The organism is Agrobacterium sp. 20P9.1.2, assembly GCF_057799395.1.
Genome location: NZ_JBYOKI010000011.1, coordinates 1 through 104,809 on the forward strand (window position 1 = coordinate 1; position 104,809 = coordinate 104,809).

The following is a 104,809-nucleotide window of genomic DNA, read 5'->3' on the forward strand; positions in this document are numbered from 1 at the left end:
GCCGCAACGTCACCAAGTAGCATACGCACCGTCGATCACCGCCGTTTCTACTATAAATCCTGACATCTCAGCGGCGGCAACAATGAATGATCTTTACGGATGACGCGCTATCGTCCGTGTCGTCGAGGACGGACTATTTAGCGAACACAGTCGACGGCGCTACCGCCGCTGAAAGGGGACTGCCATGAATTTTTTGGGTGTGCCTACCGATGATGGTGTGCGCCCTTATTTAAGAGCGCTTATCTTAGCTCACCCACTATTTAAGCCAAAAGCTGATTGCTTAAATAAGGCCGCGTTCGCATAATGTGGCATGCCCGAATCAACATCCAACCTCCGGCTAGGCCGCTTTGTAGAGACCCCTGTTGCGGGGGAAATCCCGGCGAGTTTCGCCGGTCTCAGAACTGGATCGGTGGTTCACGTCCAGCCAACGCACTGTTCGTGCCGCCACCGCCGACCGAGATGGATGCTTGTCTCGATGCCCTTGAGCGCTTCATGCACGAGGACGGCTCGCGTCTGCCTGCCCTGATCAAGGCCGGGCTGCTGCACGTGCAATTCGAGACCATCCACCCGTTCCTTGATGGCAATGGCAGGATCGGTCGCTTGTTGGTGACGCTGTACCTCTGCGTCAACGGTGTGCTGCGCAAGCCGCTGCTCTATCTGAGCCTCTACCTTAAAACGCATCGCGCCGACTATTACCGCCTGCTTCAGGAGGTGCGCGAGCACGGGGCATGGGAAGCCTGGCTCGATTTCTTTCTTGCCGGTGTTGCAGATACGGCCAATCAGGCATTCGAGGCCGCCACCCGAATTGTCGATCTGTTCAAGGAAGACCGCGAGCGGATCACGACAGAGAGCGACCGGGCCGGCTCCGCGCTGCGTATCCACGATCTGTTTCAGCAAAACCCGTTCCTGACGGCCAACCAACTCGTTCAGCAAACAGGTCTCTCAGCCCCCACGGTCAATGCCGCGCTCGCCGATCTTGAACGGTTCGGCATCGTCGAAGAAATCACCGGCCGTAAACGGGGGCGCGTGTTCAGTTACCGGCGATATCTCGCCATCTTGAGCGAGGGAACCGACCCGCTCCCCACGACGGCTTAAAAGGGGGGAGTCCGTGCCGATAAAAACTATATCCGCCGCACAATTCGCGACCGCCTTCGATCTCAGGCCAAACCTCGTGGCATGGTTTCTCGGTGCTGGTGCATCGGCCGCCTCCGGCATTCCGACTGGCTATGCCATGATCCGCGATTTCAAGGCGCAAATCTTTTGCCGCGAAACAAACCTGTCAAAGCGCGAGATCGATACCGCTGACCCGATCTGGATCGACAGGATCGATGCCTTTTTCCGCCAAAACTCGCTGTTGCCACCTGACGGTGATCCTACAGAATATGCCAAGGCCTTCGAAGCGGTCTATCCAGAGGCTCGGCATCGCCGACAGTATATAGACGATGCGATCTCCAAGGGTACTCCCTGTTTTGGACATAAGGTGCTTGGCAGTCTTATGGCTGCTGGCAAGGTCGATAGCGTTTTCACCACGAACTTCGATCCGCTTATCGAGGAGTCGGCGCATTCTGCAAATGCGATCCTTCCGATAGACGGCCAGAACCGACCAACTGTGGCGGCGATCGATTCCGCCGACCGTGCCATGCGGTGCCTCAATGAATCGGACTGGCCGTTGGTCGCTAAGCTCCACGGTGATATCAGTCGATCGCGATTAAGAACACGGGATCGGAACTAGAGGAACAGGACGCCCGGATACGGCATGTGCTGGTGGAATCCGGCAAGCGCTTCGGAATGATCTTCGTCGGCTACAGCGGACGCGACGCTTCGATCATGGAGGCGCTGAACACGGTTCTCGATGCGCCTTCGCCATTTCCGAACGGACTGTACTGGCTCACGTCGTCAGCTTCGCGTTTACTGCCCGCAGTGATCGAATTCCTAGAGCGCGCCGGAGCGGCTGGCGTGGATGTGGCCGTCGTTGAGTGCGCGACCTTCGACGAACTGGCTGCCGATATCATCAAGGTAACCGATTTACCCAAGCCGCTTCTTGATCGGGTGATGGAAGGGCGACCTACGCCGCGTCTCGTCCCCGTTCAGATTCCAAATGCCAAAGCCCGCGCATTCCCGGTGCTGCGCTATTCGGCGATTCTGCTCCAATCGATGCCGACCGCGGCCAGGCGCATCAGGTTGAGCCAACCGACAACATCGGCAGAGGTGCGCGAGATCTTCAAGGCGAAGGGATGTCGGGCGACGGCGGCCGCTTTGGGGCGTGAGCTAGCGGTGTTCGGGCGTGACCAGGAAATCCTGGATGGCTTGGCTCCGCTTGGCCCATCGCTCGCTGGAACGATTGACCTAGATCCGGTTGCTGATAGCTGGGCGACGGGCTTGCTCTACGACACGCTCGTGCGATCTCTCGCCCGACAGCGCCCGCTCATCCCACGCTACAGGCGTTCGGGCCATTCGCTCGTCGTTGCAACACCGCACGACGGCGATGATCCTGATCGAACGCGGCGTCAGCAACAAACCCTATCCCGGCTGCGCGATGCCTACGGCACCAGTCTGTTTGGCACAGTGCCCAAGCTCGGCTTCCCGTTTCAGGAGGGTGTCCAGCTCAAGCTGGAACAGGTCGATGGAAAGTGGTGGTGCGGCTTCGAGCCTTATCCTCCGAATATCGGCCTCCCTTCCTCCGCAAGCTTCTTCGGATCCGATGGAGGGATTGTGGCTTCGGTCTTTATACGCACACCGCTGGAGGGCGGCGCGGAATAGGTTGTGCGTTTTGCCTCAGAAGCGACATTCAGGTTCACGCTCGAGGTAGATCTAGCGGACATAACGACCGCTTCGGTATAGGCGTTTGGGTCGAGGGAGCCGCGTGGCGAGCTAACTTCACGCGTCGTCTCTTCCTGCGCACGAGAAAGACTGCCATCCCAGCCACGCCCAACATCGTAACGACCGCCGTGCCGTTGCTAGACGATGCGGGAGGCTGGCTTTCAACGGTCTGGGTCGATGCTTCCGACAGCGGTTGAGGCGTTGCGGTCTGAGCGGATGCGACAGCGGCGGGTCCTGAACTGGGTACATCGACCTCAATCGCTTTTGGCTGCTCGACATTTCGCGCGGTCTTAGGTACCTCGACCTCAACCGTGTCCGACGAAAACACACCGTACGATCTCGTAGTCGATGATGATGGCCTCATCAGAATGAACGCGATGGATATCCTGGAAGACGCTGGCTTCAGGGTGCTGGGAGCGGCGAACGCCGAGGAGGCATTGTTGGTCCTCCAGAAACACGGCGAAGACATTCAGCTTCTGTTTACGGATGTGCAGATGCCGCCGGGCGAGCTGAACGGTTTCCACCTCGCTCGGCGAAGGTTACCTGCAAAGGCGGTCAACAAGGTCATCGACGTCGTTTCGATGACTTGGTTGTGGACCTTGCTCACGTCTGATAAGCGACGAGGCCCCAGGTGGTCCTGCGCTCAAGGCATGGTCCAGCAAGGCGATATCAAGCCCGAAACCGGTCGAATGCTGATAGGTGTCTGGTTGGTGGATCTACGTCCGGATGGCGGTAAATTTCATCTCTGAGGTAACGCAGTTCAGCGTCGATCGATTCTTCTCCAACTTCGATCCACCAGGACTTGGGTCGCCCATCGCTTCCGTCGGACCAGCGATAGCCTCGCGCCTTAAGGTGGTCTTTCATGTCGTAGGGACTGTTCTCCGCAAAAACGCGAACACACGCCCTCTGGCTTGCTTCATAGAGTTCAGCGAAAGCTGTGAAAGCGGACCCTTCTACCTTACGAGACAAGACCTCCAAAAGCGCAAAACAATCATCGACAGCGCGATGACCATCGTGGAAGTAGCCCGCGTGCGCGATCAGATATCCGAGCTTGGTGCCTTCATATCCCCGCGACGACCAGTCGATCTCCGAGTTGGAGCAAGCCCAGGCCTTGCCAGAAAACAGGTGAGAAAATGCCTCGCAGAATGGCCGGTCGAAACCGGCATTGTGAGCGATCAACAGATCGGCCGGTTCAATCAGGCCCTTCAACGCAGCGATATCGATTGACTGCGCGGCTACCATATCATCTGTGATCCCGGTAAGCTTGGTGATCTCAGGCGGGATGGAAATGCTCGGCTGTTGAAGCCCACCGTAGATGCCTGTCACATCACCGATGTTTCCAGTCGCATCAAACGTGAAAGCGATCACGCCAATCTCTATTATTTCATCTTTTTGGGCATTGAGGCCCGTGGTCTCGGTATCGAGAATGATGCCCTTGAGGGGGTACTCCGGACGTGCAAATCGTGAAACCGCGCGTGGGGTCAGTTTCTGCAGTATCCGATAGCGGCCGGTGTCCGACAGATGACGGACCATCTCCTCTTCACTCATCGGGATGGCATGCTTTTCGACCTTGGCGGATTTGGAGGCATCTCGCGTGACCACTTGATCCCGCGGAGCCTGCTCCGAAAACATATCGAATTGTTCTGCCATTCGCGCTGTCGTAGCCCCCTCGCCAATTTTCTCCCTTCAAACACGGTACCACCAGCAGATCAACCTTGTTTGTTGAGGATGCGATCCAGCCACGCTAGCGAATAGCGTTAAATTCGAGCCTAGGCCGCGAAAGCTCTTTGATATTTGGACTGACCCGTTCACCATTAAAAGGTACGTCAACTGTAGTAGGAGTTGCCAATTCGGTTCGCATTACCCGCGATCAATTTGAAACTTAAAACGCCTTGGCGGAAAAACCGTAAACTGGGATCAGCAGCTTTTAGTGCGGGAGACCACTTGAAACATCACGTGCCATCTGATCCTGGCTTGATCAGCTGCGGTCGCTTCCACTGTGCGAAGTGGAACCTAGCGCCCACCCTGCCGTTTGTTGTGCTACCCCAATTAAAACTTCGAGGGCACGCTTATGGACGAGAACAAATCCGCTCCCCGCACAACAACCGATGCAGGCATACCTGTACAAAGCGATGAGCATTCACTGACAATAGGACCAAATGGCCCCATCGTCCTGAACGATCACTATCTCATTGAGCAGATGGCGAATTTCAACCGTGAGCGAATTCCCGAAAGGCAACCCCATGCCAAAGGTAGCGGCGCTTTCGGCCATTTCGAAGTGACGAACGACGTCAGAAAATTCACCAAAGCAAAATTTCTTCAACCCGGAGCAAAGGTGGAGACAGCAGTTCGCTTCTCTACCGTAGCGGGTGAGCGTGGAAGTCCCGACACCTGGAGAGACCCGCGTGGTTTTTCGGTGAAGTTCTACACAGAGGACGGTAACTTCGACATGGTCGGCAACAACACGCCGATTTTCTTCATTCGCGACCCCATGAAGTTCCAGCATTTCATCCGAAGCCAAAAGCGCCGGGCCGACAACGGACTGCGCGACCATGACATGCAGTGGGACTTTTGGACGCTGAGCCCAGAAAGTGCGCATCAGGTCACATATCTTATGGGTGATCGTGGCGTACCAAGAAACTGGCGCGAGATGAACGGCTATGGAAGCCACACATATATGCTCATAAACGATGGGGGCGACAAGTATTGGGTCAAGTGGCACTTCCACACCGATCTGGGCGACGGCAACGCGCATCTAACGCAAGACGCGGCTGACACGATGGCCGGGCAGGACGGAGATTACCACCGCCGCGACCTGTTCGATCACATTGCCAAAGGCGAATTCCCAAGTTGGACCCTAAAGTTTCAGGTGATGCCGTTTGACGATGCAAAAACATACCGGATCAATCCGTTCGATCTCACCAAGACATGGCCGCACGAAGATTACCCGCTGATGGAGGTAGGCAAGCTTACTCTCGACACGAATCCGGTGGATTGGGACACCCAGATCGAGCAGCTGGCATTCGAACCAAACAACATGGTTCCTGGCATCGGGCTCAGCCCAGACAAGATGCTTCTAGCACGCGGTTTTTCTTACGCTGACGCACACCGTGCTCGCCTTGGAGTGAATTATAAGCAAATTCCCGTCAATCAGGCGAAGGCGGCGGAAGTGCATTCTTATTCCCGCGCAGGACGCGGCAGGACGGTGAATGCCCTTGATCCGGTCTATGCTCCTAATTCCTATGGTGGCCCTGGGGCACAGCCGGAAACGGGAGGAGAGGCGACTTGGTTCGCAGATGGCGAAATGGTGCGGGCAGCTTATACATTGCGAGAAGATGATGACGACTGGAGCCAGCCGGGCGCGCTCGTGCGCGAGGTAATGGACGATGCGCAACGGGAACGTTTCGTCAAAAATGTCTCGGGCCATCTCGCGGACGGGGTGAGCGAGCCAATCTTGGAACGCTCGTTCAATTACTGGCGCAATGTCGACAAAGATGTTGGTGATCGGATTGAGAAAGCAACTCGCGATTTGCTCGGAGGCACTTCGGGCGCTCCAGGGATGGCAAGCGCTGAATCAATATCAGGATATCAAGGTATTCCCCCGACATCGTCGGTTGCCAAGGGTGACATAAAAAAAGCCTGATTGGAAAAGCGAGGTGATGCCCGCAAAACTGATTCCAACTTGATGGTCGTCAGTACCGCTTCCCACAGCATTTCCAGAGAAGCGGTACTGAAAAGTAAGCATAGCGGCGATCCGTTATTCGAAAACTACCTCTTTTTCACTTGAAAATTTGCGCTGACAACAGACGTCATGATTGGCGTTCGGCGTGATGATGTTGATGTGATGGCATCTCGTGATCTGCGCACTTGTGACTATGAGCTTGGACAATATTTAAACAGTCGTGCCAATCTTGAAAGAGGCCTCGTCGTCCAATTGGATCGCCATATGAGGACAGATTTTTAACGCGGGCTATTTGCGATGTGGAACCAAAATTTTAAGCCCGCATTATTGTATGCCGCAAAATCAGGACCCCTCATGACAGATGACACCAATACCCGGCAGGACGCCAGAGACGCCGGAAATCGCCTGGTTGATGGGCACGCTGCTGAAGATCCATTCGCGGCGGCATTCAAAGCCACCCGTATGCCCATGATCATTACTGATCCGCGTCAGGCAGACAATCCTATCATCTTCTGTAACACGGCATTCTGCAGACTAACCGGCTACTCCGACGAGGAGTTGATCGGCAAGAACTGCCGCATCCTTCAGGGGCAAGATACCGATCCGGAGGCGGTGCAGGAGCTCCGCGACGCTATTGCGGCGGAGAAGGATCTTTCGATTGACATTCTCAATTACAAAAAGGACGGATCAGAGTTCTGGAATGCTCTTTTTGTCAGTCCAGTTCGCGATGTTTCGGGAACCGTGATCTATTTCTTTGCATCGCAACTCGACTTTACGAATATCAAAAGCAAGGAAGCGGAGCTCGCACGGGCACGTCATATCGCCGAGGAAGCAGTGGCGATGAGCACAGTGGATTTAACAGACGCCCTTCGCGCCAAGACGACCTTGATGCACGAGGTCGACCATAGGGTGAAAAACAATCTCCTGACTATAGCATCGATCGTGAAACTTCAGGCGCGAATGACGGAAAATGAGGTCGTGGAGCGGACACTGATGTCAGTGCTCAATCGAGTCGAAGCGCTCAGTACCGTCCAGCGTAAGCTATCGAACGACGAAGAAGTCGGCTATTTCGACGTCGCCGATTTCGCAAATACATTAATTCTAGACAAGATAAGTGCGCTCAAGCGCTCCGACATACGGCTGACGACGGATCTGCATGAGGTGGTCGTCCCGGCGACCAAGGCATCTCCGTTGGCTCTCATCATCAATGAGCTCGTCGGCGACGCCATCCGCAGAGGGCTGGGTGATGGTGGCGGCGAGATTCACCTGGAGATCAGGCGGCTTAACGGGCACTTTTTGATCCGCTTGGTTGATATCATTTTCCCAGTGGATGTTGACAAAGAAGAGGCCGAGTTCGGCCAGAAGATGCTTGAGGCGTGTCTCCTGCAACTTCGTGCAAAGATCGACCGTGAGGTTAGCGGTCGCCGCACTGACGTCAGCGTCACGCTTTCCGTGAAAGAATAAGAGGATTATCCTTGAATATCTTAATTGTCGAGGACGAAGTCCTGCTAGCTATGGAACTGGAAAGCGAAGTGGAGGACGCCGGCCATCTTGTTGTCGGGACAGCTGCTGATAGCCGGGAAGCAATCGATCTCATTGGCAGCACTTCACCTCATTTTGCGTTTGTTGATATCCAATTGCTTGATGGTCCAACGGGTATCGATGTGGGTCGTTACCTTACCGCTAGGACAATACCCTTCGTTTTCGTGTCTGGTAACATCAAACGCATTCCCGAAGACTTCGCCGGAGCAATTGGCGCAATCGAGAAGCCTTACACGATGAACGGGTTGCAAAACGCCATGCAATTTCTCCAAAGCATCGTCGAGGGAACCCCGATGTCGCCCGTTCCGCCGCCAAGCCTTGTTCTTTCACCCGCTGTCCTCGCCTCTCTTGCCGCGTGATCAACTCCGCGTCCGCGCGGTTAAGGAAACCAAGTGAGTTCAACATCGGAGCGCATCGGCGCTGTTCAAAATTCAGGTCTACTAGATGCTCCTATCCAGTCTGAATTTCAGGACATCATCGAGGTCGTGAAGGCAGGGCTAAACTGTCCCGTGGCGCTGGTTTCTATTCTTGATAAAGATCGCCAGGTTTTCATAGCACATCTGGGATTGCCGGAAAAATGGGCCGAGGCGGCCGAAACCCCTCTGACGCATTCTTTCTGTCAACACGTCGTCCGCGACGAGCAGCCTCTGATCATTGGTGACGCGACGATCCATGATCTTGTAAGAGACAATTTGGCTATCACTGATCTCGGAGTGATCTCCTACATGGGAGTACCAGTTACAATGCCGGGCGGTCTAGTGATTGGGGCACTGGCTGCGATCGATGGCAAACCGAGGACCTGGACTAACGACGAACTTGAGCTGCTCGGACGGATCGGCAAGGTGGTCTCGAACCAGATTGCCACCTTTTTGTCCGAGCGCCGGTGGAGTTCCCTTTTTGAGCAGCTGGAAGAAGGCATCGTCATAGGCTCGGTGGTTCGGGATGCAGACGGCAAGATCATCGATTGGCGATATGAAACAGTTAACCCTGCCTGGAGCGAACTGGTATGCTACCCTGATCAAAACGTATCGGGCAGGACGATGCGTGAGATTTTTCCAAGTTTTGAGAACGAGTGGATATCCGACGTTTCTGACGTGGTAGAAAGCGGCCAGAATAAGCGGTTCACGCGAAAAGTCGGCTCGCTTGGTCGCTGGTTCGATGGATATGTGCAAGCGACCGGCAATGACAGATTTGTTATCATCTTCGTGGAGGTAACTGACCGCATGCATGCGGTCGAGGCACTTCAGGATAGCGAGACTAAGCTACGGCTCATTGTTGAAGGCGCGAAAGACTATATAATCCTGACATTAGATGATGAACAACGGATCAGCAGTTGGTTCGGTGGTGCGCAGGAAACCTTCGGTTGGTCGGAAGCCGAGATGCTCGGGCGGCCTTTCGCAGAGATCTTCACTACCGAAGATCGCGCAGCAAACATCCCTGCAGCAGAACTGCGTAAGGCCGCAGTTGAAGGCGTGGCAGTCGATCGGCGATGGCACCAAGGCGCTGACGGATCGATGGTTTTCCTTGATGGAACAGTCCGACCGTTTTCAAACCGTGGTGCTTCACCGATGTCGGGGTTCATCAAAGTGGCACGGAATGCAACCTCGCAAAAACTCGCCGAAGACCGGCAAATGGCATTTCTCGAGCTCGGAGATAAAATACGCGAACTCGACGACGTTGCCCATGTTGCATTTGTGGCGGCCGAACTTATGGCGCGCAACCTGACGGGCGCTACGAGAGCAGGCTACGGCGTCGTAGACCCAATTGCCGAAACCGTGGAGATGCTGCCAGATTGGTGTGCGCATGGTGTATCTACCGTTACAGGTCTGCACCAATTCCGGGACTATGGGTCGTACATCGAGAACCTCAAGCGCGGCGAAATGGTCATTATTCCGGACGTTGCAAAAGACCCTCGGACATCGGCGTCAGCGGAGCTGTTTCATTTGATCGGGATCTCAGTACTCGTAAATGTCCCAATTATCGAGCGCGGCGCGTTTGTTGGAGTTATGTTCGTTCATTATGATAAGCCCCATGATTTCACAATGGACGAGCGCGATTTTGTGCGCACCATTGCTGATCGGACGCGAGAGGCGATTTCTCGAATCCGCGCAGAGCAAGAACAACAAGTTCTAAACCACGAAATCAGTCATCGCTTGAAGAACACGATGGCGATGGTTCAGGCAATTGCGACCCAAACTCTGCGGCCCGTTACTGATCGAGGACCGGTCGATGCTTTTACCAACCGTCTCCATGCTCTGTCCAAGGCACACGAGGTGTTACTAGGCCAAGACTGGTCGTCGGCGCGTATGGTGGCAGTTATTGATTCCGTTCTCAGTCAGCTGTCTTTGCCCGAACGGTATTCCATATCAGGTCCAGACTTGGAGCTTGGACCGCGCTCTGCGCTATCCTTGGCCCTTCTGATGCACGAACTTGGCACCAACGCTTTGAAGTATGGAGCTTGGTCTAACGAGTCTGGCGCTGTCACCGTCAGTTGGAAAACTGAAGAAGCAAATGGAGAGTCTGCGCTACTTCTTCGTTGGAACGAGAGTAAAGGGCCCCCTGTGGCTGCACCGTCCGGAAAAGGGTTTGGATCGAAACTGATACGTCTCGGCTTGATGGGAACAGGTGGGGTCGAGGTGGATTACAGTCCGGATGGATTGCGCGTGACGATGCAGGCACTGGTTTCGCAGTTGAGGCAATCTTGAAAATGGCTAACGTTCAAAGAAACGTCGGGATTATTCTGGTGGTGGAAGACGAGCCGCTGTTGCGTTTGGCTGCTGTCGATCTGGTAGAAGCAGCAGGATATGAAGCGGTTGCTGCGGCAGATGCGACAGAGGCTGTGGCCATTTTGGAGGTACGGACTGACATCCGTGTCGTGTTCACCGATGTGGATATGCCGCGCGGCGTCGATGGTATGCGCCTTGCGGCTATTATTCGTGACAGATGGCCGCCGATCAAGGTGATCGTGGTTTCAGGACACATCGTGGATCCTGCAGATCAAATCCCAGCCGAAACTGTATTTTTTGCGAAGCCTTACCGGGAAGAGGCAATTGTCGAGACGATACGGCAGATGCTTGGATAGGTCCAGTGCACCTGCGTTGGGGATGCGGACGAATACCTGGAAACCATCAAAAGCTCGCTGGCAAACATTCCCTATGCTCATAGTCATAGAAAAACGCGCATCATGCCGAGCGCGGTGCGGTGTTGTCGACGATTAAAGATCCCCGATTTGCCCAATACGACGATCGCCAAGGCGGTCGAACGCTACGCGGCCCAACCGATTTTATCGGCTGGCAATCGTGTCCGGATAAAAATGACTGATAGTGTACCGTCAAGGGCAGCATCGCTGATCGAATTGTTGTGTCCGACAGGGCACAAACCTCCTCAGCCGCCCGCCTTTCGCAGACCTTAGAGTGAAGAGGCGCGGCTGACGGCGGTAAGCAAATCCGGCCTAGTTGGCACAGAACCGGAACTCGCTTTTGATCGTCTGGTTCGCTTGGCTGACCACGCAACCAGTGCTCCGAGTTGCTAGCTTTTTCTTCTATAAACAAACTATATTGGCGTAAAACCACGTGCCGTTAAAAGTGTGATAGCAATGCACTCGCCTTGAATTGACTCGAACCATAGACACCTTCCGGAGAACCGGAAACGTGCAACATATCGGCAGAATTCAGAGACCCGCGTGCCTGCCTCGTGTTCCCTCATTATGCCGTTAATCTGTTGGACCGTGAAACGGTTGCGCTTAGTTATCTGATGCTCCCAATGCGCACGAACTTATTTCGAAATGAATTAGTCCTGCGGGGCAAGGTCAAAAGGCGCGGCTCTGCCTTGAAGTGCGACGTCTGCCCGCGTCACCCTTGTTCGCGAATGTGAACTCAGACTGCTGTCCTTCTCTCAATTGTCGTTATGTCCGCTGACCTATTCGAGCCGCTGGCCGCTGGCCGCATTGAACAGATGGATGGCCGCAGCGTCTGGCATCACGGTGATGACGGAACCCGGAGACAGCGCGACACGCTCGCGAAACACGCCGATGACCTGAGTGTTGCCAAGCGTCATCGTGACCTGCGTCTCGGCGCCCATGGGCTCGACAAGCAATACCTCGGCCGGGACTCCCGCCGGATCCAGCTGGAGATGTTCGGGCCGGATGCCGAAGATTACCGGGCGGCCGACGTGGCTTTGGGCCGAATCCGGCAATGGCAGGGTAGCACCGGCCGTGGCGAAGCCATGCGAGGTTATCGTTCCTTCGAGGAAATTCATTGAAGGCGAGCCGATGAAGCCGGCAACGAAACGGTTGGCGGGGCGATCGTAGAGATCGAGCGGTGCGCCGATCTGCTCCACCCTTCCGCCGTTCAGAACGACGATCCGGTCGGCCATGGTCATCGCCTCGACCTGGTCGTGGGTCACGTAGACGGTCGTGGTCTTCAGCTTCTGGTGTAGCGACTTGATCTCGCCGCGCATGACCACGCGCAGTTTGGCGTCGAGATTCGACAGCGGCTCATCGAAGAGAAAGACCTGCGGATTGCGAACGATCGCCCTCCCCATCGCCACACGCTGGCGCTGTCCGCCGGACAGTTGGCGCGGGTAGCGGTCTAGCAGGGCTTCGAGGCCGAGAATTCCTGCCGCCCAGTTCACCCGCTCCGTGATCTCGGCCTTGCTCCCGCCGCGATGCTCCAGCGAAAAGCCCATATTGGTGGCCACCGTCATGTGCGGATAGAGCGCGTAGCTCTGGAACACCATCGCTATATCTCGATCCTTCGGATCGAGATCGTTGACGATGCGACCGCCGATATCGAGCGTGCCGCCGGTGATGGTTTCGAGCCCAGCGATCATCCGCAGCAGGGTGGACTTGCCGCAGCCGGACGGACCGACCAGCACAACGAACTCTCCGTCGTTGATGCCGAGATCGACACCATGGATGACGTTGACGGAGCCATAGCTCTTGCGGATATCGGAAAGAGTGACCTGAGCCATAATGGGATCCCGTTGTTTAGCCCTTCAGGCCGGTGTGCGCCAGTCCTTCGACGAACTGCTTCTGAGCGATAATGAAGACGATGAGGACGGGCAGCGCTGTCAGCGTGGCAGCGGCGAGTTGGATGTTCCACATCGGCCCCCCATATGCATCGGTGTATTGCGTCAGTGCCTGCGGCAGCGTGAACTTGTCGGCACTAGACAGGAACACAATCGGTTCCAGAAACAGGTTCCACGAGTGCAGGAAGGTGAAAATCGCGACCGAGGCGAGCGCCGGCTTTGCCAGCGGCAGCGCGATCTTGCGGAAGATCTTGAAACGGCCGAGACCATCGACGCGGGCTGCCTCCTCCAGTTCGGTCGGCAGCGTCACGAAGAACTGCCGCATCACGAAGGTGGCGAACACGCTCGGTGCGCCGAAGATCGGCACCAGGATCAGCGGCCAATGGGTGTTGACCATGCCGGCCTTCAGGAACATTTGGAAGAGTGGCACGATTGTCACCTCCGAAGGGATCAGGAGGCCGAGCAGGACGATCATGAAGATCGTATCTGCGTAGGGAAATCTGATCCGCGCGAAGGCGTAGCCGGCCATCGACGACACAACCATCGTACCGATGGTGACGACAGCGGCGATATAGGCCGAATTCCAGTACTGCTGGACGAAAGGCTGCAGTTCAAAGACTTTCGAGTATGTCGTCCAGTCGTAGTTCTGCGGGATCAACTGCGGCGGAAAGGCAAAAATGTCGCTGATCGGCTTGATCGACGAGGTGACCATCCACCAGGTCGGAAAGACGAACGGAATAAGCAGAACGCACATCAGGCCGTATAGCGCCACCCGCATGCGCGCCGAAAGGTCAGTTTTCATAGAACACGATCCTCTTGCGCATCTGCCACTGGGCGAAGGTCAGGACGGCGACGATGACGAAAAGCAGGATGGAGAGCGTCGCGCCGTAGCCGAAATAGTGGAACTGGAAGGCCTGCTGGTAGAGGTAATAGACCAGCACAGTGGTCGAGAGGCCGGGGCCGCCCTGGGTCAGGACCGCGATCTGCGCGAACACCTGCAGCGAACCGACGATGGTGATGATCGAGGTCAGGAGGATGGTCGGGCTGATCAGCGGCAGGGTGATCCGCCGGAACTGCTTGAACGCAGGCGCACCATCGATGCGGGCCGCTTCGTACAGCTCCTTCGGCACGCCCTGCAGGGCTGCGAGAAACAGGATCATGTTGAGCCCGACATTCTTGAACACCTGCACGACGATGACCGAGATCATCGCGGTCACCTCCTCGCGCAGCCAGTTCGGGCCCTCGATGCCGACCATTAGCAGCATGCCGTTGATGCCGCCGTTCTTTTGCAGGAGGAAACTCCAGACGATCGTCCAGGCGACCAGCGAGACCACGACCGGCGAGAAGAACAGCGTGCGGAAGACGGCGATGCCGGCGAGCTTCTGGTTGAGCAGGACGGCGAGCAGCAGCGCCAGCGACATGTTGAGCACGACGAGACCGACCGAGAAAATGGCCGTGGCACCAAGCACCTCGAGCAGGTTGGTATCTTCAAGCACCATCCGGTAGTTCTGGCTGCCGGTGAAGGTGAACGTGTTGGCGAGCACGTTCCACTCATGCAGCGAATACCAGAACACCAGGCCGAGTGGCACCAGCACGAAGGTGATGATGCCGATCAGTTGCGGCGCGATGAACAGGAAGCCGGCGAGGCTGTCGCGCCGCGCGATCGTCCAGAACGGCGGCGGTGCGCCGGTCTTGGACGTTTTGTGATGATGCTGCGCGACAGCCATGGCGATCTCCTCAGCGCTTCAAGAGCGGGCCGATCTGGCCGCAGATTTTCTGCAGCGTGCCGGGAACGTCCGCTTCCGGGCGCCAGACGGCATCGAGGTTTGAGCGCACCATCTGCTGGATCTGGGCAAAGCCGCTATGACCGGGCATGACCTTGCCGGTGGCGATGCCGTTGATCACGACCTTTTCGATCTGCTCTTGGCTGAGCAGCGGATTTGTCTTCTTCAGCACCTCGGCATTCAGCAGCGACTTGCGCGCCGACGGAAAGAACTGGCTGAGTTTCGCCGAGTTTTCCGCGTTGGTCATGTAGGCAACGAACTCCGCCGCCGTCTTGGCGTTCTTGCCTGACTGCATGACGCCGATGCCGGCCTGGCCGATCAGCGCATACTCCCCGGCCGGGCCCTTCGGCAGCGGCACGAGATCCCAGGAGAACGGCTTGTCCTTGGGCAGCAAAGAAGCGCGGCTGATCTGCGTGATAGTCATCGCCGCATTGCCGGCGAAGAAGTCGACGGTCTCTCCGGGGCCGGGCATCGCCTTCTTCGTGAAGATGGCGTCGTGAATGACGGACAGGGCGTCCGCCATCGGCTTGTTGGCCATGCTGCAGGTCTTGCCGTCCTCGCTCCAGGGCGACGCGCCCCAGCCATTCCAGACCGACGTCAGGTACTGCCAGTTCTGGTAGTTGAAATCGCGCACGACCAGGCCGCCCTTGCCGGATTTGCCGACGGTCGAGGCCGTGGCGATGGCGTTATCCCAGGTCCATTCGCCGCTTGCGATCATCTCGGCCGGGGTCTTGGCACCGGCGGCCTTAATGACGTCGTTGTTGACGAACATCGCAAATGGCGAAGTGGAGAAGGGATAGGCATAGAGCGCGCCATCCTGCGTCCAGCGTTCGGTCGCACCGGCGCTGACTTCCTCGAGATTATAGCCTTTGGCCGCCTTCAGCGTGTCGGTCAGCGGATAGAGCGCTCCGGACTTGACGAAGTCGTAAGCCGAAGTCTCAAAGATCCAGGCCATGTCGGGGGCGTTGCCACCGGCAATCTGGGTAGTCAGAGCCGTCGTGTAGGTATCGAACGGCAGCGACTCGTAGGCCACCGTGACGTTCGGGTGCTCTTTCTTGAAGCCGCCGGCGATCTCGTTGAACAGCTTCAGATGTGCTTCGTTGGCACTCCAGATGGTCATCCGCAGGTTCACGGCGTCCTGAGCCTGGGAAATGCCGCCCAGTCCCAGAAGGCCGAGCGCGAAGGCAGTCGATTTCAACGTCAGGTGATAGGGCATTCCCAGTCCTCCTCCAAAGATTGGTTCGAGCTACAGATGGTAGTGTGGCTTAATAGGCCGCGACCTCGGGCCAGCGGATCTCGATCCCCTCGCGGGTCAGTGCTGCCTGGAAATCGTGAAGGTGCTTGTCGTCGGCCTGCACCTGATGAGGCGTCAGGCCCTTTTCGAGACTGAAGGCGGCGAGCATTCCTGCAACCTCGCCGATATTCCATTCGACCGGATGAAGGCGGTAGCAACCGTTAGTGATATGGGTCGTGCCGATGTTTTTGCCGGCCGGGATTAGGTTTTTCATCCGTTGCGGCAGAAGTGCGCCGAGCGGGATTTCGAACGGGCAGGACGGCACGTCGACATAGTTGTCGCCACCAGTCGAGGGGTGCAGGTCGATCCGGTACATGCCTATGCCGATGCTGTCGCGGTAACGCACCGCACCCTTTTCGCCGCGCACCGTGAAGGACAGATCCTGCTCGACGATGCGGGTGACCGGCTTGATGCGCCGGCTCTCACGCACATACGGCGCCATGGCAAGGCCGTGCTCGGTGCCGGTGATGTCGCCACGCAGCCGCAGGCCACGATAACCCTGTCCGCCATCGAGGCGCGGCGCTTCCGTCTGCAGCCAGTAGAAGACCGAATAGGACAGGTCGGCGGCCGACTTCAGGTGTCGTGCCTTTTCCGCTTTGGAAACGTCGATGATGGTGCCGTCCATGTAGTCGATCATCGGCCAGTTCACGAGGCAGATGTCGGACTTGTAGAATCCGGGTGCAAAATTCTTGCGGGCAGCGATGCGCCGGAAGATCCAGAGATTCTCGTCACCGCCACCCTTGCGCTGGTCGGCATCGACGAGAAGCGGATCATCATCGGGGTTGGGCGTGAAGGAGCGGGTCGTGTGCTCCAGCGTGCGCGGATGTGGGGCGGTTAGACCCAGCATCGGGCCACCCCAGAAATGCGGCTGATACTGTTTCCAGTAGTCGTAGTTCTCCGGCTTGTCGATCGTCCGGTCGCCGTCGACATGGTCGATGGCAAAGCAGATCGACACGGCTTGGACATTGTCCGGCTGCGCCTGCGCCCCCGCGCTCGGCTCGCCGGTATCCGATTGTGCCTCGAACCCCTTGGCATATTCGGCACCGGTCATCGGCAAGAGATCGCCAAGCTCGGTGGCATCGAGGATGTAGTCGGCGGAAATCACGATCTCGGCGCCGCTGTCGCGGTGACGGACGGTAATCGAACGGACGGTATCGCCGTCAACGTCGGCTGCCACAGGCCGATAGGGTTGCAGCACCTTCAGGCGGTCAGCGCCGCGATAAGATGCGAGCATGCTTTCCATGACAGCAAGGCTGACGCGCGGCTCGGCACAGATGCGGCTGACCCAGCCGGCACCGGGATTGAGGTCGCCCCAGGCGCGGGCACCTTCGGTGAGCGGATAGTGATCGCGGTAATACTGACGTACGCCCTGACGCAGCTTGCGATAAGAGCGGGTGATGCCGAATTGCTCGACCCATGTATGCTCGTCGGACGGCACGGCCTGACTGGTGAGCTGACCGCCGATCCAGTCATATTCCTCCGTCATGATGACGCGTTTGCCGGCGCGCGCAGCACCGAGTGCTGCCGCAACCCCACCAAGACCGCCACCCACGACAAGAATATCTGCTCGCATCTCTTTCACGTTATACCATCCGTTTTTTGTGCTGGATCTGAAGGACAGGGTCCCAGTGTCTCTCCCTCGACGGGCTCGCAGGGAAGAAGGATCTGAGTGCCGATGCCGCCTGTCTCGATGCGGGTCACCAGCATAGCGGTCGCCTGTCGGCCCATCTCCTCACGGGGAATCTCGTAGGAGGTGAAGCGCACCGCGCTGCGTCCAGCGCGGATGTGACTGCCGAGCACGATCATCGACAGTTCGCGAGGCACCGAAATCCCACGCTCGCGCGCCAAAATCTCGACCCGTACAGCGTCCGCCAGTTCTATGAAGAAGGCAGCCGTTGCGCCCGAGGAGAGGATCGCATCGAGGATCTCGTCGGCGGGACGATTGACGCTGGCGACATGCAACGCCTGTTGCGCACCGGTGGCCGACAGCGCCACCTGGTATCCGAGCCAGCGGTCGGCAACGGATTCCGCCGGGCCCTGCGGCCCGACATAGGCCAGTTTCGAATGGCCGAGCGAGCAGGCCTTCTCGACCAGCGCGCGGGTGCCGGACGCATAGTCGCCGCCGACGTAAGGAACGGGTCCGCCAGCGTCCTCACGTCGGCCAATCGCCACGAACGGGTAATCCTCGGCCACCAGTCGGGCAAGTTCTGCGCGATCGAATTCGCGCCCGAGCACAAGGCAACCGTCCGCAATGCGCAGCCGGTTGCCTTCGGAAAAGATCTTGCGGTTATTGCCGACGCCGGCGCTGGTCAAAAGCAGCAGGTCGTAGTTCTGCTGCTGCGCCTCTTCCTCGATGCCGAGCAGGAAGGGCGTGAAGAAGTCGGCCTGGGCGCTCGGAAAAGCCGGTTCGTAAGTGAAAACGCCGAGGATCCGGTTGAGACCCTTGGCCATGCGACGGGCGATCGGATCTGCGACATAGCCGGTCGTGCGGATGACCTTCTGCACACGCTCCCGGGTTTCCGCCGGAATGCGGGCGATCGCCGTCGGCGCACCATTCAACACGAGCGAAACGGTGGCCTGGCTGACGCCGGCGAGCTTCGCGATATCGTTCTGGGTCAGACGCTTGGTTGCTGCCACGGTGCCGTTTCCAAAAGGCAATAGTTTGCTAATGCGTATTAGCTGATAATGCGCATTAGCAGTTCACAGGCCCTTCCTGTCAAGCGAAAAATCAATGACGCAACCAAGCACAGCACCGAGCAACCGCAACTTGGGGTGAAAGGATGGCTTGAAATTCGATAGAGATGCGCTGAAAAGACGCCGGCTTTGCATTGTGGCGGTTCTCGCCCCCCTATCACGCTAGCCGATCAAGCGCAGATGCGCATTTTCGAAAGCGTAGCCGTCATCTCGTGAGGACGGCGTGAGAGCTCCTGAAATCCGAGCTCATGGTAGCAAGCTATTACCTGTTGATCGTCGGTGAAAACCTCCAACTCGCGCTCTTGAGCGGGATCGAACCTTCAACCCAATACTAATTTGGCCCCTCATCGGAAATACAGTTACTGCTACGAAAACCGAATTTCTGATTATCGGATCAAGCGTGGATATTTTAGCCAAGTCTGGTGATTTCAAACTATTCGTTTTCTTTCGAGATTGCCGCCATCCCCTTGAAATTGCCTCAGCGCATTCTCCACGGAGTGAGCTCTACCCAGAGAGGCCAAGGCAGTATACAAACCGTCGTCAGCCCTCCCCGCCCAGTTTAAGCAATCAATAAATTTCGACTTCCGCTCCGTCTCTGCAATAGGGTCTGCTAATGAACCTCTGGCATGGAGACGCTCTCTCCACAGCGCTCGACCATCCACCAATGTGACGGTCACCTGATGAGCGATTCGGTCAACACCCCGCTCCTTTTCAGCGCTGTAGGCGCTCATAGTTACCTTCGACATATGACGCCGGATATCCGGTCTGAAAATTGCCTCGCGCGTGAAGTTCGCAAGAGAAAGCCTGCCCTGATTCAGTGCGGCTGCGAGACAATACGGCATTGAGAACCGCGCCTGCATCTCATCGGCTGGCTCTGGATAGGCCAGATTGTCAACGGCAGACCGCCCCACTTTCGTTTCTATGCGTTGCACGCCATCAAGCGAGAATCCGTGCTCCATCTGCAAATCAAGCGCAGCATCAATGACCCGATGTGTGGAAGCACAACACGGGTGAAGTTTCGTTACCAACCCACGGGTTTCGATGATGTGGGATTCGTCCAGGCAAAGCGCATCCCATCCGGTTGCCTCAGCACCTCCAAACAAATCCAGAAAGCCTTGGACTCGCTCTAGAATATCCAGTCGTCCAGTCATTCCCGACTGTGCAAGACATGCTGCCTCAACCGCGTTACGCGCGGCAATACCCGCGTGAAGCGGTTTTACGGATGTTCCGAACTGACCTTTAGGACCTGAAGCAAGGCTGACCGCGATACTCATCGCCTGTGCGACATGCGCGTCGTCAAGACCAAGAAGCACGGCGACACCTGCTGCTGCACCAATGCAGCCAACGGTAGATGTGCCGTGCCAGCCCCTGTTGTAATGGGACGGGTTAACGCCGAACCCAACCGCGGCCTGCGCTTCGAGACCAGCGAGATAGGCACGGATGAGCTGATTACCAGAGATAGCGCTGTTCGCAGAAGCGATGGCCAGCAAGGCAGGCACGAGAACGGCGGACGCATGGGCGCGTGCCGGGTGGAAATTGTCGTCGAAATCCAGACAATGGGCAGCGGTCCCATTGATCAAGGCTGCGATAGAAGGTGATGCCCTTCCACCGGTGAATAAAGCTGAAGCACCGTTTGAACCAATGTCTTTGGAAAATGCTGCCACGACAGAGCGAGGTGCCGGATCGGTTACTCCGGCGATCATGCAGCCGATCGTATCCACGATAGCTTGTTGTGCAAGCGTGCAGGCATGTTCAGAGAAGCGCTTTCTTGAAACCACATGCGTTGCGATTTTTTCCAACACTGTTGCCATTGCCTAGTGTCCCTGCCAAGTCTCTACTCTTGGCAGTACTATTGGAAGGCTTCGTTCGATCCTGCAATCTTATGCAGTTTCAGGGTCATCCTATTCGTTTTTTGGGAGAGAGATTGATGGGAGACAACGAGATAGCCATCAGCAACAAGCATATTCATGCCTATGACGCGATTGCCGCTACCGGTTCCACGATAGCCGCCGCTGCCGATCTAGGTATATCCCAGTCGAACGCCAGCCGACTTCTCCACCAGCTTGAGCTCTATCTCGGCGTGCGGTTGTTTGAGCGGGATAAGAACCGGCTCTCCATGACACGTGAAGGCTTGGCGTTGGGGCCGGAAATCAGATCGATTTCGGATCGGCTGACGGCGTTGAAGGTGACAGCGCAAGAGCTGGAAAATGGTCGCTCAATCGAAATTCCGTTACGGCTGGCGTTTCCCACAAGCCTTTCGGTGACACTGCTCCCGCGTTTGATCAAACGTTTCAGGGTGGAAAACGGACCGGTCAGGATCGAGGTCGCATCTGGGAGTTACGTCGCAATCGAGCGGATGGTTACTGACGGCCAGGCAGACATTGGTTTCACCCGCCTGCCCTCGCCGACACCGGGATTGCGCAACGACTATGTGCTGCCCTCACGCAATATTTGCGTCATGCACACCGATCACACGCTTGCCGCGCACAAGACGTTGACGGTAAGTGATCTCAAGTCGCACGACCTGATCCTGTTGAACCGCGAGCGGCCGATACGCCATGAGCTAGAGGCGCAATTCTACAAACAAGGCCTTCGGCAGCGCCCGGCGAGGGAGGCGCATTCCGTCGGTTGTGCCTGCGCGCTTGCGGCGGAAGGGCTGGGTATCGCCATTGTCAGCGAGTTGCTCGCGCTTGAATATGGGGCCATGCCCCTTGTTTTCGTCCCGCTTGAACCAGCACTCATCGTTGACTACGCAATCGTCAGTTCAGATCGAACCACTTTACCCAAATCAGCTGTGCCATTTCTGCGGTATCTAAAGGAATGGTTCGAGACGCAGGATACTGCGCGGCAAAATGGACAACGGGGGCAGGACGAATGATCAGTTTCAGACAGTTGGAAGTGCTGAAGACCCTTCTTGCGACGGGATCGACGATTGCGACAGCGAAGAGCATGGGCCTCAGCCAGTCCGGGGTCAGTCGTCTCTTGCAACAGCTCGAATCCGATCTCTCCCTGCGGCTGTTTGATCGCGACAAGGGCCGGCTCGTTCCGACACCAGAGGCCAGCATTCTGGCGCGTGATGCGGAAACGGTCCTCCTCGGTTTAAACCGCTTTTCGAGCCTAGCGGAGGATTTGCGCAGTGGTGCCACCGGGCCGGAACTGGTGCGTATCGGTCTGCCAAGCAGCATGTGGGAAAACTTTGCCCCGGCGATGCTGCTTGATTATATCAGTGAATATCCCACAGTACGGATCGAAACCTTCTTCGAAACCACCTCCAGCATCGCAAGGCTGGTCGAGCAGAAGGTCATCGATTTCGGCTTCCTTCGTTACGAGGATCAGGTAGGTCCGGGAATTGATATGGAAAAGGTGGCGACTGGATCGAGTGTGTGCGTCATCCCGAAAGATCATCCGCTGGCAACGGCGACCGAAATCACGCCCAAGGACCTGCGCGGCGAGCCGCTGATACTCATTGGTCGCCAGAGACCGAACCGCATGTTGCTCGACCAGGCCTTTAAACGCGCCGGTGTGAAACAGAACGTCAAGATCGAGACACATACCAACAGTTCGGCGTGCTCTTACGCCGCCCACGGCTTGGGCATCGCTATCCTGAGTAGTTTTTTTGCCAACCTCTATCGGCACCTGCCAGTCGTGCAGCGGCCGTTTATTCCTGCGTCGAATCAGGAGTTCGGACTGGCCACTCCTTCCGGCACCTCTTCCTCTCTTGCTGCAAAAGCGCTCATGGACGCGCTGAAGCGACAAATCGTCATTTCCCAAAAAGATAAAACCTAACAAGTCGTTAAAGATCTTTTGGATTAGCCCCATCATCCAAACGGAACGCATTATCTGCATAAAGCTATGATGAAAATGCATAATATTGCGCAAAATTCGCTCATCGCTCATAGTCTGCACATAAACAGCCGGTGACTTTGCAGATCCGGCCCCGCCAATCGTGTTCAGGGGAACCGATGATTAGATTTATATTCAACCGCCTGCTCATGGCGTTGCCAACCATGGTCATCGTTGCCATTACGGTCTTCGCGTTGATCCGTTTCATTCCGGGTGATCCCGCCGCTCTCATGCTGGGCGACATGGCTACGCCGGATCAGATTGCCGCCATGCGCACCGAGCTTGGCCTGGACCTATCGATGCCGCAACAGTTTCTGGTCTGGAGCGGCAATGTGCTGACCGGCGACTTTGGGCGCTCGATCGTCAATAACGAAGCGGTTTTACCACTCGTCGTGTCGCGCTTCATGGTGTCTGCTGAAATCGTTATCATCGCCGTCATTCTGGCGAGCCTGATTGCCGTTCCCGCCGGCGTGATTGCCGCATGGCGTCAGAACAGCGTCACTGATTTGGCGCTGGTCGGAACCGCCACGGTTCTGCTGTCGATCCCGACATTCTGGCTCGGACTGTTGCTGCTTCTGTTCTTCGGCCTCAAGCTCGGCTGGCTGCCGGTTCTCGGATATGTGTCGATCAGCGACAATCTAGTCGGGGGCCTGCTCTATCTTGTCCTGCCGATCATGACTCTGGTGATCCACGAGGCGGGTGTCCTGATCCGCATGGCGCGTGCTTCGACGCTCGAGGTGCTGCGGCTGGATTACATCACTCACGCTCGTGCCAAGGGCCTCTCAGAAAGCGCCGTTCTCTGGAAGCACGCGTTCAAAAATGCCTTCGGCCCGACATGGACGATGATCGGACTTATTCTCGGCAATCTTCTCGGGGGCATCGCCGTCATTGAAACGGTGTTCACCATTCCAGGCCTTGGGCGCCTGATGGTGGATAGCATCTTCCAGCGCGACTACCCGGTCATTCAAGGCTGCCTTCTGTTCGTTGCCTTCTCCTACGTCGTGATCAATCTGATCGTTGATCTCCTCTACCCTCTGTTTGATCCGCGTGTGGTGGCAGAATGAAACATTTTACTCTCAATGGCCTGATCGGCGGCCTGCTCATAGCAGTCCTTCTGGTCGTCGCAGCCATCAGCCTGTTCTGGACACCATTCGAACCGATGAAGCTCAGCTTCACGGCCCGTCTCGCCGCACCGGGCGCACAACATTTGCTTGGCACCGACGAATTCGGCCGCGATGTTCTCAGTCGCCTGATGATCGGCGCGCGCGCCAGTGTCTGGATCGGATGTTTGACCGTAGGTTTCGCCACCCTAGCTGGGACACTGATCGGGTTGATCAGTGGTTATGCCCGCGGCTGGATCGATGGCGTCATCATGGCCGTCAACAATGCGCTTCTTGCTTTCCCGGGCATCCTGCTGGCACTCGGTCTGCTCGCCGTATTCGGGGCCAATCAATACGGCATCATCTTCGCGCTCGGCATCGCCTATACGCCGTCCATGGCACGTGTGGTTCGCGGTGCTGTTCTATCGCTGCGTGAACGGGAATTCATCGAAGCCTCGAAGATCATGGGCAACAGCGAGATTTTCACCATGGTGCGGCACATTCTGCCCAATTGCGTGGCGCCGATCACCGTTCTTGCCACGTCCATGTTCGGCTGGGCCATTCTGTCTGAAAGCGCCCTGAGTTTCCTTGGCCTCGGCGTTCCTCCACCTGCGCCCACCTGGGGCAATATGCTGGCGGCTGGCCGTCCCTTTATTGAACAGGCCGTCTGGCTCGGACTTTTCCCCGGCCTCTGCATCGCACTGACGCTGCTCGGCATCAATCTGCTTGGAGATGCGCTTCGCGACAAACTCGATCCCCGCATGAGAGGTTTGAAATGACACAGGAAAAACTTCTCAGTGTGCGTAATCTCTCCCTGGAGATTACCCATCGCGGCGTCGAAGTCGTGAAGAATGTCAGCTTCGATCTGGAACCGGGAGAAATCTTTGGGATCGTCGGGGAAAGCGGCTCCGGTAAATCGCTTGCGACCCGCGCGCTGATGTCGCTGCTACCGCCCGCCATCCGCAAAACCGGCGGCGATGTGACCTACAAGGGTCGTGACGTCACATCGATGAGCGAAGCAGACTTGCGCCGCCTGCGCGGTGCCGAAATCGGGCTGGTGTTTCAGGAGCCGATGACGTCGCTCAACCCGTCCATGACCATTGGACGGCAGTTGCAAGAAGGTCTTACCCTTCATACCAAATATACACCGGCAGAACGGCGCACCAAAATCCTTGCCATGCTTCAGCGTGTAGGAATTCGTGATCCGGAAGGGGCGCTCACATCCTATCCGCATGAATTTTCCGGCGGCATGCGCCAGCGGATCATGCTGGCCTCGGTGATGCTTCTGAAGCCCGCATTGCTGATTGCGGACGAGCCGACGACGGCGCTCGATGCCGTCATCCAGCGCGATGTCATGGAACTGATGGTCGAGCTGACCAAGGCCGAAGGCACGGCTGTTCTGCTGATCAGTCACGATCTGCCGATGGTGGCGCGTTATACCAGTCGCATCGTGGTGATGGAAAAAGGATCAATCGTCGAGGCTGGAACCACAGAACAGATCCTTGAGACGCCAAAGCATCCCTATACCCGCAAGCTTCTGTCATCCCTGCCGATCCGTGGCGAGGTGAGAGCTATCAATACGGCAGCGGCACCGATGGTGTCGGCCAAAAACATCGTGGTCGATTATCCGGGCCGCAGATCCCTGTTGAAGAAGGGAACCGCCAAACGCGCTTTGCACGGCGTGTCCATCGATATCCACGAGGGCGAAGTTGTCGCACTGGTGGGCGGTTCTGGGTCCGGCAAGACGACACTTGGCCGCACCATTGCCGGTCTGGTCAGCGAGACCGACGGTGAAATCCTATTTCAGGGTCGCAAGCGTGATGCCGACTGGGAGGATTATCGACTGAACTGCCAGATGGTGTTTCAGGACCCTTATTCCTCGCTCGATCCGCGCATGACCATTCTGGCTCTGGTGGAAGAGGCGCTGCGACTGGTTCCCGATATTGACCGCGCCGCCAAGAAAAAGCGCGCTTATGAAACGCTGGAGGAAGTCGGCCTTGGTGCCGAATATGCCCTGCGTTATCCGCATGAGCTTTCGGGTGGGCAGCGGCAGCGTGTGGCGATTGCCCGCGCAATCGCGCGGCGTCCCCGCTTCCTGATTGCGGACGAACCTGTGTCGGCGCTCGACGTAACCGTTCGTGCACAGGTGCTATCGCTCTTTTCCGATCTACAGAAGCGCTACGGTTTTTCCTGCCTGTTCATCAGCCATGATCTTGGCGTCGTGGAACAGGTGGCCGACCGCGTGGTCGTCATGCAGGACGGGCGCATCATCGAACAGGGTGATCGCAACACAATCTTCGACACGCCGAAAGAGGCCTACACGCGACGCCTGCTTTCGGCCATTCCCGCACTCGACCTCAACGAGACCGGCGGCGTCAAACTGAAATGGCGTCTGGAGAACTAAAAAATGACAAACAGCACGACAATTCAAAAGATTTCCGGCAGCGTGGCCGAGCGCCTCAACGCCGTCTGTGACGAGCAGGATTTCATTACCCGTTTCAGCATTCGCAACCTGCTGACCGGCGAAACCTTCGACCGCGACGCGGATGAGGAAACGCCCTCCGCCAGCACCCGCAAGACATCGATCATGATGGCAGCGTTGAAAGCCGTCCATGAGGGCAGGCTCGATCTCGAAGAGCGGATCACTTACGAGGCACGTTTCGCCGAGGAGGTTGCAAGTGGCATGCTTCGCTACATGACGCCCGGCCTGGTCATCTCTCTTCGAGACGCCATCACTGGCATGATGGTGCTAAGCGACAATGTCTGTACCAAAATGGTGTTCGAGCGGCTGACGCTGGAGGAGGTTGATAGCTACTGCAAGTCGATCGGTATGAGCGGCACCCATCACCGCTTCCTCATTCCGCCGCTGGCCTTGTCGCCCGACCACACGTTGAAGTCGGTTACGACGACAACGGCGAGCGATCAGCTATTTCTGCTCCAGACCATCCTCGATGCGCAGACATCGCCGGAAGCCGCCGCCAAGCTTGGCGCTTCGCAGGCGCTATGTGCCTATGCGCTCCAGACATTGAAGAACCAGATCCTGCGTTATGCGATCCCGTCCCGGCTGCCATTCGGCACCGTGGTCGCACACAAAGGCGGCACGGGCAAACGCGGCCGTATGAATGCCGGCATCGTCTATCGCGATGGCGCGCCGCTCTACATCATCACAGCCTTTACCGATCAGGTGCCGCAGGAAATGCCTGATGGCACGCCGGGCTACACCCTGTCGCTTGAAACCATCGGCAGACTATCCCGCGTCTGCTGGGACGCATTTTAAGCCTTGAGAACAACCATAATCACCAACAAAAGAGGGTAACATGAAAAGCATTCTTCTCGCCGGAACGATCCTGATGTCACTGACCGGCATTTCCGCCGCGCGCGATATCGTAATTGCCCAAAGCTCCGATCTGCGCAGCAGCAATCCTGGCGTCAACCGCGACGGCAACACGGACGGCGTCATTCTCCACATCGTTGAAGGCCTTGTCGGTTATGCCAACAACGGCGAGGTCAAGCCTTTGCTCGCGCAGTCCTTCGAGATGTCCGTTGATGGCCTGACCTATACGTTCAAGCTCCGCCCGGACGTGAAATTTCATAACGGCAAGAGGCTGACGGCAGAAGATGTGGTGTGGAACTGGAACCGCTACATGGACCCGGCGACGAAATGGACCTGTATCAAGGACTTTGATGGCAGCGGTACCGTGAAGGTCACGGGCATCAAGGCGGTCGATACACAGACCGTGACCATGACGCTTGAAAAGCCGTCTGCCGTTTTTCTCGGCCTGATGTCGCGCCCCGAATGCGGTTACACCGGCATGATTTCACCGGACTCGGTTGCTGCGGATGGCACATTCGACAAGCCAATCGGCACCGGCCCGTTCAAATGGGACCAGTGGAAAAAGGGCGAATATATTCATCTGACCAAATTCGATGACTACGCCTCGCCCGCCAACAATGGCGAGCCGGATGGCATGGTCGGCTCCAAGCGTCCGCTGGTCGACGGCATAAAGTTCATGGTCATCCCTGATGCCTCGACTGTGAAGGCTGGTTTGCAATCAGGCGTGCTGGATACGGCGGAAATTTCTCCCGACTTGATCCCTGAATTCGAAAAGAGTGAAAAGGCCAAGGTCATCGTTTCGCAGAACAACGGCAAGAATCTGTTCTATATCCAGACGCGCGATCCGATCCTGGGCAAGCCCGGCGTGCGCCGCGCCATAGCCATGGCGCTTGAGCTGGACGAACTGGTTGCCGCCGCATCCAACGGCACCGGCAAGGCAAATGGCTCCATGGTCGCTTCGGACTCCGTCTACTTCAGCGAAACCCAGAAGACGCGCCTTCCCTACGATCTCGAAGCGGCCAAGAAAGAACTCGCGGCTTCCGGTTACAAGGGCGAGCCGATCAGCATCATCGCCAACAAGCGCGGCAACGTGCCGAGCTTCCCGGCAGCAGTCATTGCCCAAGCGATGCTTCAGCAAATCGGTCTCAACGTACAGATCGAAGTGCTCGACTACGCCACACAGGTGGATCGCCGCCGTTCCGGCAACTACCAAATCATCTCGCAATCCGTCGCACCGCGTCTCGATCCGGCACTGATGTACAGCTTCTATGTGGGCGACAAGGACAAGAACGCATCGCTGATGTGGGATAACCCCAAGGCAATCGCATTGATGAAATCCGCCTATGCCGAAATCGACACGGCGAAACGCCAGGCCATCTTTGACGAATTCCACAAGCTGATGCTTGAGGAAATGCCGGGGATTTTCCTCTATGACATGATCGACGTCTGGGGTGCGACGAAAGCCCTGAAGGGCCAGCCTGTCTGGCAGTCCAACGCCCGCCTTTGGGAAGTGTCCCTCGATAAATGACACATGACGACAGCCCGGTGCCGCGACGATGCGCGGCGCCGGAGTGACCTGCAGATTGGCTGGTTCATTTGCAAACCTGCTCCAAGACCATCCAGACTTCCGTGAGGATACAACATGCCAGAGACTGCCGCCTTGCAATCGCTCATCCAGACCCTTGATGCGCTGGCACCCGATTTTACCAGTATTAGCGACAGGATATGGGAGTTTTCGGAACTGAAATTTCACGAAGTTCGATCATCCGAGCTACTGGTTGAAACGCTGAAACAAAATGGATTTTCCGTTCAGCAAGACATCGCTGGCATGAAGACGGCCTTCATAGGCGAGTATGGGCGCGGCAAGCCTGTCATCGCATTTCTCGGCGAATACGATGCCCTGGCGGGCATGAGCCAGCACCCGGGCGTGGACCGGCAAATGGCAATCGAAGAGGATGCAAGCGGCCATGGTTGCGGCCACAATCTTCTGGGAAGCGGCTCGATGCTGGCTGCGATTTCGCTGGCAAAACATCTGGAAGCCAACGGCCTTCCCGGCACCGTGCGCTATTACGGCTGCCCTGGCGAGGAAGGCGGTTCCGGCAAGACATTCATGGTGCGCGCCGGTGCCTTTGCCGATGTCGATGCGGCCTTGACCTGGCATCCTGCGCCGTTTAACGGTGTGCGCTCGACTAACAATCTCGCCGTACTCGAATATTATTACCGCTTCAAGGGCATTGCAGCTCATGCGGCAAACGCCGCGCATCTCGGCCGCTCGGCGCTTGATGCCGTCGAGTTGATGAATGTCGGCGTCAATTTTCTACGTGAGCACATGCCGCAGGACTGCCGTGTCCATTATGCCATTACCGACGCTGGCGGTCGTGCAGCCAATGTCGTTCAGGCAAAGGCCGAAGTTCTCTACCTCGTACGGGCACCCGAAATGTCCCAGGCGCTCGCGCTGGCGGAGCGCGTCGATGAGGTTGCGCGAGGTGCTGCCATGATGACCGGGACGGAGGTCGAGATCATCTTCGATACGGCTGCCACCAATCTGCTGCCCAATCTGACGCTTGAAAATGCAATCCACAATAATCTGGTCTCAATTGGCCCGGTACCCTTTGACGAAGCCGATATAGACTTCGCCCACAAGATACAGGCGACCTTTACTGACGAGGCGATCAAAAGCAGCATCCGTCTTTATCAGATCAAAAAGGACATCTTTTCGAACCAGAAGATCGACGGCTCGACACCACTGCATCTCGGTCTGCGTGACTTCGAAGGCCAGTCCCATTTCCGCGCAGGATCGACCGATGTTGGCGATGTCAGCCGGGTAACGCCAACGGCACAATGCTGGGCACCGGCTTGGGCAATCGGCACCAATCCACATACATGGCAGGTCGTGGCTCAGGGAAGAAGCGCTGGCGCCCACAAGGCGATGATCCATGCAGCCAAGGCCATGGCCGCAACCGGACTTGACCTTTTCACCTCGCCAAAACTGCTACTAAACGCCAGAGCAGAATGGCAGGAAAAGATAAAAGAAGAGCCGTATGTCTGCCCCATACCGGATCACGTATCACCCGCTACCCCATAAAGTTATTCTGCGTTCAAGCGAGGCGAAGCTACTGACCAACTGATCGCAGGAGAACGAGCGATGTGGCTAGTGCTTAGATCATCCGTTCTCAAACCAGCGTACGAGTTTTGACAATCGGCCACGAGTGCTAATCGACGGTAACGCTCGTGAAAGGAAACTATCGACGATGACCGAAAAGGATGTTGTTTGGTTGCTTGCCTTCCGAAGACCGACAACGCTTCTGCAGGACGTGCGTGATGTCGCAACTGAGCGAGGCGCAACCACTCTTGCTGTGACAGATGTTGGAGGAACGCGCATCGATCCACCACCCGAACATCATATCCTTGTATCCAGGGGAAATCCCGGTAAATCGCAGTCGCTTGTTGTTCCGATGACCATCGCAAACGCGGTAATTCTGGACCTGGCATCCATTGATAGCGGACGGTCGATCAGATCACTCAGTGAGTTCAAGTCTTTCAGGGCGTCAACTCGTTTCATCGGGAGTTGGAGGCCAGTAGTACTAAGAATTTATCGTCACGCCCTTTACGCCCAAGCGGATAAGCCAGCCCGCGCAGCGCCAGCCAGACCGTTGATACGTCTTTGGATCACCTTGTTTAAAATACACCCCTTCGAGGCATTGCGGGTATGGCCACCGGGCTCCGGCATGTCTTATAGAGCATCAGCCAGAACCAGGTCCGGCCATAGGGACTTCGTCGGTCGTCAGGCGGTATTCCGACATGTCTGCGGGCGTGAGATAGTAGAGCCGGTCGGGCGGTGTCTCCAGTGCATGGATCCACAAACCGGCGCCGATACCCATTTCGTCGAGATGTCGCGCGACGCGCGCGGTGGTTTCCTGAGCGCTGGACATCGCCTCTTCCGCTGAAGGCCGCTCGATGCTGCCATTGAATACCTGATGTACGCCCACCACGGCATCTTTTTCGGCCGATCGTGTCACACCACCGGCAAAGACGATTGGGCAGGAGGAGGCACAAAGCGCCTTTTCCGCAACCTTCGTGGCTATATTCTTCTCCCGGATCAGCTTTGACATCGCAATAGCATCATCGACCGAACCACCCGGTGAGTTCAAAGAAACCAATTTGATATACTCGCCACGGGCCTCGACTTCGCGGGCAAAACGGCTTGCTGCGCCTGGGTCGATAGTCCCTTCGGCAACGAGTATCCCGCCCGAGACAAGATTGAATGTCATCGGCTTGCGCAAGACTTCCTGCGGGCTCGAGGGTTGGACCGGCGGCGCGCCCGGCGCGGTCGTCGGCGGGAGAAAGATCGGCACGTCCGGCAATGTTTCAAGACCCGGTCGCGCCGCTTCGGCCGTGCTGATCTCCCGGACGTCGATTACCAGAAAGGCGGCGGCTGCCGCAAGCAGCACGTAGAAGGCGCCGCGCATCAGCACCCCGTCGTCCATGCTGATCACGGCCTTGAGCGCGGATGCCGGTTTCATGTCGCCGGACCCTTGCGCGGCGTTTTGTTGAGACCGAGACTGGTGATGTTGTTGGCCTCCGTCTCGTCATTTGCGTCTTCAGCTTCGACAATGACATTTTCCGTGGCCTGAACTTCTGTAGCTGACATCGCTTCAGCGGCAATGGCCTTCTGCATCGCCAGCGTCTGCATCAGTTCTGCCACGGTGATCCGTTCGGCGAACGGCAGGGTCTCTTCCTGCCGGCGGATTGCACCATTCACCACGGCCAGAATGAACACCATGACACCTGGCAGCAGGTCGATGGAAATAGCCCCGGCCCATGCGGGAATGAAGTCGGAAGCATAACGCAGCACGGCTTCCGCCGACGAGAGCGGCACAAAGCGCCGCTCGGCCACGGGAGCACGCGAGAGAATTTCGTCAGCGGCGTCAGACAACACCTTGGATTGCGCCGCGACCGATGTGCGGATCGTTTCCATCACGCGGTCCTGACGACTGATCAGATCCTGTTCGCCGCCGTCGGGGATTGGAGCGATGAAGCCAAGAGAAAGATCGTCGGCCGCACGGCGGATGGAAGGAGCGATCGAGGTTTGCCCGAGCGAGGCAATGACTCCGGTAAGTGCTACGACCTCCGACGAGAACTTGTCTGCGCGCGGTTCTACGACGCCGGGTGCCGAGACGAGACCACGCATGGTTTCGAGGCGTTTCTGGCCTTCGTTGAACAGGCTGGTAACCTGCTCACGCGAGGCATTGATGCCGTTTTCCAGTTCGTTCAGTTGCGACGACATCTGTGATAGCAGCGAGACGACACTGCCCGAACCGGTGGTGCCGGTCAGCGCACCCGACTGTCGTTCGGATGCCGCAAGCTGGGTGAAACGCTCCTTGGCGCGTTGAATGTCCGGCAACAGGCTCTGTGCTGCCAGAGCATTCTGGTGCGCCTGATCCAGATCTTCTGTGTAATCCTCGACCGTTTCCGCAAGATGCTGTTCAAGTGCCGCCGATCCTGCGAGAGCGGCTGCATTCAACCAGCTCGACATGGCCAGGATCATCACGCAACCGACGGCCATCACCGCCAGCATCGCAGTGCGACTGGAACGGCTGGTGACGTGCGGATAAAACCGCGCCATGTAGGACCAGAAGGCATAGATGCCGACGGATACCGAGGCCGAGTAGATGATGGCAGCAAAAAAGACCGCCGTTGGCGAGCCGTCCAGAATGCTGCGCACACCCAGATAGGTGTAAACGCCGGACGCGAGTGCGAGAACGGCAAGGGCGAAACGTGTCATCGTTTCGACCGCCACCAGGCTTTCCTGCAAGCGATGCGATGCGCCAAGCGCCATGGGCGATCTCCGAAAAAGGAATGTATTCCTTAACACTGATGTAAAATTCGGCGAATTCAAGGCTGCTAAAATGCGAGGCGTCCGCAGTCTACTGTAGCCGGTCAACTTTCAGTTATTATGGCGTGAAACACGCGCGGCGTGGGTCTTCTGGTTCGAAACGACATGCGGACGCACCACAACTCAGCCGCACGGCTCCAGTTGATGTAGAGGCGCTGACGACGAAAAGGCGCGAGCTGATTTTACGTAAAGCCCGTGCACAGGATCAGCTGCTGGCCATCTAGCGGAGCGGCAGACAACACGTCATTCTCGATGTCATCTACAAGACAAAAGGGTGCGCATCACCCACTGATATCAGGAAATACCCTGCCCTGCATCGCAAGTTGAAGACAGACACAAATTACTTCCGCTTCACCATTCGTCGAAGCACAGATCTAGCTCTCGATTTACGCGGAATAAGCTCGATATCACTAACCAATTTTGCGCCACCCTCGCGTCGCTCCAGCGTAATCTTGCGGCTGTGAAATGCTTCCAGCTCGGCGCGATGCGCGACGCTAATAATCGTGGCGTCAGGTAGCTCATCGATAACTGTCTGCATCATCTTGTCCTGACTTTTCTCATCGAGCGCGGCGGTCGCCTCGTCCATCACAATGATATCGGGGGCATTGAGCAGCAGCCGTGCAAAGGTAAGCCGTTGTTTTTCGCCGCCTGACAATGTCTGGTCCCAAGGCGCCTCGTCTTCGATCTTGTCCTTGAGTTGGCCAAGCCCGACCTTTTCGAGAGCGGCGCCAATCTCTTCGCCCGTCCAGCTTTCTGCCGGCTGCGGATAAGAGACGGCACGGCGCAGCGTACCGGCTGGTATGTATGGTCGTTGTGGCAGCATGAACAACTGGCTCCCGGCGCGGAAATTGACGCTGCCCCCACCCCAAGGCCAGAGGCCTGAGATGGCACGAACCAGCGTGCTTTTGCCAGAGCCGGATTCTCCTGAAACGAGCACTCTCTCGCCTGCTCCGATTTCAACATCGGTCTCTTTCACCACCGCGGTTCCATCACCGAGTGATACGGATACGTCCTTGAGGCTCAGCATGGTCTCGCCTTCGGTCTCGCCGCGAATGATGCGTCCGAAAGTCTCACTTCTTTCGGCGCGCTCAAGGCCATCAAGCGACATCATCAGGGAGGCTACACGTCGGGCGCAGGCGTTCCAATCGGCCAAGCGCGGATAGTTATCAACGAGCCAGCCAAAGGCCGACTGCACAATGGTGAAAGCGGACGCTGCCTGCATGACCTCGCCGAGCGACATGCTGCCATCGAGAAACTTCGGCGCACAGAGCAGAAGTGGCACGACTGGAGCAATCAGTACCGAGCCGTTGGAGACGACGGTGGTCCGCATGTATTGTTGCGCCATTAACCGCCATTGTCGCCGGACGTTACCGAATCTTTTGTCGAGATCGCTACGCTCCTCCTCCTCCCCGCCAAGCAAGGCAATACTCTCACCATTTTCCCTGACGCGTGTCAGCGTATAGCGATATTCCGCTTCAACCTGGTTTTTAACTTCGGAGACCTTTACGAAGTTTCGGGCAATGAACGCGATGGAAGTGGAGGTGACTGCCGCGTAAATGATAGCCGCTATCACGAGAAAGCCGGGGATGGTGACCCAAACGCCGCCGATTGACAGTGTGAGCGCTCCACCAATTGTCCATAGAACAACAATGAAGGTGGAAGCGGATACGAAGGCGGAGATGACGCCGGAGACGAAATCGACCGGCGCTTCAGTGGAAATACGCATATCCTCCGAGAGCCTTGCTTCCGGGTTCTTATGGTCACCGTCGATTAGGTTGAGCTGGTAGTAGCGGCCGTTTGCAATCCATCTCCCCACCGTTAACTTGGTCAACCAAGAGCGCCAGCGCCGCTGGATGCGCATTCTGACATAGACCTGCGAGGTGACGATGAATACACTTCCCAGAACTAGAAACGGAAATATGGACGCGAGGGAATAGACAGTCGACGCATCTCGTTTTTCGATCGCATCAAAAATTCCGCGATTCCAGACGTTGACCCCGTACTGGATGGCGACATTTATGCCGATCATCGCCAGCAGGCCAAGCGTGAATAGCCATGCCAACTTATCGCCCCGGCGGCTCCAGAAGCCGCGCGCGCTGATCCAGAACCGTTTCAGCAAGTATTTCCGGCGCGCTTCCTCAGCCTCTTCCGGCGTCAAATCCGCATTAGGCTCTACTTCCTCTGGGGGAAGCTCTTCAGCATTGTCATCAACATCTTGGGAGAATGCGGCTTCGGTCCCAGTTGCGTTGGCACCGGCGACCGGCTTTGGTTCTATTTCATTGTTTTTCATGGGCGCTGAACGACCGACAATCGGAAAGGTTTCACGACTTTGTGAAGGTAAGTGAAATTTATCTGAGACTATAGCTTGGAACCGACGACAAGGAAGCAGCGACAGTTAGCGCGTGCATTTAAACGACTAAAAGAATTGGATCAGAAGCAAGCGTGCGCTGCAATCGTCTCTGCCGCCTCCTCATAGGGGCTGACATACTCCACTGCAGCAAAGCCATCGGCAGCAGAGGGGGCAAACCGTTCCATGAACGGATGTTCGGTGTAAAGCATGGACGGGTTGACGGCGCGGCGATAGGTCCGGCTTCGACTGATCGAACGTTGGGTTTTGACACGTGAAAGCCAACGTGGTTGCGAATGGCCGCTGCCATAACTACCTACAGAGCAATGACCGACAGCCCGCAATGAGCGGCATCAAGTCATGTCGGCCACTCAAGGAGAAAAGCTATGGCACAACCTCAAGGCGCTTCTGCGCCCGAACAGGCTTATGACGCCAAGACATTGGCCAAGAAGCATCGCATATCCATGGAAGAGGCAGAGAATATTATCTCGGAATATGGAGCAGACCGTAAAGCTTGCGACAAGGCGGCACGACGTATCGCCGCCTAATTTTCCTCGTTACGCCCTATGAAACGCAAGGCGGCTCGCCGAACCACTTAAGGGAGCGGGCTGCACGATTACCATGCAAGCGGAGGAAAACTTGCATGGGATCGAAAACCTAGGCCGCGTTGTGCTTTGCTTATTAGTGCTTACTCGTCCACGGCCTGTCATGCTGATCCGTTGGGACCCCGGCTAGAAGTACGTGGGTACCCTTTAGTGTTCATCGTCCTTTGGATGCTTCATCTTTCTTTGCCTGATCGTGATGCCACTTAATGGCATAAAACATGCCGATACTCAGCACGATGATCTTAAAAGGAAAAAAGATGTATGGAAACCAATTTACCCAAGAGCCGTCCGACATATCGAGTGCTTTCAATCTGTTGATTAGAATTGTCTATCCTTAAGAATAGCACTCTATCGAAATGCTCCTTCGACACCCTAATTGCAAGTTTGAGTGCATGGCCTTATTGACGCAGGTTGCCTGCTTATAAGTTGCGGACGCGGAGTTGAACCGTAAGCGGCAAGCTGAGGCCGTTCAGGCCCTGTAGCTCCACGGCATAAGGGTATGGATTTCGCTGCTAGGCCAGCCATTTGCAAGGCGCTCGAGCGTCTGCGTCAGCCAGGCGTGGGGATCGACAGAATTCATCTTTGCAGTCTGCAGCAGCGTCGCGATTGTCGCCCATGTCCTGCCGCCACCATCACTGCCAGCGAAGAGGCTATTTTTGCGATTATGCAAAGATTTGCATAATCGCAATTATGCGAAGCTCGGGATTATGCGTAGGCTTCCTGGATCCTCAGTAAATAACCATTGTTTTACAGCGATTGCGAAAGCAGCGTGACGATTCCAACTGCGCATAATTTCATTCTCCCTGCTCCAATCACTGGAAGGGGAGATTTCCATGAAGCCCATCATTTTGCAGCCTGGACCTCAAGCATGGCTATCGTCCAGCACTCTGTCATCCTATCAGGACCGCTATGTCGCTCGTCTTCGGGAAGACCGGTACGCGCACAATGTGATCCGCGTCTATCTTGCGAGCGTCGCCCATTTCGCACGCTGGCTCGGCGAGCAGGGCATTGGTCTTTCATCGCTGAGCGCGGCGGTGCTGGATCGCTTTCTTAACGATCACCTACCGATCTGCAGTTGTCCTCAGCCAGTTCGCCGGACGCGGTATGAACTGCGAACCGCCATTCGCCACCTGCTGAGACTGCTTGAGGCCGAGGGGCCCATTCGGCCGGATGACGAGCAGGATGGGCTAAGCAAGGAACTGGCCACGTTCGATGCCTATATGCGTGACGTCGCAGGCTTAGCGGAGACCACACGGCGGCAACGTGGTTTAATTGTCGGCAGATTCCTCGCTCAAACTTTCGGCGCGGACTCTGTCGACGTCACGAAGATCGATACCGTAGCGATGAGGCGGTTCGTCCTGGGTGAAGGTCGCGATTGGGGCGCCGGGGCAGTGCGCGTCGCGGGTAGTTCGATAGGCGGCTATCTGAAGTACCGACAGATGTGCGGCGACAAGGTCAGCAAACTTCTGCAGGCCATCCCGCGCGCGGCGCACTGGCGTCTGGCGTCACTACCCGAGACATTGTCACCAGCCCAGATTGACGCGCTTTTGGCATCGTTCGATGCGAATCTACCATCTGGTCGACGGGCCTATGCCATGGTCAGATGCGTCACCGATCTTGGCCTTCGCTGTGCGGAAGTGGTCAAGCTGCGCATCGAGGACATTGATTGGCGGAACGGAACAGTCAGGATCGCTCGCTCCAAGACGCATTTCATGGACTGCCTGCCGTTGCCCAGGGCAACCGGTGAGGCAATCGCCGAATACCTCAGGCACGAGCGGCCCGAGACGGTAAGCCGGGCGATCTTCGTTCGCCATGTCGCGCCCTATGATCGTCCGGTCCAGACAGGAGTAGCCAAGCGTGCAGTCATCGCCGCGTTTCGCCGGTGCGGTTGGGATCGGTGCGACCCGCATGTTCTGCGCCACAGCGTGGCAAGCCGACTGCTACGCGAGGGCACACCGATGAAGCACATTGCCGATATCCTACGCCATCGCAGCCTCGACACATCAAAGATCTACACCAAGATCGATTTCGACCGGCTGTCGGCTGTCGCTCTTCCCTGGCCAGGGAGGGCGTGATGGCGATGAAGACAACAATGACGGAGCATGTCGCAGCCTACCTGGCGGAACGCTCTATGCTCGGCTTCAGCGTCAGCGGCCCCGACGCTCGGCTGCTGAGGTCCTTTGCCGGTTTCGCCGACGAGCAGAACTGCGGAACACTGACCAACGACCTTGTCATCCGCTGGGCAAAGGACCGGTCGCGGATCAGTCACCCCTTCACCTGGGCTGGACGGCTGGCAGTTGTGAAGCCGTTTGCGGCCTACATGACGCGCCTGGATCCGGCGACAGAGTTTCCGACAACGCCGATATTCGGCAAGTCGCGGCGGAGGTTGACGCCCCATATCTATACCGATGACGAGATCCTCGGCTTAATGGCCGCGGCACGCGCGCTCCAACCGCAGGGTGGGCTGCCATCGGTCGTGTTCGAGGCGTTGATCGGATTGATCGCCGCGACCGGGCTGCGCATTTCGGAGGCGATCAACCTGCGCTGCCGCGATGTCGATATCGAAGCCTGCTGTGCAACGGTGCGTATGACCAAGTTCCGAAAGTCTCGGCATGTGCCGTTTCATCAGTCGGTCGCTAACGCGCTTGATTCATATCTGCTGGTCCGAGAGCGTTTCGCCAGGAAGGAAGAGGAGCAAGCCTTCTTCACCATCGCAGGCGGGCAACGCCTCAACAAGCGAACCGTCCACGGCGTCTTTCAACGGCTGCGCCTCGCAGCCGGAATCATGCCGCGCGGTTCCTATCCCCACGTTCGCATTCATGATTTGAGGCACACCTTCATTTGTCGACGGCTGGAGCGCTGGCAAGCAGACGGATGCGACATCGACAACGCCATCGCGGCGCTCTCAACCTATGTCGGCCACGCCAAGGTATCGGACACCTATTGGTACATGACCGGCATCCCCGATCTGATGGCCACCGCCGGATCACGCTTCGAAGGCTTCGCACTCGGGGAGAACGACTATGTCTGATCGCAACGCGCCGTCCCTCTCTAACCTTGTTCAGCGCTTCTTTCTCGAGCATCTTGGCCAACACCGCGCCGTCAGTCGTCAGACGATTGCCGCCTATCGCGACACGCTGAGGCTGCTCCTGGGATTTGCCGCACAGCGGCTGCACCGAACACCAAGCGCGATTGCACTGTTGGACCTCGACGCGCCGTTGCTCCTGGCGTTTCTCGATTATCTCGAGAAGGAACGTGGCAACAGCGTGCGAAGTCGCAATGCGCGCCTCGCGGCAATACGGACTTTCCTAAAATACGCTGGACATCACGACATCGACGCACTGGCCACCATCGAACGAGCGCTCGCAATCCCGCAGAAGCGATTTGACCGGCCCATGGTCGGCTTTCTGTCGAGAGACGAGATCCGCACCATCATCGAGGCCCCAGACCCTAGCACTTGGGCTGGCCAAAGAGACCGCGCCATGTTCAGCACCCTGTACAATACCGGCGCGCGCGTTTCCGAGATGATCGGCGTGCGCTGGGGCGATGTCGTACTCGAAGGACAACCGGCTGCCCATTTGCATGGCAAAGGCCGCAAGGATCGATCAGTGCCTTTGTGGCGACCAACGGCGTCGCTGCTTCGTAGCTGGCGCCGGCGGCTCGGTGAGCCGCCTGCCGATGCGATGCTCTTTCCGAACCGCAGCGGTGGCCACATGACCCGTTCTAACGTGACCCAAAGGCTGCAGCTTGCTGTTGAAATGGCCACGCGCGAGCATCCGGCACTCGAAGGTCGAGCAGTAACCCCGCATGTTATTCGCCACACGACAGCGATGCATATGCTTCAATCTGGCGTGGATATCACCGTCATCGCTCTTTGGCTCGGCCACGAAGACACTGCAACAACGCACATGTATGTCGAGGCAGACCTGACCATGAAGGAGCAGGCGCTGATGAAGCTGCAGCCCGCAGGGGCAGCACCCGGGCGCTTCCGGGCATCTGACGACTTGATGAGGTTCCTTAAAGCACTCTGATTATGTCAAGTTCATCGTGGCGAAGACAGTCTTCAACCTGCCCCGCCGCGGTGATCTACGCATAATCCCGAGCTTCGCATAATTTCTTGTAATCGCCTGCGGTCTGATCGCTCGCTCGACTATGTTGGAGTCGATCTCGACACGGCCGTCGGTCAGGAAGCGTTCGAAGACGTCACGACGCTTGATCGAGTACCGTAGAGCTTCAGCGAGTTTCGATTTAGCCGACACGCGCGGCAGGGTCGTCTGCCAGAGAGCGAACAGATCACGGACGATCTCTGCCGCGCGTTCTTGTCGGGCTGCGACACGCGCCTCAGGGCTTTGACCACGGACTGTATCCTCTATTTCCCAGAGCTCTGCCATGCGCTCGACCGTCTCTGTGGCGACCCTGGAGCTCTTGGCGACATGCAATTCATAGAACTTGCGGCGGCTATGTGCCCAGCAGCCAGCCAGAGTAACGCCGTCGTTGCCGCCGTCTTTGCGGACAAGCTTGCTGTAGGCCCCGTACCCGTCAACCTGCAGAATCCCGCTATAGCCGCTGAGGTGCCGTGCCACGCAATCGGTCGCCCGACTGTCTTCGAAGCGATAGGCCACCATCGGCGGACCGCTGCCTCCGAACGGCCGGTCATCCCTGGCATAGGCCCATAGCCATGCGGTTTTCGCCGACCCGGACCCTGGTGCAAGCGTCGGCAGGGTCGTCTCGTCGGCAAATATTCGTTCCGCCTTCTTGATTTCGTTGAGGATATAATCGGCGAGGATGTCGAGCTCGAACCCCAGCTTTCCCATCCATTGAGCCATGAGCCTGCGGTCAAGTTCGACCTTGTCGCGGGCGTAAATCGCTTCCTGCCGATAGAGTGGTAGCCCGTCGGCATATTTGGACACGGCGATCTGAGCCAGAAGCGCTTCTGTTGGAATGCCCGCATCAATGATATGTGCCGGGGCCGCAGCCTGGATCACGCCGTCTTCGTTCTTAAAAGCGTATTTGGGACGGCGCGTGACGATGACACGGAACTTCGCTGCAACGACATCCAATCGTTCGGATATGTCTTCTCCGATCAGAATCTTTGTCTTGCCCACATGCTCCGGCAAGTCTTCCGGCTCGATCACCACCTCGATACGCTCCAGATGCGGCGCAAAGCCCTTGCGTGGCCTCGGTGGACGTTTGCCATCTTTGTTGATGCCACTCGTAACCTTGGCCCTGATCGCCGCAATGCCGGTCTCGATCTCCTCAAAGACAAAAGCATGCTGCTCGTCATCAACACTGGCCGCTGCAAGTTTCTCTGAACGCCGCCCGAAGCGCGCGCGGTCAAAAGCTTTCAGGATCTGTGTCAGCCGTTCGATGCGCTCATCGGCATCAGCATTTCGGGCCTCCAGATCGTCGACCTGCTTTTCCAAAGCCTCGACGCGAGCGGCCTTTTCGGCCATGGCAAGAACCATGGCCTTGAGGGCATCAATATCATCCGGGAGCTCTATCTCTGGTCGCGTCATTGGTATGATCAGAGCATATTTCGCCGTGATCCGCCCGCAATTTCAGGTGCATGATTCAATTCGTCGCAGGGGTTTTACCCAACAATCTCGGGTGGCTTGATCGGTGTTGATCGAACGCGTTTCCAGTCCATTCCATCCACCAAAGCCAGAAGCTGGGCATTGTTGAGCTGGACCCGGTTGTGACCAATGCGCGGCCAGCAAAATTGCGCCTTTTCCAACCGCTTTGCATAAAGGCAAACGCCTGAGCCATCCCACCAGACAATCTTGATCCGGTCTGCTCGTTTCGCCCGGAAGACATAGAGCGCTCCGTTGAACGGATCGCTGCCAGCATCGCGCACTAGCGACAGCAAGCTATCAGGCCCCTTACGAAAGTCGATTGGATGGCTCGCGAGGAAGACTTTGACGCCTGACGGGATCATGCTGAAAGTACCGCCCGGATCACCCGTTGCAGGTGCGCTGCGTCAACATCGGGTCCGGCCCGGATAACAACATCGCCGATGACAACATCAATCACCGAATTTGAGCCGCCGCCAGAACCGGCTTGCGTGCAAACAGCGGCTCCGGACGACGCGGATCGCTCTCGCTCCCGAGCATCGCGACGCCAGCCAAATAGCTGCGATGGATGAATTCCAATGCGATGTGCGATCGCTGAAACACTGGCACCCGGTTCCATCGCCTCTGCAACAGCATGCTCCTTGAATTCATCCGACCAGCGTCGGCGGAACTGCCTTAGAGCGCCTTCCAAGCGCTCAGGGACAGCCTCGATCATATGAAAGTTTCTGGTTCCAGAGCTAGGCGCAGACATAGAAGCTCACCGTTTGTGAATCGTCTATCTGCAATACAGCCGCGCCCTCTAACTACGCCAGATGGGGTCAGCTTCCCGCTTACGTTGAACCGCGTAGTTCCGCTTATACGGCCGTGGAGCGCACCAGCCCTCTTATGCGCTACAGTTTCGCGGGGCGTGCTAATGCATCTCCTTGGAACAGTTTGCAAATAGAAGTGCAAATTCCATCGACCTTCCAGCACTCATGAGCGACGGCGGTTGAAATCGTCGACGCTTTCACCCGAGAAAACTCAAAATTCGGCAGCGACACAGAGAGATGGTGCAGATTCTTCTCACTCATGGGATCTGTCCAAGCATTGTACGAGTGGAAGCGATTGATGCCAATCACGACCACTTCAGCTACAGAACTTAGGGAAGAATTGTCTGTGCTCTCGAGTGATCTCAACGTCACATACATTTTTAGGTCGTATGCCAGCTTTGCCGACAAATGCCGGGATATAAGGACGGTAAAACACTAGATTCTCCTAGAATTAATGCCAAGGATAAGTGCTGTTAAAAATGACTTCCTATTCCACCCGTATGTCAAAGGTAGCCAAAGTCGATTACGCTGACGCGGAAAAACGCTTTACTGGCTCGCTCAATCAGGCAGTTCTGGTGCCCGTGGATTCGGGCAAGGATTTGCAAAAAGCTCATCAGAACTTCTTTGGTGACACCCGAATTTTTCTCTCGTCACTAGAGGTATTCCCGAGTGAAAAAAGAAAACAACAAATAAACTCTTCCCCATTCTAATTTAAATTCATAACCTTAGCATCCTTAGAAATTTACATTTGTATTTTCCAACAAAAAAGCCGGGGCGAAACCGCACCGACCTTTCTGTCGCTTGTCATCTTCTGCCAGTTTATCCGTGAACAGTGCGCAAGCTACTTGCTGTAGGAATGCGCGGAGGCAGCATTGTTTCCGCTTAATCCAGCAGTTCTGGCGGAACCTTGCCGCCGTTCTCAGACAGCTTCTTGAGGAGCGCCTTGTGCAGCCAAGTGTTCATTGCGGCAGAACCGTCTGCCTCACCAGTATAGCCAAGTTCGTGCGCCAGTTCCTTACGTTCTGCAAGGCTGGCATCCATGCCAAGTGCTTTCATCAGGTCGACGATTGAATGCTTCCAGTCAAGCTTCTGGCCACTTCTCTTCACCGCGGCGTCAAGCTGTGAGGCGACGTCAACGGTCTGGTTGGCGCCAGCTGTTGTTGGCGTAGATGGCGCTGGTGCAGACGCGCCAGATGTGGTTGGGACGGCTTGGCCGCTACCGCCTACGGGTGGCGCGGTCGTTGCAGCTGGATCAGGTATCGAGGATGGCGCTGGTGTGGGCTCAGCACCTGATGGCGATGCGTGCTCAGCGTGGGCTGCTCCGCCGAAAATGGCGTCTCTGATTTTACCGAATATGCTCATTGTGTTTCTCCCTTTGTCTAATGATCACAAGAGACAAACGGATTGGATTCGCTTGCGTTCCTAAGCAAATTCTAAAAAGCCGCCAGCTATTAAAAGCTGACGGGGAAAATCAAGCAGCCCTATCAAACACCGCCACCTCCCGCCTCTCCGGATCGCGCTCCTCCTTCTCGACCATCGCGCCTTCCCCATGAGCGCCACAAAAATGCTGCCCGCACGCTTCCTTTGACCAGAATCATCCAACTCAAGCCATGCATCGTACTTTACAGGGTTTCCGACCACGACTCTGATTCTATGAAACGCACGTTTTCCAACGGCATCGGCACATGATTCAAGCGACCGGAAGTCGTCGGAAAGCACATTTGCGCCATTCATTGGAACGATGTTTACCATGGGGTAATCGCAGCTGAACAGGTTCAGAGACCGCGGAGAATAATGAGGGAATTACGACTGGCCTTGTCGATCACGCGGATCGCGAATTCGTCTATCAGACCATTCGACGGGAAGCGCTCCTTTGCACAGGGCGACCGCATCCTTCTGCTCGAGAACAAGCACGGTGCCGGCATCAAGAATGGCATGCTGGGAACGTGCAAGCCGTCGAGACAGCGCAATACATCCGCGGCTCGACAGATCTTCAGGTGGACAAAACGATGCCCGCCGCCCGTCCAGCGGAGCTACCACTTGGGTTTCAGCAGATCAAATGGACTAAGATTGATGCCGACGTACTTCTCGGATTTCATTGTTCCATCCATAATTCATCAAAATATCGCATTGTGAAAACTTAGATGCTCTCTGACGCTGAAAGTCACTACAGACCCTGAAGAAGCGATTGAAGCGGCCGCAATACCAGCTGCCTGACCGGTGACAAAGGCCGTACCCATTACTCTCAGAGAGCCATAAGCAGCGGCATCTGCACCAGCAACCCTGCCCGCCAGAAGCAGGTTGTCCGCACCGGCAGCCTGTATGGCTCCTATTGGTATATCAGCAAAGCCGTCGCCGCCAAGATCGACGAAATGTGCCCGACCGGGTGCTTCGTGAACCTCCATGGGCCATGCAGCGCGCCCGATGCCATCTTCGCGACGGTCACCTCTGCGTAAAGCAGTACCGGTCAAATCGTTACGCGAATGTGGACGGCGTGTCTCGCGAATACCGATCTGTGGCCCCGTGGCCGAGATGAATGCGTTTTCGAAGCCAGGCATCTGCCGGAGCAATTGCAAATTCCGCCAGGCTTGCCGCCGTGCCTCGCGTTCCGCAGTGCCAAGACTGGCACCGCTCAAACCATCGGTCTCAAGATCGATCGTCATCCACCAATAATCGTTCGACGTCGGCAGCCGCAACATGACGCCGCCGTCGGTTCGATGGATTGGAACATCTGAGCAGGCGTTGTGCTCGGCGATCAGTTGCGTCATCTGCTCGCGGTCGAATGTCACACCCGCTGAAACGCCGCCGATACGAACCGGCATTGACGCGGGTTGGACGTGATCACCAGCGCGGCTGTCGGTCGTCATCTCAAGTCCCGCATGCGACGCCACAGCAGCTTCACCGCTGGCATCTACAAATGCATCAGCGGTGATCTCGTAGCTACCGGCATGGTCAGTCACCGTAATGGCGGCAATTCCACTCGGCTTCGTGGACACCGCAGTGACACGACTGTGCAACAGGATTTCGAGGCCAGTCATATCGGTCATTTGGTCGAACGCAAACTTGACCGCCTCAGGGTCCAGCATGACAATCCAGTTGCCGCTGCTAGATCGTATCGGAGCGATATCCTGGCCAATCTTCGCAAGCATGGCCAGCAGTTCGACACCGATCCCGCCAACTGCAAAAACAGGCTCAGGACCTTTCAGGAAGAAGCCGCAATAGGCTAAAACCAACGAATTGGCAGCCGCTCCGCCCAAGAAACCGTATCGCTCGATGAGTGCGACTTTCGCACCCATGCGGGTAGCAGCTACAGCCGCGCTCATTCCGGCTGCGCCGCCTCCAACGACCACGACGTCGTATCGTCCACCTCGGGCTTTAGACATCAGCTGGCACTCCAGCGAATATGCCCATCACTTTTCCAAGCGCAAAAAGTTGTGATTTGGCCATTTCCTCACCCGTCTGAATTTTAAGGCCACGAGCTTTCGCAAGTGTGAGCAACGGCGTCATTTTCGGGCTTGTCACGACATCAGCCACCAGGCCTTCTGGTGGCATCAATGCCAGCGTTGATTGAGGTACCGGCAGCGGACCGTCATGCTGCATACCCGACGAAGACGCGTTGACGACAAGATCGAAGGCACGCTGGGGTACTGCTTCTGCCGAGATAGCAACGGCTGGGAAAGCGCTGGACAGGCGAGCACAGAGCTTGGCGGCACGATCCTTGTTGCGATCGGAAATAACCAGATGCGAAACGCCCGCGCCTGCAAGCGTGTAACCAATTGCACTGCCAGCAGCTCCTGCTCCGACCAGCAGCACGACTTTGCCATTGGGAACAAAACCGTGCGCCCTTGAGGCTGTGAGGAAACCCTCGCCGTCCGTCATGTCGCCAGAAAGCTGTCCATTCGGGTGACGCCTCACCACATTCGCAACACCGAGAAACTGCGCTGTTGCACTGAGCTCATCGACCAGCGCCGCGACTGCGGCCTTGTGCGGAATGGTGACGACGAAGCCATCCATATTCTGCCAGCCGCGCACCGTTGTAACGAAATCGGGAACGCGCTCCGGGAAACTCTGCGCAACGACCTTTTCAAGATGTTAGTCAGCTATCGCGGCCACGAGTTTCCAACAGATCGATCGCAAATCGCTACAACCGGATATTCGAGACGCCAGTCGAATTTTACTGACACGTGACAAAAATCGGATAACGGAGGGGTGATCCCTTGCGTTATGAGTCAAAACTCGAGGTCGCCACATGCACTATCTCTTTCCTAGGCGGCAGAAGGTCGGATTTTTTAGCACATTTAGCGAAACAATATTATTATATTTCAATTTCTTACGATGGTTACTAAAAGTCAAAAATAAAGGTTGCCTGTGGCAAATAACGAGGAGGCCTTGCAGGGCTAGGCGATCTTAACTCGTTTGTCTTAAAACAGTGAAGCTAGCAGAGATCGCTTTAGGTCCACGTCACGTCTTGCGCCTGCGATCGGCGCAGCGGTAAAACCGTAGTATCCACAAAAGCTCTCAATCATCAGGACGCTCGATTGAAGATAAACCACCCGCTTATTCTGACAGCCCGGATCGAAGATCAGGATCTCGCGCCCTTTAATCGTCTTCGGCAAGCACACTTTCCACCAGGGCGAAATTTTCTTCGCGCTCATCTGACCATGTTTCACCGGTTGCCGGGCGCGTGTGAAACACAGATCGTAGATGCACCGCTCAGCATTGCGCATAAGACGGATGCTATAATTGCCGGGGTCAACGGTGTTAGGCATCTTGGCGCAGGCGTTGCCAATTTGATCGACAGCTTAAGGCTGCAAGACGTTCGGGCAACTTTGAAAAGAGAGTTTGCAGCGTGGCTTGGCCCTCAGGACAATCAGAAATGGCAACCGCACATAACGGTGCAGAACAAATCCACTAAAACCGAGGCCGACAATCTCTACCGAAACCTGAGCCGAGAGTTTAAGCCGCACCCAATTTGGGTCACCGGGCTCGATTTGTGGGAATATAGGGGCGGGCCGTGGGGGCAGAAAACATATGTGCCTTTTAACGCTCCAACTGACATTGTCTGAGCGCATCCTTGCCCTTCGGTCGACGTGTTTCAGTCACGCAACCTGTCAAATGCCCTTAGATTCCCTTCCAACAAACAGGCCCGAAAATTTAGATCGTGAACAAGCCATTCTAATACCATGGTAGAAGCTACCTCGGGACATACCGTGTCCAAGGATGCTCTTCTTTGAAGCCAAGCACCTCGCGTGCCTTGCGATTGGAAATTGGTGCTTCGTCCCTGCCCATTTCCCTAATTATCGGCGTATTAGGGCAGTATTTGGCTAGAAATTCGGCGGTCGGGATATCTGCGGTGATCTTGTCATTGACCGCGTTGAAAACTTGAAATCCCAATCCGTCTTTTTCGATGCAGAGATGAACGAGATTGCCGAGATCACGTGCGTCTATGTAGCTCCAGGCATTGCGTTTTCTGGACATAGGATCATCAAGAAAGGCTGGAAATTTCGAGTATTCTTGCGGTTCGATTACGTTGGCAATGCGCAATGCGTAAATGTCTGCATTGTAGCGCATAGCAAACGCGCGCGCAGTCTTTTCATTTACGAGCTTCGATAGTCCGTAACTGTCCATCGGATCGGAATCGTAATTCTCATCCAAAGGAAATGCGTGGAAATCCTTATCCCCTTCTGCAAAACAAACACCATAAGTGGTTTCGCTCGAGGCGATTACGACCTTACGGACGCCCAGCTTCATAGCTGCTTCTATGACGTTGTATGTGCCGACCACATTCGCTTTGAACGTGTTGTTGTCGGGCTCAATCAAAACGCGTGGAATGGCTGCAAAATGTACGACGACATCAGGCCCAGTCGGCGGCGCGCCTTCTTCAAAACCGTCAAAGCCAAAATGCGTGGTTAGTGCGTTGAAAACCTGACCGCTATCGGTAATATCTGCAATCAGTGTGCTGACACCTTGCAAATCCAGGGGCTTCAGGTCAACATTTAGAACGGAATAACCCTGCTCAAGTAGCTTTGTAACAGCGTGCCGCCCAGCCTTGCCAGTGCCACCTGTGAAAACGATACGTTTCGTCATGTTTGCCACCTTTTTTGAAGCTCGGTCACATCATAAAATCGATCAGCATACGGCCTAGGTCTGCGAATGTAGACTAATCTATCAGATGAAATGAAACGCTAGTTTTTCTCAAATCTATAGCCGGAAATGGGTGTCGCGTCGAATTGCGACACCCAAATGATTTCAAGCCAGAAACTCGATCAAATCCTGATTCAGGCGCTTGGGCACCGTTGCGAACAGGCCGTGCGGTTCGCCATCGTATTCGATGAATTTCGCACCCGCGATTGCCTTTGCTGCTGCACGGCCCGTTGGATCGATTGGGACTGTTTTGTCGCCGGTGCCGTGAATGACCAGCGTTGGGATGGTGAAGGCGGCGAAATCGGGTCTGAAGTCTGTTTTGCCGAATGCATCGACGCAATCGATTGTTGCTTTGGGGCTTGCCATAACGCCCAGCACGAAGGACCAGTCAAGCACGCCCTGGCTGACGGGGCTGGTGACAAAGCCGACGCCATAGAATGTTTTCGCGAAGCTCTGAAGGAAGGCGAAGCGGTCTTCGCGGATATCGTTTTTCATGCCTTCGAATACGCTAGCATCGACACCATCGGGATTGGTCTCGTCTTTCAGCAGATAACCGGCGACGGATGCGACGAGAACGGCTTTCGAGACCTTCGACGCGCCGTGGCGTGAGAGATAGCGAGCGATTTCACCGCCACCCATGGAAAAGCCGACGAGTGAAACCTGCTGAAGCTCAAGGCCATCAATGATGGCGGCGAGGTCATCGGCAAAGGTATCGTAATTGTAACCGCTGGCGGGGTGTCCGGACTGGCCAAAGCCTCGGCGGTCATAGGTGATGACCCGAAAACCTGCTTCGAGCAGAGCGACGGTTTGGTATTCAAACATGTCGCCCGTGAGCGGCCAGCCGTGGATGAGGATGACGGGGCGGCCTTCGCCCACGTCCTTGACATGCAGTTTCGTACCATCTTTTGCGTCGATGAATGCCATCTGGAGACTCCCTTGGTGATGTCACCGGGTAAAGCGCAATGGGGCGCATCGCGTTCCATCTCAAACCGACAATCTCAAGACGGCATCGCAGCCTGACTACCAAGTCCTGAGGCTGACTTATTACACGCTTACGTCGGAGTGTGATCCACGTTCGAAAAAACGGACAGCAAAAAGAATACGGGGTCGATCCCGGCGGCTGCCTATTCACTGCATTTCAGAAGGAACGAATGCACGCAGATAAAGTTAGAGAGTCTCTACAAGCAAAAATTCATAAGGAGACTTTCCAATGGGCCGTGGCATATTACTCTGGATGCTGGGTATTCCCCTTCCGATCATCATCCTTCTCGCCATTTTTCTGCGATAGGAATGACGATGCCCCTATCTAGCACTTCGGGTGCAATGCCCGTCGAATCGTCCCAGACAGCGATGTCGTGGGGCCCTATCATTGGTGGCGCTTTCGCAGCGACAGGCGTTACCTTGATCATGTTGCTTCTTGGCTCCGGCTTTGGCCTCACCATGGTTTCACCCTGGTCGGGCGAAAGCAGCTCTGCCGCAACCCTCGGCGTGACGGCAGCCATCTGGCTGATTGCGGTTCAGTGGCTGTCTTCTGCTCTCGGCGGATATTTGACCGGGCGACTGCGCACCAAGTGGGCAGCCGTCCATACTGACGAGGTGTTCTTTCGGGATACGGCGCATGGTTTCTTGAGCTGGGCGCTGGCAACCGTGATTGTCATGGGCTTCCTCGCGTCGTCGCTGACCTCTCTCGCAGGTGCCGGTGCATCTGCCGTTGGCTCTGCCGCATCGACTGCCGCCATGGCTGGGGCTGCGTCGTCTAACGGTTCGACCAGTGGTGCAGATCTTTCGACGTCGTATTTCACCGACGCACTTTTGCGGCCTGAACGCGTAACGGCAGAAGCGAGAACGGATAACGCCGCGGCAGCTGCGGAGGTGTCTCGTATTCTTCTGCAAGGCGCCGCAAATGGTGAAGTCGCTGAGCCGGACCGTGCCTATGTTGCCAGCATTGTATCGGCCCGGACGGGTTTGAACGAAGCGGATGCTCGCACCCGCGTCGACACCGTGCTTGGACAGATCGAAGCTGCCAAGGTCAAGGCACAGGAAGCAGCCGATACCGCTCGCAAAGCAGCGGCAACCACTGCTCTGGTTGGTGCGATCTCCTTGCTGGTTGGAGCGTTTATCGCTTCGGCAGCGGCCGCACTGGGTGGCAAGCAACGCGACGACGAGGAAGACCTTCTGGTATCGCGCGGCTAATCACTGCTCGCTCACTTTTGGGGTGCCACTGGCACCCCATTTCTTTGCGAAGCACTCAGAACGTTTACGATCGATGACAAAAAACGCTTATTGGCGCTCTTACGCTGTAAGGTCATGAAGATCGGTGGTGATGGCGTCACCGACTGAAAACTCCGAGAACCGAACATTCAGTCCGCCTCGCTCCGGCGTACATGCGGTCAGCCCGACAAGATAATGAGGGGCCTCCGGAAACGGGGCAAGGCGCAGCAGTGGCCATATCCTGCCATCGGATGATGCCTGAATGCGCATCGCGCCATTCTTCAACGTAATCCGGATGTAGAAATCCTCAAGTTCCTTGAACGGCTGGGACACTGACCAGTCGGATTTTCCATCTGTGACAACGGTGCTGAGGAAGCGCTCTCCGTCGGTAAATTCCACCCCGGTCTTTACCCATCGATTTTCATCGATGCGCACCATGAGGCCGGCTTGATCATAGAGAGACCGAAATTCCCCCTGTACGCGGACACGAGCTTTGAAGCCATCGTCAGCGGTGATGCCGAGGAAGTGCCCGCTGTCACGCGTGAAACCGTAATGGGTCTTACGCCAGAAATCGGTGTTCGCATCCGTCGTCAAGGTGAGGCCGGTTTCTGTGGCTTCCCAAACCGCAGGCTCATTGAGCCATTTGGCTTTTTTAAGATTGATCAGCATGAGGCTTCCTTGGAACTGCTGTTTGCGTGACGGTAGGAGCGTCAAGCGATACCTGTCATCGGTGTCTGCGTAAAGAAAGCGTCTCCGTTTTAGGAGACGCCTGACCGACATACCGCTCTCAGGCTGGCAGTTTCATCTGCTTGCGCAGGCTTTTGTCAAACGCATTCGCGGGTACAAAACGGCGCAGGAAATGCAGCTGACGAGCGGCTTTTGTGGCGGGATAGCGCAGCTTTGGCGACTTGGCCGTCGCCGCTTTCACCACCGCTTCTGCGACAAGTTCAGGGGCGTCGCCCGCCTTGATCGCGCTGTTCCAGACGGCCTCAATCGTTTTCCGGCCCTGATCGTACACGCTCGTCATACGGTCGGGCTGGATTGCGTTATGGTCCAGCGCTGTGTTCGTGAACGCTGGCTCCACCAGTAGTACCCGCACACCAAGCGACCTGACTTCGTGGTCGAGGGACTCCGAATACCCCTCAACGGCATGTTTCGTAGCCGCGTAAAGCGCGCTGAACGGACTGGGGATGAAGCCAACCACAGAGCTGATGTTGATGATGCGCCCGTTACGCTGCCTGCGCATGATGGGCAGCACCTCATTCGTGACGCGGACGATCCCGAACACGTTGAGATCGAAAAGCGCCTGCGCCTGCTCGACCGACGATTCTTCGGCACCGCCGATCAATGCACCTCCCGCATTGTTGACAAACACGTCGATGCGGCCCGCCTGATCAACGACCTCAGCAACCATTTTGGCGACCGAAGCGCTGTCCGTCACGTCGCATTCAAGCATGGTGATACCCGCTGTGGATGCTGGCCTGGCTTTCCTGCTGGTGCCGAAGACCTGATACCCTGCCAACTGAAGCGCCTTCGCCGTAGCAAGGCCGATGCCTGATCCCGCGCCTGTGACGACTGCGACGCTGCGATTGCTTGTGTTCATTTCGGTGACTTTCATTTGCCTGACGAGGCGGTTGAGCGAATATGTGCGGCGGGAAGGACCACATGTGTCGAAGACTTCATTGATGGAAGCGATATCGAGCGGCGGGTTCGGAATTGCTGAAACCTGTGGCCAAAACACCCCGGGCTTGCTCGAACGCGTCCCATGCGGCGACATCCGGGACAGGCGGGATCGTGACGAGTTCCTTGCGGTCGAAACCGATCAGAGCAGCGTCAACGAGGTCGTCCACCTCCATGACGTTCGCAATGCGGTTGATGTCTCCGCCTGCCCGATCGAAGATTTCCGTGCGGGTTGCGGCAGGCAGAACTGCCTGCACGTGAATGCCCTTCCCGTTGAGTTCGGCGGCAAGGCTTTGCGACATTGTCAAAATGTAAGACTTCGTTGCCGCATAGATGCCATGAGAGTGTTCCGGAAGCAGTGCCAGCACAGAAGCGATGTTCACGATGGACCCACTGCCCCTTTCCACCATTCCGGCAACAGCAGCGGAAGCAAGCAAGGTCGGAGCCGTCACGTTCAGCCGCAGGAGCTTGCCCATTGCAGTGGGATCGGCTGAGAGGAAGCCGCCGAGAAGCCCTGCTCCGGCATTGTTGATAAGGATGTCGATATAGGGTGCCGCCTTGAGGCGCTCTGCGACATGGCCGAGCTGGTTTTCGTCTGTGAGGTCTGCCGTGATGATTTCGACAGCGACACCGTGCGTGTGCTCAAGCTCAACGGCGAGCGCCTTCAGCCGATCAGTGGCGCGGGCCACGAGAACGAGATCGTGGCCGCGTGCTGCAAGGCGGCGTGCGTAAACTGAACCGATACCGCTGGAAGCGCCGGTGATGAGTGCGATGCTCATGAGGGGTTCCTTCCGGCGGCCTCTTTGACTGCCAGTTGCTTGAGGTTTCGAGATAAACTGAGGGAATTTGCAGCCTTAGCCGCGGAACTTCAGGTGGAGCATCGGATGGTTTTCGTAGTGGCCCACGCCGTTTTGCACGATCGGGTCTCGTGATGTCAGCGTTTCGATATCTTCATCATCGGCGACTTGATAGAGCGAAACGCCGTAGCCGCCGGTGGAATCCATCACTGGCCCGTGTGCCACGATCTTTCCTTCACTCAGGAGCAAGTCGAGAAAGGCGCCGTGCTGACCCATCCAGTTTTTCTCGTCCGCCGTCATCGTGGCGAGGAAGTCGGGGCGCGGCGGGATGTATTTGCAGAGGTAGTATTTCATGATCACATCCTGACTGACTGGCTGTCTGCCGTTTTCGACATCCCCCTTGAATTAAGGCTGGAATGTCGACGACCAATGAGATACTATCATTTCGATACTATGTCACTACTAATTTGAGATCGACATGAAAAATCTTTTGGACCAACCCTGCCTGATTGCGCGAAGCCTCTCCTTGATCGGTGACGCGTGGAGCATGCTGATCCTCCGCGATGCCCATGCAGGTTCGACACGCTTCGAGGAATTTCGCAAAAACCTGGGCATCGCACCAACAATGCTGACCACAAGGCTCACCGCCCTGGCGGAAGAAGGAATTCTGGAAAAGCGCCGATATTCCGAGCGTCCGCCAAGGGACGAATATCAGCTGACGGCTGCGGGCCGGGACTTTTTACCCGTTCTCTTTGCTCTTGGAGCATGGGGAGGAAAACATCGTGGTGGGGGTGAGTTCACGAGGTTCTACGATGAGGCAACGGGAGAGGAGATTGAACCCGTTACCATAGACAAAAAAACAGGTGCGCCCATTGGCACGCGGCCTATCAAGATCGTCATACCGACCTGACAAAAGGAAAATCCGTCTGAAACGCTCCGAATCCTCGCTCAGCTCATAAATCGAGCTGCAAATCCCCATCCACGTGTGCAGGAACCGAACAGCAGATCAATGCCTCGCCATCTGCGACTGGATAGTTGGGCTCGGAAAGGTAACTAACGTCACCCTTGACGATCTTCGTTCGGCAGTCCCCGCAATTGCCCGCTCGGCAACCATAGGGCGGGTTGAGGCCACTTTGCTCTGCGAGTTCCAACAGGGACCCACCGCCCGGCTTCCAGCGGGCTTCTTTTCCCGATTGTGTGAAAACAACTCGTGTTGGAACCGCAGCTGCGGGCTTGGGCTGCTGCGCGGACGAATAAGTAGTGTGGTCTCGCTTCAGGCCGGAGGGGCCGAACGCCTCCGCATGGATTCGATTGTCTGCGATATTCAGCCCGCGTAGCCCATCATACATTGACTGCATGAAGGACGACGGTCCGCAGATGTAGAAGTCATAGTCGCCGAATGGTAGATGCGCCTTCAGCAGCGCCATGTCGATGCGACCGGCTGCATCAAAAAAGCCGTCATCATCTTCATTGGGCGCGCCAAGCACTCGGACATCCCGAACGGTCCCTTCGCTGCGCGCAACCAGTTCGCCGATTTCGCGGTCGAACGCTCTTTCAGAAAAGCTGCGCGACGACCGGAACAGCCATACTGGTCGGCGATAGCGCGTCTGGTCCCCCGCCTGGACGACATGGCGCAGCATTGACAGCAAGGGCGTGATGCCGATGCCAGCTGCGAGGAGAACTGCCGGACGGCTGCGTTCCATCGCGTCAACGGTGAACGCTCCAACCGGTGCCAGTGCCTCGATCTCGTCGCCTTCCTGCATTGCATGCAGGAGCGTGGATGCCCGCCCCTCACGCTTCACACTCAGCCTGTAGAAGCCGTCCGATGGGGCACTGGATATGGTATAGCTGCGGCGGATCTCGTCCTTGCCGCCGCTAATTCTGATAGGCAGATGCTGGCCTGCGAGATGCGGGATGAGAGCCTCATCATCGACCGGCGCGAGGTGAAGCGAACGGATCGTCGTGCTTTCCTCGACAGTTCGCTCCACGCGAAAGCGCCTCCACGTCTTTGACTGGGCCGCGACCTTTAAGCGGCTCGCTGCCTCCTGCCAGTCTCCTGTCATCAGGCTGCTCGGTGACATGCCGTTTTCGAGAAAGCTCCATCTGAGCGGCAGTGCATCCCTGCGCAGCACCACCTTTTCTGGTATGACGCGCCAGAGACGCTCGGCGCCCTCGAAAGCCGCAATCTCGGGTGAATCCAGGATCACCTCGACGCTGCCAGCGATTTGCAGCATATCGCCCGTCTCATAATCAACGAACAGAAGTCCGGCGCGCGGATTGACGACAAAATTGCCAAGCGTGTTGAAGAACAGGTTTCCATTAAAATCCGGCACAGTCAGGCCGCCATCGGCATCGACGCGAACAAAACCGGGCCGACCGCCACGGTGGGAGACATCCACCTGCCGTCCTTCACCGTCGCGGTCCACATAAGACGCAACAAAGAAACTATCGGCAGATTCGATGATGCTCCGCTCATGTGCGTCGAGCCGATCTGAAACAATCACCTCGGAAGACTGCGGCGTTGCCGGATCGCGCACGAAGCTGAACTGCCGGTTTTGGATGTAACGCGGACAGTTGCCGAAGCTCTGTTCGACGGCGACGGAAAAGCGGTCGTTGCTATCCCGGATGACAGTGCCGTTCAACCGATTGCGCCTTCGCGTGATGAGATCAACACCGAGCAGACCAATAGGGTCGCCGTCGTTCATACCGACCTCAGCAGGATCGTTGGGATCGCTGACGGCCTCGACACCGAGTGTCAGAGGATCAGGCGAATGCAGAAAGCCGGCCTGTCCGCTGCGGATCGTCGCCCATGGCGTGCCATCGCCATCGACAGAGCCGATGACGATGAACGGCAGCAGCGGGTAGAACTCCCGATGCTGATCAAGCAGAAAGGTGCGCAAAACCTTGCGTCCCACTGGGTCCATCTGCTCCATTACACCGGCGTGGCGCTGTAGTTGCAGTTCGCCCGCATGCCAGGGGGACGATGATGAGAGTGTTTCAGCAGGCATTGGAACCTCCTATAGGGAACGGCGACCGGAACAACGTCCCGGCCCCAAGACCGTGTCAGGCTGCGAGGCCGACTGCCGTTTTCGGAAGAGCGACAAAACCAGGCAAAGCTTCGATCCGTGCCAGCCAATGACGGACCTCCGGATGCAGCGTCAGATCGACATTGCCCTCTGGTGCGCCAGCGATGTAGCTGTAGAGCGCGACATCTGCGATGGTCGGCTTATTGCCGATGATGAAGGGGTGATTTTCGAGTTCGGCATTGATGAGGCCGAGAATTCGGTGGGCGCGGGCAATCACCTCATCGGCCCGGAAATCTGCTCCGAAAACCGTAATCAGTCGGGCCGCAGCCGGGCCATAGGCAATTTCTCCGGCGGCGACGGAAAGCCACTTCTGTATCTTAGCGACAGAGGCGAGGTCGTCGGGTAGCCAGTCCTTGCGGCCAAGTTTCGTGGCGACATAAACGAGGATAGCGTTGGAATCGTTGACGACGACAGCGCCATCTTCCAGCACCGGCACCTGACCGAACGGGTTGAGCTTTAGGAATTCTGGCCTTTTGTGCTCGCCGTTCGCCAGATCGAGGTCGATGATCTCGGCTTTCACGTTGAGGAGGGACAAAAAGAGGTGAGCGCGATGCGCATGGCCCGAAAGTGGAAAATGGTAGAGTTTCATGACTGGCTCCCTTGAGGGCCGGACACAGTCATCCGGCAACGAGAGAAACCTAGCAGTATCCATATTTTTGTATTAGAGCGTTAATTCTGTAATCATCCTCTCATTTTGTGGAAGGCAAGTATGGATCGTCTTGATGCTATGGCAGTTCTCTTGTCCGTGGTGGAACATGGTAGCCTTTCCGCAGCGTCGCGCGCGCTGCACTTGCCACTGCCAACGGTCAGCCGCAAGGTGGCCGAGCTGGAGGCTCATCTCGGCGTTCCCCTGCTGACCCGCACCAGCCGCAAGATTCTGCTCACCGAGGCCGGGGAGAATTATGTCGCTGCGGCGCGCGAAATTCTTGAGCGAGTGGAAGAAGCCGAACGCCGTGCCACCGGAGAATACGCCGCGCCAAAGGGAGACCTCACAATGACGGCGCCGATTGTCTTCGGCCGCCTGCATGTGCTTCCAGTCATCACGGACTTCCTGAAAGCCTTTCCGGACATCAACATTCACCTGACGATGAGCGACCGGACAATCAGTCTTGCCGACGAACACATCGATGTCGCCCTGCGCATCAGCCAGCTTTCCGACAGCAACCTGATCGCAATCCGCCTCGGCTCCATCCGCACAACGATCTACGCCAATCCCGACTATCTGAAGCGGCACTCCCGTCCGTCACATCCTGACGAACTCAAGCACCACGATTGCATCGCGTTCGAAGGCGTGCTTTCGACACGGTTCTGGACGTTTCATGACGGCGCAAAAGATATCGCGGTGCCGATCCGCACACGCCTTTCCGTCAACACCGCTGAAGCAGCGGTTGACGCAGCCGCCGCCGGTCTCGGGATAACGCGCGTCATGGCCTACCAAGCGAAGCACGCAGTCGATGCTGGCTTGCTGGTGCCGTTGCTCGAGGATTTTGAACGAGAGGCCTCTCCGGTTCACCTCGTCCATCTATCGGAGGGCCTGATGCCGCTGAAACTCAGGACCTTTCTGGACTTTGCAACGCCGCGACTGAGGGCTTTGTTGAAGTAGATCGTAGGCAGATGACCTTTGAATACAGATACAACACTACCGCGAAACCACGATCCGAAATCCATTGCCGCGCCAGAAGCCATCCGGCTCGAGGCTTCCACGATATGTGCAGCAGGCTTTCAGTTTGCCGCTTGAAAAACAGCCGCCGCGCAGCACGCGCCGGATGGACGGTGCAGCATCGCGTTCTTCGCGTCCATCTTCCGAGTAGGGATATTTGAAGTCGGGCGTCGCCATGTCGTCGCCCCACAGCGTGGTGCACCACTCCCAGACCTGACCGACCATATCGTAGCAGCCGTAGAGAGAGCGCCCCTTCTGAAACAGACCAACCGTGCAGGTGGTGTTGAACCCGGCCTCTTCCGAATTTGCCGCGTCGCCCATCCACGCATGTCCCCAGGGATAGCTGAGAACATCCGCCCCCATATCCGGCTGGTCGCCACGCGAGGCGCGCTCCCATTCCGGTTCCGTGGGCAGTCGCACGAATTCGTCTTCGGAAATACGCCCCTGCGCACGCCAGCGATGCGTCAACCAGTCACAATAGGCCCGTGCATCGTGCCATGTGAGGTCGGTCGCGGGAGCATTGCGTCGGTCATCCGAGAACCCGTCTGGGCTGCGCCAAAGCCGGTTCGTGTCAAGGACGAACGCGCCATAGGCCCCGTTTGTCACCGGATAAAGGCCGATACGAAAGGCATCGACGGTGACTGAATGAGGCGGTGCAGAATTGGGATGGCTGCTAGAGCCAAAGGTGAAGTGTCCACCGGCAACATCTGCCAGTGCATCGAGGTCACGCGGATCACCCCAAAGCGAAAGCCTGCGGCCCGCCATCTCGCGTTCCGGTGCAGACAGCGCTCCGTCGCTGACGATTGCCAGCAAATGCGCGGCAATGCGGTCACGCAGCGGTCCTGCATCCGTCACCATATCCGCCGCCAGCAACGCGCCCCGCAGAACCGCATCACCCTCGCCCTCGATCAGCGCTTTGACCAAGGCGCTGGCCGCATCCGTGCCGGAAAGGCGCGCAGCAAGGCTTGTCATCACAGGTGCCCAAAGGCCTGGTTTTTTGCGAAAATGTTCAATGGCCAGATCAGCGGGCTTGGATGCCAGATGCACCGCTGCCAGCAATTGCCGCACGCGGGTTATGGGCATGATGGTGGGGTCATCCACCTCGGCTGTCAGCGCATCGAAGGCCAGGCCGCAAAAGAGTTCGCTCGTCTGGGCATCACCGGAAATCTTTGCAAGCCAGCTGTCGGTAATGGCCTCGGCGCTATCACCTGCATCGCTGCCATGCATGGCCATGGCGAACTGCGCGGGATTGGCCGCGGCATTGCCAAGAGCAATCCGTGTCGCGTCGAGATCGAGGCCAGCCAGTCGCGCAGCCGTTTCCCGACGTTGGCTTTTCAGAAACGGTAGCAGATCGTATCGCACATAGCCCGCGGGAAGCGCCCAGCTCTTGACGACAGAGACCTCCCCGAGTGCAAGCAGCTTCACAGCCGGACGGCGGCTCTGGAACGCCAGCGCATCGGCAAGCAGTTGTCGCCCTGCATCACCCGCTGTCTCAATGCCATCCAGTATCAGTAACATCCCACTGTCTGCATGGAGCGAAACATCCGTGGAAGATGCGAGCAGTTCCTCGAAAGTTTTTGACGGGTCTACAGTGAGATAGAGAGGCACAACGCCCTCCAGCGTCCATTGCTCATCATGCACTGCACCGAGATCGTTGCGCGGAACGGCGCGTGGCGCAAAGTCACCTCGCGCCAGTGAGAACGCCAGATGCTTCGCACACGTGGTCTTGCCGCTTCCGGTCTCTCCGGTCAGTACGACGGCTGGATGATCGCGCACCATTTCGAGCGCCGAGAAATAGACGGCGGGTTCCGGCTCTGCCTGATCGGTCAGCTTGCGCAGTCCCTTGGCCGCCTTGTCCTCGAATGTGAAGTTGACGAGCAGCGGAATATAGCCGGTCGCAAGATCAACGATGGAGGCATCCGGCAGAGCAAAAAGCTGCGCGGCACCGAACTCGCGTGCCTGCGAAATCATGCCGTCTATATCGTCGTTGATCATTGAAAGAGCTTTGCCACATCTGGGTTATGAAATCTCTGGATCTCGATGGCATAACCGGCGGGATCTTCAAAGAAGAAATGCTCGCAGAACGTTCCGCGCAGCATCTCTGACTGACCGGTAACGCCTGCATCCTTCAACCGCTTGTGCCAGCCTTCCACATCCTGAGACACGATGGTCAGCAGCACGGCGCTCTTTTCCTGATGTTTCAGATGACCGCGATTGCCATCAACAATACCGAAATAGCAGTTTTCAGCAATGCGATAGATACGGGCCATTTTCTGATCGAGCACCAGTTCGAAGCCCAAAACTTCTTCGTAAAACGGCACGACCGCATGGATATCGTCGTAATAGAAGAAGGTGATTGAATAGCCTTTTTTCATTCTGTGTATCCTCGTGTTCAGGCGATCGTCAGCGTGCCTTTGTGGTCTATCGAAAGCCCGGCGATTTCCTTGCGCGCCGCGAAAACATCCACCGGATGCACCAGATAAAGCCAGGGCGGGTTGGCGTTGAGATATGTCAGGCAGGCGGCATAAGCACTCTCGCGCGCATCCGGCTCGACTGCCGCATTGGCCGCCGCGATCAGCCGTTCGGCTTCAGGTTCGTCGTAACCCTGCCACCAGACCGCTTTCGTAACGCTCGATATCTTGTCGTTGAGAACGCGATAGGTGCTGTGCGGCGAGGAATCGAAGATCGCCAGATCGCCCATTTTCTTAGCGCCGATCTGGCGGGCATATTCCGGCCGGTCGGTTTCGATCTCGATCTCCACCTCGAAGCCAACAGCCTCAAGTGCCTCGGCCACGAAACGGCTGATCTCCGGCGCACGCTCCGGCATGAAGGTGGGCGTGCGCAACTTGATCCTGCGGTCGCCATCTACCTCGGCCAGCAAGGCACGTGCGCGGTCGGGGTCATAGGCGATTGGTGAGAGCCCGGCGGTCTTCATGCCGAGATGAAAGGGACTGACGATGCTGGAAGATGGCACGGCAAGATCGCCGAATATCTCGTGGCATATAGCCGCCGTATCCACTGCGTGATTGGCAGCAAGCCGCGCCTGCGGTGAGCGGAAAATGCCCTCGCTGCAATTGAGGTAATACATGACCGACAGCGTGTTGACGGCTCTGCCCCATTGAAAAGCGTCATCGAACTCAAGCTTGCCCTCGACCCGCTCGAGATTGAGCGCGGCATCGACATCTCCTGATTTCAGCAGAGCGTAACGTTCGTCAGCGGAAGGCTCGCAAAGCGCGATGATGCGCTTCGGCTCCGTTCTACCGGAGACCCGCTCCAGCTCGGCATCGACCTTGGGCTCGAAAGTCAGAACGCGGAACGGCCCTGTTCCCAAAACGGGAGTACCATCAGGCGCGAAGCGGCAGATGTAAAACTCCGAAAAGATATCGAGAATATCGGCAATGGGGTGCGGGTTGCGCACCACGATTGCTCCGTCACCCTCCGCCATGATCTCGGCATCGGCAAGATAACGGGCATAGGACCATTTCATGCCAAACGTATCCACGGCCTCCAGAATGCCGTCGATGAAATCGGTGATATCGGAAGCGACACAGGGCTTGCCGTCATGGAAAACAGCGCCTTGTCGGATGACGAAGCGCCATTCCCGTCCATCCGCGCTGTGCGTCCAATGGGAAAACAACGCAGGCAAAACCTGACCGTCATTCCATTTCAGCAGAGGTTCGAACACCAGATTTTTCAGCGTCAGAACACTGGTGTCATCCGTCACCCGCGTCGGCGGCAGGAAATCGACTTTTTCGAGGGCTATGGTCAAAGTGGACATGGCTGGCCTCAGTCGAGCTCGTTGCGGCGGCGCGGATTAAACCAGTCGGCAAGGGAATCGCCGATCAGGTTGAAGGAGAGCACCGCAAGCAGGATCGCCATGCCGGGTGCAAGCGCCACCCAGGCGGCACTGCGCACGAATTGCAGGTTGGCAGACACATCGGCACCCCACTCCGCCATGGGCGGCTGCGCCCCAAGGCCTAGAAAGCCGAGGCTTGCGGTTTGCAGAATGGCACTGCCAAGCGCCAGCGTGGATTGCACCAGCAGCGGCCCAAGCCCGTTGACGAAAACATAGCGGAAGAGAATGCGCGGTGTCGGTAGCCCAAGTGAAATTGCAGCCTCGACATAGGGCTTGACGGAAATGCTGAGCGCCTGGCTGCGAGCAACGCGGGCAAATTGCGGGGCAAGCGTGATGGCAACGGCCAGCATCGCATTTTCAAGGCTTGGGCCGAACGCGGCCGCAAGCGCGATGGCCAGCACAAGCGCCGGAAACGCCAAAATGGCATCCACGATGCGCATGACGATACTATCGAACCAGCCACCGAGAAAACCCGCTAGCATGCCGATGGTAACGCCAACGGCGAAGGCGATGGCCACGACACCCACGCCAATCGCCAGCGTTGCGCGACCGCCATACATGATGCGGGTGAAGATATCGCGCCCGAAGGCATCCGTGCCCAGCCAATGCTCAAAACTCGGTGCGGCCAGCTTGTGCAGCACATCCAGCTTGGTTGGCGAATAGGGCGAAATCATCGGGCCGAACACGATGACGCAGACCAGCAACAGCAGGATGATACTGCCCGCCAGAGCCAGCGTGTTTTTGCGCAGGAAGTTGAAAAACTCTGACATCCGGCTCACTTCATCTTCTTGCGGACACGCGGGTCTAGAACGCCGTAGAGAACATCGACCACGATGGAGGTGAAGACGAACAGCAGCGCAAACACCAGCGTCGTGCCTTGAATGACCGGATAATCGCGGTTCTTGATCGCCTCGAACATGTAACGTCCGATACCGGGCCATGCGAAAATCGTTTCGGTCAGGATCGCGCCGCCCAGCATTTCCGCAAACTTCAGACCGACGACAGTGATGGCCGGCAGCAGGGAATTGCGCAATCCGTGACCCAGAATGACATCGGCCCGGCGCAAGCCCTTGGCCTTGGCTGTGCGAATGAAATCCTCGCCCATCACCTCCAGCATGGTGTTGCGCACGAAGCGCCCAAGGGTCGCTCCGAGAAAGGCAGCCAGCACGGCGGTGGGCAGGATCAGATGTTGCATGGCGCTCCATGCCGCGGCCCAATTGCCGGTAATGATGCCATCCAGAATGGCAAACCCCGTCACCGGTTCAGCAATGATGAAGGAGCTCATGCGGCCCGAGACCGGCAACCAGCCGAGATAGGTGGCGAACACCAGTTGCAGGATCAGCGCCAGAAGAAAGGCAGGCATCGAAACGCCCACCAGTGAAACGACGCGGGTGAGGTGGTCGAATGTAGAATTCGGGCGCGTGGCGGATAAAACGCCGATGGGAATGCCGATGATGATGGCAACGATGACGGCCAGAACCGAAAGCTCTATCGTGGCAGGCAGGCGTGTGAGAATTTCATGTGCTACCGGCTGGCCGGTTTTCAAGGATACGCCGAAATCGCCCTGCAACAAGCCCGTGACGTAGTTGAAAAACTGGACGGGAAACGCCTGATCCAGATCCAGCTGCGCTCGCAGAGCATCGATTTGCTCCTGCGTCGCACCGGGGCCGAGCAAGGTCACTGCTGGATCACCGGGAATGAACCGCACCAGCGAAAACACGATGATCAGCACGATACACATGACGGGTATCAAGGCGATCAACCGGCGTAGAATAAAACTGGCCATTCCCTGCTTACTCACATCATTGAAGACTGATCTGCACCGGTTTCCCGCTGCAGATCGGATCGGCGGGCGCGCTAGATGCGCGCCCGGAAATGCTTACTTCTTGGAAACGCCCCAGTACTCATTGAGCGGCGGCGCGCTGTTGACGACGAGGCCTTCCACATTGGCGCGCTGGAAGACGATCAGCTTGGGGCTGAAGAGATAAACGCCGGGAACGCGCTTGACGATTTCTTCCTGCACCTGATGATACAGCGCCGTACGGGCCGGTACATCCACAGTCTGCTGTGCCTTGAGGATCAGATCGTCCAGCGCCTTGTCTTCCGGCATACGGAACGTCATGGCCGAGTTGGCAAGCGACGACAGGTACCCGATGGTAATATGCGCATCCGGATCGTTGTACCACGGCTGGCGACCGTCAAGTGCTGCATCGAACTGACCCGCAGTCTGAAGCGCACGGTAGGCCGGGAACTCGGTCTGTTCGATGGTGGCATTGATACCGATATCGGCCAGATTGGCCTGCACATAGGTGGCAACGGCTGCCCAGAGCGGACCTTGGAAGCTGTAGAGCTTCAGCTGGATCGTGGAGGGATCGACTTTGGCTTCCGCAAGCAGCTTCTTCGATGCGTCAGGATCGTAGTTCGGGGCCAAATCCTTAATCTTTGGATCGAACGCCCAGCTGTTGGTGGTCAGTGGACCATAGACGCGCTCAGCAGTTCCGCCGAAAACACCTTCCAGCAAGCCATCATAATCAATGGCATGGGCCACGGCCTGACGCACACGGATATCCGCAAAAGGACCGTCTTTCTTGCTGTTGTTGAATTCGAGCTGACGAATGATCTGGCTGGGCGCCTCAAGGATCTTTACATCGTCATTGGACTTGAGTGCCGCGATGTCTTCAGCCGCAATCGCAGAAAGCTGGCCCTGCTGCTGCACGACATCCACGCCACCGCTTTCAAGCTCGAGACGACGGGTCGAGGCTTCCGGTATGACGCGGTAGATGATGCGCGAAAGCTTCGGCGCGCCACGGAAGTAATCCGGGTTTGCTTCCAGAACCACATTGGTATCAGCCTGCGCGCTCTTGAAAGCGAAGGGGCCGGTGCCGACCGGGTTGGCAGCAAATTTGTCACCGAACTTCTCGACGGCAGCGGGGCTGACGATGGCCGACTGTGGCTGCGCCAGAATGGAAAGGAAGGCCGGATAAGGCTCTGTGAGGCTGATCTTGACTTCCGTGGGCGAGACGACCGCGATGTCCTTGATCAGACCGAAGGTTGCTTTGACATAGGAGTTGGTAGCCTTGGTGCGCTCCAGCGAGAACTTCACCGCAGCAGCATCGAAGGGCGTACCGTCCTGAAACTTGACGCCTTCGCGGATCTTGAAGCCGAACTCCTTGCCGTCGGCAGAGACAGTCCAGCTGGATGCCAACCGGCCTTCCAGTTCCTTGAAGTCCGGCGCGGTCCAGGCAACCAGCGTATCGAAGACATTGAGAATGATCTCGCTGCCAATAGGCTCGGCCTTGTTGGTACCGGGCTCCAGACTGACTGGATCGGATGGAACGGCAATGACGAGCGTCTTCAACTGGTCATCACTCTGCGCGTTGGCCGCGCCTGCAAACAGCGGAACAGCCACAAAGGCTGCTGCGGCTAGTCCTTCAAAGAGTTTCATGGGCACGACCCTTTCGCGGTCTGATCGAGGCATTGGGCAGCCTCAACTCGGCTTCATGCTGTCAGTGTAATCGCGGCTCGCGCCTGTGATATTCCACGAAATATATCATCGCTTTTTAGACTGTAAAGGTGATCTGCAAGCAATTTGAACAAATAGCTAATATTGCTTATTCATTGTGCAAAAGAGGAAATATTATATTGTCTTCAGAGGGATTTGAGCAAAATCTGAGCGTCAAATCTGCTCAGACCGGATCGGCACCGGTGACGACAGGACGCGTTGGATCACTGGCCCAGGCAGACCAAGACCCGGGATACATGGCCGCATCGATGCCGATGGAGGCAAGTGCCAGAACCGTATGCGCAGCCGACATTCCCGCCCCGCAATAGACCCCGACAGGCTTTCTGCCATCCGCACCCAGCACCCGATACATTTCGCGCAGGGTATCGCTATCGGTGAAATTTCCGTAGTCCGTTACATTGTCCGGCGCTGGCGCGCTCAAAGCATGGGGAATATGTCCGCGTGGTGGCTGGCCGGGCGCGATTTTCCCGCCGATATAGTTGGGCCGGATGCGCGCATCGAGAAGAACGCCACCAGTCGCCAGCTTCAGCGCATCGTCAGCCCCAAGCTCAGCCATATGTCCCGGCGACAGAACGATGTCGCTCGGCACCGGGGTCGTAGTTTCATCCGTTACCGGCATTTCCGCCGCGATCCACGCTGGAAAACCGCCATCCAGCACCCGGACATCCGGCAGGCCTGCCCAGCGCATGACCCACCACGCACGCGCCGCCGTCATGCTGCGGTCAGCATCGTAAATGACGACTGTCGTGTCAGGCCGCAGACCCCATGCGCGCGCCTTGGATTGCAGCTCTGAAATGTCTGGCAAAGGTCTCTGCCCGCCTTCGATACTCGCAGGGGACTGAAAATCGGTATAGGCTTGCGTGTCTATCGCGCCTTTGATCCGCCGCCCGTGGAACGAGTTCTGGCCCGTATAAGGATTAATGGAATGCACAGCGATGACCGTGACATCCGCTCCAGAGGACAACATGTCTTGCAACTGTGCTGGCGTCAAAAGAACCGAGATGCGCGTCGTGTCAGTCATGGTGATCTCCGGATATACGGGCTGGAAGAGATGTTCTTCTCTTATCATGGTAAAATCATCCATCTCGGAAATGATGACAAGCAATAAATATCTCACGTAATATTCTACGAGATATTTTTATTGACATTCACCTGTCCGCAGGCTGCAATGCGGTTCTCACGATCCGGAGTATCGAAATTTGACAGTTCTTTCGGTCGAAAATCTGACAACCGCATTTCGCCGCAACGGCATCTGGAACTCCGTGGTCAACGATGTGAGTTTCAGCATCGATGCTGGCGAAACGGTGGCGATTGTCGGCGAATCTGGTTCCGGCAAAAGCGTCACGGCCATGTCGATCATGCGGTTGTTGCCGGAGCGAACATCTCGCGTAACCGGCACCGTCAGGCTTGGCGACACCGACCTGCTGTCGCTGCCCGAGCGACAGATGCAGGACATTCGCGGCAATGACATCGCCATGATTTTCCAGGAGCCGATGACGTCGCTCAATCCGGTTCTGTCGGTAGGCCGCCAGATTGCCGAATCGATCATCCGGCATCGCGGTGTCTCCAAAGCAGAGGCGCGGGCGGAGACGGTGAGGCTTCTCGAGCGGGTGCGCATACCTGCGGCATCCAGCCGTTTCGACGAATATCCGCACCAGCTGTCCGGCGGCATGCTTCAGCGCATCATGATTGCCATGGCGCTCGCCTGTCGTCCAAAACTGCTAATCGCCGATGAGCCTACAACGGCTCTCGACGTCACGGTTCAGGCGGAAATCCTGCAACTGATCAAATCCTTGCAGGACGAGGAGAATATGGCCGTTCTCTTCATCACCCATGACATGGGTGTTGTGGCCGAGATTGCCGACCGGACCGTGGTCATGCTCCGCTCTCGCGCACTCGAAACCGGCAGGACCGAACAGATTTTTGCCCAACCCGCCAATGTCTATACCAAGGCGCTGCTCTCTGCCGTGCCAAGGCTGGGTTCGATGGAGGGCCACGACTATCCGGCAACATTTCCGTTGACCGATACGGATACCGGCGTTTCGTCCGCCGAGCGTGAGATCGCGGGAACGATACCGGCAAACAAGCCACCGATCCTGGAAGTGCGCAATCTGATCACCCGGTTCGATATCAAATCCGGCATTCTCGGGCGTGTCAGCGGGCGGGTACACGCGGTCGAGAATATCTCGTTTGATCTGCATGAGGGTGAAACGCTGGCGCTCGTCGGCGAATCCGGCTGCGGCAAGTCTACGACCGGTCGGTCGGTGCTGCGTCTGATCGAGCCGGTTAGCGGCTCCATCCGCATCAATGGACAGGATGTCCGGTCCCTCACGCCAGCGGCGCTTTCGAAGCAACGCCAGCATATGCAGATGATCTTTCAGGACCCCTTCTCCAGCCTCAATCCGCGCATGCGCGTGGGCGAGGCCATCATGGAGCCGCTGGTGTCGCATGGTTTGGCTTCGACCAAAGAAGCGCAAGATCGAGCCACGGACCTGCTGGTCCGCGTGGGATTGCAGGCGGATATGGCAAAGCGCTTTCCACATGAATTTTCGGGTGGCCAGCGCCAGCGCATCAGCATCGCGCGCGCACTGACGCTCAATCCCGGCCTCATCGTGGCCGATGAAGCCGTCTCCGCGCTCGATGTTTCGATCAAGGCACAGGTCGTGAATTTGATGATGGAGCTGCAGGAGCAGTTGAAAATCGCCCACCTCTTCATCAGCCACGATATGGCGGTGGTTGAGCGCGTCAGCCATCGGGTCGCAGTCATGTATCTGGGTGAGATCGTCGAGATCGGCACCCGTGCGCAGATATTCGGCAATCCGCAGCATGCCTATACAAAGAAGCTACTCAGCGCCGTTCCGATTGCCGATCCCGCAAGGCGCCATTTGCGGAAAGTGGCAGAAGGCGGGGAGATCGGCAGCGCTGTGCGTCCGGTGGATTACGTGCCGGTAGCGGCACGCTATGCAGAGCCGGCGCCCGGCCATCTGGTCAAGGTTGCCTGAGAGGTCAGCGCATGCGCCGAGATTTGCGTGAGAGCGAAGACTTAGAGCGTCAATCCGCCCTGCCCGGTCGCGATCAATGCGCCGAGAATGCCGCTACGGGTATTCTCGTTGTGCTCCACGATAACCTGCCGCGCCAGATCGGAATCCCGTTTGCGCAGAGCCGCCACGATCCGGTGATGGTCGACATTGGTCTCCGGATTGATGTCGCGAACGCGCGCGCCCATGTAGAAAAGTCGCGCACACTCCTCAAGATGGCTCATCACCAGCGAATAGAGGCGAGGATTGCGGGAGCCACGGGCAATGGCGGAGTGGAATTCCTGATTGGAATCCACGAAGGTTTTCGTGCTGATCTCCTCGCCGATCACGTAGCTGACATCCGCCAGCTGATCGAGCGCATCGAGGTCTTCATTGGTAAGGTTTTTGGCCGCAAGCGCCGCTGCCGTCCCTTCCAGCATGCCACGAATGGCGAAAAGGTCGTTCATGTCTTTCACGGTGACAGGGGTGACGCGATAACCCCGGCGCGGATAGGCTTCCATGAAACCCTCGACGCAAAGCCGCGCCAGCGCTTCGCGCACCGGCGTTTTGCTGACGGAAAGCTGCTCGGCAAGCTCCGGCTCGGATACATCCATGCCCGGCGCCAGTTCTCCGGTGATGATGCGCTCCCGCAAAATGGCGTAAGCCTTTTCGGTCAGAGACTTGCTGCGCTTCTCCCCCGACACATCCGCTTTGTTCAAAGCCACTCTCCAGTTTTGCGTCTACGCCATGCGTTCATGTCCGCAGCGCCAACATAGGTCAGTCATCGGGGCATTGCTATGCACCGATTGCACCACGGCCTCATCACCAACAGAACTTTGACAACCGACGACGCACTGATATACTACGTAATATATTTAACAGATACAATCCTCGCATCCGTCCACGCCGCAGGTATCGTCTTGTCAGAAATTCTGGTCATAAATCCCAACAGTTCCGTCTCTGTCACGCGCTCCATGGAGGCCTGCCTCGGTCTCGTCCGCGATGCCACCCGCCACAGTATACTGTGTACGGAACTCGCCAAATCCCCGCCCGGTATTGAGACGGACGCGCATGTCGGTGAAGTCATCCCCAATATCGTCGAAGCCGTGAACGATGCCTCTGCTAGTGCCTTCGTGCTCGCCTGCTTCTCGGACCCGGGCATTGCAACCGTCAGAAAAACGACGATGAAACCCGTGGTCGGCATTGCCGAGGCGGCCTATCTGGCGGCCCTTGGCCTTGGAGAGCGCTTTGGCATCATCTCCCTTGGCCAATCCTCTATCGACCGGCACCTGCGCTATCTGAAACATCTCGGCTTCGACGGTCGCCTTGCTGGAGACCGCTCTATCGACAAGACGGTGGTGGAGTTGATGGCAGGAGACGTCGTGGAAATCGTCTCACGCACGGCGAAGGTGCTGCGGGATGAGGATGGTGCCGATGTAATCATCCTCGGCTGTGCGGGCCTTGGCGGATACCGCCGTGCGCTTGAAGAAACCCTCGGGCTTCCCGTCATCGATCCGGTTCAAGCCGGCGTGGCGCTGGCATGTACAACACTGGACCTGCAATATGGAAGGCATGCATCATGAGCTATGATATCGTGATAACCGGCACCGTGGTTCTGCCGGAAGGGCCACTAGAGAATGGCTGGATTGCCATCAAAGGGGGAAAGATCGCCGCCATCGGCAGCGGTGATCTTCCAGACGCAGTCGAGCGGTTCGATGCAGGCGAAGATTTGATTATTCCAGGCGTCATAGATGGCCAGACCCATGCTTGCAGCTATGGCGGCCTGCCCGGCATAGCATCGACCACCCGTTCGGCGGTGGCTGGTGGCATCACCACCATCGTGGATATGCCATATGACAATCCCGATCCGCTGAATTCGGTCGCAAGACTGAATGCCAAGATCAACGCAATTAATACGCATGCCCATTCCAACGTCGCACTTTACGCTACCGTGACGCCCGACCAGTCCACCGAAGAAATCGACGGCCTGATTGCCGGTGGCGTGGTGGCCTTCAAGATTTCAACCTTTGAAAGCAGCCCCACGCGCTTTCCCCGCATCTCCTCCAACCAGACGCTGGAAATCTTCTCAGCCCTTGCCGATACCGATATTCCGCTTGGCGTGCACAATGAAGATCAGGAAATCGTGCGCGCTCACATCGCCGCCGCCAAGGCCGCCGGTCGCGATGGCATCGAGGCACATTCCGAAAGCAGGCCACCAGCGGCGGAAATGGCCGCAACAGCACAGTTTCTGGAGCTGGGCGCCGCCGCAGGCGCCCATGCGCACATCGTCCACCTGACGACGACACGCGGCTTCGACATCGTGGAAAACTACCTGCTGGACGGCTTCCGCGCCACGGGCGAACTCTGCGTGCACTATCTATGGCTGGACCCTGAAATCGACGGGCCAAAGCTCGGCGCAAAGATGAAGGTCAACCCACCCATCCGCCCCGGCCAGATCGAGGCACTTTGGGAAGACGTGGCGGATGGCCGCGTCGCCTTCGTAAGCTCGGACCATTCCAGCTGGCCGGTCGATAATAAATTCACGCCGTCCATTTTCGAGGCGGGTGCTGGTGTGCCGGGTCTCGAAACTCTACTGCCCGCTTTCTACACCGGCGCAGAAATGCGCGGCTACGATGCCGCGATGATGACGGTCGAGCAACTCTGCGAACGGCCCGCCAAGTTCTTCGGTCTCTGGCCCGAAAAGGGTGCGTTACGCGTCGGAGCCGATGCCGACATCGCCATCCTGAAAGCCGAACCGCAGATCTGGGACTCGTCAAAGGCCCATGATGAACTCTGCTGGAGCCCCTTCGACGGACGCGAATTTGCGGTTCGCGTGGTGCGCACCTATGTCGGCGGCAAGCTGGCTTGGGATGGCGCCGACATCGTCAACGCAGCCGGTGATGGACAATATGTCTCTCGCGGCACATCCAGCTGGTTTGAAGCTTAAGGAGAACGAGATGCCATTGATCAACAACCAGACGTCGGGCGTTTTCGTCATTGCCTGCACACCCTTTACCGATGACGGCGCAATCGATGTGGCCAGCGTCGATAGCATGGTGGATTTCTATTACGACAAGGGCGCAGACGGTCTGACGATCCTTGGCATGATGGGCGAAGCGCCGAAACTGACACAGGCTGAGTCAATCGCCATCACCCGCCAGACGCTGGCGCGTTCGGGTGATAAGCCCGTGGTCGTTGGCGTCTCGGCGCCGGGTCTGGCCGCCATTGGTGAGTTGACGAAAGCGGTTATGGACTTAGGTGCCGCCGGTGTCATGGTCGCACCGCCATCCAGCCTGCGCACCGATGAGCAGATCATCGGCTATTACCGCAACGTTGTTGAGACAGTAGGTACCGATGTCCCGGTCGTGTTGCAGGACTTCCCGCTGGTCACCGGCGTGCAGATTTCGTCGAAAACGCTCGGCACCATCTTCGAAGCGCATCCCAGCATCGTCATGCTCAAGCACGAGGATTGGCCCGGCTTGCAAAAGATCACCGATCTGCGCAATGCCGAAGCCAAGGGTCGCCGCCGGACCTCGATCCTCTGCGGAAATGCCGGTGTGTTCCTGCCGGAAGAAATGCAGCGCGGTGCCGATGGCACAATGACCGGCTTTGCCTATCCCGAAATGATGGTGGAGGTCTGCCGCCTGAGCAATGAGGGCCGCTACGACGCTGCACAGGACCTGTTCGACGCCTATCTGCCGCTGATGCGCTATGAGCAGCAGCCGGGCCTTGGCCTCGCCATTCGCAAATACGTCCTGGCCAAGCGTGGCGCAATTGCCAGCGCTGCCCAGCGCCGTCCGGGCGCATCGCTCAACGCACAGGCCATCACTGAGGTCGAACGACTGATCGAGCGCCAGACCCGCAAACTCGAGGCTTTGAAATAATGGATTTTCTGATTTCCGGCAAAACCGCCCTCGTTCTTGGCGCAAGCCGTGGCTTGGGTGCAGCCATCGCCAAGGGGCTTGCCGCTGAGGGCGTCAAGGTCTTCGCCGCCGCCCGCAATGTGGCTACCATGGAAAAGACCGACAACATCACGCCACTGACAGTTGATCTCTCGGACGCGACCTCCGTCGCTGCGATGATCGCAACTGTTACGGCAGCGGGTGGCGTCGATATTCTCGTCAACAATTCCGGTGGTCCCAAAGCCGGTCCAGCCGCTGGCCAATCCAAAGAAAGCTGGGCCAGCGCCTTCGACAGCATGGCAACCTCCATCTTCATCGTGACCGACGCCATGCTGGAGGGAATGATCGCGCGCAAATGGGGCCGCATCATCACCATCGGCTCGTCCGGCGTCGTGCAGCCCATTCCCAATCTGGCCCTTTCCAACGGCATTCGAGCGGCGGTATCCGGCTGGTCGAAAACATTGGCTGGCGAGGTTGCCCGTCACGGCATTACCGTCAACATGATCCTGCCCGGCCGGATCGATACCGACCGCGTGCGTGAACTCGACGCGGGCAAGGCAGAGAAGACAGCCAAGACGGTTGAAGCCGTGCAGGAAGCCTCTCGTGCCGAAATCCCGGCGGGACGTTACGGCAAGCCGGAAGAGTTTGCTGCAGTTGCGGTCTTCCTTGCAAGCGCGCAGGCAAGCTATGTAACGGGTTCGGCCATCCGGGTGGACGGCGGCATGATCAAGGGGTTCTGATCAGAATGGTTGATTTCGACAAGGTTGTTGAGCGTCGCGGCACCGGAAGCTCCAAATGGAGCAAATACGGACCGGATATCCTGCCCATGTGGGTGGCTGACATGGATTTTCCATCTGCCCCTGAAATTGTCGATGCCATTAAATCCCGTCTGGAACATCCGTGTCTCGGTTACGGTGTTGCGCGTGACGAGTTGCGCGCCTGCATCGTAGCCGATCTGCAAACCAAATATGACTGGACGATCACGCCTGAAGACATCGTCTTCCTGCCGGGCGTCGAGCCCGGCTTCAACATGGCGCTGAAGGCCATGCTTTCGCCGGGCGATCGTGTGCTGGTGCAAACACCGGTGTATCGCCCGATCCTCAATGCCCCCGGCCATTGGGACATGAAGCGCATTGACGCGCCGTTGGTCGCCACCGATGGTGGCTACAAGATCGATCTGGACGATTTTTCCGCCAAGCTTAAGCAGTCTAAAGCCTTCTTGTTTTGCAATCCGCAGAACCCCACTGGCAAAGCCTTCACGGGTGATGAAGTCGAAGAAATTGCCGGGCTTTGCAAAAGCAATGGCACGCTGATCATTTCCGACGAAATTCATTGCGATCTGCTGTTGGACGGGAGGAAACATGTTCCCATCGCCTCTCTTTCCTCTGATGCCGCAAGCCGGACGATCACGCTGATGTCAGCAGCAAAGACCTATAATATAGCTGGCTTGAAGACTGCCTTTGCCATTGTCCAAAACAGAGAGATGCGCGAAAAATACGTGCAGTATCGCTTGGGCATGGTCGACAGCGTCAACATACTCGGCCTAGAGGCCACCTTGGCAGCCTACAGCCATGCGGATGTCTGGAAAACGGACATGTTGGCCTATATCCAGTCCAACCGCGATTTCCTCTCGCAAGAGATCGCCACACGCTTTCCACAGATACGGATGATAGAAGCGGAAGCGACTTTTTTGGCTTGGCTAGACTGCTCGGCGCTCAACCTCCCGACCGAACCACAAAGCTTTTACCTGAAACACGGCAAAGTCGGCTTCAGTGCTGGCTCCGAATTCGGCACAGAGTTTTCCGACTACCTGCGAGTCAATTTCGGCTGCCCCCGCGCGCTACTTGAAGAGGCTATCAACAGGATGGCGCGGGCATCAAGTTCTTGCAGGATCGATGCCGACTTGTGACGGCCGAACAGCGGATATGGTCGATCATGCTTGATTTGCCGCCATGCCCAGAGGCATTTCGCCCGTCATTAAAGGCGTGAAACATCGCTGTTTCCAAGTTCGCGATATAGCGAGACGGTGTCATCGGGAGGGTCTTGACCGTCCCGATGACAAAAAGTCATTCAATTTTTTTTCGCTGATGTGGCCTTGGCGGCCTGATCAATGGTATCGGCGATAACCGCTGGCTGCGTCATGAACAAAGCGTGGCTTGCCGACACCTTGGTGATTTTGGCGCCGATGCGTTCGGCCATGTGGATCAACATGGCCTGATCGAAGGCCTTGTCTTCGGTGGCAATAACGGCCCAACTGGGCTTGGCGCGCCATGCGGCATTTTCGAGCTTGGTGCCAAACGCCGACATATTGATCGGAACTTGCGCGTCCCTCATGAACGCAACATCGGCGTCGCTGACGTCATGAGCGAAACCAGCCTTGAACTTTTCCGGGCTGACATAGCCGAAACCATCCTTCGTGGTATCTATAACGAACTCGGACGCGGGCGCGAATCCCACATATTGCTGTGCCGTGGTCTCGCCAGCATCAGGAGAGAGAGCGGAGACATAGACGAGGCCTGCAACCTTCGGATCGACGCCAGCTTCCGTGATGACGGTTCCGCCCCAGGAATGGCCGACGAGAATGACCGGACCATCCTGCCGCTCAAGTGCGCGTTTGGTAGCCGCGACATCGTCTGCAAGCGACGTCAACGGGTTCTGCACGATGGTGACGCGATAGCCGCGTTTCGTCAGATTGTCGTAAACACCTTTCCAGCCGGAACCGTCTGCAAAGGCGCCGTGAACCAGAACGACGTTTCTGACAGATTGATTGTCAGGAACTGCGTGGGCGGCGTTCGCCGCTGGAAGTGCAACCGACAATGACGCTGCAGCTGCGATTGCGGACATGGTGGTGATTGGCTTGCGTGTCATAACTTTCTCCTTTTTTTTTCGATAATTATTATCGCGATATCATTAAATTCACACAGTTTAAGAGGCGCGTCAACATAATTCTTATCGCGATATTGGTTTTCGTGATAAGTCCGATTATATGAATGGCTACAGGAGTTCAAAATGACCCAACGCAATAACGATCCCCCACCCCTGCGCGACCAGCTGTGCTATGCGATTTACACTGCCGGTATTGCAGTTCAGCGCGCTTACAAGCCCCTTCTCGACGAGCTGGGACTGACGTATCCGCAATATCTCGTTCTGAACGTCCTTTGGGCTCAGGACGAGCAAAGTGTGGTGTCCATCGCCGATCAACTTGCCTTGGAATCCAGCACGCTCACCCCGCTCTTGAAGCGTCTTGAAACCGCCGGACATTTACGTCGGACGCGCAACCAAAACAACGAACGACAGGTACTGGTGGCGCTGACAGACCAGGGTCGTGCATTGCAACACCGAGCAGGTTGCCTCAGTGACGCCTTGCTTGCAGCCTCCACCCAAACACCAGCGGAGCTCGCCGCCTTGAACAAAGACGTGCGGCGTCTTCGTGATGCGATCTACTCCCAAATTGGCGGGTGGGACGCACCCGCCTGACCTCGATGCAGGTCGATGGCCGCAACGCTTAGGCGGTCGGAATAGTCCCGCCGTCGATCACATGTTCTGTGCCCGTAATCGACGTTGCTCGATCCGATGCAAGGAACGCGATCAGATCGGCAACCTCTTCCGGCGCGGCCGGTCGTCCTAGCGGTATGCCGCCAAGCGAGTTCATGATGACCTGCACCGCTTCATCATAGCTAATACCGGCTTGCTCAGCGATGCGCAGAGCCAGACCATTGGAACCGGAGCTTGCAATCCAGCCGGGAGAAACCCGCACCACCCTTACGCCCTTCGGAGAAACCTCTTTGGAGAGGCTTTTGCTGTAAGTGTTCAGCGCAGCCTTGGCTGAAGCGTAACCGGTTGTGGCCTCCGGTAACGGAAGATTTCTCTGGATCGAGGTGACGTGGATGACCACGCCACTTCCCTGGGAGACCAGGCCAGGGATCAAAGCACGGTCCAGCCTGACCGCCGGGAAGAAGTTCAGCTTGAACTCCTTATCCCACTCCTCATCCGTGAGCGCAGCAAAGCCGCCTGAAGGAGCCGACGAACCACCCAGTACGTTCACAAGGATATCGAGGCCGCCGAGTTCCCGATGCACCGTGTCAACGACGGCTTGGACCCCAGTCGCTGTGGTCAGGTCGGCTTCAACGAATGCCGCACCGGAGAAATCTGCCGGCTTGGTGCGGGCACTGGTCAGCACACGGGCGCCAAGTTGCTTGAAGAGCGTTACGGTTGCAGCGCCGGCGCCAGATGTGCCGCCGGTGATCAGGGCGCGACGCCCCTGCAGGGTGAGAAACGGTGTCATACGGTTATCTCCAGTTCTGCAACCTTGTCTTCCGTGAGGAGAAAGAAGAAGCGCAGATCAATGGGGCTGCCAGGGAATGTGCCAACGGCATGCGCCGTCACCACGGTTCTTCCGTCTTCAGTCCCGATCAAGAAAGGCTCGATCGTGTAGGTGTATTGCTGGCCTTCATCCGCCATCCAAGTGCGAATGGCATCCCGGCCTTTATGGGTTTTGCCCTTATCTTTCACGCTGCCGTTTTCGGTGAAAGCGGCGGCAACAGCCTTGGGGTCTCCCTCGCGATCCGCGTCGAAATAAGCTTCGATCGCCCTGGGTAATGTAATAGTCATCTGGTCCTCCAATCATGTTGTCAGCCTTGCTGGCTGCAGCGTCGATTTCCATTGGATGTCGATAGGCAATAAGCTAGGCCGAAACGATTGACGTGATAAGCGGGACAAATTAGGATGAGACGTTGCGAAAAGAGGGATAATGACGCGATCTGTTCTTGCTGAGTTGGATGCGGTTCTCAGCATTGCGCGACTAGGGTCGTTCCGGGCCGCCGCGCTGGATCTGGGCATATCCACTACAGCGCTGAGCAATGCCATCGCAAAACTCGAGCAGCGCCTGGGTATCCGGCTGTTCAACCGCACAACGCGCAGCGTCTCGCTGACCGACGCGGGAAGAACGTTTGTCGAGCGGGTCGGACCGGCAATGACAGACATCCACGATGCCATGCTCGCCGCTCAATCGCTTCAGGAGGTTCCGACCGGCACATTGCGCATCAATGCATTTGCGTCTGCAGCACGCGAGGTTATGGAGCCACTCATCCTGTCGTTTATGCAGCGCTATCCTCAGGTGCATGTCGATCTAGTCACAGAGGGAAGGCTTGTCGATATCGTTGCAGCTGGTTTTGATCTGGGCCTCAGGCCGGCTGATCTAGTGCCGAGCGACATGATCGCCGTGCCACTTGGTCTGAAGCGCAGTAACGCAGTTGTTGCATCACCGGATTTTCTGCGCACTCACGGCAAACCCAACGTTCCAGCCGACCTGTATCGGTTTCGCTGCATCCGCGCGCGCCTTCCAAACAACGCCTTGTTTCGGTGGAAATTCGAGAAGGATGGGAATGCGGTCCAGATCGATGTGCAGGGCTCCATAACCCTGGACGAGTCAAGCCTCGTCAGAATAGCCGCCCGGAATGGCGTGGGGCTTGGATATGTCATGGAGCCGGACGTGCGCGAAGACATAGCCGCCGGGCGACTGGTGCGAGTTCTAGAGGACTGGACGCCGTCACTGGCGCCGTTAGCGCTGTATTACCCCGGCAGGAAAAATCCGCCGGCTGCCTTTAGTGCGTTCATTCAGGCTGCTCGGGATTTTGCGAAGAATTAGCCGGAATAAAGGCCGACATGGATGGGTATGAGCGTGCTCGTTCCGGTAGCGTCTAAATTGGTCCTGTCAATCTTAAGCGGAATCGAACAATCTTCCGACATGAACCTCTTTTAAGGCCATCTTCATGAGCGACGAGACCCTCGATGCCTAAAACCGAGTTAACCGCCTCTATGGCAACGCGAGTGACCAAAAATGCAATGATATAAGCTCAACTTTGTCTGATCGGCCGTGCCGGATTGCCAACGACCGTCGCTCCCGCTGCAATGCTGCGTGTAACCACAGCACCAGCACCTATGATAGCTCCATCACCCACAGTCACTCCGCCAAGTATAATGGCGCCCCCTCCTATCCAGACATCCTTACCGATGACGACTGGCCGCGCGCGTTCGAGGCCCGCCTTTCGTAGTACCATATCGCGATGATGTTCCGGGCAGTAGATTTGGACGGAAGGACCTAACATAGTGCCATCACCAATAGATACCGGTGCGGCATCAAGGATAACGCAGCCAGAATTGAGGTACACGCCTCTTCCAAGTGAAATATTCATACCGTATGCGCAATGAAAGGGCGCCTCGATAATGGCTTCCCCAGCGGCGGCGAAAAGCGCACGGAGTTCTGTTGCCATTGCACCACGCTCGTCAGGCGGCATGCTATTGTGGGCATGCACCCCACGCCTTGCTACCATGCGCAACGCATCGAGTTCCGGATCGATACAGCAATACCATTCGCCGGCGTCCATCTTCTCGCGCTCGCTCTTCAATTGCCATCTCCGCTACTACTTCCGGAAAGATTTTTATGACTCGCTGCGGGACGCTGACGCAGCAACATCCACAAGTTACATACTAACAGTGCACGCTTCAAATGAACGCCCGAACAAAGGCTGCATGGTCGTTACAAGTGTCCGTTTGGACGAAGCTGTAGGGGCGGTTGTTCTGAGCTTGCCAACAAGTGCTGTGCCATCTCGTGTCTTCAAAGACGTAGCTGCCGAATACATCAACTCTTTGAATTCATTCAAAGTGACGCCATCGGCTCGCATGACCGCAAGGATCAGCGGATCGCCGAAGATTTCAGCAAGCGTCATCTCGTTTGTCGTGTTGTTCATCGCAGTCTCCTTTCGACCAGCCCCCCTCCTGCAGCGGCCGATTGCTTGACAGGCCTAATGTGGGGTGTTACCAGTAAGTAACATTCGAATAGTTACCGACCGGTCACACCCATGTCAACACCGCTTCAGGATAAAAATGAAACCCGAGAAATCTGATCATGCTACCAAACAGAAGATCGCACCTCGTGACCGGATCGTATCGACGGCCTGTCAACTGTTTCGCGAACATGGGATTCGCGGCATAGGTGTTGATGCCATCGCGGAGGCCGCCTCGACCAACAAGATGACGTTGTATCGACATTTCGGCTCCAAGGACGATCTCGTATGTGAAGCCCTAAAACACAGTTCTCAGGCGCTCGAAAAGGTCTGGGAAGATCTCGAAACAGAGAATCCGGGCAACCCCAGGGCTCAGCTTACGGCTTGGGTAAAAGCACGCGCGCAATGTCTTTCCAGCGAACCTTATGGATGTGATTTGGCCAATGCCGCCGTCGAGCTGAAGGAGCAAGGACACCCGGCGCATGCGATAATAGAAACATTGAAGATGGAACAGCATTCCCGGCTCGTCGATCTTTGTCGTTCGACAGGTGTCAGCGATCCGGAACTTCTGGCTGATACGCTATCGATGCTGTTGGAGGGCGCGCGCGTCAGCAAACTTGCCGTCGGCAAGGAAGGCCCGTCGATGCGGTTTACGCGCGCGTGTGAAGCTGCGCTGGTCTCGTTCGGTCTCGGTGTAGACGCTTCGTCCTGAATTCGGCTGCGGCCCGGAGGAAATGATCTCGAGAGCGCGACGGCGCCAATGTTCAAGCTGCGAGTAATCAGCGTTGTGGTTCCGCTCTACCAGCGCAAGATATGGTTCACACTATCCCAATCAACCGGCGTTTCGAGTATGGCTACCGAGACTGGACATGTCTGATCGAGCATCAGCCAGAGCTCGGTCCAGCCACTGGGGTTATGCTGGTCGTCAGTCGGCATTCCAACATTTCTGCGGGCGTGAGATAGTAGAGCCGGGCGGGCGGGGTCTCCAGTGCATGGATCCACAAGCCGGCGCCGATACCCATTTCGTCTAGATGTCGCGCGACGCGCGCGGTGGTTGCCTGAGCGCTGGACATCGCCTGCTCCGGAGAAGGATGCTCAATGCCGCCACTGCACACCTGATGTACGCCCACCACGGCATCTTTTTCGGCCAATCGTGTCACACCACCGGCAAAGACCATTGGGCAGGAAGAGGCACAAAGCGCCTTTTCCGCAACCTTCGTGGCTTTATTCTTCTCCCCGATCAGCTTGGACATCGCAATAGCATCATCGACCGAACCTCACGGCGAGTTTAAAGAAAGCAATTTGATATACTCGCCACGGGCCTCGACTTCGCTGGTAAAACGGCCTGCTGCGCCGGGGTCGATGGTGCCTTCGGCAACGAGCATCCCAACCGAGACAAGATTGAATGTCATCGGCTTGCGCAAGACTTCCTGCGGGCTCGAGGGTTGGACCGGCGGCGCGCCCGGCGCTCCTGGCGCGGTCGTCGGTGGGAGAAAGGTCGGTACGTCCGGCAGCGTTTCAAGACTTGGTCGTGCCGCTTCGGCCGTGCCGATCTCCCGGATATCGCTCACAAGAAAGGCAGCGGCTGCCGCGAGCAGCAAGTAGAACGCGCCACGCATCAGCACGCCGTCGTCCATGCTGATCAAGGCCCTGAGCGCGGATGCCGGTTTCATGACGCCGGACCTTTGCGCGGCGTTTTGTTGAGACCGAGACTGGTGATGTTGTTGGCCTCCGTCTCGTCCTTTGCGTCTTCAGCTTCGACAATGGCATTTTCCGTGGCTGCACTTCTGTAGCTGGCATCGCTTGAGCGGCTATGGCCTTCTGCATCGCCAGCGTCTGCATCAGTTCTGCCGCGGTGATCCGTTCGGCGAACGGCATGGTCTCTTCCTGCCGACGGATTGCGCCATTCACCACGGCGGGCGCCGCGCGCCCGCCCACTAGCTCTCAGACAGTCAGTATTAATAGTCCTTCAGAAGATTTATTTGATCGTCTTGATCGGATCCTTTGGTGCAGGGTTGAAGCCGACCAGATCGCTTGTCAGCTTGGCATAGGTGCCATCGCTGACCATGTCGGCCAGTGCCTTGTTGACCGCTTCGACCAGATGCGGCTTGCCCATCTTGAAGGCGAAACCCTTCTGGACATGGCTGACGTAATCATCAGTCATCGCCAGCGGCAAGCCGCCAGATTTAATGGCATAGGCCGCAGCGATGGAATCGGTGATGACCGCATCGACATTGCCGTTGACCAGATCCTGCATGGCGTCGGATTCAGCCTTGTAACCCTTGACGGTGGCGCCGTTTTCCTCGGCGATCTTCGTCCAGGACGAGGAAACCAGTGCGCCGACGGGCTTTCCCTTCAGGTCAGCCGCAGTCTTGATCGGAGAATCCTTGGCAGTGACGACACGGCCGCCGGATTCCAGCCAGCCATTGGAGAATGTCACCTGCTTCTGGCGTGCTTCGGTGATGTCCATAGCTGCGCTGATGACGTCATACTGATCTGCCTGAAGGCCGACCAGAAGCGAATCCCATTTGATCAGGACAGGCGTGTATTCAAGGTTCAGCCGCTTTGCGACCTCCTGCATCACGCGGATTTCGAGACCGTCCAGCTTACCATCCGGCGCACGCATGCTGAAAGGCGCATAGGTGCCTTCGGTGGCAACCATGAGCTTGCCCGGCTGCAACAGCTCCAGATCGGCGGCATTAGCACTAGGGGTAATGGCGAGGGTAGCGAAGGCGGCGGCGGCGGCCACGATCAGAGATTTGAATTTCATGTTTCAGTTCCCTTATTGTTGTTGTGCATTCACTGTTCAAAGGCACCGGTCGATGCCCGTGATTTCATAAGACCACGTCGCAGCGATCACGAGAGATTGGCGTAACGGCGCTCAAGCCAGGAGGCGAGCGTGGTGAGGATCGTTGTCAAAGCCAGATAGATCAGCGCAACTGCGATGTAGAACTCGAACGGGCGGAAGGTGGAGGCAATCAGCGTCTGCGCATAGAGCGTCAGTTCCACCACGGTCACGGTCGACAAAAGCGAGGTTGCTGGAGGGTATTGCGCTGTGGGGTGAGTTACGCCCGACCCTGACTAAAGAGGCCGTTGTCGAGCGCGCGCTTCGCTATTGCGATCTGGCCGTCAGTCAGGGCTTGCTGTTCATCCGCAGTCACGTCGATACGTCCGATACGCGGCTTGTGACGGCAGAGGCGCTGATCGAGGTACGCGAGCGCGTAGCACCCTATATTACATTACAGCTCGTCGCCTTTCCTCAGGATGGCTATTACCGTGCCAAAGATGGTGAGGCATCACTGGAACGCGCGCTGGACATGGGCATTGATATCGTCGGCGGAATTCCACATTTCGAACGCACCATGGACGATGGACGACGTTCGCTCGAAGCGCTCTGCCGCATCGCCGCCGAACGCGGCCTTCCGGTCGACATTCACTGCGACGAGACCGACGACCCCATGTCGCGACATATCGAGACGCTTGCCAATGAGACTGTGCGCTACGGTCTACAGGGCCGTGTCGCTGGCTCCCATCTGACCTCGATGCATTCGATGGACAATTACTACGTTTCCAAGCTCATTCCACTGATGGCGGAAGCCGAGATCAATGTGATCCCCAATCCGCTGATCAACATCATGCTCCAAGGTCGCCATGACACCTACCCGAAACGCCGAGGCATGACGCGCGTGCGAGAATTAATGGCCGCCGGTCTCAACGTCTCCTTCGGTCAGGATTGCATGATGGACCCGTGGTACTCAATGGGCTCCGCGGATATGCTGGAAGTTGGACACATGGCCATTCACGTTGCCCAGATGGGTGGCATTGAAGACAAACAGAGAATTTTTGAAGGTCTGACCGTCAACTCCGCGAAGACCATGGGGCTTGAGGGCTACGGATTGGAAGTCGGATGTCACGCAGATCTCATCATCCTGCAGGCAGCCGATGTGACGGAGGCCCTGCGGTTGAAACCAACCCGCTTGTTCGTGCTCAAAAATGGCAAGGTGATATCCCGAAGCGCGCCCCGTATCGGAGAACTGTTTATCGACGGCCGACCATCAAGCATCGACCCTGGTTGCGATTACGTGCCGAGTAGGAGTCCTGAAACTTAAGGTGTGTATTGATTGCCTTGCAAAGATCAGAACCAGAGACACCTAGATGTCGAAGCCTAAACCACTGAAATTCAGTATGTTTTCTCTCTATTGCGATTTGAAACTACCTGGCGAGGCGGTGCATCCTGGTTTTCTGGCAGTAGCGTTTTGTCGAACCATAACTCAGCCGGTTTGCCGGCTGAAGAATGCTTCGTGCGACGATCTGCACTTTAATTTACACCAGAGGCTTGCGTAAGCTGCTTGACGGCCGAAAGAAGTCGTACTGGATGTGGTTTATCTTTCCGCAAATTCACGGACTTGGTCGATCGGTAACTGCCCGCCTTTACGCGATTTCTGGACGTTCTGAAGCAGAAGCCTACTTGAAACATCCGGTTCTTTGACCCGGTTTGGAGGTGCACGCGCGTCATGCTCAGCCATCCCCGCCTCAGTGCACGTGAAATTCTTGGCTCTCCTGATGACCTCAAGTTTCATTCCAGCGTGACGTTATTTGGCATCGCCGCCCAGAGTGGTTCGTCATTCGAGACCGCCCTTCACGTTTTTAATGGGAGCGAAGGCGATCAAGCCAAGCTCGCAGCATTGAAGAACGATGGATGATCAGACGCTTACCGACTTTTGCAAAAGTTAGACTTCAACTGAAACTCGGCCGCGTGAATTAGCTTCCGCGCAAAGCTATTTCAACGGCATCGCGGTGCCCAAACCTGAATTCCGATACGTCAAGGATGCATTTTTGCTCCCTTTACGATCTTATCGACGACCTTCTTTTCGGCTCTAAGTGCCAGTCCTACCAGTTTCGAATTGTGTGGGCCGAAATGGGCGAACACCTCCCTGTTGGCAGCGTCGTGCCCTGTTGAAAACATCTCCTCGATATAAGCCGAGGCTGTAACGTCGCGGTCGAGGACCCGCCTATGGATCGCGCGCAGCGCATCTTGGTCTGCGGCGAGGACCACGATTGGCTGGATCGTCATGGGATTGTAGACATGACCATCCGCATCCCGATATGGTTCGCCGATGATGGCTGGTGTCTGTGCAACGATGCCGCTGGTCAGGAAGGCGGAGACGTTCAACTTCTGCCATGTTGCGAGGTCATTGCGGATAACGATTGCGATCTTGGTGTCGAACATGCGGTTGAACTCCATTCAGGGTATCGAGGGAAAAGAAGACCTAGCTCCGAGCAAGGCGGGCGGTCTTGAACGTTCGTGCAAGGTCGGATTTGCCGACGGCATGCGTGTCGCCACGCCCTCACATGGTGTCGAGCGGATCGAAGCCCGGTTTCATGGCAATGCATTTTCGCCGCATCGTCACGACACCTTTGCGTTGGGGCTGACGCTCCACGGCGTACAGACATTCCGCTATCGCGGGACCGAGCGTTTCAGCAGCCCCGGAAACGTGATCGTGCTGCATCCCGACGAGCTGCATGATGGTGCTGCAGGTACCGAGGATGGGTTGATCTGTCGGATGATCTACCTGCCTCCCGACCTGATTGGCGCAGTCGATGGTTACAGTCACGCCCTTCCATTCGTTCCCGATCCGGTCGTTGCCGACATCGGACTCTGGCAGGCACTGGCGGAGATTCTTGCCGATCTGAGCGAGGACCAAGTGACCTGATCATGGACGACGTCGTGATGCGGCTGGCATCGGGGCTCTCTCGTCAGGCAGGTGCTTCGCCGAGACCGATCGCAAGGTCGGCAAAGTCTGCGGTCCTCCGGGCCCGCGACTTCATCGAGAGCCACCACACAGAAGTCGTTCACTCAGAAGCACTGGAAGCTGCGTCTGGGTTGGACCGTTACGAACTGGCCAGACAGTTTCGCAGAATGCTTGGTACCAGTCCGCATCGATACCTCATCATGCGCAGACTGGAATTGGCGAAACGGTCTATCGCGGCTGGCAAAGGTCTGGCGCAGTCGGCAGCATATGCGGGCTTTGCCGACCAGGCACATTTTACCCGCCATTTCCGCAAAGCCTTCGGCATGACGCCAGGGCACTGGCTGGCAATGCGTTCTGCAAGCTCTGGCTGAGTTTTGATTGTATTTGAACTGCCATCGGACTCGACCAAGCCTGGTGAAGGCGATCGCGGGCGAATACGATCCGCCCGCTTATGCATCACGCTGCGTCGATTACGGGATAGTCCGTGTAACCTTCAGCGCCGCCGCCTGCATAAAAGAGAGCAGGTCTCACGTCATTGAGCGGAGCGCCGGTCTTGAGGCGCTGCACAAGATCCGGGTTGGCGAGCGCCATGACGCCCAGCGCCTCGATATCGGCAAGTCCCGCGGCCACATCGACACCGATCTGTTCACGCAAACGACCGGGGCGGTTGAGGATAAGAGGGCCATCGAAAGATTGGCGGATATCTTCTAAAAGGGTATCTGTGCGGGCATAGAGGATGTGAATATAGGCCAAACCCATCTTGCCGAATTCAACAGCGAGATAGCGGTACAGATCGTCATTATCCTGACCTTCGGCGATACCACCCGTCGCAACACCCGGTGAAAGGCGGATGGCGGTTTTCTGTGGGCCAATGGCATCGACCACCGCGCGCACGACATCAATAGCAAACCGCGCCCGTTTTTTCATCGTGCCACCGTACTGATCGGTGCGATGGTTGCTGTCCGAGGCGAGGAACTGGTGCACCAGATAGCCGTTCGCGCCATGGATTTCGACGCCATCTGCACCGGCTTCGATAGCGCGCTTTGCGGCATAGGCAAAATCCGCAATCGTCTGCTGGACCTCCTCTGTTTCCAGTGCGCGAGGTTGTGACACTGGCTGCATCCCGCTCATCGTGAACATGGAATCTCCGGACGCGATTGCGGAAGGTGCAACGGGCTGGCGATGATGTGGCGTGTTATCAGGGTGAGACCGTCTGCCGACATGCATGAGCTGTATGAATAGGCGCCCATCTGCCGCATGGACGGCGTCAGTGACCTTGCGCCAGCCAGCGACGTGCTCGTCAGTATATATACCAGGGGTCGCCAGGTACCCTTGGCCATCGTCAGACGGCTGGGTTCCTTCGCTAATCAGTAGCCCGAGCGATGCTCGCTGTGCGTAATATTCCGGCGCGAGGTCGCCGGGTGTTCCGTCAGGCTTCGCGCGGCTGCGGGTCATCGGTGCCATGGCCAGACGATGCGGCAGGGTAATCCCGCCAAGTGTGAATGGGCTCCAGATATCGGTCATGAGATTCTCCGGTGAAAGGTGTAGGGGTAGCTGGCGAGCCTCCTCGCCAGTTGCAGTTCAGTAATTTGGCTTGGCTGTCCGTCGGTCTTGTTAGCTGGCCGAAGCAAGGCTCTCCGCAAACTCACGGTAGCTGTGCAGGGGGCGCTTCAGCATCGCCACAAGCCGTTCGACATCGCCTTCATTCGGGATCATGCCGTCGGTCACGTAGCGTTCTGCCATCAAACGCATTTCATAAGCGGTCCACTTTGGCATGAAGCTCGCCATGTTCTGTTCGAAACCGCTCGGATCATCGCCGCCATAAACGATCTCGCGATTGAGGACTTCGGACCAGATCGCAGCCACCTTTGCTCCCGTGAGCGTGTCGGGACCGACAAGATTGATCGTTTCGACTGGCAAGAGTTCGGAGGCCTGATCGCGGCGGATCAACTCGATGGCCGCCACTTCGGCAATATCGCGGGCATCGACCATGGCAACGCCCTTGGAGCCGATCGGCATTGGATAGACGCCGTGATTGAGAACGACATCCTTGATCATGATCTCGTTGTCGATGAAGTAGGTTGGGCGCAGAATCGTGGCGCTGAATCCTATCTCGCTCAGCATACGTTCGCCACCCGCCTTCACAGCAAAATGCGGGACGTTGACGGAGTTTTCGGCGTTAAACACCGAGAGATAAACGACGCGTTCGACACCCACCTCTTTGGCAATGTTGAGGGTGATGAGAGCCTGAGTGAACTCGTCGCCCGTGACAGCATTGAGAAGGAACAAGGTGCGGACACCTTTGAATGCCTCGCGAAGAGCATCGAGGTCGAGCAATTCGCCCTGGGCAATCTCGACGCCCTCCGGAAAGTTTGCCTTCGCGGCGTCGCGCGTCAGAACACGAATCTTGACGTTGCGTTCAATGAGTTGGTTTACGACGTGGCGGCCAACACGGCCGCTGGCACCGATTACGAGAATGGTCATGAATGTAGCTCCTTGTGAGGCCGCTAGGGCGCTGTTGACATCTCCAAAGTTAGATGATCCAAATTTCCTCAAATAGACCTCATTTCTGGACGCATCGTCTCACAGGTGGAACACATGGATTTGCTCGCACTGGCGGATTTCAACCTCGTTGCTAGGCATGGCGGGTTCGGCAAAGCAGCGCGCCATGCCGGGCGGCCAAAAGCCACACTATCCCGACGCGTCGCCGATCTTGAGGCGAGCCTCGATCTTCGGCTTTTCGAAAGGGGGGCACGGGACTTGAAGCTGACGGAAGAAGGACGCGCCCTGTTCGAGCGGACTACGCAACTGCTGACGGAGCTAGAAGAAACCGCAACCGCCATCGCGTCAGGGGGGCAATCACCACGTGGACGTCTGCGCATCAGCGCACCGCTCATGTTTGCGCAGGCGGCCTTGGGAAAGCTGGCGGCAGGCTTTGTGCTGAAACATCCCGAGATGCGGGTCGAGATCGTCGTGGAAGATCGCGCGGTGGATATGATCGAGGAGGCTTACGATCTTGTCATCCGCGTCAATCCTCAACCCGATATCAACCTCGTTGGTCGGCCCTTTCTGCGTGACCGACAGGTCATTGTCGCTGCTCCAGGCCTCGCCTGGCCGGAGCCGGATAAGGCAGTGCCATCAGTGGTTCGCAGTTTGATCGGCAAGCCAGACACCTGGACTGTCGTGACGGATTCAGGGTCTGCAAAGCTTGCGACCACGCCGGTGCTTGGCATGTCGTCGAACACGATGCTGCGGGATGCGGTCTTGATGGGTGCGGGCGTCGCACGGCTGCCGCTTTCTTTGGTCAGCAAAGACATCGCCTCCGGTCGTCTCAACCACTGGGGCGATGTCGAAGGCGCTGAAACGGCGCTTTGGGCGCTCTATCCTTCGCGGCGTCTGCTCAGCGCGCGCGTATCAGCCTTTCTCGATTATCTTAAAGAAGCCTTTCCGCAAGGAACCCCGGAAGAACTCGCTGCCTATTTGAGCTGACGTACGGCGTCGACACCGCTTGGCATATCCAAGCGAAAGCAGCCTATTTAGAGACGAGGTTTGAGCGCTGGTGCGCGCCCGGAATCGCCTGAGTTCGGTTCGCCCTTCGGTTCTATCAAGAGAACCTTCACCTCGTCTCTAGCCCGTGGTCGATGTACCACGCCCTTGGGAACGACAATCAGCTCGCCAGCTCTCACTGTTCGGGACGGCTCGCCTTCGATGTCGAGTTCCATCTCTCCCTCCAACACAAGGAAGAAGTCATCAGTCGTGTCATGCTTGTGGAACGGATATTCGCCCTTGAACTTCACGACCATCACATCGTTCTCGTTGTAATCGGCGATCACATGCGGGTCCCAGTGACCTGAAAACAGGCTAAGCTTCTCGTCGAGATTGATGGATTCCATTTGCTATCCTTTGTTGGCTTGAAAGCGACCGCGACGAAGGAAGGCAATTCAATCAAAGCAAGTCAGCACAACAGTTATGCCAGAAGTCGCACTGGGTATTGAACGATCGTGCAAGCGCAACTGGTTTCCTGCAGAAGTGTTGTGGAAAAGCTTCAGATGGCGGAGCCTTTTCCAGAGCGGAGCATCGTCACTCGTTAACGAGGACGACCTTTCCCTGCATGCTTCCTCGCCCTGCCCGATCATGGGCAGCGCAGGCCGCAGCCATTGGAAACGTGCTGTCGATCACCACCCGGATCGTGCCGTTATCGAGCGGACGACCTGCCTGCGCCAATTGTGCACCATTGGAACGCACCTGAGCCGTTGAGACGACGATCCCGCGTCGTTCAGCCTCTTCATGGCCAGAGAAGCCGAGCGGATTGACCAGATAGAGCGCGCCACCTTTTTTGATGACATTCAGGAAGCGCTCCATGTTGGAGCCACCAACCGCGTCGATTACCAAATCGACATCCCGAATGACCCTCTCGGCTGACTGCTTCGTATAGTCGATGAATGCGTCTGCGCCGAGATTGGCGAGAAGCGCCTCGTGCCTTCCGGAAGCAACTGCAATCACGCGGGCGCCCTTCCATTTTGCCACCTGAACCATCAGGTGTCCGACCCCACCAGCAGCGCCATTCACCAGCACGGTCTTTCCCTTGAGCGGAGCCGGTGCATGGTGGAAATCCTGGAACGGATTCGGTTCATCGTGGCCAAGCTCTACGAGAAACTGCCATGCCGTCAGCAGTGACATTGGAGCGGCGGCGGCCTGCACATGATCGATACCTTTAGGTTTCAGCGCGAGATCCGAGGCTGGGACTTTGACATAGTCGGCATAGGCATTGCTGCCGGTCATGAGATCGTGGGGGAAACGCACCATTCCATAGACCTCGTCACCGACGCCGAATGCTTGGACATCGTCCCCGACTGCGGTGACGTTACCGGAGATGTCTGTTCCCAAGATCAATGGAAAGACGGGGCTGGGTCGCCACTCGGGCGGGAGCGCGCGATAGCCGTCGCGCAAATAAAGATCAGGGGGATTGAGACTTGCCGCACGCACCCGGACAAGAACCTCGCCCTGATCGGCAACAGGCCGTGGAGCCTCTTCGTAACGCAGGACCTCTGTGCCACCAAATTCGTGCAGGCGGACTGCTTTCATCATCTCAGTCATATCGAACTCTTTCAAAAGTATGATTTCATTGATCAGATGTACGCCCATCCTTTGTGATTGATAATAGCGCTCCATTTCGCTTTAATAGTGCCATGAAGGAACAAATAGGAATCGAACGTTTGACCGGCTTGATCGCCTTTGCGCGCGCCGGATCGCTGGGCAGCTATACGGCGGCAGCGCGATCGCTCGCGATCTCGCCGTCAGCGGTCAGTAAAAGCGTCCAGCGACTGGAAAGCCACCTTGGCGTTTCGCTGTTCACCCGAACGACGCGATCTCTTACCCTCACCAATGAAGGACGTGACCTGCATGAACGCGCATTGCGGCTGCTGCGGGATGCTGAGGACATCGAGCAGGCCGCAAAGGCCGCGCGCTCCGAACCGGCGGGAACGTTGCGCATTGCCGCTTCTCTGCCGATAGGTCTGCATGTCATCGCACCTTTGCTGCCCAGGTTTCGCGCACGTCATCCAAAGGTTTCGATCGATCTCAGACTGAATGATCAGAGGGTTGACCTCATCGAAGAGGGAATAGATCTGGCTGTTCGCATCGGCGACCTTCCCGACTCCCAGCTTCTATCACGGAAACTTTCTCCGCATCTGCTTTGCTGCTACGCCTCCCCGGAGTATCTGGCCACGAATGGTACGCCAACCCATCCCGATCATCTTCAGCAGCATCAGACGGTCAACCTGCGCTATCAGAGCAGCGGGCAGTTATTTCGCTGGTCGTTCCAACTCAAAGAGCGAGAAATCGAGATCATACCGTCGTCGGCAATCATAGTCGACGCGAGCGAGGCTGTCGTAGCAACGATCGCAGCGGGAGCGGGAATAGGAATGGCGACGAGCTTCATGGCAGCGCCATGGGTAGCCCGTGGTCAACTGATCCCTGTCCTATCCGATTTCTCTGTTGAACGTCACAACATCACAGCCGTTTGGCCGGAAAGCCGCCGGACCAACCCTGCTGTGAGAGCTTTCCTCAGCATGTTGATGGAGAGTTTCGGTAAGAGGGAGGGATAAGCAAGATCAGTTATAGTTCCTCGTCTGCTGTAAACAGGCTCGTTGACTTGAAAGCGATGAGCCACCATTTGTGCGACATGCCGAAGCGTGAAAAAGATGATATCGAACTGATCAGGACATGGACCCTGCCAGCCACCGTAACAATGGGGTCGGCCGTTCGGGCGAAAGGCGTTCTTCAGGAAATACAAGCAAGGCTGCCTGCGATCTCTAAAAAGTCGATCTCGCTGGAGGGCGTCGATCTCACACTGGCGATGACGGCCAACGAAACGACCTCATTCAACGCGGCAGCGGCTATCGTCGCGAAAGTGGTGGCGGAAGCCGGAACGTTACCGGTCATTCCGCGCGAAATCGAGGACATCCTGACCATCAAGACCAGCGAACGACATCGTTGGCTTGCAGACGGTCGTCTGCCGAGCGCCGGTACGAGGACCGTCAGACTGAACGGACGCGCTCGTCAGATTACATTCCATGTCTTTGACCCCAAGGTCGTGGAAGATCTTCTCGACCGAGGGGCCGCGGAAGAATGGCGGGTGGAAGATGCCGAGGCAAAAGCTGAAAATAGGCAACGGGCTACGTATCAAGCGAAGCTGACGCGGTCGCTCAAGAGGGAGGCTGCAAAGAGGTCTAAGAAGTCTAAAGACGACGCCAAGGATACGCCCCCAAAGCTCGGCGGCTGGGAAGAGTTCGACGTCGACGGACTGCTTCGTTAGATTTGTTTCCTAGCGCGGTGGCGCTCAAGTCAGTTGTCTTAGGCATCCTGCGCTCGCGTCAGCGCGAAACCTTTCGAACTTACCGATAGATGCCATCCCGTAGAGGATTGACTACGGATATCCCGCAAGTGGGCACCAGTCTCACCTCCCCCGCACTCCCTGGTTCGGAGTAGGTTCCGCCGCACGTTGGTCGCATCCGGAAATCTTCCGCAGCTCGCAACGCCACGAAAACGTCAAAGTTCATTCAGGCATGGTTCACGGTGCGGGTCGCTAAATCACATCACCCTCAACGGAGTGATGTAAGATGCGCAAGATAATTTTCAGCGCGGGAATAATTCTAGGTAGTCTGCTTGCCAACGTCGCCAACGCGATGCCGTCAGTTCGTCCATCTGTCCCCTCGGCCTCAGACGTGCAGAAGGTAGACTACGCTTGCGGACGCGGCTTCCACCTTTCACCACGCGGCTATTGCCGACCGAATGGCCCTCCACGTGAGTATCGCGATCGGTGGGATAGACGTGACCGCTGGGAAGCCAGACGAGAATGGCGCGATCGTCGCGAATGGCGAGAACGCCGCGACTACTACGACCGACGCGAATGGCGTGGGCGACATGAATACCGTGACTACAGGTGGTAGTGCCTGGATGCTCGCGCAAATATAAACACACAGCGTGAGAGCGTCGGAAGAGCCGTTCGTCAGGGGTCAATTAAAGCTTTTCCTTCTTAGGGAACCAGAGGCCTGTGATGCCGTTACGTGATCATCCACAAAGGAGGAACACCAATGGATCATACAAACCACGTTCGCCTATCGACGACAGAGCTGACCCCAGAAATTCTGGAAGGTGCAACCGTATATGGCGCAGATGACCATAAGGTTGGAAAGGTCGATCATGTGCATGGCGGAACAGGCGGCCAAGCCATCATCGACGTTGGCGGCTTCCTCGGAATCGGCGCCAAGCCAGTAGCGGTCGCGCTGAGCGATCTTGATTTCATGCGCGACGAGGATGGCGATGTTCATGCTGTGACGTCGTGAACGAAAGACCAGTTAAAAGAGATGCCAGAACATCACCACTGATGTTGTCGGGGTCCGGTCTCAATCGGACCCCATACCTGCCGCTTTTTCCGTGGCCAGAACGAACCAATCAAGAAATAGCGACCCGACTTCCCGATTATGCTTTATTCGAAGCCCTCGCGAAGGAAGATGACGGCATCCTTTGCCTCCTCCGACGATATGGTGTGACCGACCCCAGGATAGATTTTAGACGTCACCGTGAAGCCCGCCGATCGCAGTTGGCCAGACGCGACAGTTGTCGCCGCCGGTGGAATTGTCTTGTCCTCTGCACCATGCATCATCAGAATTTTCGTCTGTGGTAAGGACGACGTCGGCGGCAAAGGCAACAGTCCGGCAAAGGTGACAAGAGCGCCGACCTTCCAACGACCCGATGCCACTCCATCCAGCGCCATGATGGCGCCTTGAGAGACCCCGACGAACGCCACTCGGTCCATCGCGTCTTCGAACCCCTCACGTTTGACAATTTCAGAGACCACCCTGTCGAACGCTCGACGCGCGGCGTCTATCCGCTCGGGGCGCATGATCTGGTCATCGACTGCAAACCATTGACGACCACCTGACTTGTGCGCGAACGGCGCGTCTGGCGCAACGAATACTGTGTCCGGCAGCGTAGCCTGCCAAGAGTTCCCGAGCGCTTCCATCACCGCCCCCCGCCCCCGGATGCCTTGGAACAGGATCACCAGATGATCCGCACGCATTCCTACTCGAGAAGCGGTCGATCTGGAGATGCTTTCTGCCTGCACCATCTGCAAGGGTTTTGCCGCAGGGTCGACCTTGGACGACACAATTCGGGGTCCGGTGTCCGCAGCCATTACAACACCAGGACTTGCAGCGACGCAGATTGCGCCAACGAATATGACGAATACGAAGAAGATGGCCGTTAGATTTGCGGGCGTCATGGGACTTTCCTGTTGCATCTCCTCAACCGCCACTCGGAACGTTCGTTCCGCTCCAGCGCTACGCCGCCACTGACAATCTCGTTATTGCCATTTGTCTGCCTCCAATCGCCAAGACCTCTGCGCCGGGAACAACCCCGCACATGTCCCGTTTCAGAATAGGCACCACAGCACATTCAAGGAGATTTCAATGCAGCGATTTGCAGACAAGGTTGTCGTCGTGACTGGCGCTGGTTCAGGAATAGGCAAGGCAACGGCGGAGCGTTTCCTCAGCGAGGGCGCGATGGTGACCCTGGTCGGCCGCACGAGGGAAAAGCTTGACGATGTCGCCAAGCCTTATCCTGAAGATCGGGTTCTGCTCACTGAGGCTGACATATCGAATGACGGTGACGTGAGAGACCTGATCTCTCGGACGGTCGAAAAGTTCGGGCGCCTGGATGTTCTTGTCAACAATGCTGGTGTTGTCGCCCAAGGCGATGTCGGCACCCTCACCACAGATGATTGGCGCACGGTCATGGCGACAGATGTGGATGGCGTGTTCTACGCCTGCCGTGCGGCCATCCCACATCTGAAGTCGTCGCGCGGCTCCATCATTAACGTCAGCTCCGTATCGGGCACAGGTGGTGACTGGGGTATGGCGGCATACAATGCCGCCAAGGGTGCCATCACCAACCTCACGCGGGCGATGGCCATGGACTACGGGAAGGACGGCATCAGGGTCAACGCGGTATGCCCGAGCCTGACGCGCACCGGGATGACCGAGGACATGATGGACGACGACAAGTTGATCGCGAAATTCAACGAACGCTTCGCGCTCAAAGGCCCTGGCGAACCAGAAGACGTTGCGGCGGTGATCGCATTCCTCGCAAGCGACGACGCTCGGTTCGTGACAGGCGTCAACCTGCCCGTCGACGGCGGAATGTCGGCGTCGAACGGTCAGCCGCCTCAGTAAGATGTCGAACGGCCCCTGCGGGATTATCCTCCGGGGCCGCCACAAACCTTCAATCTACAGGTCGTTTGTCTTCCGCCGCTGGCCAGTCGTTGGCCGGCTCCTCGAGCACATCATCATCCGCGGGATCTGGATCGTACTCATGTGCGACAAGCAGGCTGTTCACCTCCACGACCATGACACTGCAAGCGTCCTCATAACTGACGCCGTTCGCAACGAGACCATCGACCAGCTCTTCGAGCTTGGAGCGAACCTCACGTTTCCAATCATCGGTCATCTTTTTCTCCTTTGTTTGAAGGTTTTCTCGGCCAGTTCAATCCAGACAGGCGCGTGATCGCTGGTGTGCTCCCAGCCACGGACATGCTTGTCGACTTCGGCCTTCACGAGCTTTCCGGCGAGATCCGGGCTCAGCAGAAAGTGGTCAATCCGAAGTCCGGCGTCGCGGGCATATGCGTTCCAAAAATATGCCCAGAAGGTATAGACGCGTTCGGTCGGATGGAGATGCCGTATGGCATCCGTCCAACCTTGCGCGACTAGCTCCGCATAAGCTGCTTTGACCTCTGGCCGAAACAGCGCGTCGTCGAGCCAGCGCTCCGGTTTGTAGACATCGAGATCGGTCGGCATGACGTTAAAATCGCCAACGAGAGCTACAGATACCCCGAGCTCGAACAGTTCTTTCGCGTAGGAATGCAGTCGCCGAAACCAGTCTAACTTGTACTGGAACTTCGGACCTGGGACTGGATTGCCGTTTGGCAGGTAGAGGCATCCGATAACCATTCCGTCGATGACAGCCTCGATGTACCGACTTTGGTCGTCGTCGTGATCGCCAGGCAACCCGCGTCTCGTCTCAAGCGGTTCTTGGCCTCGAGCAAGGATGGCGACACCGTTCCAAGCTTTCTGCCCTTGCCAGATCGCACCGTAGCCTGCGCGCTTTAATTCTTTGCATGGAAATTTGTTCGAGGGTGCCTTCAGTTCCTGCAGGCAAACGATATCTGGTTTCGCCTCATCTAGCCAACGAAGGAGGATGTCGAGGCGACCGTTGATGCCGTTGACGTTATAGGTGGCGAGTTTCACCGACATATGTCAGCGCTTGCAACCACCCTGGTCATCCCAAACTCAACTCCTCCACTCGGATCGCCGGTTGGTGCAAGAAAGCGTTTGGATCGGCACTTGCTGAGATTGTTCGCCATCGAATCCCCCCGCTCCCCAACTCGGGACCACTTCATGCAGCGCCCGATACGCGAAGTGCCCCAGCCTCTCCGAGACTACGCTGGACTGCGGAAATCTTGTCGGACGGGATGTCTGCGGACACTTCGATTTCCCCTTCGAGAGGGGCATCGTCGCGCACCGCACCGCTTTTCGAGACATCGGCACCAGACGCAACTGACCCTGATGTGTTCTCTGCAGTGGCTGACTGAATGAAGATGTCAGGACGCGAGATCCCGTGCTGCTGGACAAGGTGCTCCACTGCAAGATCGGAGGCAGAGCGTGTATCAAATGTCGCTCGGATTGTGGTGGTGCTGTCGTCAGCCATGATTCTACCCTCCCATTTCTAGTTCTCAGAGACCTCAACGCCTCGGCTCATGGTTAGTTCGAACCAACAGCTCTCAGGATGAATGATTGTTTAGAGATATGAAAAATGACCTTCCAAATCATCCAGTGACAATATATGTTCCGCATTTGTTCGTGAGGTCATCTCTTCACTCCGTGCATCAAGTGAGCTCTTATGGCCGTCGCCTATCTGGAAAAACTGAACGAGCAGCAGCGCAAGGCCGTAGAGCATGGCGTTGGACTGGCTGAGGGCAACACAGCAGGGCCGCTGTTGATCATTGCAGGTGCAGGCTCCGGTAAGACCAACACGCTCGCACACCGGGTGGCACATCTCATCGTCAATGGTGCGGACCCGCGACGTATTCTCCTGATGACCTTTTCGCGCAGAGCCGCATCCGAAATGGCCCGCCGCGTCGAGCGCATCTGCCGCAAGGTTCTGGGTGCCAATGCGGGTGTTCTGACAGACGCCCTCGCTTGGTCCGGTACATTCCACGGTATCGGTGCGAGACTGCTGCGGATGTATGCCGAGCAGATCGGTCTCAACTTGGATTTCACCATCCATGATCGGGAAGACAGCGCCGACCTGATGAACCTCGTGCGGCACGAGCTCGGATTTTCCAAAACAGAGAGCCGCTTCCCGACCAAGGGCACCTGTCTTGCGATCTATTCACGCGCAGTCAATTCGGAGACGCCGCTGAACGAGATCCTGCGGCAGCACTATCCATGGGTCGCCACTTGGGAAGAACAGTTGAAGGAATTGTTCGGAGCTTACGTGGAGGCCAAGCAGGCGCAGAACGTTCTCGATTACGATGATCTCCTGCTCTACTGGGCGCAGATGGTCAGCGATCCCGATCTCGCCGACGATATCGGTAATCGCTTTGATCATGTCATGGTCGATGAATATCAGGATACCAACAAACTCCAGTCGTCTGTCCTGATGGCGCTCAAGCCCGGCGGCCGCGGCTTGACCGTCGTCGGTGACGATGCCCAGTCGATCTACTCGTTCCGGGCCGCGACGGTTCGCAACATTCTCGACTTTCCAACATCTTTCAGCCCTGCCGCTGATGTCATCACACTTGATCGCAATTACCGCTCCACCCAGCCCATTCTGGCGGCAGCCAATGGCGTGATCGAACTGGCGCGCGAGCGTTTCACCAAGAACCTGTGGACCGAACGGGAGTCGCTCGAGCGACCCAAACTCGTCACTGTCAGGGACGAGACCGAACAGGCCAGTTTCATTGTCGAGCAGGTGCTGGCCAATCGTGAGACTGGCATGACGCTGAAACAGCAGGCGGTCTTGTTCCGGACGTCCAGTCACAGCGGAACGCTTGAAGTTGAACTCACCCGTCGCAATATCCCCTTCGTCAAGTTCGGTGGCCTGAAGTTTTTGGACAGCGCCCATGTGAAGGACATGCTGGCTGTGCTGCGCTTCGCCCAGAACCCGCGGGACCGTGTCGCAGGCTTTCGACTTCTGCAAATGTTGCCGGGCATCGGTCCCAAAAAAGCTGGCACCATTCTCGACACTATCGCCTCCGACCCCGAACCACTCCTAGCACTCGCGGAAATTCCGCCACCACCGAAGACTGGCGAGGACTGGACGTCGTTCGTTCAATTGCTGGGAGGGCTTCGCAAAACGCAGGAAGACTGGCCATCGGATATCGCGCAGGCCCGTCTCTGGTACGAACCCCATCTCGACCGCATCCATGAAGACGCCGATACTCGCAAGGCGGACCTTTTGCAGCTCGAACAGATTGCCAGCGGCTATCCCTCGCGCGAACGCTTCCTGACCGAACTGACGCTCGACCCGCCGGATGCCACCAGCGATCAGGCGGGCGTACCGCTGCTCGATGAAGACTATCTCATCCTGTCGACTATCCACTCGGCCAAAGGACAGGAATGGCGTTCCGTCTTCATGCTCAATGTTGTCGATGGCTGCATACCATCGGACCTGGGGACAGGAACGACGCAGGAGATCGAGGAGGAACGGCGTCTGCTCTATGTCGGCATGACGCGCGCCAAGGACAGCCTGTCGCTCATCACTCCGCAGCGGTTTTTCACTCACGGGCAGAACTCGCAGGGTGATCGGCACGTTTATGCATCACGGTCCAGGTTCATTCCTGCGACATTGCTGCAGTACTTCGAACCGATGGCCTGGCCGAAAGTCTCGGCCGCAGCATCTGAACGCAGTGCTCAGCAGATCCGCATCGACGTCGGCGCACGCATGCGCGGCATGTGGAAATAGGAGCGACCGATGTGCAATCTCTATAACGTGACCACGACACGTGACGCCGTCCTGCAGTTTACACGGGCATTCCGCGATCTGGCAGGGTGGAACGAGGCAAGCTTCGACGTCTACCCCGGCTACCAGGCTCCCATTGTCCGCGTTGCCGAGGATGGTCAAAGAGAGATTGTCCGGGCAACATGGGGCATGCCTTCACCTCCGGCCTACGTGAAGAACTACGATCCCGGCGTCACCAATATCCGCAACGTCGGCTCTCCACATTGGCGGCGGTGGCTCGGACCGACCAGTCGGTGCGTCGTTCCCTTAACGTCCTTTGCGGAACCGGATCCTGCAAGCAAAGTCGGCGGCGGACGCGTCCCGAATGCCTGGTTTGCCAAAGATGCCACCAAACCGTTGATGTTCTTTGCGGGCTTTTGGACACCCTGGAAAGGCATACGAAAGGTCAGAGACGGAGAGCAGGAGTACGAGCTGTTCGGCTTCCTGACGACGTCGCCAAACGAGATCGTCTCACCCATCCACGAAAAGGCCATGCCAGCGATCCTGACAACGCCGGAAGAAGTCGATACGTGGCTGACGGCACCTTGGGACGGGGCACGCCACCTTCAGAGGCCCCTGCCCGGCAACATGCTGGTCATCGTGCCCCCGGAGCCAAGGCCAGACCTGCAGGGAGAAGGTCTTTTGCTGTGAGTAGATCGTGTAGTTTCTGCCCGACTAGGGAGCGGATCAATTTCTCCGGAACGCTTAAGGACAGCGGTAAGCACCTCACTTGCAGGTTCGCCGAGTCATTCGCGTGAATATGGACGCCTTCTACGCCTCGGAAGAGCAGAGTGCTCACGGTCGGAACTAGAAAAGTGCCGACGGCGGTCACGTTGCGGGCACCTCAAAAAAGAGCACAGCTCTGCGCTAAGAGGAAACGTTCGAAATTTAGACACTCGACAAACGGATCGAGCAAATCAGATACTGTATTCCTAAGCCATACTGCCGAACGCTCTCCAATCGATCAGTCGTCGACTTCCTCGCCAGAAGCAACCCCTTCCGATACAGACATGATCAGACCGCCCATCCCTAAATGCTTTGACGATGTCGATTGAATGGCACCTACCAGCGCTTCCGCGTCATATGGCTTCGCGAGTATCCCTGCACCCATTTCCGACGCTACGCTGGAGGTGTCTCCCGTCGCAAAGACAATTGCTGCTGATGGCCGCACTGTTCTGGCACGACTGGCAAGCTCTGGACCAGAAGCTCCCGGAAGATTGACGTCGGTGACGAGGACATCAAACGGTACCGTTTCCAGTGCTGCCATCGCCTCTTCTGCGCTGGCTGCCTCCACCACGATATAACCTGCATCCTGCAGAATTTCAGCCGTGTTCATACGGATCAGCGCGTCGTCCTCCACAAGCAAGACCGTTAGCTGTGCGGTGACCAATGGTGCGGTCGGGATGACGGCCTGTGCTGGCATTGGTTGCTGCTGCGCATCCGCCGGAACGGCCTGTTGCTTGTCTTTCCCCAAAAGAGACCGGAATTTTCGCGCAAGTGCTTCGCGGGTGTAGGGTTTTGATAGAAGCTCGACGCCTGCGTCGAGTTTGCCACCATGGACAATCGAATTCTCGGTATAGCCTGATGTGAACAGCACCGTGATATTGGGCAGGCGCTCGCGAGCTTTGCGGGCGAGTTCGGGGCTTTTGAGCGCGCCTGGCATGACGACATCGGTGAACAACATATCGATTGGAATACCACTCTCGATGACGTTGAGGGCGCTCGATGCATCGACGGATTTCAACACCCGGTAGCCCAGATCAGAAAGCAGCGCGACCACGGTTTCGCGAACGGCATCGTCATCCTCGACCACGAGAACAGTTTCTGTGCCACCTGCGATCGGGCCCGTATCTATGGCCACCTCGACGTCCTCGGACTGGAGGGCGCGGGGAAGGTAAAGCTTGATGGTGGTGCCTTCGCCAACTTCCGAATAGATTTTGATGTGACCGCCCGATTGCTTGACGAAGCCGTAGACCATGGACAATCCAAGACCAGATCCCTTTCCTTCGGCTTTCGTCGAAAAGAACGGTTCGAACACCTTCCCGATTATTTCCGCAGACATGCCGGATCCGGTGTCGCTAACTGCGAGCATGACATACTGGCCAGGTGTGACTTCGTCATGTGAGCGCGCGTAGGCATCATCGAGATGGGCATTGGCGAGCTCGATTGTCAGCTTGCCGCGGCCATCCATCGCATCGCGCGCATTAATGGCCAGGTTGAGCAGTGCGTTTTCCACCTGCGCGGGATCGATGAATGTGTTCCATAGTCCGCCGGTTACAACAGTTTCAACCTCGATCGCCTCGCCTATGGCTCGGCGCAGCATGTCATCCATGCCGCGCACGAACCGGCTGATATTGACAACCTTTGGCTCAAGCGCCTGGCGACGACCGAAGGCCAGAAGCTGGCTCGCCAGCTTCGAGCCACGGGAGACACCCGCCATCGCGTTGGCAACACGGGTTTCTGCGCGCTCGTTGCCAGCAATATCCTTGGCAAGAAGCTGCAGATTGCCCGAGACGACCTGGAGAAGATTGTTAAAGTCGTGCGCCACCCCGCCGGTCAACTTGCCGACGGTTTCCATTTTCTGGGACTGCGCAAGCTTGGCTTCCGCCTGACGCCGTTCATCGATTTCTGCAATGACCCGCGCCTCGAGATTTTCATTGACGTGACGCAGTTGCTCTTCTGCGCGTTCACGATGACGCACCTGACGAGCAAGCGCTTCCGCCTGTTCGCGCAAAGCGGCCTCTGCCGCACGTTGATGGGTGATATCGGTGTGGACACCGACCCATTCGACGATTTTTCCGGCTGTATCGAGAATGGGAAGCCCTCGAATGGCATACTGTCGCCACGCACCATCGTGTCGCTGCACGCGGTGCTCATGGACGAACATGCTTTTGGCTGTGACAGCGGCCTGCCAGGCTTCGACCGTGGCCGCGACATCGTCAGGATGCACTGCATTAGACCAACCATAACCCTGATATTCTTCCGGGGTTTGACCTGTGAGCGTCGCCCAACCATGCTGCTCGCCAATCATCCGGCCATCGGCGCTATTGGTCCAAAGGACGCCATGAACTGCATCCATGGCGGTTCGAAACCGGCCGTTGCTGATGGCAACGGCGGCTTCACGTTGTGCTCGCTCCTCGACGTCAATGCCCAGGATGTGCACGCCTGGAACCGAACCATCTGGCTCTATATGTGGGACATAGCGTATCTCCAGCCGGCGGGTCCCGCCGTCCGCATGTCTCATGTCGGTTTCAGCAACGATTGTTTCCCCCGCCAACCCTTGAGCGATCGACGCCCGGCGATCGTGATAGGCTGCGTCACCGATGACATCGCGGACGTGGCGGCCAATCATGCTGCCCGGCTCTACGCCAAACCAATCCCGATACGTGCCGTTGGCAAATCGATAAACATGATCCTGGTCCACATAGGAGATCAGCATCGGCACCGCATCCGTCACACGCCGCAGTTCTGCCTCACGCTCTTCAAGCCGCCTTTCGGCGATAACGCGGGCGCTATTGTCAACAATGGTGCACATGACGCCGCCGACATGACCGTCAGCGTCGTAAACGGGCGTATAGAACAGATCGAGATAGAGGGTGACGGGGCCATGCGACCGGTTGAAGACGATAGGTTGGTCGCGGTGGGAAACTGTTTCTCCACGCAGTCCAGCTTCGAGGATCGGGCGGTTCCAGTCCCAGACCTCTGGAAATGCGGCAGCGACAGGAGTGCCGAGTGCCATCGGATGACGTTCGCCAGCAATTTCCCGATAGGCATCGTTGTAAATCATTACATGGTGCGGTCCCCACATCAAAACCTTGGCGACAGGCGAGTTGACGATGTTTGCCACCGTCGCCCGCATCTCGCCGCTCCATCCTTCGATGGGACCGGCCATGGTTTTACGCCAGTCCTTGGAGCGGATCATTTCGCCGCACTCACCGCCGCCTATTGGCCAAGTCTTTAGCACCTGAAAAGTCGAAGGGCCGCCATCCCTCAGACTGCAAAGAGCAGCACGCACCACCTCGCTGGCATTGGCGTAATCGCCTGTTGCCAAGCTGTCGTTGATGAAACCCTCGAGCTCGGGGGTCAGTGAAACATTGCGCGATAAACGTTGGGCCATGATTATGGTTGCCACGGGGATGTAGGCCGTGTCAATAAATGGCACAATCTGGAATATCTACTTCCTTGTATTACCTCCCGAAGTGCATCTCAGATGAGCGCAGCGTTTGAAACAGTCACCCATGTGTTTTGCTAGAAGTGTTTGGCGCGGTTTACCCGGCTCTTTACGGTACCAACGGAAATTGCGCATTTCGCCGCAGCCACATCGTAAGGGTCCCCGTCTTCTACGACAAAATGAAATACTTCCCGATAGACCCCCGGCATAACAGCAAGTGCGCGGTCCAGTTCGCCCTTTCGAACAACCCATTCTTGTTCAGGTGGCGTGGCTGGCATAAGGTGCTCAACGCTGTCAGACTTGACTGTTACGCGTTTCGCTTTGCTATAATTCAAGTAATGCGTGTTCCGCATGATTGTAAACAACCAAGAATTGAGGTTGGTATTGACTCGAAAAGAAGGGGAGGCCTTCAAAGCCCTAAGCAAAGTGTCTTGGACGAGATCATCGAGATCACTCTTATTTTTATGAAAACGTGAGCCAAATCGATAGAGCGCGGGGATGAATGACACGATCTCCTGGTGAATGCTTAACTCCGCACGCATATAAGCCTCCTCGAAAGTTAAAGATAAAAGCCGTGACCGGTTTTATCGTTCCATCTCGAGAGTGCTGTTCGGCTGCCAGAAGTGTGAGAGCCCGGTGCAAGCGACCATAGGCGCAGGAACGCTGCAGCCAACCTATAAGATCAGACTACTGAAGTTGCCGCTTTCAGCGCGTCCAAGATCGCTGACCGCGAATATGGTTTAGGCACGAAAAGGCTCCTATCTGGAAGCTCTGTTTCGTCAGGGTGATGGTGTCCTGATGCCACAACGATTGCGACCTTCGGCCAGCGGTGCCTAACAATTTGCGCCAAGGCCAAACCGTCCATTGAGCCAGGCATGTCGATGTCGGTACAAAGTACTGTAATTGCGTTATCACTTTCGAGCAAAGGAAGTGCTGTGTCGGCACTTGCTGCTTCTAAGGTGTTAAACCCCTCGTCCTCCATCATATCGACAGTATCGATCCGTAGAAGAGGTTCATCTTCAACAATCAGAATGCAGTGCCTAATTACATGTTCCATCCATGCCTAACCAGCCGATGTGCCATTAGTTCATTCGTCAGCCGATATCAAGGTACCTGACAAGACATAACGAAAACCTGTCTGATCGAAATAACTCTCACCCGTGCCGGAAAAGTAACCTGGCACGATCCGTTTCATCAGGCGAGAACCAAAACCAGCTCGATTGGGTGGGATGACAACAGGGCCACCTGTCTCAAGCCATTCCATGAAAAAAGCGCTGTCGGGACCTGTCCTCCAATGGAGGCTGACCCGTCCAGCATCGTTCGAGAGCGCACCGTATTTCGTCGCATTGGTTGCTAACTCGTGGATGGCCAGAGCCATGCCGAGAGCAGCCTGAGACGGAACGGTGACATTTGGACCAGTCAGGTGGATTCGATTAGCCCCTGATGTGTGCGGGCTTAGAACCTCTCTGATAAGCGTTCCGATATCGGCATCGCCGAACTGCGCATTGGTGAGAACGTCTTGCGCATTCGACAGCGCGATGATGCGTTTCGAAATCGTTTCGTCTGCTTCGTTCAGGCTCGTTGAGTGACGCAAGGTTTGCGACACAACGGCCTTCGTCATCGAAAGGATGTTTTTGATGCGATGCGCCATCTCTCTTTGAACGACCCTTTGTTGCGCATCCATTTTGGCCTGTATCTGGATCTGGTGTTTGGCAGCATCAATGCTTTCTTCCAAAAACGCCTTGTTCTGAACGGTCGACGTTGTTTCCGTTGTAATGTTGATGAGGCCGGCCAAATGACCGGTATCATCGTAGAGAGGGCTGTAAGAAAATGACCAAAACGTCTCTTCTGGAATGCCTTTCCTCAGCATCATGAGCGGCAGGTTATCGTGCCAAGTCCCTTTGCCTGCCAATGCAATTTGAACGATTGGTGCTTGTCGTTCCAAACTCCGACCATAACTGCTCGAGTGGTGCGCCAAGCGCTGTTGGCTCTTTGATTCCAAGAATGGGCGCATAGGCATCGTTGTAAATTATGTTGAGGTCGCGTCCCCAAAAAAGACAGATTGCCTGTTTGCTGAAAACGGCCATCTGAACGACGGAGCGTAGCGACTGGGGCCATTGGTGAATTGGTCCAACTGAAGTTTTTGTCCAATTGAACGCAAGGATAGCGTCGCCCATACGGCCGCCACCTGATAGAAATTGTTTTTGATGGCTAGTCCTTACATTTTCCCAAATCTGTTCTGTCTTCATAGTCGCACGCAAAAACGATTTTCCCCGGAGTTCTTCAGAACCCCCTCACCTATTAGATATTTTGGAC

The 104,809-nt window shown here is 56.9% G+C and carries 99 protein-coding genes and 7 pseudogenes; 49 read left to right on the top strand and 57 right to left on the bottom strand.

Going from position 1 to position 104,809, the window contains the following annotated elements:
- Window positions 1–372: 372 nt before the first annotated feature.
- From AC27VJ_RS21875 to AC27VJ_RS21890, 4 genes and pseudogenes are all read left to right on the top strand, one after another.
- Window positions 373–1,095 (top strand): annotated as a pseudogene (locus AC27VJ_RS21875) (Fic family protein); the annotation flags it as partial.
- A 13-nt stretch (window positions 1,096–1,108) separates the two neighbouring features.
- Window positions 1,109–1,732, top strand: coding sequence for an SIR2 family protein (locus AC27VJ_RS21880; RefSeq protein ID WP_488685809.1), 624 nt, complete (start codon window positions 1,109–1,111; stop codon window positions 1,730–1,732).
- A 26-nt stretch (window positions 1,733–1,758) separates the two neighbouring features.
- The gene (locus AC27VJ_RS21885; RefSeq protein ID WP_488685810.1) at window positions 1,759–2,760 is read left to right on the top strand and encodes a hypothetical protein; all 1,002 of its coding nucleotides are present in this window, start codon (window positions 1,759–1,761) and stop codon (window positions 2,758–2,760) included.
- A 437-nt stretch (window positions 2,761–3,197) separates the two neighbouring features.
- Complete coding sequence (locus tag AC27VJ_RS21890; protein ID WP_488685882.1) at window positions 3,198–3,569, top strand: hypothetical protein; 372 nt, start codon at window positions 3,198–3,200, stop codon at window positions 3,567–3,569.
- Here the strand turns inward: AC27VJ_RS21890 and AC27VJ_RS21895 are convergent.
- Window positions 3,490–4,470 (bottom strand): 3'-5' exonuclease, encoded by a 981-nt coding sequence (locus tag AC27VJ_RS21895; RefSeq protein WP_488685811.1) that lies wholly within the window; start codon window positions 4,468–4,470, stop codon window positions 3,490–3,492. The genes AC27VJ_RS21890 and AC27VJ_RS21895 overlap by 80 nt on opposite strands.
- Window positions 4,471–4,891: 421 nt before the next feature.
- On the opposite strand from AC27VJ_RS21895, the gene AC27VJ_RS21900 reads away from it, so the two are divergent.
- The 5 genes from AC27VJ_RS21900 (at window position 4,892) to AC27VJ_RS21920 (ending at window position 11,126) form a co-directional block, all read left to right on the top strand.
- Complete coding sequence (locus AC27VJ_RS21900) at window positions 4,892–6,463, top strand: catalase (protein WP_488685812.1); 1,572 nt, start codon at window positions 4,892–4,894, stop codon at window positions 6,461–6,463.
- Between the two features lie 393 nt (window positions 6,464–6,856).
- On the top strand, window positions 6,857–7,966 hold the full coding sequence (locus AC27VJ_RS21905) for a PAS domain-containing protein (protein WP_488685813.1): 1,110 nt from the start codon (window positions 6,857–6,859) through the stop codon (window positions 7,964–7,966).
- A gap of 11 nt (window positions 7,967–7,977) precedes the next feature.
- Window positions 7,978–8,403, top strand: a complete 426-nt coding sequence (locus AC27VJ_RS21910) for a response regulator (RefSeq protein ID WP_488685814.1) — start codon at window positions 7,978–7,980, stop codon at window positions 8,401–8,403.
- A 33-nt stretch (window positions 8,404–8,436) separates the two neighbouring features.
- A complete protein-coding gene (locus tag AC27VJ_RS21915) occupies window positions 8,437–10,749 on the top strand; it encodes a GAF domain-containing protein (protein WP_488685815.1) in 2,313 nt (770 codons plus the stop codon).
- A 2-nt stretch (window positions 10,750–10,751) separates the two neighbouring features.
- Entirely contained in the window at window positions 10,752–11,126 is a 375-nt protein-coding gene (locus AC27VJ_RS21920) for a response regulator (RefSeq protein ID WP_113089548.1), read from the top strand.
- A gap of 578 nt (window positions 11,127–11,704) precedes the next feature.
- Here AC27VJ_RS21920 and AC27VJ_RS21925 read toward each other — a convergent pair.
- From AC27VJ_RS21925 to AC27VJ_RS21960, 8 genes and pseudogenes are all read right to left on the bottom strand, one after another.
- Window positions 11,705–11,794: pseudogene (locus tag AC27VJ_RS21925) on the bottom strand (transposase); the annotation flags it as partial.
- A 168-nt stretch (window positions 11,795–11,962) separates the two neighbouring features.
- Window positions 11,963–13,015, bottom strand: coding sequence for an ABC transporter ATP-binding protein (locus AC27VJ_RS21930; RefSeq protein ID WP_488685816.1), 1,053 nt, complete (start codon window positions 13,013–13,015; stop codon window positions 11,963–11,965).
- 16 nt (window positions 13,016–13,031) lie between these two features.
- The gene (locus AC27VJ_RS21935) at window positions 13,032–13,874 is read right to left on the bottom strand and encodes a carbohydrate ABC transporter permease (protein ID WP_113089550.1); all 843 of its coding nucleotides are present in this window, start codon (window positions 13,872–13,874) and stop codon (window positions 13,032–13,034) included.
- The gene (locus tag AC27VJ_RS21940; RefSeq protein WP_488685817.1) at window positions 13,864–14,799 is read right to left on the bottom strand and encodes a carbohydrate ABC transporter permease; all 936 of its coding nucleotides are present in this window, start codon (window positions 14,797–14,799) and stop codon (window positions 13,864–13,866) included. Before AC27VJ_RS21940 ends, AC27VJ_RS21935 begins: the two co-directional genes overlap by 11 nt.
- 10 nt (window positions 14,800–14,809) lie before the next feature.
- Window positions 14,810–16,072 (bottom strand): ABC transporter substrate-binding protein, encoded by a 1,263-nt coding sequence (locus tag AC27VJ_RS21945; RefSeq protein WP_488685818.1) that lies wholly within the window; start codon window positions 16,070–16,072, stop codon window positions 14,810–14,812.
- Window positions 16,073–16,121: 49 nt separating this feature from the next.
- The gene (locus AC27VJ_RS21950; RefSeq protein WP_488685883.1) at window positions 16,122–17,723 is read right to left on the bottom strand and encodes an FAD-dependent oxidoreductase; all 1,602 of its coding nucleotides are present in this window, start codon (window positions 17,721–17,723) and stop codon (window positions 16,122–16,124) included.
- Window positions 17,724–17,728: 5 nt separating this feature from the next.
- Entirely contained in the window at window positions 17,729–18,787 is a 1,059-nt protein-coding gene (locus AC27VJ_RS21955) for a LacI family DNA-binding transcriptional regulator (protein ID WP_488685819.1), read from the bottom strand.
- A gap of 485 nt (window positions 18,788–19,272) precedes the next feature.
- Window positions 19,273–20,655, bottom strand: a complete 1,383-nt coding sequence (locus tag AC27VJ_RS21960) for an MmgE/PrpD family protein (protein WP_488685820.1) — start codon at window positions 20,653–20,655, stop codon at window positions 19,273–19,275.
- Window positions 20,656–20,726: 71 nt separating this feature from the next.
- Between AC27VJ_RS21960 and AC27VJ_RS21965 the strand changes: the two genes are divergently transcribed.
- The 8 genes from AC27VJ_RS21965 (at window position 20,727) to AC27VJ_RS22000 (ending at window position 30,206) form a co-directional block, all read left to right on the top strand.
- Window positions 20,727–21,722, top strand: coding sequence for a LysR family transcriptional regulator (locus tag AC27VJ_RS21965; protein ID WP_488685884.1), 996 nt, complete (start codon window positions 20,727–20,729; stop codon window positions 21,720–21,722).
- Window positions 21,722–22,630, top strand: a complete 909-nt coding sequence (locus tag AC27VJ_RS21970; RefSeq protein ID WP_113089566.1) for a LysR family transcriptional regulator — start codon at window positions 21,722–21,724, stop codon at window positions 22,628–22,630. Before AC27VJ_RS21965 ends, AC27VJ_RS21970 begins: the two co-directional genes overlap by 1 nt.
- 176 nt (window positions 22,631–22,806) lie before the next feature.
- Entirely contained in the window at window positions 22,807–23,751 is a 945-nt protein-coding gene (locus AC27VJ_RS21975) for an ABC transporter permease (RefSeq protein WP_113089556.1), read from the top strand.
- Window positions 23,748–24,566, top strand: a complete 819-nt coding sequence (locus AC27VJ_RS21980; protein WP_113089557.1) for an ABC transporter permease — start codon at window positions 23,748–23,750, stop codon at window positions 24,564–24,566. The genes AC27VJ_RS21975 and AC27VJ_RS21980 overlap by 4 nt, the downstream gene beginning before the upstream one ends.
- Entirely contained in the window at window positions 24,563–26,191 is a 1,629-nt protein-coding gene (locus tag AC27VJ_RS21985) for an ABC transporter ATP-binding protein (protein ID WP_353578597.1), read from the top strand. The genes AC27VJ_RS21980 and AC27VJ_RS21985 overlap by 4 nt, the downstream gene beginning before the upstream one ends.
- Before the next feature lie 3 nt (window positions 26,192–26,194).
- Entirely contained in the window at window positions 26,195–27,064 is an 870-nt protein-coding gene (locus AC27VJ_RS21990; protein ID WP_353578596.1) for a serine hydrolase, read from the top strand.
- Window positions 27,065–27,104: 40 nt separating this feature from the next.
- Window positions 27,105–28,649 carry an ABC transporter substrate-binding protein gene (locus AC27VJ_RS21995; RefSeq protein ID WP_488685821.1) on the top strand — a complete coding sequence of 515 codons (1,545 nt, stop codon included), beginning with the start codon at window positions 27,105–27,107 and terminating at the stop codon, window positions 28,647–28,649.
- A gap of 114 nt (window positions 28,650–28,763) precedes the next feature.
- Window positions 28,764–30,206, top strand: a complete 1,443-nt coding sequence (locus AC27VJ_RS22000) for a M20 family metallopeptidase (protein WP_488685822.1) — start codon at window positions 28,764–28,766, stop codon at window positions 30,204–30,206.
- 658 nt (window positions 30,207–30,864) lie between these two features.
- On the opposite strand, the gene AC27VJ_RS22005 is transcribed toward AC27VJ_RS22000, so the two are convergent.
- From AC27VJ_RS22005 to AC27VJ_RS22015, 3 genes are all read right to left on the bottom strand, one after another.
- Window positions 30,865–31,644: a COG3904 family protein gene (locus AC27VJ_RS22005; protein ID WP_488685823.1), complete on the bottom strand. Its 780-nt coding sequence runs from the start codon at window positions 31,642–31,644 to the stop codon at window positions 30,865–30,867.
- Complete coding sequence (locus AC27VJ_RS22010; RefSeq protein ID WP_353578592.1) at window positions 31,641–32,960, bottom strand: hypothetical protein; 1,320 nt, start codon at window positions 32,958–32,960, stop codon at window positions 31,641–31,643. Before AC27VJ_RS22010 ends, AC27VJ_RS22005 begins: the two co-directional genes overlap by 4 nt.
- A gap of 397 nt (window positions 32,961–33,357) precedes the next feature.
- Complete coding sequence (locus tag AC27VJ_RS22015) at window positions 33,358–35,307, bottom strand: ABC transporter ATP-binding protein/permease (RefSeq protein WP_353578591.1); 1,950 nt, start codon at window positions 35,305–35,307, stop codon at window positions 33,358–33,360.
- A 443-nt stretch (window positions 35,308–35,750) separates the two neighbouring features.
- Between AC27VJ_RS22015 and AC27VJ_RS22020 the strand changes: the two genes are divergently transcribed.
- The gene (locus AC27VJ_RS22020; RefSeq protein WP_353578589.1) at window positions 35,751–35,912 is read left to right on the top strand and encodes a hypothetical protein; all 162 of its coding nucleotides are present in this window, start codon (window positions 35,751–35,753) and stop codon (window positions 35,910–35,912) included.
- Window positions 35,913–36,438: 526 nt separating this feature from the next.
- Here the strand turns inward: AC27VJ_RS22020 and AC27VJ_RS22025 are convergent.
- Window positions 36,439–36,630 (bottom strand): annotated as a pseudogene (locus AC27VJ_RS22025) (transposase domain-containing protein); the annotation flags it as partial.
- Window positions 36,631–36,802: 172 nt separating this feature from the next.
- Here AC27VJ_RS22025 and AC27VJ_RS22030 point away from each other — a divergent pair.
- Genes AC27VJ_RS22030 through AC27VJ_RS22040 form a run of 3 tightly spaced genes read left to right on the top strand, consistent with a single transcriptional unit; the run spans window position 36,803 to window position 40,000 of the window.
- Window positions 36,803–38,044 carry a site-specific integrase gene (locus tag AC27VJ_RS22030; RefSeq protein ID WP_488685824.1) on the top strand — a complete coding sequence of 414 codons (1,242 nt, stop codon included), beginning with the start codon at window positions 36,803–36,805 and terminating at the stop codon, window positions 38,042–38,044.
- Window positions 38,044–39,000, top strand: coding sequence for a tyrosine-type recombinase/integrase (locus AC27VJ_RS22035; protein WP_065700993.1), 957 nt, complete (start codon window positions 38,044–38,046; stop codon window positions 38,998–39,000). The genes AC27VJ_RS22030 and AC27VJ_RS22035 overlap by 1 nt, the downstream gene beginning before the upstream one ends.
- Entirely contained in the window at window positions 38,993–40,000 is a 1,008-nt protein-coding gene (locus AC27VJ_RS22040; RefSeq protein WP_488685825.1) for a tyrosine-type recombinase/integrase, read from the top strand. The genes AC27VJ_RS22035 and AC27VJ_RS22040 overlap by 8 nt, the downstream gene beginning before the upstream one ends.
- A gap of 12 nt (window positions 40,001–40,012) precedes the next feature.
- Here AC27VJ_RS22040 and tnpC read toward each other — a convergent pair.
- From tnpC to AC27VJ_RS22055, 3 genes and pseudogenes are all read right to left on the bottom strand, one after another.
- Window positions 40,013–41,485, bottom strand: a pseudogene (tnpC, locus tag AC27VJ_RS22045) (IS66 family transposase); the annotation flags it as partial.
- A gap of 74 nt (window positions 41,486–41,559) precedes the next feature.
- Entirely contained in the window at window positions 41,560–41,904 is a 345-nt protein-coding gene (gene tnpB / locus AC27VJ_RS22050; protein ID WP_065699540.1) for an IS66 family insertion sequence element accessory protein TnpB, read from the bottom strand.
- Window positions 41,901–42,254 carry a transposase gene (locus AC27VJ_RS22055; RefSeq protein ID WP_488685826.1) on the bottom strand — a complete coding sequence of 118 codons (354 nt, stop codon included), beginning with the start codon at window positions 42,252–42,254 and terminating at the stop codon, window positions 41,901–41,903. The genes tnpB and AC27VJ_RS22055 overlap by 4 nt, the downstream gene beginning before the upstream one ends.
- A 573-nt stretch (window positions 42,255–42,827) precedes the next feature.
- On the opposite strand from AC27VJ_RS22055, the gene AC27VJ_RS22060 reads away from it, so the two are divergent.
- Window positions 42,828–43,058, top strand: a complete 231-nt coding sequence (locus AC27VJ_RS22060; protein ID WP_488685827.1) for a hypothetical protein — start codon at window positions 42,828–42,830, stop codon at window positions 43,056–43,058.
- A 172-nt stretch (window positions 43,059–43,230) separates the two neighbouring features.
- On the opposite strand, the gene AC27VJ_RS22065 is transcribed toward AC27VJ_RS22060, so the two are convergent.
- The 4 genes and pseudogenes from AC27VJ_RS22065 to AC27VJ_RS22080 form a co-directional block, all read right to left on the bottom strand.
- Entirely contained in the window at window positions 43,231–43,710 is a 480-nt protein-coding gene (locus AC27VJ_RS22065; RefSeq protein WP_488685828.1) for a DUF3597 domain-containing protein, read from the bottom strand.
- Window positions 43,711–44,465: 755 nt separating this feature from the next.
- Window positions 44,466–45,731: an FAD-dependent oxidoreductase gene (locus tag AC27VJ_RS22070; protein ID WP_488685829.1), complete on the bottom strand. Its 1,266-nt coding sequence runs from the start codon at window positions 45,729–45,731 to the stop codon at window positions 44,466–44,468.
- Window positions 45,724–46,227, bottom strand: a complete 504-nt coding sequence (locus AC27VJ_RS22075) for a shikimate dehydrogenase family protein (RefSeq protein WP_488685885.1) — start codon at window positions 46,225–46,227, stop codon at window positions 45,724–45,726. The genes AC27VJ_RS22070 and AC27VJ_RS22075 overlap by 8 nt, the downstream gene beginning before the upstream one ends.
- 45 nt (window positions 46,228–46,272) lie before the next feature.
- Window positions 46,273–46,398: pseudogene (locus AC27VJ_RS22080) on the bottom strand (shikimate dehydrogenase); the annotation flags it as partial.
- A 488-nt stretch (window positions 46,399–46,886) separates the two neighbouring features.
- Between AC27VJ_RS22080 and AC27VJ_RS22085 the strand changes: the two are divergent.
- The gene (locus AC27VJ_RS22085) at window positions 46,887–47,414 is read left to right on the top strand and encodes a 2'-5' RNA ligase family protein (protein ID WP_488685830.1); all 528 of its coding nucleotides are present in this window, start codon (window positions 46,887–46,889) and stop codon (window positions 47,412–47,414) included.
- A gap of 127 nt (window positions 47,415–47,541) precedes the next feature.
- Here AC27VJ_RS22085 and AC27VJ_RS22090 read toward each other — a convergent pair whose 3' ends face one another.
- Window positions 47,542–48,435: an NAD-dependent epimerase/dehydratase family protein gene (locus tag AC27VJ_RS22090; protein ID WP_353578576.1), complete on the bottom strand. Its 894-nt coding sequence runs from the start codon at window positions 48,433–48,435 to the stop codon at window positions 47,542–47,544.
- A gap of 162 nt (window positions 48,436–48,597) precedes the next feature.
- On the bottom strand, window positions 48,598–49,416 hold the full coding sequence (locus AC27VJ_RS22095) for an alpha/beta fold hydrolase (RefSeq protein ID WP_113087598.1): 819 nt from the start codon (window positions 49,414–49,416) through the stop codon (window positions 48,598–48,600).
- 366 nt (window positions 49,417–49,782) lie between these two features.
- Between AC27VJ_RS22095 and AC27VJ_RS22100 the strand changes: the two genes are divergently transcribed.
- Entirely contained in the window at window positions 49,783–50,685 is a 903-nt protein-coding gene (locus tag AC27VJ_RS22100; RefSeq protein ID WP_488685831.1) for a hypothetical protein, read from the top strand.
- A 99-nt stretch (window positions 50,686–50,784) separates the two neighbouring features.
- On the opposite strand, the gene AC27VJ_RS22105 is transcribed toward AC27VJ_RS22100, so the two are convergent.
- The 4 genes from AC27VJ_RS22105 to AC27VJ_RS22120 form a co-directional block, all read right to left on the bottom strand.
- Window positions 50,785–51,372: a DUF1349 domain-containing protein gene (locus AC27VJ_RS22105; RefSeq protein ID WP_488685832.1), complete on the bottom strand. Its 588-nt coding sequence runs from the start codon at window positions 51,370–51,372 to the stop codon at window positions 50,785–50,787.
- A 118-nt stretch (window positions 51,373–51,490) separates the two neighbouring features.
- A complete protein-coding gene (locus tag AC27VJ_RS22110; protein WP_488685833.1) occupies window positions 51,491–52,306 on the bottom strand; it encodes an oxidoreductase in 816 nt (271 codons plus the stop codon).
- Between the two features lie 76 nt (window positions 52,307–52,382).
- Window positions 52,383–53,162 carry an SDR family NAD(P)-dependent oxidoreductase gene (locus AC27VJ_RS22115; protein WP_488685834.1) on the bottom strand — a complete coding sequence of 260 codons (780 nt, stop codon included), beginning with the start codon at window positions 53,160–53,162 and terminating at the stop codon, window positions 52,383–52,385.
- Between the two features lie 75 nt (window positions 53,163–53,237).
- Window positions 53,238–53,534: a YciI family protein gene (locus AC27VJ_RS22120; RefSeq protein WP_488685835.1), complete on the bottom strand. Its 297-nt coding sequence runs from the start codon at window positions 53,532–53,534 to the stop codon at window positions 53,238–53,240.
- Window positions 53,535–53,658: 124 nt separating this feature from the next.
- Here AC27VJ_RS22120 and AC27VJ_RS22125 point away from each other — a divergent pair, with 124 nt between their 5' ends.
- Window positions 53,659–54,090, top strand: coding sequence for a winged helix-turn-helix transcriptional regulator (locus tag AC27VJ_RS22125; protein WP_488685836.1), 432 nt, complete (start codon window positions 53,659–53,661; stop codon window positions 54,088–54,090).
- Window positions 54,091–54,133: 43 nt separating this feature from the next.
- Here AC27VJ_RS22125 and AC27VJ_RS22130 read toward each other — a convergent pair whose 3' ends face one another.
- Together AC27VJ_RS22130 and AC27VJ_RS22135 are read right to left on the bottom strand one after the other, a co-directional pair.
- A complete protein-coding gene (locus AC27VJ_RS22130; protein WP_488685837.1) occupies window positions 54,134–56,188 on the bottom strand; it encodes a 2Fe-2S iron-sulfur cluster-binding protein in 2,055 nt (684 codons plus the stop codon).
- 55 nt (window positions 56,189–56,243) lie between these two features.
- Window positions 56,244–56,855: a glutathione S-transferase family protein gene (locus tag AC27VJ_RS22135; protein ID WP_488685839.1), complete on the bottom strand. Its 612-nt coding sequence runs from the start codon at window positions 56,853–56,855 to the stop codon at window positions 56,244–56,246.
- A 120-nt stretch (window positions 56,856–56,975) separates the two neighbouring features.
- Here AC27VJ_RS22135 and AC27VJ_RS22140 point away from each other — a divergent pair, with 120 nt between their 5' ends.
- Window positions 56,976–57,869 carry a LysR family transcriptional regulator gene (locus tag AC27VJ_RS22140; protein WP_488685840.1) on the top strand — a complete coding sequence of 298 codons (894 nt, stop codon included), beginning with the start codon at window positions 56,976–56,978 and terminating at the stop codon, window positions 57,867–57,869.
- A gap of 36 nt (window positions 57,870–57,905) precedes the next feature.
- On the opposite strand, the gene AC27VJ_RS22145 is transcribed toward AC27VJ_RS22140, so the two are convergent.
- The 7 genes from AC27VJ_RS22145 to AC27VJ_RS22175 form a co-directional block, all read right to left on the bottom strand.
- Window positions 57,906–59,921, bottom strand: coding sequence for a formylglycine-generating enzyme family protein (locus AC27VJ_RS22145; RefSeq protein ID WP_488685841.1), 2,016 nt, complete (start codon window positions 59,919–59,921; stop codon window positions 57,906–57,908).
- Window positions 59,918–60,301 (bottom strand): VOC family protein, encoded by a 384-nt coding sequence (locus tag AC27VJ_RS22150; RefSeq protein ID WP_488685842.1) that lies wholly within the window; start codon window positions 60,299–60,301, stop codon window positions 59,918–59,920. The genes AC27VJ_RS22145 and AC27VJ_RS22150 overlap by 4 nt, the downstream gene beginning before the upstream one ends.
- Before the next feature lie 17 nt (window positions 60,302–60,318).
- A complete protein-coding gene (locus AC27VJ_RS22155) occupies window positions 60,319–61,704 on the bottom strand; it encodes an ABC transporter substrate-binding protein (RefSeq protein ID WP_488685843.1) in 1,386 nt (461 codons plus the stop codon).
- Between the two features lie 8 nt (window positions 61,705–61,712).
- On the bottom strand, window positions 61,713–62,552 hold the full coding sequence (locus AC27VJ_RS22160; protein WP_488685844.1) for an ABC transporter permease: 840 nt from the start codon (window positions 62,550–62,552) through the stop codon (window positions 61,713–61,715).
- 5 nt (window positions 62,553–62,557) lie between these two features.
- Window positions 62,558–63,568, bottom strand: a complete 1,011-nt coding sequence (locus AC27VJ_RS22165) for an ABC transporter permease (protein ID WP_488685845.1) — start codon at window positions 63,566–63,568, stop codon at window positions 62,558–62,560.
- A gap of 93 nt (window positions 63,569–63,661) precedes the next feature.
- On the bottom strand, window positions 63,662–65,227 hold the full coding sequence (locus AC27VJ_RS22170) for an ABC transporter substrate-binding protein (protein WP_488685846.1): 1,566 nt from the start codon (window positions 65,225–65,227) through the stop codon (window positions 63,662–63,664).
- Window positions 65,228–65,468: 241 nt separating this feature from the next.
- On the bottom strand, window positions 65,469–66,326 hold the full coding sequence (locus AC27VJ_RS22175; RefSeq protein ID WP_488685847.1) for a sulfurtransferase: 858 nt from the start codon (window positions 66,324–66,326) through the stop codon (window positions 65,469–65,471).
- Between the two features lie 178 nt (window positions 66,327–66,504).
- Here AC27VJ_RS22175 and AC27VJ_RS22180 point away from each other — a divergent pair, with 178 nt between their 5' ends.
- Window positions 66,505–68,307 (top strand): ABC transporter ATP-binding protein, encoded by a 1,803-nt coding sequence (locus AC27VJ_RS22180; protein ID WP_488685848.1) that lies wholly within the window; start codon window positions 66,505–66,507, stop codon window positions 68,305–68,307.
- Window positions 68,308–68,348: 41 nt separating this feature from the next.
- On the opposite strand, the gene AC27VJ_RS22185 is transcribed toward AC27VJ_RS22180, so the two are convergent.
- Window positions 68,349–69,041: a GntR family transcriptional regulator gene (locus tag AC27VJ_RS22185; RefSeq protein ID WP_488685849.1), complete on the bottom strand. Its 693-nt coding sequence runs from the start codon at window positions 69,039–69,041 to the stop codon at window positions 68,349–68,351.
- A 201-nt stretch (window positions 69,042–69,242) separates the two neighbouring features.
- On the opposite strand from AC27VJ_RS22185, the gene AC27VJ_RS22190 reads away from it, so the two are divergent.
- From AC27VJ_RS22190 to AC27VJ_RS22210, 5 genes are read left to right on the top strand one after another with little or no spacing between them, the layout of a single operon-like run.
- A complete protein-coding gene (locus AC27VJ_RS22190) occupies window positions 69,243–69,905 on the top strand; it encodes an aspartate/glutamate racemase family protein (RefSeq protein WP_488685850.1) in 663 nt (220 codons plus the stop codon).
- On the top strand, window positions 69,902–71,269 hold the full coding sequence (locus AC27VJ_RS22195) for a dihydroorotase (protein ID WP_488685851.1): 1,368 nt from the start codon (window positions 69,902–69,904) through the stop codon (window positions 71,267–71,269). The genes AC27VJ_RS22190 and AC27VJ_RS22195 overlap by 4 nt, the downstream gene beginning before the upstream one ends.
- A 10-nt stretch (window positions 71,270–71,279) precedes the next feature.
- The gene (locus AC27VJ_RS22200; RefSeq protein ID WP_488685852.1) at window positions 71,280–72,206 is read left to right on the top strand and encodes a dihydrodipicolinate synthase family protein; all 927 of its coding nucleotides are present in this window, start codon (window positions 71,280–71,282) and stop codon (window positions 72,204–72,206) included.
- Window positions 72,206–72,964: an SDR family oxidoreductase gene (locus tag AC27VJ_RS22205; RefSeq protein WP_113087618.1), complete on the top strand. Its 759-nt coding sequence runs from the start codon at window positions 72,206–72,208 to the stop codon at window positions 72,962–72,964. The genes AC27VJ_RS22200 and AC27VJ_RS22205 overlap by 1 nt, the downstream gene beginning before the upstream one ends.
- 5 nt (window positions 72,965–72,969) lie before the next feature.
- Window positions 72,970–74,133, top strand: a complete 1,164-nt coding sequence (locus tag AC27VJ_RS22210; protein WP_113087619.1) for a MalY/PatB family protein — start codon at window positions 72,970–72,972, stop codon at window positions 74,131–74,133.
- Between the two features lie 161 nt (window positions 74,134–74,294).
- Here the strand turns inward: AC27VJ_RS22210 and AC27VJ_RS22215 are convergent, their stop codons facing one another.
- Window positions 74,295–75,092, bottom strand: a complete 798-nt coding sequence (locus tag AC27VJ_RS22215) for an alpha/beta hydrolase (protein ID WP_113087620.1) — start codon at window positions 75,090–75,092, stop codon at window positions 74,295–74,297.
- Window positions 75,093–75,233: 141 nt separating this feature from the next.
- Here AC27VJ_RS22215 and AC27VJ_RS22220 point away from each other — a divergent pair, with 141 nt between their 5' ends.
- Window positions 75,234–75,701, top strand: coding sequence for a MarR family transcriptional regulator (locus AC27VJ_RS22220; protein ID WP_113087628.1), 468 nt, complete (start codon window positions 75,234–75,236; stop codon window positions 75,699–75,701).
- A 28-nt stretch (window positions 75,702–75,729) separates the two neighbouring features.
- Here the strand turns inward: AC27VJ_RS22220 and AC27VJ_RS22225 are convergent, their stop codons facing one another.
- Both AC27VJ_RS22225 and AC27VJ_RS22230 read right to left on the bottom strand, forming a co-directional pair.
- On the bottom strand, window positions 75,730–76,509 hold the full coding sequence (locus AC27VJ_RS22225) for an SDR family oxidoreductase (protein ID WP_488685853.1): 780 nt from the start codon (window positions 76,507–76,509) through the stop codon (window positions 75,730–75,732).
- Window positions 76,506–76,835, bottom strand: coding sequence for a nuclear transport factor 2 family protein (locus tag AC27VJ_RS22230; protein WP_113087622.1), 330 nt, complete (start codon window positions 76,833–76,835; stop codon window positions 76,506–76,508). The genes AC27VJ_RS22225 and AC27VJ_RS22230 overlap by 4 nt, the downstream gene beginning before the upstream one ends.
- A gap of 139 nt (window positions 76,836–76,974) precedes the next feature.
- On the opposite strand from AC27VJ_RS22230, the gene AC27VJ_RS22235 reads away from it, so the two are divergent.
- Entirely contained in the window at window positions 76,975–77,871 is an 897-nt protein-coding gene (locus AC27VJ_RS22235) for a LysR family transcriptional regulator (RefSeq protein WP_113087623.1), read from the top strand.
- Between the two features lie 208 nt (window positions 77,872–78,079).
- Here AC27VJ_RS22235 and AC27VJ_RS22240 read toward each other — a convergent pair whose 3' ends face one another.
- The gene (locus AC27VJ_RS22240; RefSeq protein WP_488685854.1) at window positions 78,080–78,631 is read right to left on the bottom strand and encodes a sugar O-acetyltransferase; all 552 of its coding nucleotides are present in this window, start codon (window positions 78,629–78,631) and stop codon (window positions 78,080–78,082) included.
- Window positions 78,632–78,706: 75 nt separating this feature from the next.
- Window positions 78,707–78,973, bottom strand: coding sequence for a hypothetical protein (locus AC27VJ_RS22245; protein ID WP_488685855.1), 267 nt, complete (start codon window positions 78,971–78,973; stop codon window positions 78,707–78,709).
- A gap of 136 nt (window positions 78,974–79,109) precedes the next feature.
- Between AC27VJ_RS22245 and AC27VJ_RS22250 the strand changes: the two genes are divergently transcribed.
- Entirely contained in the window at window positions 79,110–79,721 is a 612-nt protein-coding gene (locus AC27VJ_RS22250; protein WP_488685856.1) for a TetR/AcrR family transcriptional regulator, read from the top strand.
- A gap of 172 nt (window positions 79,722–79,893) precedes the next feature.
- On the opposite strand, the pseudogene AC27VJ_RS22255 reads toward AC27VJ_RS22250, so the two are convergent.
- A pseudogene (locus AC27VJ_RS22255) lies at window positions 79,894–80,682 on the bottom strand (COG3904 family protein).
- A 130-nt stretch (window positions 80,683–80,812) separates the two neighbouring features.
- Here AC27VJ_RS22255 and AC27VJ_RS22260 point away from each other — a divergent pair.
- Entirely contained in the window at window positions 80,813–80,950 is a 138-nt protein-coding gene (locus tag AC27VJ_RS22260; protein WP_488685857.1) for a hypothetical protein, read from the top strand.
- Window positions 80,951–80,987: 37 nt separating this feature from the next.
- On the opposite strand, the gene AC27VJ_RS22265 is transcribed toward AC27VJ_RS22260, so the two are convergent.
- Together AC27VJ_RS22265 and AC27VJ_RS22270 are read right to left on the bottom strand one after the other, a co-directional pair.
- Window positions 80,988–81,779: a transporter substrate-binding domain-containing protein gene (locus AC27VJ_RS22265; protein ID WP_488685858.1), complete on the bottom strand. Its 792-nt coding sequence runs from the start codon at window positions 81,777–81,779 to the stop codon at window positions 80,988–80,990.
- Window positions 81,780–81,865: 86 nt separating this feature from the next.
- Window positions 81,866–82,036: a hypothetical protein gene (locus AC27VJ_RS22270; RefSeq protein ID WP_488685859.1), complete on the bottom strand. Its 171-nt coding sequence runs from the start codon at window positions 82,034–82,036 to the stop codon at window positions 81,866–81,868.
- An 8-nt stretch (window positions 82,037–82,044) separates the two neighbouring features.
- On the opposite strand from AC27VJ_RS22270, the pseudogene AC27VJ_RS22275 reads away from it, so the two are divergent.
- The 3 genes and pseudogenes from AC27VJ_RS22275 to AC27VJ_RS22285 all read left to right on the top strand — a co-directional run.
- Window positions 82,045–83,118: pseudogene (locus AC27VJ_RS22275) on the top strand (cytosine deaminase); the annotation flags it as partial.
- A 266-nt stretch (window positions 83,119–83,384) separates the two neighbouring features.
- Window positions 83,385–83,498, top strand: coding sequence for a DUF1810 family protein (locus tag AC27VJ_RS22280; protein ID WP_488685860.1), 114 nt, complete (start codon window positions 83,385–83,387; stop codon window positions 83,496–83,498).
- Window positions 83,499–83,523: 25 nt separating this feature from the next.
- Entirely contained in the window at window positions 83,524–83,712 is a 189-nt protein-coding gene (locus tag AC27VJ_RS22285; protein ID WP_488685861.1) for a DUF1810 family protein, read from the top strand.
- A gap of 119 nt (window positions 83,713–83,831) precedes the next feature.
- Here the strand turns inward: AC27VJ_RS22285 and AC27VJ_RS22290 are convergent, their stop codons facing one another.
- On the bottom strand, window positions 83,832–84,239 hold the full coding sequence (locus AC27VJ_RS22290) for a DUF2000 family protein (RefSeq protein WP_488685862.1): 408 nt from the start codon (window positions 84,237–84,239) through the stop codon (window positions 83,832–83,834).
- On the opposite strand from AC27VJ_RS22290, the gene AC27VJ_RS22295 reads away from it, so the two are divergent.
- Both AC27VJ_RS22295 and AC27VJ_RS22300 read left to right on the top strand, forming a co-directional pair.
- The gene (locus tag AC27VJ_RS22295; RefSeq protein ID WP_488685863.1) at window positions 84,238–84,723 is read left to right on the top strand and encodes an AraC family ligand binding domain-containing protein; all 486 of its coding nucleotides are present in this window, start codon (window positions 84,238–84,240) and stop codon (window positions 84,721–84,723) included. The two genes, AC27VJ_RS22290 and AC27VJ_RS22295, sit on opposite strands and share 2 nt — an antisense overlap.
- Before the next feature lie 2 nt (window positions 84,724–84,725).
- Complete coding sequence (locus tag AC27VJ_RS22300) at window positions 84,726–85,133, top strand: helix-turn-helix transcriptional regulator (protein ID WP_488685864.1); 408 nt, start codon at window positions 84,726–84,728, stop codon at window positions 85,131–85,133.
- Between the two features lie 85 nt (window positions 85,134–85,218).
- On the opposite strand, the gene AC27VJ_RS22305 is transcribed toward AC27VJ_RS22300, so the two are convergent.
- Both AC27VJ_RS22305 and AC27VJ_RS22310 read right to left on the bottom strand, forming a co-directional pair.
- Window positions 85,219–86,286: an alkene reductase gene (locus AC27VJ_RS22305; RefSeq protein WP_488685865.1), complete on the bottom strand. Its 1,068-nt coding sequence runs from the start codon at window positions 86,284–86,286 to the stop codon at window positions 85,219–85,221.
- 90 nt (window positions 86,287–86,376) lie between these two features.
- Window positions 86,377–87,246, bottom strand: a complete 870-nt coding sequence (locus AC27VJ_RS22310; RefSeq protein ID WP_488685866.1) for an SDR family oxidoreductase — start codon at window positions 87,244–87,246, stop codon at window positions 86,377–86,379.
- Window positions 87,247–87,360: 114 nt separating this feature from the next.
- Between AC27VJ_RS22310 and AC27VJ_RS22315 the strand changes: the two genes are divergently transcribed.
- Window positions 87,361–88,251: a LysR family transcriptional regulator gene (locus AC27VJ_RS22315; protein ID WP_488685867.1), complete on the top strand. Its 891-nt coding sequence runs from the start codon at window positions 87,361–87,363 to the stop codon at window positions 88,249–88,251.
- 47 nt (window positions 88,252–88,298) lie between these two features.
- On the opposite strand, the gene AC27VJ_RS22320 is transcribed toward AC27VJ_RS22315, so the two are convergent.
- Both AC27VJ_RS22320 and AC27VJ_RS22325 read right to left on the bottom strand, forming a co-directional pair.
- Window positions 88,299–88,655 (bottom strand): cupin domain-containing protein, encoded by a 357-nt coding sequence (locus AC27VJ_RS22320; protein WP_113085895.1) that lies wholly within the window; start codon window positions 88,653–88,655, stop codon window positions 88,299–88,301.
- A 187-nt stretch (window positions 88,656–88,842) separates the two neighbouring features.
- Entirely contained in the window at window positions 88,843–89,859 is a 1,017-nt protein-coding gene (locus tag AC27VJ_RS22325) for an NADP-dependent oxidoreductase (protein ID WP_488685868.1), read from the bottom strand.
- A 92-nt stretch (window positions 89,860–89,951) separates the two neighbouring features.
- Between AC27VJ_RS22325 and AC27VJ_RS22330 the strand changes: the two genes are divergently transcribed.
- The 4 genes from AC27VJ_RS22330 to AC27VJ_RS22345 all read left to right on the top strand — a co-directional run bounded on the left by AC27VJ_RS22330 (window position 89,952) and on the right by AC27VJ_RS22345 (window position 92,609).
- The gene (locus AC27VJ_RS22330) at window positions 89,952–90,869 is read left to right on the top strand and encodes a LysR family transcriptional regulator (RefSeq protein ID WP_488685869.1); all 918 of its coding nucleotides are present in this window, start codon (window positions 89,952–89,954) and stop codon (window positions 90,867–90,869) included.
- Between the two features lie 77 nt (window positions 90,870–90,946).
- A complete protein-coding gene (locus AC27VJ_RS22335; protein ID WP_488685886.1) occupies window positions 90,947–91,579 on the top strand; it encodes a hypothetical protein in 633 nt (210 codons plus the stop codon).
- 304 nt (window positions 91,580–91,883) lie between these two features.
- A complete protein-coding gene (locus tag AC27VJ_RS22340; RefSeq protein ID WP_113171232.1) occupies window positions 91,884–92,213 on the top strand; it encodes a GCG_CRPN prefix-to-repeats domain-containing protein in 330 nt (109 codons plus the stop codon).
- Between the two features lie 144 nt (window positions 92,214–92,357).
- Window positions 92,358–92,609 (top strand): PRC-barrel domain containing protein, encoded by a 252-nt coding sequence (locus tag AC27VJ_RS22345; RefSeq protein ID WP_488685870.1) that lies wholly within the window; start codon window positions 92,358–92,360, stop codon window positions 92,607–92,609.
- Window positions 92,610–92,752: 143 nt separating this feature from the next.
- On the opposite strand, the gene AC27VJ_RS22350 is transcribed toward AC27VJ_RS22345, so the two are convergent.
- Window positions 92,753–93,547 (bottom strand): alpha/beta hydrolase, encoded by a 795-nt coding sequence (locus AC27VJ_RS22350; protein ID WP_488685871.1) that lies wholly within the window; start codon window positions 93,545–93,547, stop codon window positions 92,753–92,755.
- A gap of 187 nt (window positions 93,548–93,734) precedes the next feature.
- On the opposite strand from AC27VJ_RS22350, the gene budC reads away from it, so the two are divergent.
- Window positions 93,735–94,496 (top strand): meso-2,3-butanediol dehydrogenase, encoded by a 762-nt coding sequence (gene budC, locus AC27VJ_RS22355; protein WP_488685872.1) that lies wholly within the window; start codon window positions 93,735–93,737, stop codon window positions 94,494–94,496.
- A 49-nt stretch (window positions 94,497–94,545) separates the two neighbouring features.
- Here the strand turns inward: budC and AC27VJ_RS22360 are convergent, their stop codons facing one another.
- From AC27VJ_RS22360 to AC27VJ_RS22370, 3 genes are all read right to left on the bottom strand, one after another.
- Window positions 94,546–94,770, bottom strand: coding sequence for a hypothetical protein (locus AC27VJ_RS22360; RefSeq protein ID WP_488685873.1), 225 nt, complete (start codon window positions 94,768–94,770; stop codon window positions 94,546–94,548).
- The gene (gene xth, locus AC27VJ_RS22365; RefSeq protein WP_488685887.1) at window positions 94,767–95,567 is read right to left on the bottom strand and encodes an exodeoxyribonuclease III; all 801 of its coding nucleotides are present in this window, start codon (window positions 95,565–95,567) and stop codon (window positions 94,767–94,769) included. Before xth ends, AC27VJ_RS22360 begins: the two co-directional genes overlap by 4 nt.
- Before the next feature lie 148 nt (window positions 95,568–95,715).
- On the bottom strand, window positions 95,716–96,027 hold the full coding sequence (locus tag AC27VJ_RS22370) for a hypothetical protein (protein WP_488685874.1): 312 nt from the start codon (window positions 96,025–96,027) through the stop codon (window positions 95,716–95,718).
- 192 nt (window positions 96,028–96,219) lie between these two features.
- Here AC27VJ_RS22370 and AC27VJ_RS22375 point away from each other — a divergent pair, with 192 nt between their 5' ends.
- Both AC27VJ_RS22375 and AC27VJ_RS22380 read left to right on the top strand, forming a co-directional pair.
- Window positions 96,220–98,286 (top strand): ATP-dependent helicase, encoded by a 2,067-nt coding sequence (locus tag AC27VJ_RS22375; protein ID WP_488685875.1) that lies wholly within the window; start codon window positions 96,220–96,222, stop codon window positions 98,284–98,286.
- A 9-nt stretch (window positions 98,287–98,295) separates the two neighbouring features.
- Window positions 98,296–98,973: an SOS response-associated peptidase gene (locus AC27VJ_RS22380; protein ID WP_488685876.1), complete on the top strand. Its 678-nt coding sequence runs from the start codon at window positions 98,296–98,298 to the stop codon at window positions 98,971–98,973.
- A gap of 313 nt (window positions 98,974–99,286) precedes the next feature.
- On the opposite strand, the gene AC27VJ_RS22385 is transcribed toward AC27VJ_RS22380, so the two are convergent.
- The 4 genes from AC27VJ_RS22385 to AC27VJ_RS22400 all read right to left on the bottom strand — a co-directional run bounded on the left by AC27VJ_RS22385 (window position 99,287) and on the right by AC27VJ_RS22400 (window position 104,438).
- Window positions 99,287–102,439, bottom strand: a complete 3,153-nt coding sequence (locus AC27VJ_RS22385) for a hybrid sensor histidine kinase/response regulator (RefSeq protein WP_488685877.1) — start codon at window positions 102,437–102,439, stop codon at window positions 99,287–99,289.
- A gap of 131 nt (window positions 102,440–102,570) precedes the next feature.
- A complete protein-coding gene (locus AC27VJ_RS22390; protein WP_488685879.1) occupies window positions 102,571–103,035 on the bottom strand; it encodes a sigma-70 family RNA polymerase sigma factor in 465 nt (154 codons plus the stop codon).
- Between the two features lie 140 nt (window positions 103,036–103,175).
- The gene (locus AC27VJ_RS22395; protein ID WP_488685880.1) at window positions 103,176–103,550 is read right to left on the bottom strand and encodes a response regulator; all 375 of its coding nucleotides are present in this window, start codon (window positions 103,548–103,550) and stop codon (window positions 103,176–103,178) included.
- Between the two features lie 30 nt (window positions 103,551–103,580).
- Complete coding sequence (locus tag AC27VJ_RS22400; RefSeq protein WP_488685881.1) at window positions 103,581–104,438, bottom strand: sensor histidine kinase; 858 nt, start codon at window positions 104,436–104,438, stop codon at window positions 103,581–103,583.
- Between the last annotated feature and the right edge of the window lie 371 nt (window positions 104,439–104,809).

Bases quoted from the DNA above. Each gene is read 5' to 3' on its own strand.
- AC27VJ_RS22175 (WP_488685847.1), bottom strand. From the start codon at position 66,326: ATGACTGACACGACGCGCATCTCGGTTCTTTTGACGCCAGCACAGTTG.
- AC27VJ_RS22035 (WP_065700993.1), top strand. From the start codon at position 38,044: ATGGCGATGAAGACAACAATGACGGAGCATGTCGCAGCCTACCTGGCG.
- AC27VJ_RS21905 (WP_488685813.1), top strand. From the start codon at position 6,857: ATGACAGATGACACCAATACCCGGCAGGACGCCAGAGACGCCGGAAAT.
- AC27VJ_RS22015 (WP_353578591.1), bottom strand. From the start codon at position 35,307: ATGAAAAACAATGAAATAGAACCAAAGCCGGTCGCCGGTGCCAACGCA.
- AC27VJ_RS22245 (WP_488685855.1), bottom strand. From the start codon at position 78,973: ATGAACAACACGACAAACGAGATGACGCTTGCTGAAATCTTCGGCGAT.
- AC27VJ_RS22090 (WP_353578576.1), bottom strand. From the start codon at position 48,435: ATGACGAAACGTATCGTTTTCACAGGTGGCACTGGCAAGGCTGGGCGG.
- AC27VJ_RS22320 (WP_113085895.1), bottom strand. From the start codon at position 88,655: ATGGAATCCATCAATCTCGACGAGAAGCTTAGCCTGTTTTCAGGTCAC.
- AC27VJ_RS22265 (WP_488685858.1), bottom strand. From the start codon at position 81,779: ATGAAATTCAAATCTCTGATCGTGGCCGCCGCCGCCGCCTTCGCTACC.
- AC27VJ_RS21935 (WP_113089550.1), bottom strand. From the start codon at position 13,874: ATGAAAACTGACCTTTCGGCGCGCATGCGGGTGGCGCTATACGGCCTG.
- AC27VJ_RS22145 (WP_488685841.1), bottom strand. From the start codon at position 59,921: ATGATCAACGACGATATAGACGGCATGATTTCGCAGGCACGCGAGTTC.
- AC27VJ_RS22170 (WP_488685846.1), bottom strand. From the start codon at position 65,227: ATGAAACTCTTTGAAGGACTAGCCGCAGCAGCCTTTGTGGCTGTTCCG.
- AC27VJ_RS22330 (WP_488685869.1), top strand. From the start codon at position 89,952: ATGAAGGAACAAATAGGAATCGAACGTTTGACCGGCTTGATCGCCTTT.
- AC27VJ_RS22125 (WP_488685836.1), top strand. From the start codon at position 53,659: ATGAAAAATCTTTTGGACCAACCCTGCCTGATTGCGCGAAGCCTCTCC.
- AC27VJ_RS22325 (WP_488685868.1), bottom strand. From the start codon at position 89,859: ATGACTGAGATGATGAAAGCAGTCCGCCTGCACGAATTTGGTGGCACA.
- AC27VJ_RS21950 (WP_488685883.1), bottom strand. From the start codon at position 17,723: ATGCGAGCAGATATTCTTGTCGTGGGTGGCGGTCTTGGTGGGGTTGCG.
- AC27VJ_RS21930 (WP_488685816.1), bottom strand. From the start codon at position 13,015: ATGGCTCAGGTCACTCTTTCCGATATCCGCAAGAGCTATGGCTCCGTC.
- AC27VJ_RS22370 (WP_488685874.1), bottom strand. From the start codon at position 96,027: ATGGCTGACGACAGCACCACCACAATCCGAGCGACATTTGATACACGC.
- AC27VJ_RS22005 (WP_488685823.1), bottom strand. From the start codon at position 31,644: ATGAAACCGGCATCCGCGCTCAAGGCCGTGATCAGCATGGACGACGGG.
- AC27VJ_RS21985 (WP_353578597.1), top strand. From the start codon at position 24,563: ATGACACAGGAAAAACTTCTCAGTGTGCGTAATCTCTCCCTGGAGATT.
- AC27VJ_RS22210 (WP_113087619.1), top strand. From the start codon at position 72,970: ATGGTTGATTTCGACAAGGTTGTTGAGCGTCGCGGCACCGGAAGCTCC.
- AC27VJ_RS22340 (WP_113171232.1), top strand. From the start codon at position 91,884: ATGCGCAAGATAATTTTCAGCGCGGGAATAATTCTAGGTAGTCTGCTT.
- AC27VJ_RS22315 (WP_488685867.1), top strand. From the start codon at position 87,361: ATGGATTTGCTCGCACTGGCGGATTTCAACCTCGTTGCTAGGCATGGC.
- AC27VJ_RS22350 (WP_488685871.1), bottom strand. From the start codon at position 93,547: ATGACGCCCGCAAATCTAACGGCCATCTTCTTCGTATTCGTCATATTC.
- AC27VJ_RS22120 (WP_488685835.1), bottom strand. From the start codon at position 53,534: ATGAAATACTACCTCTGCAAATACATCCCGCCGCGCCCCGACTTCCTC.
- AC27VJ_RS21945 (WP_488685818.1), bottom strand. From the start codon at position 16,072: ATGCCCTATCACCTGACGTTGAAATCGACTGCCTTCGCGCTCGGCCTT.
- AC27VJ_RS22070 (WP_488685829.1), bottom strand. From the start codon at position 45,731: ATGTCTAAAGCCCGAGGTGGACGATACGACGTCGTGGTCGTTGGAGGC.
- AC27VJ_RS22115 (WP_488685834.1), bottom strand. From the start codon at position 53,162: ATGAGCATCGCACTCATCACCGGCGCTTCCAGCGGTATCGGTTCAGTT.
- AC27VJ_RS22165 (WP_488685845.1), bottom strand. From the start codon at position 63,568: ATGGCCAGTTTTATTCTACGCCGGTTGATCGCCTTGATACCCGTCATG.
- AC27VJ_RS22040 (WP_488685825.1), top strand. From the start codon at position 38,993: ATGTCTGATCGCAACGCGCCGTCCCTCTCTAACCTTGTTCAGCGCTTC.
- AC27VJ_RS22135 (WP_488685839.1), bottom strand. From the start codon at position 56,855: ATGAAACTCTACCATTTTCCACTTTCGGGCCATGCGCATCGCGCTCAC.
- AC27VJ_RS22195 (WP_488685851.1), top strand. From the start codon at position 69,902: ATGAGCTATGATATCGTGATAACCGGCACCGTGGTTCTGCCGGAAGGG.
- AC27VJ_RS21975 (WP_113089556.1), top strand. From the start codon at position 22,807: ATGATTAGATTTATATTCAACCGCCTGCTCATGGCGTTGCCAACCATG.
- AC27VJ_RS22030 (WP_488685824.1), top strand. From the start codon at position 36,803: ATGAAGCCCATCATTTTGCAGCCTGGACCTCAAGCATGGCTATCGTCC.
- AC27VJ_RS21990 (WP_353578596.1), top strand. From the start codon at position 26,195: ATGACAAACAGCACGACAATTCAAAAGATTTCCGGCAGCGTGGCCGAG.
- tnpB (WP_065699540.1), bottom strand. From the start codon at position 41,904: ATGATCCCGTCAGGCGTCAAAGTCTTCCTCGCGAGCCATCCAATCGAC.
- AC27VJ_RS22075 (WP_488685885.1), bottom strand. From the start codon at position 46,227: ATGACGGACGGCGAGGGTTTCCTCACAGCCTCAAGGGCGCACGGTTTT.
- AC27VJ_RS21900 (WP_488685812.1), top strand. From the start codon at position 4,892: ATGGACGAGAACAAATCCGCTCCCCGCACAACAACCGATGCAGGCATA.
- AC27VJ_RS21920 (WP_113089548.1), top strand. From the start codon at position 10,752: ATGGCTAACGTTCAAAGAAACGTCGGGATTATTCTGGTGGTGGAAGAC.
- AC27VJ_RS22130 (WP_488685837.1), bottom strand. From the start codon at position 56,188: ATGCCTGCTGAAACACTCTCATCATCGTCCCCCTGGCATGCGGGCGAA.
- AC27VJ_RS22310 (WP_488685866.1), bottom strand. From the start codon at position 87,246: ATGACCATTCTCGTAATCGGTGCCAGCGGCCGTGTTGGCCGCCACGTC.
- AC27VJ_RS22060 (WP_488685827.1), top strand. From the start codon at position 42,828: ATGACTTCCTATTCCACCCGTATGTCAAAGGTAGCCAAAGTCGATTAC.
- AC27VJ_RS22000 (WP_488685822.1), top strand. From the start codon at position 28,764: ATGCCAGAGACTGCCGCCTTGCAATCGCTCATCCAGACCCTTGATGCG.
- AC27VJ_RS22205 (WP_113087618.1), top strand. From the start codon at position 72,206: ATGGATTTTCTGATTTCCGGCAAAACCGCCCTCGTTCTTGGCGCAAGC.
- budC (WP_488685872.1), top strand. From the start codon at position 93,735: ATGCAGCGATTTGCAGACAAGGTTGTCGTCGTGACTGGCGCTGGTTCA.
- AC27VJ_RS22110 (WP_488685833.1), bottom strand. From the start codon at position 52,306: ATGAACACAAGCAATCGCAGCGTCGCAGTCGTCACAGGCGCGGGATCA.
- AC27VJ_RS22105 (WP_488685832.1), bottom strand. From the start codon at position 51,372: ATGCTGATCAATCTTAAAAAAGCCAAATGGCTCAATGAGCCTGCGGTT.
- AC27VJ_RS21965 (WP_488685884.1), top strand. From the start codon at position 20,727: ATGCAGTTTCAGGGTCATCCTATTCGTTTTTTGGGAGAGAGATTGATG.
- AC27VJ_RS22360 (WP_488685873.1), bottom strand. From the start codon at position 94,770: ATGACCGATGATTGGAAACGTGAGGTTCGCTCCAAGCTCGAAGAGCTG.
- AC27VJ_RS22160 (WP_488685844.1), bottom strand. From the start codon at position 62,552: ATGTCAGAGTTTTTCAACTTCCTGCGCAAAAACACGCTGGCTCTGGCG.
- AC27VJ_RS22375 (WP_488685875.1), top strand. From the start codon at position 96,220: ATGGCCGTCGCCTATCTGGAAAAACTGAACGAGCAGCAGCGCAAGGCC.
- AC27VJ_RS22010 (WP_353578592.1), bottom strand. From the start codon at position 32,960: ATGGCGCTTGGCGCATCGCATCGCTTGCAGGAAAGCCTGGTGGCGGTC.
- AC27VJ_RS22280 (WP_488685860.1), top strand. From the start codon at position 83,385: ATGTGGTTTATCTTTCCGCAAATTCACGGACTTGGTCGATCGGTAACT.
- AC27VJ_RS22385 (WP_488685877.1), bottom strand. From the start codon at position 102,439: ATGGCCCAACGTTTATCGCGCAATGTTTCACTGACCCCCGAGCTCGAG.
- AC27VJ_RS21960 (WP_488685820.1), bottom strand. From the start codon at position 20,655: ATGGCAACAGTGTTGGAAAAAATCGCAACGCATGTGGTTTCAAGAAAG.
- AC27VJ_RS22140 (WP_488685840.1), top strand. From the start codon at position 56,976: ATGGATCGTCTTGATGCTATGGCAGTTCTCTTGTCCGTGGTGGAACAT.
- AC27VJ_RS22250 (WP_488685856.1), top strand. From the start codon at position 79,110: ATGAAACCCGAGAAATCTGATCATGCTACCAAACAGAAGATCGCACCT.
- AC27VJ_RS22065 (WP_488685828.1), bottom strand. From the start codon at position 43,710: ATGAGCATATTCGGTAAAATCAGAGACGCCATTTTCGGCGGAGCAGCC.
- AC27VJ_RS21995 (WP_488685821.1), top strand. From the start codon at position 27,105: ATGAAAAGCATTCTTCTCGCCGGAACGATCCTGATGTCACTGACCGGC.
- AC27VJ_RS22215 (WP_113087620.1), bottom strand. From the start codon at position 75,092: ATGACACGCAAGCCAATCACCACCATGTCCGCAATCGCAGCTGCAGCG.
- AC27VJ_RS22395 (WP_488685880.1), bottom strand. From the start codon at position 103,550: ATGGAACATGTAATTAGGCACTGCATTCTGATTGTTGAAGATGAACCT.
- AC27VJ_RS22225 (WP_488685853.1), bottom strand. From the start codon at position 76,509: ATGACACCGTTTCTCACCCTGCAGGGGCGTCGCGCCCTGATCACCGGC.
- AC27VJ_RS22380 (WP_488685876.1), top strand. From the start codon at position 98,296: ATGTGCAATCTCTATAACGTGACCACGACACGTGACGCCGTCCTGCAG.
- AC27VJ_RS22150 (WP_488685842.1), bottom strand. From the start codon at position 60,301: ATGAAAAAAGGCTATTCAATCACCTTCTTCTATTACGACGATATCCAT.
- AC27VJ_RS22220 (WP_113087628.1), top strand. From the start codon at position 75,234: ATGACCCAACGCAATAACGATCCCCCACCCCTGCGCGACCAGCTGTGC.
- AC27VJ_RS22345 (WP_488685870.1), top strand. From the start codon at position 92,358: ATGGATCATACAAACCACGTTCGCCTATCGACGACAGAGCTGACCCCA.
- AC27VJ_RS22100 (WP_488685831.1), top strand. From the start codon at position 49,783: ATGACGATGCCCCTATCTAGCACTTCGGGTGCAATGCCCGTCGAATCG.
- AC27VJ_RS21980 (WP_113089557.1), top strand. From the start codon at position 23,748: ATGAAACATTTTACTCTCAATGGCCTGATCGGCGGCCTGCTCATAGCA.
- AC27VJ_RS22300 (WP_488685864.1), top strand. From the start codon at position 84,726: ATGGACGACGTCGTGATGCGGCTGGCATCGGGGCTCTCTCGTCAGGCA.
- AC27VJ_RS21890 (WP_488685882.1), top strand. From the start codon at position 3,198: ATGGATATCCTGGAAGACGCTGGCTTCAGGGTGCTGGGAGCGGCGAAC.
- AC27VJ_RS22235 (WP_113087623.1), top strand. From the start codon at position 76,975: ATGACGCGATCTGTTCTTGCTGAGTTGGATGCGGTTCTCAGCATTGCG.
- AC27VJ_RS22020 (WP_353578589.1), top strand. From the start codon at position 35,751: ATGGCACAACCTCAAGGCGCTTCTGCGCCCGAACAGGCTTATGACGCC.
- AC27VJ_RS22200 (WP_488685852.1), top strand. From the start codon at position 71,280: ATGCCATTGATCAACAACCAGACGTCGGGCGTTTTCGTCATTGCCTGC.
- AC27VJ_RS21940 (WP_488685817.1), bottom strand. From the start codon at position 14,799: ATGGCTGTCGCGCAGCATCATCACAAAACGTCCAAGACCGGCGCACCG.
- AC27VJ_RS22230 (WP_113087622.1), bottom strand. From the start codon at position 76,835: ATGACTATTACATTACCCAGGGCGATCGAAGCTTATTTCGACGCGGAT.
- AC27VJ_RS21895 (WP_488685811.1), bottom strand. From the start codon at position 4,470: ATGGCAGAACAATTCGATATGTTTTCGGAGCAGGCTCCGCGGGATCAA.
- AC27VJ_RS22290 (WP_488685862.1), bottom strand. From the start codon at position 84,239: ATGTTCGACACCAAGATCGCAATCGTTATCCGCAATGACCTCGCAACA.
- AC27VJ_RS22095 (WP_113087598.1), bottom strand. From the start codon at position 49,416: ATGGCATTCATCGACGCAAAAGATGGTACGAAACTGCATGTCAAGGAC.
- AC27VJ_RS22295 (WP_488685863.1), top strand. From the start codon at position 84,238: ATGCGGTTGAACTCCATTCAGGGTATCGAGGGAAAAGAAGACCTAGCT.
- AC27VJ_RS22335 (WP_488685886.1), top strand. From the start codon at position 90,947: ATGCCGAAGCGTGAAAAAGATGATATCGAACTGATCAGGACATGGACC.
- AC27VJ_RS22390 (WP_488685879.1), bottom strand. From the start codon at position 103,035: ATGCGTGCGGAGTTAAGCATTCACCAGGAGATCGTGTCATTCATCCCC.
- AC27VJ_RS22055 (WP_488685826.1), bottom strand. From the start codon at position 42,254: ATGATCGAGGCTGTCCCTGAGCGCTTGGAAGGCGCTCTAAGGCAGTTC.
- AC27VJ_RS22285 (WP_488685861.1), top strand. From the start codon at position 83,524: ATGCTCAGCCATCCCCGCCTCAGTGCACGTGAAATTCTTGGCTCTCCT.
- AC27VJ_RS22155 (WP_488685843.1), bottom strand. From the start codon at position 61,704: ATGTCCACTTTGACCATAGCCCTCGAAAAAGTCGATTTCCTGCCGCCG.
- AC27VJ_RS22305 (WP_488685865.1), bottom strand. From the start codon at position 86,286: ATGACCGATATCTGGAGCCCATTCACACTTGGCGGGATTACCCTGCCG.